Below are 112,592 nucleotides of genomic sequence, written 5' to 3'. Positions count from 1 at the left end.
GACATCGCACATGACCGTTACGCAGCCGAGCCCCCGATGCCACACGCGGCGCACGCGCGCAAGAGGAATGGACGACGGAGATGGCCATCCCGCCTCCGCGCTGCGTAAGGCCCACGTTGCCTGGATGCCTTCAAACATGCGCGCGAGTTCATCGGTCCATGGCTCCAGCAGCACAGTGAGAATGCCGTCGCAACCGGCGCCCGGCCCAAAGCCGAGATCGTCCGTCCGGCGGAGGTCGTAGACGAGAAGTTGCGCGCTGTCGCAAACGCCATCGGACTCCACCCGTGCGCGCAGGTCCGCTTCAAGGCATCCTCCCGAAATGACACCCAAGCTGCGGCCGTCGGGATGAAAGGCCATAAGCGCACCGGAGGGCAAGTAGGACGATCCGTCGACGTGCACGAGGCTCGCGATCGCCCAGCGATTCGATTCAGCGTGCAAACTGGAAAGAAAGCGAGGTACATACATCGAACTCACCTTGAAGAGATGAAATCTTACATATAAGCGACGCTTTCGCGTCATTGTACGCGTGAACGCCCGATATTTCAATCACTCTACGTCGCAATTCTTAACAAAAAGACCATCCCCACTTTTGTGACATCCACCGAGTCCGGAAGGTTAACTTTCGGAGTTTTCAGTTGTTGGGGTTCACGCTCAGGTGTAAAATGTAAGAGGGTGGTGAGGTGAACCCCATGGAAACGCGCGACGTCCGCCGCGGGCTGGTGCACTCCCGCGCGACGCGGCTTCAGGGCATCGTGATGTGCTCTACCCTCGGCCTGATCTGCGCCTCCTATGTGGTCGTCGAAACGCTCATCCGCAACCTACCGGCTCGTTCTCCGGGGTGGTACTGGTTAGACCTTCCTGCTTTCGCACTGCTGGCTTGGGTCGCGGCCGCGTATGCCATGTGGCGAGGCGACCGCCAAGAAATCGCGATTCGTTGGCAAGAAGGTGCGCCTACCTGCGAAATCGTGGGAGGTTCCCTTCAGGGGACTTGGGAGGTGTTGGGCAAGTCGAGAAGAGCGAGCGACTGGGTGGCCGCAGTAATGTTCCTCGCCGCCTGTGCCGCAGGCATAGCGGCCTTAGGCATCAGGGAGCTTATGCAGGCGCATGACGTCCACGGGATGGCGCAGGGCCTTCAGACGCTGTGTGATGCCGCGGGTCCCAGCCTGCTGATTCTCTTGAACTGGCCATTCCGTGCGAAGCCCTTTCGACACGTGGTGACCTTGCGGCGCGGTAAGGAGCGGATGCGTGTCTTGACTTGATTCGAAACGCTGTACCACCCGGCAAACGCGGTCGCTCACCGGTCACGCCAGCTCGTCTTCGATCCAAGTCAGGTACTTCCCAATGCGCGCATCCGGGTTGTGGCGCAAGGACTCGATGTCCTGCCGCATGGGAATCTTCCCTGCCATATAGAAGATGCGGGCCGCCGTCCCTATCGCCAAAACCCCGCGCGACGGCATATCGCCGTAGCCGTGTTCAAAATGCGCCCAGCAAGCCAAGGCATCGGGCCGATTCCTGAGATGCAGTTTGACCACGCCGAGATCGAGGGCCCTGTGTCCGTATCCGCATTCGTCGAAATCAAGGCAATACCAGTTCGGCTCACGCACGAGCAGGTTTCCGAAATGCAGGTCCGCGTGGATGAAGTGTCGATCCGGCTCGAGAGTGCGAAATCTCCTCTCGAGTTCCTCCGCGACGGAGACACAACGCCTTTTGTTCACCTCGCTCAACGACTCGAACTGAAGCAAATGGCGGAGAGGCTCTCTGACCGCGCGTTGAACATCGTACACGGGGCGATTCCACCCCGCCCAATCCTCGTTCATCGACTGCGCGATGGCGTCCGCGCCGCTGTGGAGCGCTTTCATCAATGCCCCAAGACGGCGATAGTCTTCCTTGGAGGGTCTTTCGAGCGATTCCCCTTCGATGAACTCAAAGACCACGTACACGCGTTCACCGTCTGGACCGATGAGCCGCGTGGCGAGGTCTCCTGCTGTATTCGAAATCACGTTGGGCACGTCGATGTCATTGCGCAGCGCACACATCCACGCAAGTTCGGCGAGGATCTCCCGTTCGCCATACCGTTCCCGTCGATAGCGCCTCAGAATGTATCGCATCCCACGCGTTCGAACGAGAAACGTATCGTTCTCCCCCTGCTGAAGCAACTGAAAGTCCGTGTCGTCCTGATGCCAGCCATACAAGGTTGCAAGCCTCAGCCTTTCTGGATGGCATAAATGACCGGAGCTGCACGAAAGCATGTCGTCACCTCTTTTCCTCAGGCGATGGCGCGAATCCGTGCGCGGCAGAATCGCGGTAACTCGCGTGGGGCGGGCAAGCCAGAAAGCAAAAGGCGAACCGGGGCTCTCCCGGTCCGCCTGTCGTCTTCATTCCACCGTCACGCTCTTCGCCAGGTTTCGCGGCTTGTCGACGTCGTTCCCCCGCGCCACCGCGGCGTAGTACGCCAGCAGTTGCAGCGGAATCACCGCCGCCACGGGCGCGAGAAGCGGCATCGTCTTCGGCAGATAAATCACTTCGTCAACCGTCTTCTCGAGATCTTCGTTGCCCACCCAGGTGAGTCCGAGGACAAACGCGCCGCGCGCTTTCACCTCGACGATGTTCGACAGCGTCTTCTCGTACAGCTCCGGCTGCATCGCGAGCGCAATGACGGGCACCCCGTCCGTAATGAGCGCCAGCGTGCCGTGCTTGAGCTCGCCAGCCGCGTACGCTTCCGCGTGGATGTACGAGATCTCCTTCAACTTCAAGGCGCCTTCGAGCGAGACCGCGTAGTCCATGCCGCGGCCGATGAAGAACGTGTCGTGCGCGTCCTTGTACCGCTTCGCAAACGACTCGATCTGCGGCGCCGTGTCCAGCACCTGCTCCACAACCTGAGGCAGATCGTCGAGCGCCGCCAGCACCTCGCGCGCCTTCTCCTCCGCAAGCGTCCCGCGGGCGAGGCCGAACCGCACGGCCAACAGGTACAGCGCCACGAGCTGTGTGGTGTACGCCTTCGTCGAAGCCACGGCGATCTCCGGCCCAGCCCATGTGACGATGGTGCTGTCCGCTTCGCGCGCGGCCGAACTGCCGACCACGTTGGTGATGGCCACCACGCGCACGCCTCGCTTCTTCATCTCCCGCATCGCCGCCAGCGTGTCCGCCGTCTCGCCCGACTGCGTGATCGCAAGGATGAGCGTGCGATCCGTCACAATGGGATCGGCGTATCGATATTCCGACGCGATCTCGACGTTGACGGGAATGCGCGCAAACGTCTCGATGGCCGCCTTCCCGACGAGGCCGGCGTGCCACGACGTGCCGCACGCGACGATGTGGATCCGGTCGATGGCTCGAATGTCCTCCTCTGCGAGGCCGAGTTCAGGGAGTTCCACGCGGCTCAAATCATCCGACACCCGGCCGCGGAGCGTGTCCCGCACGGCGCGCGGCTGCTCGTGGATCTCCTTCAGCATGAAGTGCGGGTAGCCTCCGCGCTCCGCACTCACCGCGTCCCACGTGACGTGATAGACCTCTTTCTTCACGGGTTCCCCGTCCATCGTGAAGCACTCGACGCCATCGCGGCGCAGGACGGCCATCTCTCCGTCCTCCATCACGTAGATGTCGCGCGTGTACTCGAGAATGGCCGGGATATCCGAAGCCACAAAGTTCTCCTTCTCGCCGAGGCCGATGATCATCGGGCTCGCGCGGCGAATCGCGATCATTTCGTCCGGGTGATCCTTCGCCATGACGACGAGCGCGTACGCGCCGCGGATTCGTTTGCCGACCGCGATCATGGTTTCGAACAGATCCCCGTTATACATCTCCTCAATCAGGTGCGCCACGACTTCCGTATCGGTCTCCGAGCGGAACTCGTGCCCGAGCGCCACCAGCTCTTCGCGCAGCGAGAGGTAATTTTCCACGATCCCGTTGTGCACGATGGCGAATCGGCCGCTGCAGTCCTGGTGCGGATGCGCGTTTTCGTCCGAGGGCTTTCCGTGCGTCGCCCAGCGCGTGTGGCCGATGGCGACATGGCCTGAGATCGGCATTTGCGCGAGTTTTTCCTCGAGATTCGCCAGGCGGCCGACGGCCTTCACAATCCGAATGTTTCCGTCCGCCAGGGCGGCCACCCCTGCAGAATCATAGCCGCGGTATTCCAGCTTCGCCAGCCCGCCCACGACGACGTCCTTGACGTTCCTTGGGCCGATATAGCCAACAATCCCACACATGAAGCAGGTATCCTCCTTCATCCGATCTGCTCGCCTCTGTCCCGCCGGTCGCCCGGCGGATTTCAGGCTTCGCTTGCGGCGCGATCGGATAGGCGCCGGGAGGCATCCGCCGAATCGTTCGCCGACCTCCTCCGCGTCAACTCGGGCAAGCCCGAGTCCAGGCGCTTGCATGCGCTGCGTCTCAGATTCACAGCCGCATGTGACATTCTACGAAAAAAGGCCCATTCCGTTCCTTCCTCGGCATCCCTCCCTTCAGCGAGCCGCCTTCGACTCGCCGAGCTCCGATTCAATCACCTGGACGATCTCGCCCACCACGCGGCGCAACAGCTTCTCATCGAGGCCCTCGACCATCACGCGCACCAGATTCTCCGTGCCCGACTCGCGCACGAGCACACGCCCGCTGTCGCCGAGTTCGGCCTCCGCCCTGCGCAGCGCATCCTGAATGGCCGCGTTATCCCGCCACGCGCGCTTGTCGCGCACGCGCACGTTCTCCAGGATCTGCGGATAGCGCGTCATGACGCGGCTGAGCTCCGACAGGCGTTTGCCGCTCTGGACCATCGTCTCGACCAGCTTGACCGCGGTGAGCATGCCGTCCCCGGTGGTGGTGTGATCGAGCAGGATGATGTGCCCGCTCTGCTCGCCGCCGAGCGACGCGCCCTCTTCGCGCATGCGCTCCATCACGTACCGATCCCCCACGGCCGTGCGCAGCACGGTGATGCCGAGATCGCCCATGGCCTTCAGAAAGCCGAGGTTGGACATGACGGTCGCCACGACCTTATCCCCGCGCAATTCTCCTTTTTCCTTCATGGCGCGCGCGAGAATGGCCATAATGAAGTCGCCGTCGGCCACCTCGCCGTTCTCGTCCACGGCGATGCAGCGATCCGCGTCCCCGTCAAACGCGAGTCCCACGTCCGCGCCGTGCTGTAGCACCGCGCGCTGGACGATGTGCGGATGGGTCGATCCACAGTCGACATTGATGTTGACCCCGTCCGGATTCGCGTGGATGACGATCACGTCAGCACCCAGCCGCCGGAACACCTCAGGCGCGATGAAGGACGCGGCGCCATTGGCACAATCGAGCACCACCTTGAGCCCATCGAACCGCGCCCGAGCGGCCTGAACCAGAAAGCGAACGTAGGCCTCCGTCGCCGGCTCGTCGTACATGCGGCCGACCCCGTCGCCGATGGGCCTCGGCAGGGTGTCGTTCTCCTCGGCCAACAATGCCTCCATCCGCTCTTCCATCTCGTCCAACAACTTGAAGCCGTCGCCGCCGAAAAACTTGATGCCGTTGTCGGCGACCGGGTTGTGGGAGGCCGAGATCATCACGCCCGCGTCCGCCCTGAGAAGGCGCGTGAGATACGCCACGCCGGGCGTCGAAATGACGCCGAGCCGGAGGGCGTCCACGCCCATCGACAAAATCCCGCTCACCAGGGCGGTCTCCAGCATGTCCCCCGAAATCCGGGTATCCTTGCCGACGACAATGCGCGATCCAGGCCGACGCGCCGTGAGCACATACGCGCCGACGCGCCCCAGGCGAAACGCCAGCTCAGGCGTCAATTCCCGATTGGCCACGCCGCGCACGCCGTCCGTTCCAAACCACCTGCCCACCTGTCCACGCTCCTCTCTCACAACGCAAACATTGTGCCACAGAAGGCGGTTTGTGCAAAGATGCAGTGTTTGGCGCGCCCGTCAGGGCACCGCTTCCACGCTCGCCGTCCGCGCCGAGACGCTGACCGCCGACACGCCGGCGGGCAAGTGGATCTGGATGGGCAACGAGGCCGTGCCGCGGCTCATGCCCGTGGCATCCACAAACGCCTGCACCGCGCTGGGATCCTTTTCCACGGCGCGCACCGCCGACTGAGCCCCCGTCACCGCGACGCTGACGCTCCGCGGGCTCAGCAGGCGCACGCCCGTCGCGCCCGAGATGGTGACCGGCACGTCCGGAATCGTGTAGACCGCAGAAGGCTCCACGTCGATCACGGCCGTCACCGCTGTGGGCGACACGCCCGTCATTCCCGGGAGGAGCGGCACCGGAACGGAAACCGTGGTCGACTTGGCGAGTCCCGTGACATCGATGGGCACGCGCAACCCTTCCGACGGAAGCTGACTCGCGGGCAGCCCTTGTTCGACGGCGCTTCCAGGCGAGAGGCGAACCGACGCAACGGCATAGCCCGCAGCCGGACTTCCCGTGACCGCAGGCGTGAGCTTCACCGTCTGGCTGGCCGACGTCACAGGGAGTGTCACCGCAATGGACGACGGCGTCACCGTCACCCCTGGAACCGCTTTGCCCGACGCATCCAACGGCAACAAATCGACGAGCCTGGTCTCGGTCTGCGATAGTCCGCTCGCATCCACCACGCCCGCGACCTCCGCCACCGATTGCACGCTGGATGCCGCGCCCGAGATGTCCACCACGCCAGCGCCAAGCTGCGGCTTGCCCAGCACGTATCCCTGACTCGGCGTTCCCACCACGCTCAGCCGGATGGGCCGCTCCACCGTCACCCTGGGCTCCAAGGTCACCGTGACGGTGGCGGGCGAGATCGTGTAACTTCGCACGCTGGCCGGCATGTTGACGGCCGCCACGTGCACCGTGTAGGTGCCCGGCCCGAGATCCTGGGCATTGGCCACGATCTCGGCCTTCATCATGTCGGAGGCCAGGGTCGGCAGCCGGAGGAGGTTCGTGGTCACCCGAGCGGTGACCGTCGGCACCTGCGACACCAGAACCTCGTCCGCGGAAACCTCCACCCGAACCGGCAGTTCAAACGACTCGGTCACCCCGGCGGTGGCCTGCTGGCTCCCTCCTTGTTCCGCGTGAACAGCCAGCCACAAGATGCACGCGAGCACCAGGGCGATGACGCGCAGCGCCACGTTGTTGTTCAACAGCCGATCCATCATCGCGACTCCGCCTTTCGGTTCCAGAACGAGAGTGCGCTCGTCTTCTGCGGTACGAGCAGCTTCATCAGCAGCTCATTCAGCCGCTCCTCGTCCAGATGACCGTGCATCATGCCGTCCACGCAGACCGACACCTGTCCCGTCTCCTCCGACACAATCACGCTTACGCCGTCCGACTGCTCCGTGATCCCAAGCCCAGCGCGATGTCTCGTGCCGAGCTGCTTGTCCAGATTGCGGTTCTCCGTGAGCGGAAGCACGCATCCCGCCGCCATGATCTGCGTCCCCCGCACGATCACGGCCCCGTCGTGGAGCGGCGTGTTGGGAATAAACAGGTTGATGAACAATTCGGTACTGACGCGCGCCTCCAGCCGCGTCCCCGTCTCGATGTATTCGTTCAGGCCCGTCTGGCGCTCGATGACGATGAGCGCCCCCGTCTTCGTCTTCGCAAGCACCTGACAGGCCTTGACAATTTCGTTCACGGTGTGGACCATGTTCGGTTCCTCGTGCAGCAGGAGATTGAAGTTCCACAGACTTCCTCGCCCGAGTTGCTCGAGCGCGCGGCGAAGTTCAGGTTGAAACACCACGGGGATGGCAAACAACCCAATCTCGATGATGCGGTTCAGCAACCAGTCGGAGGCGGACAGGTTGAGAAGGCTCGAGACCATGGTCACCACGACGACGACAAGGACACCCTTTAAAAGCTGAACCGCTCGCGTGCCGCGGATGAGCAGCAACAGGTAGTAGATCATGAAGGCCACAAAGAGGATGTCGATGACGTCCTTGAAGCCGAAGTCCCGGATTGCGGCGAACCAGGCGTCCATACAAAGCCCCCTGACCGTCGGGGAGTCTCGTTCCCATTGTTTCCTACCCGAGCCCCCGAGTCAAGACAGTCCCTGCCAGACCGCGCTCACGCCCGCCACACGGCGCGCCCTCGAGCCGCCCTCGCGCGCTCCTTCGATCTCGCCCGTTGAATCGCCCGAAAGAACGCCTTCGCCAGCGCCTCATGGCCCTCGTCCGTGGGGTGAATCGGATTGCGAAACAGGCGCATATCCCGAAATTGGCCACTTCGATAGTGTTCCACGAAAGCCGGCTCGTGGCCGCGGAACACCTTGTAGGTTTCCACCACCAAAAGCCCCTGGCGGAGCGCGATCCGGCGGACGCGATCGTTGTACTCCTGTGTCACCTCCTCGGCCAGCGCGAAATTCGGAAAGGGATTGTAGAGCGTCGCGATGGCGAAGGCGCTGTGCGGCCGCTTGCACCATTCCACCAAGCGCTCCACGTCCTCTTCGCACCGGCGCATGACCTCCTGGATGAGATCGGCTCTGCGCGTGAGCAGCACGGGCGCGCTGCGCAGGAGATCGTTGCCGCCGATCATGAGCGTGACGATCTCGGCCTCCTCGACGATGCAGGGCGGCAGATCCTGAAGCGACTTGTACAGTTGTCGCGCTGTCCAGCCCGGTTTGGCCTGCACATGGAGGGTGGTTCGCGTCTGCCGGGCAAAGCGAGCGCGGAGGCGCTCTGCGAAACGTTTATCCGGTGTACTCGCACCGTACCCATATGTAATCGAATCGCCAAGCGCGAGCATCAGCATGATCATCGCCTCCCGTGAAGTCGCTGATCGTAAGCTATGGGCCTTTTGCGCGATTGGTCACAGAAGACGCCCACGCCGGGATCGCATAGGTGATGCGGCCGCTGCAAACACTGCACGGAGAATCACAAGGGAGGTTTGCAGATGCGCAACTGGTGGAAGCGAGTACGCACGGGCGCCATGGCGCTTGTGGCCGCGTGCGTGTGCGCCCTCTCGTGGATGGGCGCGCACCCAGGTTTGGCGCGGGCTGCGGATGCGAAGGCACAGGCGCCGAAGGCCATCTACAAGGTGGACACAAAGGAAAAAGTGGTGGCTCTGACCTTCGACATCTCGTGGGGCCACCGGACGCCGGAGCCTGTGTTGGAGACCCTGAAGAAGTGCGGCGTGACCAAAGCGACCTTCTTTTTGAGCGGACCGTGGACCATGCACCATCCTGAAATTGCGAAGAAGATCAAGGCGATGGGGTACGAAATTGGCAGCCACGGCTACCTTCACAAGGACTACTCGAATTACCCCGATTCCTGGATCCGGGAGCAGGCGATGCTCGCGGACAAGGCCATTCAACAGGTGACGGGCGTGAAGCCAAAGTTGTTCCGCACGCCGAACGGCGACCTGAACCCGCGGGTCATTCGCTGTCTCACGAGCATGGGGTACACGGTGGTGCAGTGGAACACCGATTCGCTGGACTGGAAGAATCCAGGAGTGGACGTGATCGTCAACCGGGTGACGAAGCGGGTGGTGCCGGGCGACATTGTGCTGATGCACGCGAGCGATTCCTCGAAGCAGATTGTCGAGGCGCTGCCCCGGATTGTGGAGCAACTCCGCCAACAAGGGTATCGGTTTGTCACGGTCTCGGAGCTTTTGGCAGGCGCCCAGGTGCAGTCGAAGGTCCAGTGAACGCGGGGGCGGGACGGCGATGAGGGATAGTCCGTCTCGCCCCGTCACATACTGACGGTAAACCGGGTGTTGAGGAGGGGCTTCGCGTGAACAACAGGCTTGCGCGCCTCGTGGCAATCGGGCTCGCGGCTCTCGCCGTCACTGGCTGTGGCATGAACGCCGGGGCTGACGTGAGCGCAAGCGGAGAAGGCGGGAGCGGAAACTACACACAGACGAAGCAAATGGTCGTCGACATCCTGAATTCGAAGGAAGGCCAACAGGCGCTCTTGGACACCCTGAAGAATCCGGAGTTCAAGAATCAGCTCGTCGCTTCACCGGACGAGGTGAAACAGGCGCTCACCGAGTTCATCCAGTCCAAGCAGACCCAGACCTTTTTGACCGAGGCCGCCAAGGACCCGCAGTTCGCCGCGGCGCTGGCCAAGGCCGCGCAGCCCGAGCTCAAGGATACGGTCGAAAGTTTGATGAAGGACCCGAACTTTCAGCAGGACATGTTGGTGCTTTTGCAATCGAACGAATTCATGAAGTCCCTGCAGACCATGATGCAGGGACCTGAATTTCGATCCGAATTGCAAAAGGTGATCCTCCAGACTCTCGCCTCGCCGACCTTCCAGGTGCAGTTTCAGCAGACCGTGCAGGATGCGGTGCAGAAGGCGATGCAGGCCGGACAAGCGACCGCGGGCGGACAAGAACAGGGCGGCAAGGGCGGATCCCAGCAGAAATCGAACAATTCGTCGGATGAGTCGGGATCTTCATCGTGATGAAGATCGCGGAACGCAACAACGGCACAAGAGCACCGAGTCGCACGGGACCCGGTGTTTCTTGTGCCGTTTGTCTGCCGTCCATAGGCGCACGTCAGGCTCGAAGCTCGCGATTTTCGGCGAGCCCCATCGCCTCTGCGACGCGATCGGCCAACTTGGCGAAGACTTGACCGTGCAGCGACGCTTCGGAAAAGATGCCGGCGCGCTCCTTCTCCTGGTTCGCGATGGGGATTTCCGCGAGGAGCGTCGTGTTAAGCGCCGCCGCCACGCGTTCCCCGCCGCCGCGGCCGAACAGGTACGCGGTCTCCCCGCAGGAATCGCACACGAAGTAGGCCATGTTTTCCACGACGCCGATGACCTGGTGGTTGGTGCGCACGCCCATCAGGCCCGCGCGGACCGCCACCTCGGCGGCGGCCGCCTGCGGCGTCGTGACAATGAGCTGCTTGCTCTGCGGCAGAAGCGTATGCACGTCGAGCGCAACGTCGCCCGTGCCAGGAGGCAGATCGAGCAATACGATGTCGACGTCGCCCCAGTGAACCTGTCCGAAAAAGCTGCGCAATGTCTTGCCCAACATCGGACCGCGCCAGACGACCGGCGTGTTCTCCGGGACGAAGAACTGCATCGACATGATCTTCACGCCCTCAGCCTGCACGGGCATGATCAGATCTTCGATGGTCGCCGGTTTCACGCCCTCGATGCCGAAGATGACCGGGATACTGAACCCGTAAATGTCCGCGTCGATCAGCGCGACCTTGTAGCCCTTGCGCGCGAGGGCGACCGCCAGATTGGCCGTCACGGTGGACTTGCCCACCCCGCCCTTGCCCGAAGCGATGGCCAAAAACTGCCTTCCCTGCTGGCGCAGGATGGGCGGGAGCTCCGCCTGCTGCGGCTCCGCGTTGCCCCGGCCCAACCCGCGGACCTTCGCGGCAAACTGCGCGCGCTGCTCGTCCGTCATGTGCCCCACGCGCACTTCGACGTCGGTCACGCCGTCGAGTTGCGACAGGCGATCCCGAATCTCGCGCTCAATCACGTTGGACAACGGACACCCGCGGATGGTCAGCAACACCTCCACAATAACCTTCCCGCCTTCGATCTCGACCGAAGGCACCATGTCGAGTTCCACGATACTGCGGCCGACCTCCGGATCCTTGACGTCCCGGAGCGCCTCCATGACCTGCTCGCGAGTCAGCATCTATCGATAAACCCCCTTGTCCGGCAAACGCCTCGGAAGACACATGCGACACTGCGTTTAGTGTACATCATCACGCAGGGGAAACCAAACGAGCCGACACGACCTGATACGAGGCCACGCCCTTGGCGTTCAACCACTGCACGACATAGCGAGGCCAGGGTTGCTCCTGCCCTACGAACCAGACGGACCAACCCGAGGGCAGCGTGTAAGGAGGGTGTGCCAGTGGCCGAGAGGGCAGCTCGGCGGGAGCCGCCGGGCCGAGGTGGAGGAGCGGCAGCAGATCACCCTCCCAGCTGAGGATCACAAGATGGGGGAGCGATTGCGCGGATCGATTGATCAACACGTACACCGGGCGTCCGTGCCAGTCCACGGGCGCCCGCTCGAGAACCAGAGACAGCGGGTGCCCGGACGAGGACACGGCACGGGCGGACGAAGCGGGACGCCCGACGAGATCGGCCGCCAAGGGCGACCACGCGAGAAGCGCCGCCATGCCCACGGCTCCAGCCATCAGTGCGCCGACCGCCCTGTGCTTCACGCCGCTCCCCTCCTCCACGCGCGGTCAGGTGTCCTTCTCGGCCGGTTGACTGGCGGCCGGATCGCTGAAATATCGAACCAGCGCCTGATACATGGCGAAGGCCACGCGCTCCTGATAGTGATCGGTCGTGAGCGCCCGAGCTTCGTCGGGATTGGAAAGGAATCCGATTTCCGCGAGCACGGTCGGCCCTTCGATTCGCTTGAGAAGGAATAAGGTCCGATTCGATTGGATGTCGCGCTTGGTCGGCAACAGTTCGGCCCGGAACGTCTCCTGCATGACGGCGGCGAGCTGTTTGGCGTGAGGATTCGTCTTCAGGTACAACACCTGCGCGCCGCGCCAGTCGGGTGAGGGCGCGCTGTTGCAGTGAATGGACACAAAGGCGTCGACACGCTGGCGGCGGACGACGTTCAACCTGCCGCGAAGATCGCCGAGATGACGCTGTTTCATGGCGCGATCGCGCTCGGTGGCGAGGTCCGTATCCGTCGTCCGGGTCATCATCACGATGGCGCCTCCCTGTTGCAGGTACCGGGCCAGCTTGTGCGCGACGGCGAGCGTGATGTCCTTCTCAATCACGCCGCCCACGCCGCGCGCCCCGGAGTCCCGTCCCCCGTGGCCGGCGTCCACGACGATGACCTTGCCCTCGATGCCGGTGACCTGCGCGGTCGGATTCACCTTATGCTGCAGCGGACGAAACCATGCAGCCCGGGCGTCTTGTGTGGGCACCACCAGCGATGACGCTCCGAGGAGCATGGCCATGGCGGCCAACGCGAGCGGAACATGCTTGTGCTTTCCGTGCATGCTTGTGCCCCCTCTGGCGCAGTCGTGCTGACCTCAGTGTGCACAAGCGGGAACGCGATCATGAGACCACTCGCTTCCATGATCCGGTTGTCCAAAGCGACACAAAAAGGGCTGCTCCCGTCCCGGGCTCGCCTGGGACGAAAACAGCCCTTTCGAGACAACACTTCGCCGTGTTCCGCGTGGGATCAGCGCTTCGAGAACTGCGGCGCGCGACGGGCGGCTTTGAGCCCGTACTTCTTGCGCTCCTTCATCCGCGCATCGCGAGTCAAGAGTCCGGCGCGCTTCAGCGTCGGGCGCAGATTCGGGTCCACCTTCAACAGCGCGCGTGCGATGCCGTGACGAATGGCTCCTGCCTGACCGGAGATTCCTCCGCCGCGCACATTCACGTACACGTCGTACTGCCCCATCGTGTCCGTGAGCAACAGCGGCTGCTTCACAATCAGTTTCAGCGACTCGAGTCCGAAGTACTCGTCCATCGGCCGCTTATTGACCACAATCTTGCCGTCGCCCGGAAGAAGGCGCACGCGAGCGACGGAGGTTTTGCGACGGCCCACGGCCCAGTATTGAACGCTTGCCAAGTTGCTGCCCCTCCTTTACTCCCGCGTCTCGCCGGGTACGAACGGAATCGGTTTTTGCGCCGCGTGCGGATGCTCAGGCCCGGCGTAGATGTGCAACTTCTTCAGCTGACGACGCCCGAGCGAGTTGTGCGGCAGCATGCCGCGCACAGCGTAATACAGGACGCGCTCCGGATGCGTATTGAGCAACGTGCGCGCCGTGGTCACCTTGAGACCGCCCGGATAACCCGAGTGGCGATAATACTTCTTCTGATCCAGCTTCCGGCCCGTGAACACAACCTTGTCCGCGTTCACGACAATCACAAAGTCACCGGTGTCGACGTGCGGCGTGAACTCGGGCTTATGCTTGCCCCGCAGAATCATCGCAATCTGCGTCGCCAAGCGGCCCACGCGCCAGCCCGTGGCATCGATGACGTACCACTTGCGCTCGACGGAGCCGGGCTTCGCCATGTATGTCGTACGCATCAACGTTCCCTCCGAACGATGCAATTTGACCTACCGATGGAACGGGGGAATCGAGTGGGTCAAATACCTGCACAATTTTATTATAAATCGCTATCCAGATCAATCACCTTGCCGCCATACTCCGGCGGATACTCCACGTTCCACAGGCAGAGCCCGTGCGGGGGCGCCGTCTCGCCAGCGAGCCGCCTGTCACGAGCCTCGAGGATCTGCGGAATCCGTTCCGGCCGCTCCTTCCCGCGTCCCACCTTCACCAGCGTGCCGACCAGAATGCGCACCATGTACTGCAGAAATCCGTTGCCCTCAAATTCGATGTGGAGCCGCGATCCGTCCCGGCGAAACCGAACCGCGTCGAGCCTGCGAACCTTATCCCGCTGAGGCGCCTCGGCTGCGCAGAACGACGTGAAGTCGTGTTCGCCCAAGAGATGTTCCGCCGCCGCCTCCATCGCGGCGAGATCGAGCGATTCGGGAAGATGCCAGCTAAACCTGTACCAATAGAGGCTCGGCAGAGGGGCCAATTCCAACGTATACCGGTACGTCTTTCGCACGACGGAAAACCGGGCGTGAAACCCTTCGTCCACCTCGTCCGCGGCGCGCGGCAATACATCGGCAGGCAGCCGGCGGCGGAGCACGTGCACCATCCTGTCCGCGGGTGGCCCATACGGCAAATCGAAGTGCACGACCTGCGCCCGCGCATGCACGCCCCGATCCGTACGGCCCGAACCCTCGACCGGGATGTCCACGCCGAGCATGCGGCGGAGTTCGTCCTCCAGCACGCCCTGCACCGTGCGCAGGCCCTCTTGACGGGCAAAGCCGTGGAAGCCCGACCCGTCATAGCCCAGCACGAGTCGTACGCGGCGACCACGGCTCACACGCCCCACCCTCACACGAGTTCGATCACGACCATCGGCGCAGCGTCACCGCGGCGCGGGCCCACCTTCACAATGCGGGTGTACCCCCCGTTGCGGTCCTTGTAGCGCAGCGCGATGTCCCCGAACAGCTTCTGAATGGCATCCGGACCCTCGCCGAGCGGCGACAACTTCTCACGGCGCACGTAACGCGCCACCAGGCGGCGCGAATGGAGATCGCCCCGCTTCGCCAGGGTGATCATCTTCTCCGCAATCGAGCGCAGCTCCTTGGCCTTGGCCTCGGTCGTCTGAATGCGCTCGTAGAGGAACAGATCCGTCACAAGGCTGCGAAACAGCGCCTTGCGGCTCGAAGAGGTCCGATTCAGCTTGCGATATGCCATACGTCTCCCTCCCTTGCTGCGAATCGCTCAGTCGTCCTTGCGCAAACTAAGTCCAAGGGCGTGCAACTTCTCGACCACTTCCTCAAGGGACTTACGGCCGAGATTGCGAACCTTCATCATCTCTTCTTCCGACTTCGCGCAGAGCTCCGCCACCGTGTTGATGCCCGCGCGCTTGAGGCAGTTGTAGGAGCGCACAGACAGATCCAGCTCCTCAATCGGCATGTCGAGGATCTTGTCGTTGTGCGCGCTCTCCTTCTCGACCATGAGATCCGTGTCCCGCGCCCGATCCGTCAGACCGACAAACAACATCAAGTGCTCCGTCAGGATCTTTGCTCCGATCGAGACCGCCTCGTCCGGCGCCACGCTTCCGTCCGTCCACACTTCGAGCGTGAGTTTGTCGTAGTCCGTGATCTGACCCACGCGCGTGTTCTCCACCGAAAAGTTCACGCGCGAGATGGGCGAGTACAACGAGTCGATGGGGATAAGCCCAATCTCCTGCTCCTCCGGCTTGTTGCGGTGTGCCGGCACGTATCCGCGCCCCCGGCCGGCGCGCATCTCCATGTAGATGCGCGCGCCGTCGGTCAGCGTCGCGATGTGCAGGTCAGGATTCATGATGTCGACGTCCGAATCCGCGCGGATGTCGCCAGCCGTCACCACTCCCGGGCCCACGGCGTCGATGATCAGCGTCTTCTCTTCGTCGGAATGAATTTTCAACGAGAGCCGTTTGAGATTGAGAATGATCTCTGTGACATCCTCGACGACCCCAGGGATGGTGGAGAACTCGTGGAGCACGCCCTCGATCTTCACCGACCGCACCGCTGCACCCGGGATGGAAGACAGCAGGATGCGGCGCAGTGAGTTGCCGAGCGTCGTCCCGTAGCCGCGCTCCAGCGGTTCGCACACGAACTTCCCGTAGTCGCCGGTTTGTTCCACAATCTCGATCCGCGGCTTCTCTATCTCGATCATTCCTAATCCTCCTTGGGAGTGGTACTCGTCGACGCTCGGAGCTGGCTAGACGATCCAGCGTTCACCCCGGATTAACGAGAGTAGAACTCGACGATCTGCTGCTCCTGCACCGGCGCGTCGATCTCGTCGCGCGCGGGGCGGCGCAACACCTTCGCCGTCCAATTGGCGGCGTCGAGCTCCAGCCATGCCGGAATGGTGCGGCTCGGGATCAGCTCGGCGAGTTCCTTCAACCGTGCGTTGTCGCGGCTCTTCTCCCGGACGGACACGACGTCGCCTTCCTTCACGAGGAAGGACGGGATGTCCACGCGGCGGCCGTTCACCTGAATGTGGCCATGGCGCACCAACTGGCGCGCCTCCGCGCGGGACGCCGCGAAGCCAAGCCGATAGACGACATTGTCCAGGCGGCTCTCGAGCAGCTGGAGCAACGTCTCACCCGTCACCCCGCGACGGCGAGCGGCCTCCTCATAGTAGCGCTCAAACTGGTTCTCGAGCACCCCGTAGTAGCGGCGAGCCTTCTGCTTCTCGCGCAGCTGCATGCCATACTCGGTGGTGCGCTTGCGACCTTGTCCATGTTGTCCCGGTGCGTACGGCCGCTTGTCGACGGCGCACTTCTCGCTGAAGCACCGCTCACCTTTCAGGTAGAGCTTGATGCCCTCGCGGCGGCACAGACGGCACACGGGCCCTGTATACCTTGCCATTCTAGGATAGACACCTCCAGTAGTTGTTATACCTGCAGCACATGCCAGGATCCTGCGATCCCGTCAGACGCGGCGGCGCTTCGGCGGGCGGCAACCGTTGTGCGGAATCGGCGTCACGTCTCGAATCCCCGTGATCTCGAGTCCGGCCGCCTGAAGCGAGCGAATGGCAGCCTCGCGGCCTGCCCCCGGCCCCTTCACCAGCACCTCAACGGACTTCATCCCGTGCTCCATCGCAGAACGCGCGGCGGCCTCAGCCGCGAGCTGCGCAGCATACGGCGTGCTCTTGCGCGATCCCTTGAAACCGACCGTGCCTGCGGAAGCCCAGGAGATCACGTTCCCAGCCGGATCGGCAATGCTGACGATGGTATTATTGAACGTCGACTTGATGTGGGCCACGCCGACCTCGATGTTCTTCCGGTCGCGCCGGCGCGGGCGTGCAGTCGTCGACGAGCCACGGCGCTTGGTGACCTTGTTTGCCAACGATGACACCTCCAGAGATTACTTCTTCTTGCCTGCGACCGTACGGCGCGGACCCTTGCGCGTGCGCGCATTCGTCTTCGTGCGCTGACCGCGAACCGGCAAACCGCGGCGGTGCCGAATGCCACGGTAGCAACCGATATCGATCAGCCGCTTGATGTTCATCGCCACTTCGCGGCGCAGATCGCCCTCGACCTTGTAATTGCGCTCGATCTCCTCGCGCAACCGAACGACTTCGTCCTCCGTGAGATCTCGCACGCGCTTGTTCGGATCAATGCCCGTGGCCGCGAGAATCTTGTTCGACGTCGTGCGGCCGATGCCGTAAATGTACGTCAGTCCGATCTCGACGCGCTTGTCGCGCGGCAAGTCGACGCCGGCAATTCGTGCCATGTACAGACTGCACCTCCAGTGTCCTTCATTCCGCGCTGGGCTTGTACAGGACCGCGCCTCGCGCTCACTGACCCAGTCCAGCGTGAAAGCGGTGATTTGTATGCAAACACGAAGACAGTCCCTTCACGCTCACCCGCGGGCGCATGTGCGGTGCGGCCGCAGGCCGCGTGGAAGGACCAGCCGCGCTGTCTTCGTGGAAGCCCCGAGCCAAAAACCCGCCGTGACTGCGAACTTCGTCAGCCCTGGCGCTGCTTGTGTTTTGGATTCTCGCAGATGACCATCACGTTGCCCTTGCGGCGAATCACCTTGCACTTCTCGCACATGGGCTTGACGGAAGGACGGACTTTCATGCTTACCCCTCCTCCACTTGCGGTATCATACCGCAACGACTCCGCGAATGCCAGCACTCCATTATTTGTAGCGGTACGTAATCCTGCCACGGGTCAGATCGTAAGGCGACAGTTCCACGGTGACGCGATCGCCCGGCAGGATCTTGATGTAGTGCATCCTGATCTTCCCGGATACATGGGCCAGAACCTTGTGGCCGTTTTCCAGCTCGACGCGAAACATCGCGTTCGGCAGAGGTTCGATCACGGTGCCCTCGACTTCAATCACATCGTCCTTCGCCATCTCATGTCCCCCCTTGCTCACGTTCCTGTGCATCTCGTCCGTTTGCCGTTTGAGCCTCCAGCAACATTCTCACCGCATGACGGAGCTCCGCATTCGTCACTCGGCCGCCGTCCGCGAGCTTCTGGGCAATGCCTTCGGCCATCCGATGAATTCTCCGGACATGCGCCACGTTCTTCTTCTTCGGCTTTTCGACGCGGCGGACATCCCCGTCGGCGATCCGCACAAACCGATCGCCTTCGTGGGCGAGAACCACCGCGACGAGTCCTGCGTCGCGCCCTTGAATGACCTCAACGTACGAACCGATCGGAGGGAGCTCCCGGGGTGCACCCATCGCGCTCTGCTTCACCTCTGAAACGGCGCTAAGGCCGCCACGACATCCTCGTGAACCTTCTCGATAGGCTGCTGTCCGTCGATCCGCTTGAGCAACCCGCGCTCCTCATAGTAGGCAATCAGGGGTTCCGTCTGCTTGAACTGCTCGAGGCGAGTCGCCACGGCCTCCTCGGTGTCGTCGGGGCGCTGATACAGCTCGCCACCGCACACGTCGCAAACGCCCTCCACCTTCGGGGGCTGGAACTTGACGTGGTACGTCGCTCCACATGAACGACATATGCGACGACCCGTCAGGCGTTCCTTCAGAACCGAGGGATCCACGTGGATGTAGAGGACGCAGTCGAGCGGTTTGCCGAGTTCCTGAAGCAAGTCATCGAGTGCCCGCGCCTGCGGAACCGTACGCGGAAACCCGTCGAGCAGAAACCCTTTCTCCGCGTCCGGCTTCTGCAGCCTGTCGCGGACCACCGCGACAGTGGTCTCGTCAGGCACCAAGCGCCCAGAGTCGAGATACGCCTTGACTTGTCGGCCGAGATCGCTCCCAGACGCAATCGCTTGCCGGAACATGTCTCCCGTCGATACATGGGGAATGCCAAACTCCGCCTGAATCTTGGCGGCCTGCGTTCCCTTCCCGGCGCCCGGCAATCCTATCAAAATGACCTGCACGGACATCCCCTCCTTGCATACAGCCGAGCGCCCAGCGCGCTCCGCCGTTCCATCCTAGTCCCGGATGAATCCGCGGTATTGACGCTGGAGCACCTGGCCCTCCATCTGCTGCATCGTCTGCAGCGCGACACCGACGAGAATGATGAGCGACGTTCCTTGGATGTTGTAATCGGTCAGGTTCATGGCGCCCAGAAGGATAAACGGCAAAATGGAAATCACACCGAGAAACACGGAACCGAAGACCGTCACCCGGTTGATCACCTTGATGATGTACATCTCGGTCTCGCGCCCCGGCCGCACGCCTGGAATGAAACCCGCATGCTTCTGCAGCTGTTCGGCCAGTTGCTGCGGATTGATCTGGACGTGCGTGTAGAAGAACGTGAACAGGATGATGAGAATCACTTCCGCGCCCATGAACCACCCGGTTTGCGGGCTCAGATAGCGCAGAATGAACTCGGCCCAGTGATGTGATTGAAAGTACGACGCGATCGTGTACGGCAAGAACAACAGCGAAATGGCGAAGATCACCGGGATCACGCCCGCCGCGAGCAACTTGATGGGGATATACGACTGCTGGCCCGAATAGACCGTGCGACCCACCACGCGCTTCGCGTACTGCACCGGGATCTTCCGCTCCGCCTGTTGCACGAACACGATGAGCGCGAAGATGATCACGATCCCCGCGATCAGGATCAGCGTCTTCAGGATCCCGAGGAAGAGGTGACCGGACTGATTCATGAACCAGTTGGCGTACACCTCTTGACCGAGGGTCGAGAACCGGGACAGGATGCTCGTGAAAATCAGGAGCGAGATGCCGTTCCCGACGCCTTTCTCCGTGATCATCTCTCCGAACCACATGAGGAGCGTGTCACCGGCGGTCAGCGTGACGACGATCACGATGTACGACCACCAGTTGTTGGCGTCCGGAAGCAAGAGCCCCGACCGCGCGAACATGTACGTGAATCCCGCGGCCTGCAGCAGACCGAGGGCCACCGTCAAGTACCGCGTGACCTGAGTGAGCTTTTGCCGCCCTGACTCGCCTTCCTTCTGCCACTCCTCAAATCGCGGGATCACGCCTGACTGCAACAACTGCACGATGATCGACGCGGTGATATACGGCGTGACACTCATCGCGAAGATCGAAAACCGGTAGAATGCGCCGCCGGAAAACATGTTCAGCAGGCTGAACAGCGCGTTGTTTCCGGCGCCCGCATTCAGCGCGCTCACGTTCATGCCGGGCACCGGAATGTACGTCCCAATCCGGTACACGGCAAGAACCATCAGCGTGAACAGGATGCGTTTGCGCAGGTGCTTCAGACGCCACAGGTTGGCGATGGCCTGCCACACGTCAGATCACCTCGACGGTACCACCCGCGGCCTCGATCTTTTCCTGCGCCGAGGATGAGAACGCGTGGGCCTTCACCGTCAGGCTCACCTGCAACTCGCCCTTGCCGAGAATCTTGAGTCCGTCCAGCGGTTCGCGAATGATCCGGCGTTCCAGCAAGAGCTCCGGCGTGACGACCGTCCCGGCCGGGAACACGTTCAGCCGGTCGACGTTGACCGTCGCATACACCTTCTTGAACCGAGCGTTGGTGAACCCGCGCTTCGGCAGGCGGCGGAACAACGGCGTCTGGCCACCCTCAAAGCCGGGACGCACGCCGCCACCGGATCGCGCCCACTGGCCCTTTGTACCGCGCGTGGACGTCTTGCCGTGGCCCGAGCTCGTGCCGCGGCCCACGCGCTTCTTGCGGTGTTTCGAACCCTCGGCGGGCTTCAGCTCGTGCAGTTTCATCCGTCACACCTCCCTGTCACTCGTCGACCTCTGTCACTTCGACCAGATGGCGAATGCGATTCACCATGCCGCGAATCACCGGCGTGTCCTCTCGCACGACCGTCTGGTACAACTTGCGGAACCCTAGTGCCGCGGCCGTCTTGCGCTGCACCGGTTGGCGTCCGTTGGGGCTGTGAACGAGCCGAATTGCAAGCTTCTTCGCCACCGTGTACGCCTCCTCTTCACAGAATCTCTTCCAGCGACTTTCCGCGAAGCCGCGCGACTTCCTCCGGCCGCTTCAGCTGCTTCAGCGCGTCAATGGTCGCGTGCACCATGTTGATGGGGTTGTTGGACCCGAGCGACTTCGTCACGATGTCCTTAATGCCCGCCAGCTCAAGCACGGCGCGAACGGGACCGCCGGCGATCACGCCGCTGCCTTCGGGCGCCGGCTTGATGAGGACCTTGCCCGCGCCAAAGTGGCCGAGCGCCTCGTGCGGAATGGTCGTCTTGCGCATGGGCACCTGTATCAGGTGCTTCTTCGCGTCCTCGATGCCCTTGCGAATCGCATCCGGAACCTCCTGCGCTTTGCCGAGGCCCGCGCCCACATGCCCTTGACCGTCGCCTACGACCACAAGCGCAGAGAACGAGAAACGCCGACCGCCCTTGACGACTTTCGCCACGCGGTTGACATGCACGACGCGCTCCGTCAGCTCCAATTGATTCGGGTCAATGCGCACGTGTACACCTTCCTCCTTGTCGAATTAGAAGTCGAGACCCGCTTCACGCGCGGCATCCGCAAGCGCGCGAACGCGCCCGTGGTACAGATAGCCGCCGCGATCGAACACGACCTTCTTGTATCCCTTGGCGAGAGCGCGCTCCGCAATCATGCGTCCGACCTTGCGGGCCCCCTCGACGTTGCCACCGTTGCCCTCAAAGCCCTTTTCCAGGCTCGACGCGGCTGCAATGGTGTGTCCCACCGTGTCGTCGATGAGCTGCGCGTAGATGTGCTTATTCGACCGAAACACGTTCAGCCGCGGGCGCTCGGGCGTCCCGAACACTTTGGCCCGAACCCGCACGTGACGCCGCTTGCGCGCTTCGTTGCGGTTTGGCTTGGTTATCACGCTTGTCACTCCTTTGCTCACGCGGCGCACCCGCCGGCATCACTTCTTACCGGTCTTACCGACCTTGCGCCGCACGTTTTCGCCTTCGTAACGGATTCCCTTCCCTTTATACGGTTCGGGCGGCCGGATGGAACGGACCTTCGCTGCGTAAATGCCCACAAGCTCCTTGTCGATGCCGCGCACGACGATCTTGTTCTGCGCGGGCACCTCGACCTCAATGCCCTCCACCTGCGGCAGGTCCACCGGATGCGAGAATCCGACTGACAGCGTCACCTTGTTGCCCTGTTTCGCCGCGCGATAGCCGACGCCCACCAGTTCCAAGCTTCTCGAGTACCCGTTGGTCACGCCTTCGACCATGTTCGCAATCACGCTGCGCGTCGTGCCGTGAAGCGCCCGGTGCAGCTTCTCATCGGACGGCCGTTCCACAATCACCTGATTGTCCTGCACCACGATCTTCATGTCCGGATGAACGCGGCGGGTCAGCTGCCCTTTCGGACCCTTCACCGTGACCTCCGTGCCGTTGACCGACACCTCGACCCCTGCCGGGATCGGAATCGGCTTGCGACCAATACGAGACATTCGTTGCACCTCCCGTCGTTCCGACTTACCACACGTAGCAGATGACCTCGCCGCCGACGCCAAGCTTGCGCGCCTCGCGATCCGTCATAATCCCCTTCGACGTCGAGATGATGGCAATTCCCAGTCCGCCGAGCACACGCGGCAGGTCTTCATGACCCACGTACACGCGCCGCCCCGGCTTCGAAATCCGCTTCAGGCCGGTGATCACGCGCTCGTTGTTCTTCCCGTACTTCAGGAACAGCCGGATGGTTCCCTGCGGGCCGTCCTGGATGTACTCGGCATCACGGATGTAGCCCTCGTTCTTCAAAATCTCCGCGATCGCGCGCTTCATCTTCGAAGCCGGAACCTCCACCTTCTCGTGCCGAACGAGGTTCGCGTTGCGAATGCGCGTGAGCATATCTGCAATCGGATCCGTCATCATGCGAGCTCGCCTCCTTCCACTTGCCGATTACCAACTGGCCTTCTTGACGCCCGGCAGCTGTCCCTTGTATGCCAGCTCGCGGAAGCAGATGCGGCACACGCCGAACTTGCGGTACACCGAATGCGGCCGCCCGCAGATGCGGCAGCGCGTGTACGCGCGGGTGCTGAACTTCGGCTTCCGCTGCGCCTTGATGATCATCGATTTCTTGGCCACCGTAGGACCTCCCTCTCCGTTACTGACGGAACGGCATTCCCAACTCGGTCAACAGCGCGCGCGCCTCTTCGTCCGTCTTGGCGGTGGTCACCACCACGACCTCCAGGCCGCGCACCTTGTCGATCTTGTCGTAGTCGATCTCCGGGAAAATCAACTGCTCGCGCAGCCCGAGCGTGTAGTTCCCGCGGCCGTCGAACGAACGCGGCGACACGCCCCTGAAGTCGCGCACACGCGGCAACGCCAAGTTCATCAGTTTGTCCAGGAAGTGATACATCCGCTCGCCGCGAAGTGTGACCTTGACGCCGATCGGCATGCCCTGGCGCAGACGGAAACCTGCGATGGACTTCTTCGCCCGCGTCACCACAGGCTGCTGCCCAGAGATGGCGCGCAGGTCCTCCACCGCCGCGTCGATCACCTTCGGGTTCTGCGTCGCCTCGCCGAGGCCCATGTTGATCACGATCTTCTCGAGCCGCGGCACCTCCAGCGGATTCTTGTAGTTGAACTGCTTCATCAGCGCCGGAACCACCTGGTTCCGGTATTTCTCCAGCAAACGAGCCAACGCTGTTCCCTCCTTTCACCTGGCTACTCAGTCAAGGATTTCGCCAGACTTTTTCGCGTACCGGACCTTGCGCCCGTCCTCGAGGAATTTGTATCCCACGCGCGTGGGCTCGCCCGTCTTCGGATCCACAATCATCACGTTGGACACGTGAATGGGGGCCTCTTTCTCCACGATCCCGCCCTCGGGATGCTGTGGATTCGGCTTCGTGTGGCGCTTCACGATGTTCACGCCTTCGACGACCACACGGCCCTCCTTCGGATACACCTTCAGGATCCGCCCTTGCTTCGACTTGTCCTTGCCTGCGATCACAACGACCTTATCGCCGGTCTTCACACGCAGCTTTGGCACGGTCACACCCCCTCTTCGCCGTCCTGGACTCACAGCACCTCGGGTGCCAACGAGATGATTTTCATGAAGTCGCGATCGCGCAATTCACGCGCCACCGGACCAAAGATGCGCGTGCCGCGAGGGCTCTTGTCTTCGCGGATAATCACCGCCGCATTCTCGTCGAACCGGATGTACGATCCGTCGCTCCGGCGAATGCCGCGCTTGCTGCGCACGATGACCGCCTTCACGACGTCGCCCTTCTTGACAACGCCACCGGGTGTTGCACTCTTGACGGACGCCACAATCACGTCGCCAATGTTGGCGTATTTGCGATTGGAACCGCCGAGCACACGGAAACACATGATCTCCTTCGCGCCCGAGTTGTCTGCAACCACGAGTCGCGTTTGCGGTTGAATCATCTCCGCATCCTCCCTTCAGCCGACAGCCGAATCAGACAATCTCCGCACGTTCCACGATCTCGACCAGGCGCCACCGCTTCTCCTTGCTGAGCGGCCGCGTCTCCATGATCCGCACGATATCGCCGATCTTCGCCTCGTTGTTCTCGTCATGCGCCTTGAACTTCTTGGTGCGACGAACCGTCTTGCCGTACAGCGGATGCATGACGCGCTCCTCGACGGCCACGACGATCGTCTTGTCCATCTTGTCGCTCACGACCTTACCGACGCGCACCTTGCGCTGCTTGCGCTCGTTCTCTGCCATGTCCGGCAAACCTCCCTTCTCAGCCGATGCCCAACTCGCGTTGACGCAGGATCGTTTTCGCGCGCGCGATGTCCTTGCGGACCTGCCGAATGCGCATGGGGTTCTCCAGTTGACCCGTTGCGAGTTGGAAGCGGAGGTTGAACAACTCGTCCTTCAGCCCGTCGATCCGAGCCTTCAGCTCCTCGTCGCTCAGACTCCGAAGCTCAGTTGCCTTCATTCGCGTCACCACCCACTTCTTCACGAGTCACGAACTTGCACTTGATCGGCAGTTTGTGCGCGGCCAGGCGCATCGCTTCGCGCGCAACCTCTTCACTCACACCGGCCACTTCAAACAACACGCGGCCCGGCTTCACGACCGCAACCCACATCTCCGGCGATCCCTTACCGCTACCCATACGAGTCTCGGCAGGCTTCTTCGTCACCGGCTTCGACGGGAAGATCTTAATCCACACCTTGCCACCGCGGCGCATGTAGCGCGTCATCGCGATACGAGCGGCCTCAATCTGGCGGTTCGTCACCCAGGCCGGCTCCAGGGCCACAAGCCCGTACTCGCCGAACGCGACCGTCCGTCCGCCCTTGGCGCGTCCCTTCAGGCGACCGCGATGCTCCTTGCGGTACTTCACGCGCTTTGGCATCAACATGGTCCATCAACCTCCTTGAACCGCTTCAGAAGCCGCCTCCGCCTGGGCGTTCTTCCGCTTCGGCAACACTTCTCCCCTGTAGATCCAAACCTTCACGCCGATCCGCCCGTACGTCGTGTGCGCCTCGGCGAGCGCGTAGTCGATGTCGGCGCGCAGCGTCTGGAGCGGAACCGTCCCTTCCACGTAGCCCTCGGTTCGGGCAATTTCTGCGCCGCCCAACCGGCCGGAGACCTGCACACGAACGCCCTTGGCTCCCGCGCGCATCGAACGCTGAATCGCCTGCTTCATGGCGCGACGGAACGCCACGCGGCGCTCGAGCTGTTGCGCGATGCTCTCCGCCACGAGTTTCGCGCAGAGATCCGGCTGCTTGATCTCCGAAATGGAAATGTGCACCCGCTTGCCCGTCAGTTTGTTCAACTCGTTCCGCAGCGCGTCGACCTCTTGTCCGCCTTTCCCGATGACCATGCCAGGCTTCGCCGTGTGGATGGTCACGTTGATGCGATTCGCCGCCCGCTCGATCTCGACGGAACCTATCGCTGCATCCTTGAGGCGCTGCATCACGTAGTTGCGGATCTTCAGGTCCTCATGCAGAAGTTCCTGATAGTCCTTCTTATTGGCGTACCATTTCGCTTCCCAGTCGCGGATGATCCCAATGCGAAGGCCGATTGGGTTTACCTTTTGCCCCATGCAGGCGATCCCTCCTTACCTTTCCGCCAGGACGACGGTGATGTGGCTCGTGCGCTTGAAGATGCTGAAGGCACGGCCCTGCGCGCGGGGATGCCACCGCTTCAGCGTCGGCCCCTCGTCGACGTAAATCTCCTTGATGTAGAGCCGATCCACGTCCATGTTGTGATTGTTCTCGGCATTTGCAATTGCGGAGCGAAGCACCTTCTCAACCAAGGGCGATGCGGCCCGCGGGGTGAACTTCAGGATGGCAAGCGCCTCTTGAACGTTCTTCCCGCGCACCAAGTCGACCACCAGGCGAGCCTTGCGCGGGGCAATGCGCAGATAGCGTGCAACCGCGCGGGCCGTCCGCGTTTCCGACTGCGTCGATGCCATGACACGACCTCCTCGTTCGGGCGTGGCCGCCTGAGCCAGCGCCCAGACTCGTTCAGACTTTAGCGCGAGCGCGAAGACTTCTCGTCGCCTGCGTGGCCCCGGAATGTACGGGTCGGGACGAACTCGCCGAGCTTGTGCCCAACCATGTCCTCCGTGACGTAAACCGGGACGTGCTTCCGGCCATCATGAACCGCAAACGTGTGCCCCACGAATTGCGGGAAGATGGTCGAACGGCGCGACCACGTCTTGATGACCTTCTTCTCGCCAGCGGCATTGAGAGCCTCGACCTTCTTCATGAGATGGGCGTCACAGAACGGACCTTTCTTCAAGGAACGACCCACTGCGAACGACCTCCCTTCCAAGTGAACGTGAACTTCGCATCACTTCGTGCGGCGGCGCACGATGTATTTATCCGTCGGATGGTTCTTCTTGCGCGTCTTCTTACCGAGCGTCGGCTTGCCCCAAGGCGACATCGGCGACTTGCGGCCAATCGGCGCCTTGCCTTCGCCACCGCCGTGCGGGTGATCCACCGGGTTCATGGCAGAACCGCGAACCGTCGGACGACGTCCCAGCCAACGGCTGCGACCCGCCTTGCCCAGGGTGATGTTCTCGTGATCCAAGTTGCCGACCTGTCCGATGGTCGCGCGGCACTCCAGCCGGATCTTGCGCACCTCGCCGGACGACAGGCGCACCTGCGCATAGTCGCCTTCCTTCGCCATCAGCTGGGCGCTCGCACCGGCCGCGCGCGCCAGTTGACCGCCATGGCCCGGGTACAGCTCGATGTTGTGGATGACCGTACCCACCGGAATCGACCTGAGCGGCAGGGCGTTCCCGACGCGAATGTCCACGTCTTCGCCGCTCATCACCACGTCGCCCACCTTCAGGCCATGCGGCGCGATGATGTAGCGCTTCTCGCCGTCCAGATAATGCAGGAGCGCAATCCGAGCGGAACGGTTCGGATCATATTCGATGGTGGCCACCTTCGCCGGCACGCCATCCTTGTTGCGCTTGAAATCGATGATGCGGTACATCCGCTTATGGCCGCCGCCGCGGTGGCGCACCGTGATGCGGCCCTGGTTGTTCCGCCCCGCCTTCTTCTTGAGCGGGACCAACAGCGACTTCTCCGGCTTATCCGTCGTGATCTCTTCGAACGTCGAGACCGACATGAACCGGCGGCCGGGAGAAGTCGGACGGTACTTCTTGATCCCCATCGAGACGACCTCCTTGTCAGTGGACTGCGATCACGACTCGCCGAAGAAGTCGATCGTCTTCGACCCTGGCTTCAGCTTGACGATGGCCTTCTTCCAGTCCGACGTGCGGCCGACGAATTTGCCGACGCGCTTCTTTTTGCCGCGCACATTCATCGTGTGCACGGATTCCACCTCAACGCCGAACAACTTTTCAATCGCCTTGCGGATCTCAACCTTGTTCGCGCGGCGATCGACCTCAAACACGTACTTGTTTTCCTCCATCAGTTCCGTGGAGCGCTCCGTGATGATGGGGCGCTTGATCAAGTCGCGCGGATCCATCAGGCGAACACCTCCTCCACCTTCTGAACGGCGTCCTTCGTCAGCACGAGATGGTCATGGCGGAGGAGTTCGTACACGTTGAGGCCGGCAGCCTCCATGTACTTCACGTTGGGAATGTTCCGCGCCGAGAGGTACACGGGCTGTTTCTTCTCACCGTCGACAATCAGCGCCTTCTCCACATTGAGATTGCGGAGAACCGTCGCCATCTCCTTCGTCTTCGGCCGCTCAAACTCAAGCCCTTCCACCACGACGATCTTGCCCTCTTGCACCTTCGAAGACAAAGCGCTGTACAGCGCGGCGCGCCTCACCTTCTTGGGCACCTTGAACGCATAGGAACGCGGGACCGGCCCGTGAACCACACCGCCTCCGCGCCACTGCGGCGCACGAATGCTGCCTTGGCGCGCCCGACCCGTGCCCTTTTGGCGCCACGGCTTGCGCCCGCCGCCAGAGACTTCCGCGCGCGTCTTCGTCTTGTGGGTCCCGCGGCGCCGAGCAGCCAAATACTGCAGGACCACCATGTGCATCAAGTCCGGCCGCACGGGCGCGGCGAAAATCTTCTCATTCAGCTCGATCTCGCCCACCTGCTGTCCGGCCGTATTCAACACAGCCACTGTCGGCATGTCGTCTTCCTCCCTTCGGTCAGGCTCCTCACTTCTTCGCAGGCTGCTTGACAGCCGAACGGATGGTCACAAACGAATTCCGAGGCCCCGGGACCGATCCCTTGATGAGGATCACATTCTTCTCAGGATCCACCTTCACGACCTCAAGATTTTGCACCGTGACCCGCTCACCGCCCATACGCCCAGCCATCGTCTGGCCTTTAAAGGTGCGGTTCGGCGCGATGGAACCCAACGAACCCACGCCGCGGTGATACTTGGAACCGTGCGCCATCGGACCGCGATGCTGGTTGTGGCGCTTAATGGGGCCCGCAAAACCTTTGCCCTTCGATACGCCCGTCACATCGACGATATCGCCAGGCGCAAAGATGTCGGCTTTCACCTGCTGCCCAACCTCGTATTCCTCCACGTTCACGCCGCGGATTTCGCGGATGTACCGCTTCGGCGCCGTGCCAGCCTTGGCCGCATGGCCGATCTCCGGCTTCGTCGCGCGGCTCGCCTTCTTGTCCGCAAAGCCCAACTGAATGGCCTCATAGCCGTCCTTGTCCAGGACGCGCTTTTGAAGCACCACGCACGGGCCCGCCTCGATCACCGTCACCGGCACGACGTCTCCGTCCTCCGTGAAGACCTGCGTCATGCCGAGTTTGCGCCCGAGAATCCCTTTCACAGCGTGCACCTCCTCGTCACACGTTACAACGCATCCACGCGTTTCACACTATGATCAAAGCTTGATCTCGATGTCCACACCCGAGGGCAGATCGAGGCGCATCAGCGCATCCACGGTCTGCGGCGTCGGATTGTGAATGTCGATCAGACGCTTGTGCGTTCGAATCTCAAACTGCTCGCGCGAGTCCTTGTACTTGTGGGGAGCGCGAAGAATGGTGTACAGCTCGCGATCCGTCGGAAGAGGCACAGGCCCAGACACCTTGGCGCCCGAACGCTTGGCCGTCTCGACGATGCGCTCCGCAGATTGATCCAACACCGTGTGGTCATACGCCTTCAAGCGGATCCGAATCTTTTGCTTCGCCATATGTTTTCCCTCCTTTGTCGCCCAATTCGTTGGACATACTCAGCGGAAATTCCCCCAGCGGTATCCCATATGGCGCTGGACACATGGGCAACCTTCCGCCTCATCGCGTTTAGAGACCAACGCTCGATATTATACTAGAGGCGTCGTGCGCTGACAAGAGTTGTGACCGGTCTCCGCGAACTGCCCGCCAGGGGCGGTCTGCCTCTGTGCACAAGCGGAGAAGGCGGCCTACCGACCGCCTTCTCCGCTTCGCTATGAACCTGATTCACATCACAGCTCAGCTCAAGATCTTCGTCACAACGCCAGCGCCGACCGTGCGGCCGCCCTCGCGGATGGAGAAACGGGTGCCTTCCTCGACGGCGATGGGGGCGATGAGCTCCACGGTCATCGACACGTTGTCGCCCGGCATGACCATCTCGGTGCCCTCGGGCAGCTGGACGACGCCCGTGACGTCCGTCGTGCGGAAGTAGAACTGCGGCCGATAGCCGTTGAAGAACGGAGTATGACGGCCACCTTCTTCCTTCGTCAGGACGTACACCTCAGCCTCGAACTTGGTGTGCGGGTTGATGCTGCCCGGCTTGCAGAGCACCTGGCCGCGCTCCACGTCCTTGCGCTCGACGCCGCGGAGCAGCGCACCGATGTTGTCGCCCGCCTGCGCCTCGTCGAGGAGCTTGCGGAACATCTCGATGCCCGTCGCGACCGTCTTGCGGCGCTCTTCGCGCAGACCGACGATCTCGACCTCGTCGCCGACTTTGAGCGTACCGCGCTCCACACGGCCCGTCGCGACCGTACCGCGGCCGGTGATGGTGAACACGTCCTCAACCGGCATCAGGAACGGCTTTGAGGTGTCGCGCTCCGGCGTCGGGATGTACTCGTCGACCGCGTTCATGAGCTCCTCGATCTTCGCAACCCACTGCGGATCGCCCTCGAGAGCCTTCAGCGCGGAACCGCGAATGACCGGAACGTCGTCGCCGGGGAACTCGTACTCGTTGAGGAGTTCGCGAACCTCCATCTCGACGAGATCGAGCAACTCCTCATCGTCCACCATGTCGCACTTGTTCAGGAAGACGACGATGTACGGAACGCCCACCTGACGCGACAGGAGAATGTGCTCGCGCGTTTGCGGCATCGGGCCGTCCGCAGCGGACACCACGAGGATGGCGCCGTCCATCTGAGCCGCACCCGTGATCATGTTCTTCACGTAGTCAGCGTGCCCAGGGCAGTCGACGTGCGCGTAGTGACGCTTGTCCGTCTCGTACTCGACGTGCGCCGTGTTGATGGTGATGCCGCGCTCGCGCTCCTCCGGAGCCTTGTCGATATCCTCGTAGCGCTGCGCCTTGGCCTTACCCTTCGCAGCCAACACGGTCGTAATGGCGGCGGTCAGCGTCGTCTTACCATGGTCGACGTGGCCGATGGTCCCAATGTTGACGTGGGGTTTCGTGCGCTCAAATTTCTCCTTAGCCACCAGAGCTCACTCCTTATTCACCTTTGTTCTTCTTAATAATCCCCTCTGCGACGTTGCGCGGAACCTCATCGTAGTACGCGAGCTCCATCGCATACGTGCCGCGCCCTTGGGTGCGCGACCGCAGGGAGGTGGAATAACCAAACATCTCAGCAAGAGGCACATACGCCTTGATGACGCTGGCGTTGCCGCGCGTCTCCATTCCTTCGACGCGGCCGCGGCGGGCGTTGATATCGCCCAGGATGTCGCCCATGTACTCCTCCGGCACGGTCACCTCAACCCGCATGACCGGCTCGAGCAGGATGGGATCCGCCTTCTCGGCGCCAGCCTTGAGCGCCATGGAGCCCGCGATCTTGAACGCCATTTCGCTGGAGTCGACCTCGTGGTACGAACCGTCGTACAGCGTGGCCTTGATGTCCACCAGCGGATAACCCGCGAGGACGCCGTTGCGCATGGCCTCCTGGATGCCTTCCTCGACCGCCGGGATGTATTCCTTCGGTACGACGCCGCCGACGATCTTGTTCTCGAACACGAAGCCCTGACCGCGCTCGAGAGGCTCCAGGATGATCTTGACGTGGCCATACTGCCCGCGGCCGCCGGACTGCCGGACGAACCGGCCCTCCTGATCGACCCGCTTGGTGATGGTCTCGCGGTAAGCGACCTGAGGCTTACCGACGTTGCACTCGACCTTGAACTCGCGCTGCATGCGGTCGACGATGATCTCCAGGTGCAACTCGCCCATGCCCTGGATGATGGTCTGGCCGGTCTCCTGGTCCGTGTAGGTGCGGAACGTCGGATCCTCTTCCGCGAGCTTCTGAAGCGCAAGCGCCATCTTGTCCTGGTCCGCCTTGGTCTTCGGCTCGATCGACACCGAGATGACCGGATCCGGGAAGTCCATCGACTCCAGGATCACGACGTTCTTTTCATCACAGAGCGTGTCACCCGTCGTCGTGTCCTTCAGGCCGACCGCAGCCGCGATATCACCCGCGTAGACCTCTTCGATCTCCTCGCGGTGATTCGCGTGCATCTGCAGAATGCGCCCGATGCGCTCGCGCTTGCCCTTCGTCGAATTCAGCACGTACGAACCCGACTGAAGCGTGCCCGAGTACACCCGGAAGAAGGCGAGCTTGCCGACGAACGGATCGCTCATGATCTTGAACGCCAGCGCGGCGAACGGCTCGTCGTCCGACGAATGCCGCTCGACCTCCTGGCCGTCCGGCGTGAAGCCCTTGATGGCCGGGATGTCGTTCGGCGCAGGGAGATAATCGACGACCGCATCCAACATCGGCTGGACGCCTTTGTTGCGGTAGGAAGAGCCGCACAGAACCGGGAAGAGGAGACCTTTACAGGTGCCCTCGCGAAGCCCCGCCTTGATCTCTTCGACCGTCAGCTCTTCGCCCTCGAGGTACTTCATCATCAGTTCCTCGTTGACCTCGGCGACAGCCTCGATCATCTCGGCGCGCTTTTCCTCCGCGAGCGATTGCAGCTCCGGCGGGATGTCCGTGTTCTCGGCGCGCGTGCCGAGATCGTCCGTGTAGATGATCGCCTTCATTTCAATCAGGTCGACCATCCCTTTGAAGGTGTCCTCCGCGCCGATGGGCAGCTGAATCGGGACCGCCTTGGCACCCAGGCGCTTCTTCATCTGTTCGACACATGCCAGGAAGTCCGCGCCCACGATGTCCATCTTGTTGACGTAGGCGATACGAGGAACATGGTACTTGTCAGCCTGCCGCCACACCGTCTCGGACTGGGGCTCGACGCCCATTTTGGCGTCAAAGACCGCCACCGCGCCGTCGAGCACGCGCAGAGAACGCTCCACCTCAACCGTGAAGTCCACGTGCCCTGGCGTGTCGATAATGTTGATGCGGTGCCCCTTCCATTGACAGGTCGTAGCGGCGGACGTGATGGTGATCCCGCGCTCCTGCTCCTGGACCATCCAGTCCATGGTCGCGGCACCTTCGTGCACCTCGCCGATCTTGTGGACGCGGCCAGTGTAGAACAGGATACGCTCGGTTGTCGTCGTCTTACCGGCATCGATGTGAGCGATGATGCCGATATTCCGCGTCTTTTCGAGCGGGAATGCGCGTGCCATCGCGCCGCCTCCCTTCTAACCGTCAGATTACCAGCGATAATGCGCGAACGCCTTGTTGGCTTCCGCCATGCGGTGCGTATCCTCGCGCTTCCGAACCGCGCCGCCCGTGTTGTTGGCTGCGTCCATCAGTTCGGCGGCCAGGCGATACTCCATGCCCTTCTCGCTCCGCTGACGCGCATACTGCACCAACCAGCGAAGACCGAGCGAGATGCGGCGCTCCGGGCGAACCTCAACAGGAACCTGGTAGTTCGATCCGCCCACGCGGCGGGCCTTGACTTCCAGCACCGGCATCACGTTGCGCAGCGCAGCCTCGAAGACCTCCATCGGGTCTTTCCCGGTGCGCTCACGAATGATATCGAACGCCTTGTAGACGATGCGTTCCGCGATGCCCTTCTTCCCGTCGACCATCACCTTGTTGATCAGGCGAGCGACCAACTTGTTGTTGTAAACGGGATCCGGCAACACATCACGCTTTGGGACGGGCCCCTTTCTCGGCACACTGCCCCCTCCTTTCCAAGCGATTCATCCAGCCCATGCAGTCGGACGATACATGCCAGCGAAACCGACTTACTTCTTCGGCCGCTTCGCCCCGTACTTGGAACGGCCCTGCATGCGATCCTTCACGCCGGCCGAATCCAGCGCGCCGCGGACGATGTGGTAACGCACACCCGGCAAGTCCTTGACGCGTCCGCCGCGGACGAGCACGACGGAGTGCTCTTGCAAATTGTGCCCAATGCCAGGGATGTACGCCGTGACCTCGATGGTGTTGGTCAGACGCACACGCGCATATTTCCGAAGTGCCGAGTTCGGCTTCTTCGGCGTCATGGTGCCCACGCGCGTGCACACCCCGCGCTTCTGGGGAGACGGCAAGTTCGTCAGCTTCTTGGTCTGGCTGTTGTAGCCGAACTGCAGCGCAGGCGCCTTGGACTTCTTCACGACGGCCTTGCGGCCTTTGCGCACCAATTGGTTGATGGTCGGCACCCGTGCACCTCCTCTCAAGTGTTCACGTCCTTGCGGTTGACCCTCTCGCAAGACCACAGACCCAGGCGGTTCATCGGTCCGCAAACAAAAAGCACGCCAAAGCGAAGCATCGCTACTCTGCGAGGATACAGGCGGACGCCGCGCCGACTTCAATACCGCACGCTTTCCCGAGTTGCCTCATGGTGTCGACCCATTCAATCGGAACACCGAGTTTCGACGCCAATTGCACCACAGGTTCCGTCACTCGCGGCTCGGCATCCTTCGCGACATACACGCACACCACTTGACCAGACGTCTGCCTCAGTGCCTTCAGCGTCTGGTTGGTGCCGACGGTCTTCTTCTTCGCTTGGCGTATGTCGTCAAGGGACACCGCACGATCCTCCTCAATGGAAAACATCGTGCTGACGCACACTAGGGAATTCTATCATCGCGATTTCCGGGCTGTCAACCAAACGCCGGTCGACAGCCCGAATTTCCCAACCGCCTCGAACCGTCAGTCTGCGCTCGACACTGCCTCCGCCTCGGCCCCTTCTTGCCCAGCGGCCGCTTCGGCGTCGCCAGGGCGCACCACCTCGGGCTCCACGTTGCGGTACCTGACCATGCCCGTGCCCGCCGGAATCAGTTTCCCGATGATCACGTTCTCCTTCAGGCCGAGCAGGCGGTCCACCTTGCCCTTGATGGCGGCCTCGGTGAGCACGCGGGTCGTCTCCTGGAACGAAGCCGCCGACAGGAACGAGTCGGTCTCGAGCGACGCCTTTGTGATGCCGAGCAGAGCCGGGCGCGCCACAGCGGGCTCTTTGCCCGAGAGAAGCGCCTCCCGGTTCGCCGCTTCGTACTCGAACAGATCCACATAGGTGCCCGGCAGAAGCTCCGTGTCTCCCGCGTCGAGAATGCGAACTTTCCTCAACATCTGCCGGATCATCACTTCGATGTGCTTGTCGTTGATGTCCACGCCCTGGAGCCGGTAGACGCGCTGCACCTCGCGCAGCAGATAGTTCTGCACGCCCTGCAGGCCCTTGACCCGGAGCATCTCCTTCGGATCGACCGAACCCTCGGTCAATTCCTCGCCAGCCTCCAACTGCTGGCCGACACTGACCCGGATGCGCGATCCGTACGGGATCTGATAGGTCTTCGTCTCGCTCTCGCCCGTCAGCTCAATCTCGCGCTTGTCCTTGCCCTCGCGAATATCCGTGATGACGCCGTCGAATTCGGCGATCACGGCCTGACCCTTCGGGTTGCGCGCCTCGAAGAGCTCCTGCACGCGCGGCAGACCCTGCGTGATGTCGTCGCCGGCGACACCGCCCGTGTGGAACGTGCGCATCGTGAGCTGCGTACCCGGCTCGCCGATGGACTGCGCGGCGATGATGCCGACGGCCTCGCCGACCTCCACCATGTCGCCCGTCGCGAGATTGCGGCCATAGCACAGCTGGCACACGCCATGGCGCGTCCGGCAGGTGAGGACGGAGCGGATGGTGACCTCCTTGATGCCCGCCGCGACGATCTTGTCGGCGGCCTCTTCGTCGATCATCTCGTTCTTGCCGACGATCTTCTCGCCCGTCTCGGGATGGTACACGTCCTGGAATGCGACGCGCCCTTCAAGGCGATCGCGCAAGTCCTCGATGACCTCGCTGCCGTCCCGGATCTCCATCACCCTTAGGCCCTTGTCGGTCCCGCAGTCGTGCTCGCGAACGATGGTGTCCTGCGCCACGTCCACGAGGCGGCGGGTGAGGTAACCGGAGTCCGCCGTCCGGAGCGCGGTGTCGGCGAGACCCTTGCGGGCGCCGTGCGTCGAAATGAAGTATTCCAGCACCGACAGGCCCTCGCGGAAGTTCGACTTGATGGCCAGCTGGATGATCTCGCCCGATGGATTCGCCATCAACCCGCGCATGCCCGCCAGCTGCGTGATCTGGGAGTTCGAACCGCGCGCGCCGGAGGTCGCCATCATATAGATGGGGTTGAACTGATCCATGCTCTCCATCAGGATGGACGAGATCTGCTCCTTGGCCTCCGACCAAATCTGGCTGAACGTCACATACTGCTCTTCTTCGGTGATGAGCCCGCGCCGGTACTGCAGCTTCAGCTTGTGCTCCTTGGCTTCGGCCTCGGCGATGATCCGCTTCTTCTCCTCAGGCACCACGATGTCGCTGATGGAAATGGTGATGCCCGCGAGCGTCGAGTAGTGGAACCCGAGGCGCTTGACCTTGTCCAGGATTTCCGCCGTCATCGTCGTTCCATAGCGGCGGAAACACTCGGCGAGAATATTGCCAAGGTCCTTCTTGATGACCGCCTTCGGAATCGGCCGCTTGAGAATCGCCTCCCGCACGTCCACGCCCTTCTCGAAGATGAACGTCTCATCGGGCGGCCCTCCGAGCAGGTTCGACTTCGCCGCCGAATGGAGATACGGGAAGTCGGCCGGGAAGATGCTGTTGAAGATGAGCTTGCCCGGCGTCGTGATCAGGAGCGCATTGGCCTGCTTTTCCGTGAACGACGTCTTGCCGACCGCCTTCGCCGGAAGCGCGATGCGCGTCTGCAAGGTGATCAGCCGTTGATGGAGCGCGTACTCGACCTCGGACATCGAGGCAAAGACCTTGCCTTCGCCGGGGGCGCCCTCGCGCTCGATGGTCAGATAGTACGAACCGAGCACCATGTCCTGCGTCGGCGTGACAACAGGTTTGCCGTCCTTCGGATTGAGGATGTTGTGAGCCGCGAGCATCAACAGCCGCGCCTCCGCCTGTGCCTCGGCCGAAAGCGGGACGTGAACGGCCATTTGGTCGCCGTCAAAGTCCGCGTTGTACGCCGTGCACACGAGCGGGTGCAGCTTGATGGCGCGCCCCTCGACGAGGACGGGCTCGAACGCCTGGATACCCAGGCGGTGCAGCGTCGGCGCGCGGTTCAACAGCACCGGGTGCTGCTTGATGACGTCCTCGACGACGTCCCACACTTCATCCGACACGCGCTCGACCTTTCGCTTCGCGCTCTTGATGTTGTGCGCAAGTCCGCGCGCGACGAGCTCTTTCATCACGAACGGCTTGAACAGCTCGAGCGCCATTTCCTTCGGCAGGCCGCACTGGTACATGCGCAGTTCAGGGCCCACTACAATAACGGATCGGCCCGAGTAGTCGACGCGCTTGCCGAGCAGGTTCTGCCGGAAGCGACCCTGCTTCCCCTTCAGCATGTGCGACAGGCTCTTGAGCGGGCGGTTGCCAGGGCCGGTCACCGGGCGACCGCGGCGGCCGTTGTCGATCAGCGCGTCCACGGCCTCCTGCAACATCCGCTTCTCGTTCTGCACGATGATATCGGGCGCGCCGAGATCGAGCAGGCGCTTCAGGCGGTTGTTGCGGTTGATGACGCGCCGATACAGATCGTTCAGGTCCGATGTCGCGAAACGCCCACCGTCGAGCTGCACCATCGGGCGAAGATCGGGCGGGATCACCGGCAGCGCCTCGAGGATCATCCAGCTCGGCTTGTTGCCGGACTGGCGGAACGCCTCGATGACCTCAAGCCGCTTGATGGCCCGGTTGCGCCGCTGCCCTTGCGCGGTGCGGAGCTCCTCGCGCAGGATCTCGACTTCGCGGTCGAGATCGATCTCCTGCAGGAGCGTGCGGATGGCCTCCGCGCCCATGCCCGCCTTGAACGCGTACCCGTACTTCTCACGGTAGGAGCGATACTCCTTCTCCGAAAGAAGCTGCTTCTTTTCGAGCGGCGTGTCGCCGGGATCGGTCACGACGTACGACGCGAAGTAGATGACCTCCTCGAGCGCGCGCGGCGACATGTCGAGGATGAGCCCCATGCGGCTCGGGATGCCCTTGAAGAACCAGATGTGCGAGACAGGCGCCGCCAGCTCGATGTGCCCCATGCGCTCGCGGCGCACCTTGGACCGCGTGACCTCGACGCCGCAGCGGTCGCACACGACGCCCTTGTAGCGGATCCGCTTGTACTTGCCGCAGTGGCACTCCCAGTCGCGCGTCGGGCCGAAGATCTTCTCACAGAACAGCCCCTCCTTCTCTGGGCGGAGCGTGCGGTAATTGATGGTCTCCGGCTTCTTCACCTCGCCGTGCGACCAAGAGCGGATCTTTTCCGGCGACGCGAGTCCAATCTTCATGAACTCAAAGTTGTTCAGGTCAAACAACTTGTGCACCCTCCAATCGTCGTGCCTGGGTATCGGTCTCGCACAGGGTCAATCGCCGACCTCGTTGTACTCCAGGTTCAGATTGAGCTTCTCGGGGCTGTCCTCGTCGTCGTCCATCTCCTTCATTTCGATCTCGCGCTCGTCGCCGCTCAAAATCTTCACGTCCATGCCCAAGCTCTGGAGCTCTTTGATGAGCACCTTGAACGACTCCGGCACGCCCGGCTCCGGCACGTTCTCGCCCTTGACGATAGCCTCGTACGTCTTCACACGGCCCACGACGTCGTCCGACTTGACCGTGAGAAGCTCTTGCAGGGTGTACGCCGCGCCGTACGCCTCGAGCGCCCACACCTCCATCTCGCCAAACCGCTGGCCGCCAAACTGCGCCTTTCCTCCGAGCGGCTGCTGCGTGACGAGCGAGTACGGGCCCGTGGAGCGGGCGTGAATCTTGTCGTCCACCAGGTGGTGCAGCTTCATCATGTACACGTAACCGACGGTGACGCGGTTCTCAAACGGCTCGCCGGTCCGCCCGTCGTACAGCACCTGCTTGCCGTCCTCCGGCAGCCCCGCTTCGCGCAGGGTCTCAAACACGTCTTCCGGCTTCGCGCCGTCAAACACCGGCGTCGCCATCTTCAGGCCAAGCACCTTCGCCGCCATGCCGAGGTGCGTCTCCAGCACCTGCCCGATGTTCATACGAGACGGCACACCGAGCGGATTCAGCACGATCTCGACCGGCGTCCCATCCTCGAGGAACGGCATATCCTCTTCCGGCAGAATGCGCGCCACTACGCCCTTGTTGCCATGGCGCCCGGCCATCTTGTCGCCCTCGGAAATCTTGCGCTTCTGCGCCACATACACCCGCACCAGCTGATTCACGCCGGCAGGCAGTTCGTCGCCGTTCTCGCGCGTGAACACCTTGACATCCACGACGATCCCGGCGCCACCGTGCGGGACGCGAAGCGAGGTATCGCGGACCTCGCGCGCCTTTTCGCCGAAGATGGCGTGCAACAGCCGCTCCTCCGCCGTGAGCTCCGTGACCCCCTTCGGCGTCACCTTGCCGACCAGGATGTCGTTCGTCGTGATCTCCGCGCCAATGCGGATGATGCCGCGCTCGTCGAGATTCTTGAGCGCATCCTCGCCCACATTCGGGATGTCGCGGGTGATTTCCTCAGGCCCCAGCTTCGTGTCGCGCGCCTCGATCTCGTACTCCTCGATGTGAATGGACGTGTAGACGTCCTCCTTCACCATCTTCTCGGAGATGAGAATCGCGTCCTCGTAGTTGTAGCCTTCCCACGTCATGAACGCGACGAGCACGTTCCGCCCAAGCGCCAGCTCGCCGTTTTGCGTGGCCGGCCCGTCCGCGAGGATGTCGCCCACCTTGACGCGATCGCCCTCGCGCACGATGGGCCGCTGGTTCAAGCACGTGTTCTGGTTGGAGCGCGCAAACTTGATCAGCTTGTATTTGTGGACGTTGCCCTTGACCACCTGTCCGTCCACCACGGCCTCTTCGCGCACCCAGATTTCGCGCGCCGTCACGCGCTCGACGACGCCGTTGTGCTTCGAGACCACGCACACGCCCGAGTCCTTCGCCGCCTGGTACTCCATCCCCGTGCCCACGAGCGGCGAATCGGTCACGAGAAGCGGGACCGCTTGGCGCTGCATGTTCGATCCCATGAGCGCGCGGTTGGCATCGTCGTTCTCCAAGAACGGAATGAGCGCCGTGGCGACCGACACGACCTGCTTCGGCGAAACGTCCATGTAGTCGATGCGATCCCGGCTCACGGTGATCACGTCTTCGCGCGATCGCACCGTGATTTCCTCCGCGACGAAGTGACCGTCCTCCGTCAGCGGCTCGTTCGCCTGCGCAATCAGGTAATTCTCTTCCTCGTCGGCCGTCAGATAATCGATCTGGTCCGTCACCACGCCCGTCTCCGGATCGACGCGCCGGTATGGCGTCTCGATGAAGCCGTACTCGTTGACGCGCGCGTACGTCGAGAGCGAGTTGATGAGGCCGATGTTCGGGCCTTCCGGCGTCTCGATGGGGCACATGCGGCCGTAGTGCGAATAGTGCACGTCGCGGACCTCAAATCCCGCGCGCTCGCGCGTCAGACCGCCGGGCCCGAGCGCCGAGAGGCGCCGCTTGTGCGTGAGCTCCGCCAGCGGGTTCGTTTGGTCCATGAACTGCGAGAGCTGGCTGGAACCGAAAAACTCCTTGATGGCCGCAATCACCGGCCGAATGTTGATCAAAGCCTGAGGCGTGATCGCGCTCGCGTCCTGAATGGACATGCGCTCGCGCACCACCCGCTCCATGCGGGACAGGCCAATGCGGAACTGGTTCTGCAGCAACTCGCCCACGGACCGGAGGCGACGGTTGCCGAGGTGATCGATGTCGTCGGTGGTCCCCACGCCGCGCAGCAGGTTGAAGAAATACGAGACCGCGGCGATGATATCGGACGGCGTAATGTATTTGACGTCCGCCGGCAGTTCGCCGTTCGAGATGACGTGAAGGATCTTGCCGTCTTCCGCCGGACTGAAGATCTTCACCATCTGCAGCGGGATCTCTTCGTCCTCGAACAAGTCGCGCGTGCCGCGAATCGTGAACCGCCCCACCTTGCCGGACAGGCGCGGGATGATCCGATCCAGCGTCCGGCGGTCCAATACGGTTCCGGCCTCCGCGATGATCTCGCCCGTCTCTTCATCCACGAGCGTCTCCGCGAGCCGCTGATTCAACAACCGGTTTTTCAGGTGAAGCTTTTTATTGATTTTGTATCGGCCCACCGCAGCCAGGTCGTAGCGCTTGGGATCGAAGAACCGCGACGCGAGCAACGCGCGCGCATTCTCCACCGTCGGCGGTTCACCCGGGCGAAGGCGCTCATAGATTTCGATCAGCGCTCGCTCGGTCGAATCCGTGGTATCCTTGTCCAACGTGTTCTGCAGGTACTCATCCTCGCCCAACAGCTCGATGATCTCGGCGTCCGACGACAAACCGAGCGCCCGCAGGAGCACGGTGATGGGAAGTTTGCGCGTGCGGTCGATCCGGACGTAGACCACGTCCTTCGCGTCCGTCTCAAACTCGAGCCATGCGCCGCGGTTCGGGATGACCGTGGCAGCGAACGTACGTTTGCCATTCTTGTCGATCTTGCTGCTATAATAGACGCTGGGGGAGCGGACGAGCTGGCTGACGATCACGCGCTCCGCACCGTTGATGATGAAGGTTCCCGTCTCGGTCATGAGCGGGAAATCGCCAAGGAACACTTCCTGCTCCTTGACCTCGCCCGTCTCCTTGTTCAGAAGGCGAACCTTCACCCGGAGCGGCGCCGCGTACGTCACATCGCGCTCCTTCGATTCTTCGACGTCGTACTTGGGCTCGCCGAGGCTGTAATCCACGAACTCAAGCACAAGGTTCCCGGTAAAGTCCGTGATGGGAGAGATGTCCGCGAAGGTCTCGCGAAGGCCCTCCCGCAGGAACCACTGGTACGACTTTTGTTGGATCTCGATGAGGTTTGGGAGATCGAGGACCTCGCGAATGCGCGCGTAGCTGCGGCGCTCCGCCCATCCGTACTTGACCATGTGTCCCTGCAAAACCGTCACCCCTCAAGCGGATTTGTTGGACGATGCGCAAAGGAGGCTTTGCATCAGAGGTCTTCTTGAGCTCGGACGAGCCAAGTCAGACAAAGAGACAAGCGCCGCACACAAAAAGACGCCAGGACGACGCTCGAGGAGCGACCTCCTGTTCTTGACTTTTGCGTGCAGCACTTCTCTTTCAACTCGGCATGCTAGACGATGATGGACACGCCAGTCGTATTCACCTATTCCCCAAAAGGATGGATTTTATGCGCGAAGAGGAGGCATCCGTCCAAACAACTCAGTTTGCATTGGTTGATGATATCACATACGGTGTGGGCGATCAAGGACTCCATGCGGAGATCCATGAGCGCATAGCAAGTAGCGTCGACGCGATGTGGATCTCAGGCCATGCCCCGCCATAAGGTCTTCAAGAGGTTTCAAGGAAAGACCACGACCACTTTATCGGCGGCTCCGGGCGTCTTGGCGAGATCGAGCGCCTCCAAAGCCTGTTCAAACGGAATCCTGTGGCTGATGATGGCGCGGTATTTGTCCCAATTCGCAATCAATGTATCCGTGACCTCGAAAATCTCCGTCGGATAGCCCATGGACAGCCGAATATCCAGCTCAGTGGCCAGTATGGCGCCGAAATCGACCTCAACCGGCGCTTTATGAACGGCAACAATCGTCAGTTTCGCCAGGTGCTTCGCCGACGACAGTGCCTGCTGAATGACCGAAGGAGCCCCTGCAGCATCGATGTAGATATCCGTTCCCGCCTTCGGCCCGTGGCCGACGCCATCCGCGCTGGTTCCATGCAGGCGAATCAGCTCTTGGACCACGTCCTGTTCCCCGGCATGAATCACTGCGTCCGCACCCACCTGAAGGGCCGTCTCGAGGCGTCGCTCCAACACATCGATGGCGACGACGTGAGCGACCCCTCGCGCCTTGAGGCTGATGACCGCTCCCAGACCAATCGGGCCCGCTCCGAAAACGGCCACGGCATCGCCGGATTTGGCTCCAGAACGATTCACCGCGTGATGCGCAACGGCCATGGGCTCATTGAGCGCAGCCACTTCCCATGGAATTTCCTTGGGGATGACTCGGAATTGAAGCCCCGCCTTCGCGTCTTGGACGAGAACGTACTCGCACAATCCTCCTTGTGCTCCTCCGCTGCCGAGCAACCCATCGCGGAAAGCCATTGGGTTGATCACGACGTGATCGCCAACTTGGACGCCACTGACCTTTGGCCCGACGTGCACGACCTCCGCGGCGGGCTCGTGACCGAGCGGCGTATTGCCCTGGCGAGGCGGTATGCCGCCCATCTTGATGTAGTACGCATCCGATCCGCATATGCCGCAAGCGCGCATCTTGAGCAGCACATCGGAGTCACCAGGGCGGGGGAGCTCCACGTCTCTCCACTCGACCGCGTCTTTGCCCGACACATACACAGCCCTCACGTCAGCCAGCTCTCCTTTCGTCCGCCTCAGCCATCCCGACGTTGCCAGTGCACATCAACCGTCCGATTCTTCCAACTTTTCGCCTCTGAGCACTGGATCTAGGCGCCCCTGCGCGCAGGCGGGCGAGTTTCGTCTGCTTGTCAGGTGCGGCGAACGCTCTTTCTGTACTCCCCCGGCGTCAGCCCCCAAATTTTCTTAAATGCTCGGGTGAACGATCGCTCGGTGCGAAAGCCGCAGTCGAGCGCAATGTTCACGATGCTCTTATCGCTGTACCGAAGCTCTTCTGCCGCCTTCTCCACGCGAAGGACCGTCAGGTATTCCTTCGGCGACAGCCCCATTCGCTTCTTCACGACTTGGGAAAAGTATTCGGGACTATAACCCAGTTCTCGCGCCGCTTCCGCCACCGTCAACTGTGCGTCATGGGCATGCATTTGAAAGTAGTTCGAGATCACCGAGATCGTCTCCAGACCTCTTTTGGAGGTCCGCGCAGGATCACCTACGCGGCGGTCGATAAAATCGCTTTCTAACACCAACAGGATTTGCAAGCTCAAAATGGAGAGTTCCAATGCGAGGATGGGAGAAGGGACATAGCGTTCGTAACGCTGCGCGAAGTCGCCGAGCAGACCGCGCAAGCGCGTGAGGGCCTCCATTTTCCGAGTCCGACTCGGCAGCGCGACAAACGATGTCCTTTCCCACTCGGGATCGAATCGCCGTATCAGTTCCGAGGGTATGAACAAGGTGAGGACGCGCCGACCACTACCATGCCCCAGCTGAAACGAATGCACGCGGTCGGCGTTGATGATGAGGACGTCGTCGGTCTCGGGATGAAATTCCTCACCTTCAATGATCACCCTGTCGACGTGCCCGGAAAGCACATAGCAGATCTCAACGCTTGAATGCCAATGCGGAGCCACGTAATCCGGTTCATCCGAAGTGTGGAGGATGGCTCGCACAGGCAGCCCTTCGTCCAAACGAATGTTTTCATAGGCGAGGCGGGCGCAACCCTCCTTAGGTCGCCATGAGAGCGCCTCGCCGCCGATGTCAACAGAGGTACTTTGCGAAGAAGTCGACCACCATGTCGAGAACGGTTTGATCGGAAAAGCCCGGGGTTCCATGACCCTCACCCTCCAATCGCACGAGCCACGCTTGGTGTCCATGCTCCTTCAAAGCGCGATACAAAAGCTCACTCTGCTGGTACGGCACGAACGGATCCTTATCGCCGTGACAAATGAGAAAGGGAGGGAGGGGCCTGTCGGGTGTCACATACGTGATCGGATTTGCGCGCGACGCGAGCTCCGGCTGCTCTTGAATCGGCGCCCCGATGTACAGGGATTCCGGAGAATCGGGCGCGTCGTGATCCTGGATGGAACCGGCTTCATTCATCCTGAGAAAATCCGTCGGACCAAACCAGTCCACCACAGCCCTAACCGAACCGTCGCAGTCCGACGAGCTCTCTACAAACTCCGAGCTTCCCCCCGCAACCCCGACCATTGCGGCCAAGTTGCCTCCAGAGGACGCTCCCCAGATGCCAATCCGTTCTGGATCTACGCCTAATTCGCTTGCCTCTCGTTTGACGTACCGAACAGCTTCGATCACGTCGATCACGGCAGCAGGAAAGGTGTCCTCGTAGCTGTAGGTGTGTTCGACAGAACCGACCACAAACCCTTTCGACACCAAGTACAGAATCTGCGGGGCGCTTGCCAAGAGATACTGAGGTCCCGACGCGCCAAACGCGCAGCCCTGAATGTAGAGCACCACCGGGCTCTTCTCCTGCCTCACGGGAGGATAGAAGAAGTGAATCGAAAGCTTTCGCTTGGCATGCCTGTATACACGCGGAAATTCGACGACAGGAACCGTCGGACTAAGGTTTCGCAAGACCACAACCCCATCTTGAAACTCCATCTCGATGAACCACCTTTCTCACGCTCGATTCGGAAATTCTCAGTCAAAGCGCATGTTGAAATCCAAGGGCTTCTGTTATACGGTTCCTTCCACCGGGGCGCTCGCCAAGGAACCCTGTTTCAGTCTGGGATGCGTCTCTTTGTACGCGAGCCCAAACACGAATGTCATGCTAATGATGACCAACGCGAAAATCATGGCCGCCCGCAGCCCGAAGTGGTCGCCTAGAGCGCCCGCGACAATCGAGCCCACGGTGCCCCCGATGACTTCCCCCACGAAATTCGGCAGCGCTTGGGCTGTCGCCGCGAAGCGCGGAGGAACCGATTCGCCCGGAATGACGAACATACACATGCTCGCAATACCCTGGCCAAGACACAAAATGACGCACGTAATCAGCAGGGCCGGGATATGGTGCACAAATAAGAGAAAGGGAATGGGTGAAAGCGACGAACAAAAGCTTGCAATGAGGAAGGCTTTTTTGCGACCAATTTTGTCTGACAATCCAGGCAATAAGATATTGCCGACGACGGACATCGCTCCGTAAAAGCTGACGATGGACGCCGCCGTGGTCTGCTTCAGTCCCCCAACCTGCACGAGGTACAGCGGCAAGAACGTGCTCAACGTTGCAATGCATCCTCCGACAAAGAACACCGCGATGACCATCGACAGCCACACATTCCGATTTCGCAATACGACGCGAACGTCTGCCCATCGGATGCGTGCGTCCCTGCCTGCCTCGACGCCCACCGCCATGGTTTTTGGTTCCCTCATGAACTTAGCCAACAGTGCAGCGAGAATCAGTCCTGGTAACGTAATGACAAACAGGGCATACCGCCAGTTCCAGGTCGTCGCAATCCAAACGAGCAGGATCGGCGCAATGGCATTGAAGAGCGATGACGTGGCGACGGGCAGGCCGGTATTCAATCCACGCCTCCCTTCGCTCGACTCGGCGAGAACGGTCGACTGCAGCAAGGGAATCGCAGGACCTTCGGCGGCTCCTAGCAACACCCGAGCCAGCAGGAACGCGACGAAGGACGTGGCGATGCCTGAAACAAAGGTCGACAGCGAGAAGATCAAAACGACCGTGATCAACAGAGGTTTTTTCTTGCCGATCACATCCGAAACGTATGCGAAGATCAATGCACCAAAGCCCCACCCCAGTGCAACGGCAGACATCGTTTCGCCGAGTTGGGCGTCGTTCAAGTGCATGGCCTTCGCAATTTGAGGAAAAAGATTGGTGATGCCGAAGCGATCGACAAAGATGAGCCCATAACCTACGCACATCAGAGCGACAATTCCGTTTTCATACGACCACCATCTCGACCTCATGATCAACGCTCCCCCTTCCCACCTAAAGCGTTTTCATGCTTGACCTCATTATAGGTGAGCCGGAGAGGCTTCGCGCGCCACTATTTTCGATGTCACCCGACAGAACTTTAAGAGACATCACCCAAGCGAGGGTGGCTTGCCACGTCGCCTGTTGGGCTCGAAGCCGGTGGCCGCATGGACCAGGCCGCCGGCCGCCGGGCCCGCTCCGCCCGCCGTTAAGGGCTCTCGCTCCGGGTGGCCGCCAGGACGAAGTACCCGCTTTTGCGATGGACAACTTCCACGTCCGCAAATAATTCCCGCAGCCGAGCCTCCGTGGACGGCGCCCCGTGCTTCTTCTGAATCACCACCCACAGTTTTCCTCCGACCTTCAGGGACCGCCTCGCTTCTTCGTACAGGCGAAACACGACCGCCTTTCCCGCGCGAATCGGCGGATTCAACAGAACGTGATCGAAATGGCCGTCCAATTCGGCAGGAATGCCGTCACATTCCAACACGACAGGCGTCGGGACGAGATCAGCCGTGTTGCGGCGCGCGAGCTCCACCGCCCGATGGTTCACGTCAATCATCCACCAGCGCACACCAGGGTACACGCGAGCGAGGACGGCCGTGACAGGGCCATATCCACAGCCGAGATCGAGTGCGTTCACCGCGCCCGTAAGGTCGACGGCTTCAATCAGGCGGCGAGTCCCCTCGTCAAGCCCGCCTTTGCTGAACACGCCGCGATCCGTCAACATCTCTACCGTCACGCCCCGCGCTTGAATCCGCACCCAGCGCTCTTCGCTTGGCCCCGAAGGGTTCGCTTGAAAATAGTGCTCCACGCTATCACCTCCAGAAGCCAAAGAGGGCGCCCGATGGGCACCCTCTTCGCGCTGCGCAATTTACTTGATCTCGACCGAAGCGCCAGCCTCTTCGAGCTTCGCCTTGATGCTCTCGGCCTCTTCCTTCGAGACCTTCTCCTTGATCGGCTTCGGCGCGTTGTCCACGAGATCCTTCGCTTCCTTCAGGCCCAGGCCCGTGATTTCGCGCACGACCTTGATGACGTTGATCTTCGACGCGCCCGCCGACGCGAGGATGACGTCGAACTCGGTCTGCTCGGCCTGAGCCGCCTCGCCAGCGCCCGGAGCCGCACCCGCGAACGCGACCGGCGCCGCCGCCGTCACGCCAAACTCCTCTTCAATCGCCTTGACAAGCTCGTTCAGCTCGAGCACCGTCATGTTTTTCACAGCTTCCAAGATCTCAGCCGTGGTCATTCCTAAGCCCTCCTCATTCGATTCTGGTTCACACGTTCAAAGCCTCTGCGAGCGCCCCGAAGGGTCTCGCGCCACCCTTCACTCGGCAGTTGCAGCCGCCTCTCCGCCCTGCTTTTCGGCCACCTGAGACAACACGTACGCCAGGTTGCGCATCGGAGCCTGCAGGACGCTGAGCAACATCGACAGCAGACCTTCGCGCGACGGCAGCTTCGCGAGCGCCTCAACTTCCTTGGCGTCGACGACCCTGCCCTCCACGTATCCGCCTTTGAGCTCAAGCGCCTTGTGTTCACGCGAGAACTCGTGGAGAATTTTCGCCGGCGCGACGGGATCGTCATAGCTGAATGCGATGGCCGTCGGCCCCGTCAAAAACGCCTCCAAGCCCTCGATCTCGGCCTGCTGGGCCGCACGCGTCGTCAGCGTGTTTTTGACGACGGAGTACTCGATCCCGGCTTGGCGCAGGCGCGCGCGCAGCTCGGTGTCTTCCGCCACCGTGAGGCCGCGGTAATCCGCCAGCACGATGCTCTTGCTGCGGCGCATCCGCTCGGCGACGGATTGCACGATCTGCTCTTTCTCGGCACGGCGAATCGCCAAACCGCCCACCTCCCCGCAAAATGTCACTTATACACAGCGAAAGGCGCCTCGACGACGCGAGGCGCCCACCAAATTCGACATGCGCAAGCACATCGGTGCGGGAAACGCCTCGGCAGGCAACTTTCACTGCCCGGAGGGCAGACCTGCTGTCTACGGCCTTTCGCTATGGATGTTATATCATACGGCCACGAAAATGGCCAACGCTCGACCTCACTCGCCCACAGCCGCGCGCTGCGGATTGACGCGGATGCCGGGGCCCATGGTGGACGACACCGTCACGCCCCGCACATACGTGCCCTTGGCGGCAGCCGGCTTCGCCTTGACAAGCGCGCTCATCAAAGTCCGGAAGTTCTCAACGAGCTGCTCCTTCTCAAACGAGGCCTTGCCGATGGGGCAGTGAATGATGCCCGCCTTGTCAAGCCGATACTCAACCTTACCCGACTTGATTTCGTTCACGGCGCGCGCGACATCGAACGTCACCGTGCCCGTCTTCGGGTTGGGCATCAGACCGCGCGGGCCGAGGATGCGCCCGAGTCGTCCGACCGCGGGCATCATGTCCGGCGTGGCCACGGCGACGTCAAAGTCGAGCCATCCCTGTGAGATCTTCTGAATCAGATCATCGTCGCCGACGAAGTCCGCTCCGGCTTCCTGGGCCTCTCGCGCCTTCTCGCCTTTCGCAAACACGAGCACACGCGGCGTCTTACCTGTGCCGTGAGGAAGGACGACCGCGCCGCGGACCTGCTGATCCTGCTTCTTCGGATCCACGCCGAGCCGGACCGCGACCTCCACCGTCTCATCGAACTTCGCGGTGGCGGTCTTCTTCACGAGCTCCATCGCCTCGTCGACGTCGTACAATTTATTGCGATCCACAAGCTTGTGAAGCTCCTGGAGACGCTTGCTGACCTTTGCCATTTCAACTCACCTCCGCGTGGTAATCGGTTGTTCAAACCTCCCACGGGCTCCCGCTTGCCGTCAGTCGACAACCGTGATGCCCATGCTGCGGGCCGTACCTTCGACCATCCGCATGGCGGCCTCGATCGACGCAGCATTCAAGTCCTGCATCTTCTGCTCGGCGATCTCGCGCACTTGCGCTCGCGTCACCTTGCCCACCTTGACGCGGTTCGGCTCCGCCGAGCCCGTCTCGACACCAGCCGCCTTCTTGAGCAACACGGAAGCCGGCGGGGTCTTCAATTCAAACGTGTACGAGCGATCTTCATACACGTAGATGACGACCGGAATGATCAAACCAACCTGATCGGCCGTGCGGGCGTTGAACTCCTTACAGAAGCCCATGATGTTGCCCACTTGGGCTTGGCCGAGCGCAGGACCTACCGGCGGCGCAGGCGTTGCCTTCCCGGCTGGAATCTGGAGCTTCACAACCTTGACAACCTTCTTCGGCAACACAGCCACCTCCTTCGTTCAAGATGTGGTGTTCGGGGTTTGCCCTCCCACAGGAAAACCATCTATCGAGTCCGGCAGAGCCGGACTACAGAAAGCCGGCGACGACGTGTCGGCCAGCTCACTGCCTGACATTCACAAGGCGCCCGCATCCGTCAAGGCAAGTGCTCCACCTGGGTAAAGTCAGCCTCGAGCGGCGTCTCCCGCCCAAACATGGAGACGAGAACCTTGAGTTTCTGTTGCTCCGGATGAACCTCTTCGACCGTCCCCACCATGTCGGCGAACGGCCCACTCGTCAAACGCACCACATCTCCGACTTTGAACTGCGCCACGGGCTTGGCCTCATTCACACCCATGGAGCTCAAGATCTGCTCGACCTCGTGAGGCATGAGCGGCACAGGCTTCGACCCGGCCCCGTGGGAACCCACAAAACCGGTCACTCCCGGCGTGTTGCGCACGACGTACCAGGAATCGTCGGTCATGATCATCTCCACAAGGACGTAACCCGGATAGGTCTTGCGCTGCACCACGCGCTTTTTGCCGTTCTTGACCTCGACCGCCTCTTCAGTGGGCACGACGATGCGGAAAATGCGATCTTCCATGCCCATGGTCTGCACGCGGCTTTCGAGGTTGCTTTTGACCTTGTTTTCGTAGCCGGAGTATGTGTGAATCACATACCACTGCTTCTCAAGATTCTCCATTGCGCAGGGCGAGCAGCCCGCCACCCCCATGACGCGTTAGTCTACGCCGATGGCCGACATCGCCGCGGAAACCCCAATGTCAAACGCCCAGATGAGCACACCCAGGATAGCACACACCAACAGGCAGGCCGCCGTGTACACAACCACCTCACGGCGCTTCGGCCAACGAACGCGCTTCAGCTCCCGGAACGACTCCTTGAAGAAAGCGACGATGCCCGTCCGCTTCGTATGCTGATTCAGTTCCACGAGGGTATCGTTCGGTTTAGCCACGTTCGATGCTCCTTTGTGAGCCATGAGCGGCGCGCCTCAACGGGTCTCGCGGTGCGTCGTGTGCGAGTTGCAGGTGGGGCAGTACTTCTTCAGTTCAAGGCGATCCGGATCATTCTTCTTGTTCTTCGTCGTGGTATAGTTCCTCTGTTTGCACTCCGTGCAAGCGAGGGTGATGATCTCGCGCATTGTGGCACCTCCCCGTATCAGCCGACCATGAAACCGAAGTCTCGGTCATGGACACAGAAACAGAAGAACCCCCGAAGCGGGGCTCATACCTGCACAACATTATCATATCACGTTGCGCACCGTCAAGTATTTCTCCAGCTTCCGTTTGACCCGCTGAAGCGCGTTATCGATGGACTTGACATGCCGAGCGAGATCGACCGCGATTTCCTGATACGAGCGGCCGTCGAGATACAACATGAGAACCTGGCGCTCCAGGTCGCTCAACAGTTCGGACATCTTACCCTCAATATCGTCAAACTCTTCCTGGTTTATAATCAGTTCTTCTGGATCCGCGACGCGCACCGTGCAGATCACGTCGAGCAACGTGCGGTCCGAATCCTCATCGTAAATGGGCTTGTCCAGCGAAACGTAGGAATTGAGCGGAATATGCTTTTGTCTCGTGGCTGTTTTGATAGCGGTGATAATCTGACGCGTGATGCACAGTTCGGCAAACGCCTTGAAGGAGGAGAGCTTGTCTCCGCGAAAGTCGCGGATGGACTTGTACAGCCCAATCATGCCTTCCTGCACGATGTCTTCCCGATCGGCCCCGATGAGAAAGTACGATCGCGCCTTGGCTCGAACGAAATTCTTGTATTTGTGAATCAAGAAGTCGAGCGCGTCGGTGTCGCCTCGATGAACAGCCTCGACCAGCTCTTCGTCTGTCATGTTCTCGTAAGGCGCCGTGTCATACGGAGGGGCCGCGTCGGCGTCTCTTGGTGTCGGCTGCGTCGACAAACTCTATCACCCCGAGCCTCGTGAATGACGCCATTATACCTGATGCCATTTGGAAGGATCAATTGCGTTCAGACGACAAAATAGGCGTCGCGACGCCATTTGCGCCATGTCGAGCCTATCGCCTTCGCCAACGTTCGAGCTGATTCGCCAAATCGCCCGTCAGCGCATCGCGCAGCGTGTGCCGCTCACCCGTGGAATGCCGATGGGTCTCGCGATCGATGTCCTCCCGCATCTTCTCGAGCCGAATCAGCAACTCGTTCGCCGAAATGCGCAGCGCGCCTCCGCCCAGCGCCACCTGCTGCTCCGCCGCATCGGACGTCGCGACCGTGATCTCCCGGTATTCATCCCGCAAATCGTACACCAGCCGCTCGATCCGCGCGTCGGCCGTCTCCCCGGATTCCGTGAAGACGATGCGAATGCCCGCGTGCTCCTCTTCACGTCCCGGCCCGGGCCTGCGATGCGCATCATACACGACGATCACGTCCTCGCCGTACATCGCGCGGTACTGGCTCAAGAGATCTTCGATTTCGCGGCGGGCGTCCTCCAAATCCTCGATCTGCGCCAGGCTGGTGCCGGCCCGCCTGGCGATGACGTTGTACCCATCGACGATGACGAGGCGCGTCAAACGCCTCTTACGCCCGCTGGCGGACCGCTTCATACAAGAGAACCCCCGCCGCAACCGAGGCGTTCAGGCTTTGCACTCGGCCCAGAATCGGGATGGACACCAGGAAGTCGCACCGTTCGCGCACCAGACGGCGCATGCCTTGCCCCTCAGAACCGATGACCAGAGCCGTGGCGCCCCGATAGTCGATCTCCGTGTACGTCGCTCTCGCCTGAACATCCGCCCCCACAATCCAATAACCCGCATGCTTCAGCCGCTCAAGCGCCTGCGCAACATTCGCGACGCGGGCCACCGGCAGGCTCTCCAGCGCCCCCGCGGCTGCCTTGGCCACGACATCGGTGATCTGGGCCTGTCTGCGCTTGCCGATGACCACTCCCTGTGCGCCCGCCGCCTCCGCCGTGCGCAAAATGGCCCCAAAGTTGTGCGGATCGGCGATCTCGTCCAGCACCACCACGAGCGGGGCGACACCCGCATCGCGCCCGATCACGTCCTCGAGGTCCGCGTAGGCGTAGGGCGCCACCTGCGCAATCACGCCCTGGTGCGCACCCGCCATCTCATCGAGGCGGTTGCGCGGCACGAACTGCACGACAATGCCGCGCGATCTCGCCTTCGCCACGATGGCCTCCATGCCCGAAGCGCCTTCCGCCACCCACACCTTGTTCACGGATCGCCCGCTTTCAAGCGCCGCCAAGACGGCATGCCGGCCCTTGACGAGATCGACCGATTCTTGCGCGCGCGCCAATCGGCGCCCTGCGCCATCCTTCATGGACATGTCTCACGGCTCCCTTGTCGATTCGTATTGTGCGTCGAGCGCCGCCAGCGCGTGGGCCGCGAGTTCGTCGAGCCGCTCGCGCTCGCCCGTCGCGTACAAATAGCCAATCAGCGCCTCAAAGCCGGTCGCGAGCCGGTACACGACCACATCCACGTTTCGGCGCGTGTGCGACGTCTTCTGATTGCGCCCCCGCCGGATCACGTCCCGCTCCGCCTCGGTCAGGACGGGCTCAAGCAGGCGCAGCGCGTCGGCCTGGGCGACGGCGGATACGTACCGCGTGGCCCGCCGCTGCAGATCGTGCGGGCGGTGAATGCCAAGGTTCAGGCAGTGGTTGCGCGCATAGATCTCCCACACCGCATCGCCCAGAAAGGCGAGCGCGAGCGGGGAGACCTCGTCGACGCGCCAGTTCACCTTCATGATTCGTAGCTCCAGCGCGTGCCGTACGGCGTGTCCTCGAGCACAATGCCGCGGTGCCGAAGCTCGTCGCGGATCTCGTCCGCGCGGGCAAAATCGCGCCGCTTCCGAGCCTCCGCGCGCTCTTGGATGAGCCGCTCGATCTCGTCCTCGAGGCGCTCCTCTTCCTTCTTGGGAATGCCAAGCACGCCGAGCAGCTCGACGAACACATCGCGGTAGAGCCGGAGATCCCCGAGCGTCGCGCCGCCTTCCTCCAGGCGGCTGTTGACCTGGCGCACGCCGTCGAAGATGGCCGCCATGCCGTCGGCGGTGTTGAAGTCGTCGTCCATCGCCTCGATGAAGGCGTTGCGGATCTGATCCCCGTCCGCGCGCCCGCGCTCAGACGGGTTCTCATCGGCGCGATCGAGCGCTCCTCGCATGGCCTCCAGGGCCGCCGCCCGGTGCTCCAGGTCCCGGATCAAGCGGTCGATGCGCGAGAGCGCCTGCTCCGCCTGATCGAGGGCTTCCTCGGTGTAGTTGAGCGGATTCCGGTAGTGCGCGGACAGGAGGAAGAACCGCACCGCGCGCGGATCCCGCCGTTCGAGCAGATCGCGGGCCATGATGAAGTTGCCGGTCGACTTCGACATCTTCTCGCCGTTGATGTTCAACGTGCCGTTGTGCAGCCAGTACCGGGCGAACGTCTTGCCCGAGTGGGCCTCGCTCTGGGCGATCTCGTTTTCGTGATGCGGAAAGATGAGATCGCGCCCGCCCGCGTGGATGTCGATCTGTTCGCCGAGGTACAGGTAGTTCATCACGGAGCACTCGATGTGCCATCCCGGGCGCCCTGGCCCCCACGGGCTCGGCCACCACTCCTCGCCGGGCTTCGCCGCCTTCCACAGGGCAAAGTCCGTCGGATCGTCCTTTTCGTCCTGGACCTCAATCCGGTAACCCGCGCGCATGTCCTCCGGCGACTGATGAGACAGCTTGCCGTACTCCGGGAAGGACGACGTGTCGAAATAGACGCTGCCGTTGCGCTCGTAGGCGTGGCCGCGATCGATCAGGCGCTGGATGAAGCGGATGATCTCGTCGATGCACTCCGTGACCCTCGGATGCACCGTCGCGGGCCGGATGAACAGCTTGCCCGCGTCCTCGAAGTAATGGCGAATGTTCTCCTCGGCGAGCTCGCGGGGGCTCACGCCCATCTCCTGCGCCCGCTGGATGATGCGATCGTCGACGTCGGTAAAGTTCTGGACGAAACGCACCTCGTAACCTCGGTACTCGAGATAGCGGCGAATGGTGTCAAACACCACGAACATGCGGGCGTTCCCGAGATGGAAGAAGTGATAGACCGTCGGGCCGCACGCGTAAAAACGCACCTTGCCGGGTTCGAGCGTCTGAAGCGGTTCTTTTTTGCCCGTCAGACTGTTGTACAGCACAATCGCCACGCGATCCTCACCTCCCCTGATGGTCGCGCGCCTCCGAAAGCGCGAGCGCGCGCCGCATGCGTTCCATCGCGATCTCCCTTGGCAGAAGCGCCATCGATTTCTGCAAATCCGGCCCGTGCAATTGACCGGTCAAGGCCGCGCGGATGGGCATGAACAGATCCTTCCCCTTGACGCCGAGGGCGCGTCCCACTGCCTGCGTGCGCGCGCGATTGGCCGCTTCGTCCCAGACGGGATCCTGTTCACAAGCGGAGAGATACGCCTCAATCACGCGGTGCGCTCCCTCGGTCTCGAGCAAGGCGCGCGCTTCTTCATCGTACGCCACTTCGGGCTCAAGCCACACCGACGCGGCGCTGAAGAAATCGCGCGCACAGGTCAGGCCGTCCTGAACCAGGCTCACGGCCCGTTCGAGCCAACTGTCGTCCGCGTAGGGAGGAAGCCGGTAGCCGAGCACGCCGGCCTGCTCGCGGATGAGCCGAACCGCCTCGTGCGGCGCAAGCGCCTTGAAGTACTGGTTCGCCATCCACTGAAACTTGGCGAGATCGAACACGGCGCCGGCGCGCCCGACGCGGTCGAGATCGAACCGCTCGCACAACGCTTCGAGGCTGAAGATCTCCTCTTCGCCTCCGGGAGACCAGCCGAGGAGCGCCAAAAAGTTGACAATGGCCTGCGGCACGTAGCCCCGCTCGCGATAGGCCGACACCGGCAGGACGTTCGGATCGCGCTTCGACAGCTTCTTGCGCGACTCATCGAGCACGATGGGCAAGTGGGCGAATTGCGGCGGCTGCCAACCGAACGCTTCGTACACGAGCAATTGCCGCGGCGTGTTGGACAGGTGCTCTTCGCCGCGGATCACGTGCGTGATGGCCATCAGGTGGTCGTCGATGGCCACCTGAAAGTTGTACGTCGGCATGCCGTCCCGCTTGATGATCACGAAGTCTCGCAGGTCGTCGCGCTCGAAGGCGATCTCGCCCCGGATGATATCCCGGACCACGATGGGCGGGCCGGATGGCGCGCGAAACCGGATGGCATGCGGCTCGCCAGCCCGGATGCGCCGCAACGCCTCGTCCGCGGCGAGCGACGCGCAACCGCCGCTGCAGCCCATCGCGCCCGCCGGCCCTTCCCCGCCCTCCTCTTCGGACGGCGTCTCTTTCGCATCGCTTTGAGGGCAGAAGCACGCGTACGCCCTGCCTGCCGCGAGCAGTTGGTCGGCATGGCTCCGGTAGATGGCCACGCGCTCGCTGCAGCGGTAGGGCCCGTACGGCCCACCGATGTCAAATCCCTCGTCCCACGTCAGGCCGAGCCAATGAAAGGCGTCGACAAACGCCTGTTCCGCGCCAGGGACATTGCGATCCGCGTCCGTATCCTCCAGCCGCAGGATGAACTTGCCCCCGGTGTGCCGCGCGTACAGGAAGTTGAACAGAGCCGTGCGCACGCCGCCGATGTGGAGATGGCCCGTCGGACTCGGCGCGAACCGCACCCGCACCGTCATGCCATGGCCCCCCTTTCCGCGAGGGGAACCACGAGAGCCACCGCCTGCGCAGCAATGCCCTCGCCCCGCCCGATGAAGCCCATCTTCTCATTGGTCGTCGCTTTGATGGACACGTCCCGCTCGCCGACTCCGAGGGCCTCGGCGAGGCGCGCCCTCATCGCCGGCACGTGCGGCAACAGCTTGGGCCGTTCCGCGATGACCATCACGTCCACGTTGCCCACCCGGTACCCCTCGCGCCGGATCATCGCGACCACCTCGCGCATCAGCGCCAGGCTGTCCGCCCCTTCGAACCGCGGATCGTCCGGTGGGAAGTGTTGGCCGATGTCGCCGAGCCCGAGGCTGCCGAGCAGGGCATCCATGATGGCGTGTGCGATCACGTCCGCGTCCGAGTGGCCGAGGAGCCCAAACGGCGCGTCGAGCGTCACGCCGCCCAGGACGAGCCTTCTCCCCTCCGCAATCCGATGCACGTCATACCCGAGTCCGATCCGCATGTTCAGGCCTCCCCCAGCGTTCGCCCGCCAACCAGCGGGCGTAGTCGAGATCCGCGGGCGTCGTAATCTTGCCGTTGTAGGCCGTCGATGCCACGGCCATCACCCGAATGCCCGCCGCCTCCATCGCCCCGCTGTCGTCCGTCGGCGCCTCCTCCGCGGCATAGCGACGCTCCAGGTAGACCGTCCGAGCGAGGTCCGCACGGATGGCCTGGGGCGTCTCCGCGAGGAACAGCTTGTCCCTCGGAACCGTCTCTCGCACCCAACCGCCCTCCACGCGCTTCACCGTGTCGCGGCAGGGCGATCCGAGCACCGCGCCGCCCGCCTCGAGCGCGGCTTCGAACACGCGCCGCACGTCTTCCGCCGACACAAACGGGCGAGCCGCGTCGTGAATGGCAAAAGCGGATCGCCGCAAATCGTGGGCCCGATGCGCCACGAGGTCGAGCGCCAGCTTCACGCCCGACACCACCGACGCGTGGCGCGTCTCTCCGCCCTCTGCAAAGCGGATGTCGCGCCCGGCAGCCCGCGCTTCGTCCCGCATCCGGCTCACATCGCCCGAAGACGCAACCACCACGATCTCGTCCGCACCGCCCGCCAGCATGGCTTCGGCCGAGCGAAGCCACATGGGCCGTCCGGCGAGATCGAGAAACTGCTTCTTGAAACCCATGCGGCGGCCTTCACCGGCCGCCACCACGATGGCCACCCACATCCGCGTTCCCCTTCCCCCACTCCCGAGAGCATGGAAAAGCCGAGGACGCCCGCGGCGCCCTCGCCTCCCGACTTCTCTCCTGACCCGGCGCGCGAACCAACGCGCCCGCGCGTCAGAGAGCCTTTTCCAACAGCTTCGGTTTTGCAAAAATCATCCGCCCTGCGGACGTCTGCAACACGCTCGTCACAAGGACCGTGATCTTGCCGCCGATGTATTCGCGGCCGCCCTCGATGACGATCATCGTGCCGTCGTCGAGATAGGCAACGCCTTGGTTGTGTTCCTTGCCGTCCTTGATGACGTGGACCTGAAGTTCCTCGCCCGGCAGGACGACCGGCTTGAGTGCGTTGGCCAAATCGTTGATGTTGAGCACGGGCACGCCCTGCAGCTCGCAGATCTTGTTCAGGTTGAAGTCATTGGTGACGACCTTGCCGCGCATCTGTTTCGCGAGCCGGACGAGTTTTGCGTCGACCTCCTGAATGTCGTCGAAATCGGTCTCGACGATTTGAACCTGGACCTTCGACTCCTTCTGAATGCGGTTCAGGATGTCCAGCCCACGGCGCCCGCGATTTCGCTTCAGCGCGTCGGACGAGTCGGCGATGTGCTGAAGCTCGGCCAGGACAAACGACGGGATCACGAGCGTGCCGTCCAGAAATCCGGTCTCGACGAGATCCGCGATGCGCCCGTCGATGATGACCGACGTGTCCAGCAACTTCGCATCGCCAGGCCTGAGGGCCTGCTTTTTGTCCTTGCCGCCCTCAGCCCGATCGCGATCGCGCGAGAGACGGCCCGCCAACAGGTTCCACAACTCCTCGCGTTTGGTGAACCCGATGCGCAGGCCGAGGTACGCGAAAAAGACCGCCACAAAAAACTCCACCGCGACGCCGACCAGTGGAATTGCGCGAATTTCGGGCGAGAACAAATATGCGACCAAAAGCCCAATGACCATGCCCACGGTGCCGCCCACGATGTCGGCAAGAGGCGCGCTCTTCAGCCGCTCCTCAAGCCATCGAAGCAGGGCGGACACGTAGCCCGCAAGCGAGACCGTCGCCACCAAAAACAGCGCGCCGCCCACGGCGGCACCGAACCAATTGGTCGTCACGAACGAGCGATGAAGATGAAACACATCGAGGAATAAGTCCGGACAAAGCTGATAACCTAACAATACACCGACGACCACGAAGAACAGGTGCACGACTTTCTTCATCATCCGACGTCACCTCCTGTGCCTAGTATGCACGTCCTCCATTCCATCTTAATCGACGAACATCCAAAAGACCTGGAATTTTGCGCGGACGCAGCGAGTTGAACGCTTTTGCAAAAAATTGGAGAGCTGTGTTCAGTGTAACACGTTTCAAAGAGCGCGTAAAGGGATTCCAGCGGCTGGGTACGCCCAGCACGGCGCTACTTCTTGGTCCCGTGCGCCACGTCGCCTCCGTGCTTTCGGCCAAGGATGGCAGATCGAATGGCGTGCGCCACGCCGTAGGCCGCGTAGAGTCCCAGGACGGCAAAGATGAGCACGTCCGTGCCGACAATCTGAAAGCGCAACAGGCACGCGATGAGCATGGCGAGCAACGGAACCAAAATCAGCATGGAGCGCGGATACGACAGGCGCTTGAAGTTGGGATACGGAACCGAACTCACCATCAGCAGAGACACGAGCACGGTGGCCGCGGACAGGACGAAGGCGGCCGGCTCGAACGCCGATTTGGTGAGGGCGAGCGTCGCTTCGACGCCCCCCGCCGCCGTAATAGGCAGGCCAATGAAGGTGTCGGCGGGACCGCGCTGCGTGTGAAACCGCGCCAGACGAAGCGCGCCGCAGAGCGGAAACAGAATGGCGACGAGATCGCCCAGGATGCCAAGATGCCTCAGTTCCACGTGGTACATGATCATCGCGGGCGCGACGCCGAACGTCACAAGGTCCGACAAGGAGTCCAGAATGCGCCCGAACTCGCTCTCCACGCGCAGCCAGCGCGCCACGCGCCCGTCCAGTCCGTCGATGATCATGCCCAAGACGACGATGAGCGCACTGACACCGACGCGCCCTGACTCCAGCGCCAGGATGGAAGCGAGGCCAGCGACGAGATTCAGGGCCGTCAGCGCGTTGGGAATCCATCGAATGAACAAACCTCACGCCTCCCGGGCGGGTCAAATCTGACGGTCGATCAGCACCTGTTCTTGAATCCGTCCGAGTCCGTTCTGGATCATGCGGGCGCGGACCGGACCGACGCCTTCGACTTTGTCGAGATCGGCCATCGATGCTTTGAGAATGTTGGACAGTACCCCGAAATGCTCCACGAGGTTTTCGATCACGGGCTGCGGCAACCGGCTGATCTTGTTCAGGATCCGATATCCTCGCGACGGGACGCTCTCCTCGAGCTGATTGACGCTCGGCGGATACCCGAGAATGCGGGCCAGAAGCGCGCCGTCGAGCAACTCTTCGGAGGAAAGATTATGGATCTGAGACATGATCTGATGCGGCGTATGCGGGCACTCGGGGTGGACGAAATCTTTGATGAGCAGATACGCCTGCTCGTCGACGTCCGACACGAGTTCCTCCAACTGCATGCTGACCAACCGCCCCTCGTTGCCGAGCTCAATGATGTAGCGCCGGATTTCGTTCGTGACCCGCAACACCGTCTCAAACCGCTGCAGGACGCGCGTCACATCTTCCAGCGTCACGGCCTCCTCAAATTCCAGCGCGCTCAGGTCGGTGAGCTCCTGTTCCAAGACGGTCTTGTACTTCTCGAGCGTCTGCAGGGCTTGGTTGGCCTTGGCCAAGATCACGCTGATGTCGCGCAGCACGTATTTCAAATTGCCTTGGTATAGCGTGATCACGTTCCGACGCTGCGAGATGCAAATGACGAGTTGCCCGCTCTGACGGGCCACGCGCTCCGCGGTCCGGTGGCGCGTGCCTGTTTCAGACGTGGGGATGGTGTGGTCCGGGTTGAGCGTCGTATTGGCGTAATGGACCTTTTTCGCGTCCTCGCTGATGATGATGGCCCCGTCCATTTTGGCGAGTTCGTACAGATGGGACGGCGTCAAATCGCACTGAATGGCGAAACCGCCGTCCATCATCGACAGCACCGTCTCCGTCGCGCCGACGACGATGAGCCCGCCCGTCTTGGCCCGGAGGATGTTTTCGATGCCCTCGCGAAGGACGGTTCCCGGCGCAACCATGCGCAAGATCTTGTTGATGGCAGCTTCCCGCTTGGCGTCGTCTTTCACAGTGTCACCTCAAAAGGCTTGATCAATCGCGTCCTGCACCGATCGAACCTGGACAATCTCCATCCCCGGCACGGCCTCCGGCACAGGTTGCGCCGCCGGCACGACGCAACGATGGAAGCCGAGCTTGCGCGCCTCGCGAATGCGCTCGCTGAGCCGCGTGACCGCGCGCACCTCGGCCGTGAGTCCGACTTCCCCGATGTACACGCCCTGACGGAGCGGGCGATCCCGGTGACTCGCCACGAGCGCCAAGGCGATGCCGAGATCGGCAGCGGGCTCTTCCACCCGCACGCCGCCCGCGATGTTCACATAGGCATCGCACGAACCAAGTTGCAGGCCGAGCCGCCGCTCCAGCACGGCGAGCAACATGTTCATGCGCTGCAGATCCGCGCCGGTGGTCATGCGGCGGGGCGTGCCGAAGGACGTGGCCGCCACGAGCGCCTGAACTTCGAGCAGGAGCGGGCGCCTTCCCTCCATGGCGCAAACCACCGCTGACCCCGGCGCAATGTCGCGCCGCTCGGAGAGAAACAGTTCGGATGGATTGGCGATCTCGCGCAACCCGTCGTCTCTCATCTCGAACACGGCCAGCTCGTTCGTCGAGCCAAACCGATTTTTGACGGCGCGCAGCACTCTATACATATGATGGCGATCGCCCTCGAAGTATAAGACCGCGTCGACCATGTGTTCGAGCATGCGCGGGCCGGCGATGGCTCCGTCTTTCGTCACATGCCCCACGATGAACGTGGCCATCCCTTCCGCTTTGGCCACGCGCAGAAGCAGACCCGTGCACTCCCGGACCTGCGCCACGCTGCCAGGCGCAGAAGCGAGCCCCGGCCGAAACACCGTCTGGATCGAGTCGACAATCAGGAACTGAGGTTTCAGATCCACGGCCGCTTCCAGCGCGGCGTCGAGATCCGTCTCCGCCAGCACGTAAAGTTCGCTGTGGACCGTTCCCAGACGCTCGGCGCGCAGGCGAATCTGAGTCGCGCTCTCCTCACCGGAGATGTAGAGAACGCGGTGCCCGCCCTTCGCAATGGCATGCGACACCTGGAGCAAGAGCGTGGATTTGCCGATGCCAGGGTCTCCGCCGATGAGGACGAGCGATCCCGGCACCACCCCGCCTCCAAGCACGAAGTCGCACTCCGAGAGACCTGTGCTCAGGCGATTCTCCCCCTGCGCTGGGATGGAGGCAATGGGCTTGGGCACCACCCGCCCCTTGGAGGGCGCGAACCGACCGCTTGGCGCGACCTCTTCCTCGACCAGAGTGTTCCACTCGCCACAGGCCGGGCAGCGCCCCATCCACTTGACCTCCGTGTGACCGCACATCTGGCACACGTAGTGCGTTTTCACCTTCGGCAATCCGTCTCGCCGCCTTCCGAGTCCTCATCAACATGATACAGAACTCTTCGCGTACGTCCATGCTGGACGCGAAATTTGTACCGACATTTGTCCAAGCGCGGAATGGGCCTCTTGTCGGGCATGCCCAGATGCATGACGGGCGGCAGGGTGCGACATCTACCCGATCCCAATAAGAAAGGGGCCCGAAGGCCCCTCCCGGCGGTCACGCGCCTGCGCCGACCGGCTGTTCGTTCACCTTTTCGATCCTCAGCTTGTCGCCGTCCACACCCAGCAGGACGCGATCGCCCTTCTTGATCTCTCCCGCGATGAGCGCGGACGACAGCAGATCTTCCACGTTCCGCACGATGGCCCGCTGCAGCGGCCGAGCGCCGTACTGCGGATCGAACCCAACCTTCGCGAGGAACTTCTTCGCCTCGTCAGTGAGCTCGAATTCGATCTCCTGCTCCTTCAGGCGGTGCTTCAAGTTGTCCACCATCTTGTCCACGATCCGCTCGATATGCGTCTCGTCCAGCGGATGGAACACGATGATCTCGTCGATGCGGTTGAGGAATTCCGGCCGGAAGGTGCGCTTCAATTCGTCCATCACTTTGTCCTTCATGCCGAGGTATTTGTCCTCTTCCCGCTTGAAACCGAGCGCACCGCCCTTGCGCAATTCTTCCGCGCCCACGTTGGACGTCATGATGATCACCGTGTTGCGGAAATCGACCGTGCGCCCCTTGCCGTCCGTGAGCCGGCCGTCATCGAGCACCTGCAGCAGAATGTTGAACACTTCTGGATGCGCCTTTTCGATCTCGTCGAGCAACACGACCGAATACGGTTTGCGGCGCACCTTCTCCGTCAACTGACCGCCTTCCTCGTACCCGACGTATCCCGGCGGCGATCCGACAAGCCGCGACGTGGAGTGTCGCTCCATGTACTCCGACATGTCGATCCGGATGAGCGCATCCTCGTCTCCAAACAGCGCCTCCGCCAGGGCTCGGGCGAGCTCGGTCTTGCCGACGCCCGTCGGGCCAAGGAAGATGAACGAGCCAATCGGCCGCTTCGGATCTTTCAGCCCCGCGCGGGCGCGACGGATGGCCTTGGCCACGGCCTCCACGGCCTCGTCCTGCCCGATGACGCGCTCGTGCAGGATTTTCTCCAGATTCAGCAACCGCTCCGACTCATCCTGCTGCAGCTGCTGCACCGGAATCCCCGTCCACGACGAGACAATGTGCGCGATGTCTTCCGCCGTCACGCGGACGTCGTCGAGCTGCTGCGTCTTCTGCCACGTCTCCTTCAGCCGTTCCAACTCTTCCTTGATCTTCTGCTCCTCGTCGCGCAGGCTTGCCGCCAACTCGAACTCTTGGCTCTGCACGGCGGCATCCTTTTCGCTGCGCACCTTCTCCAGCTTCTGCTCCAGTTCCTTCAGGTTCGGCGGCGCCGTGTGGGTGCGCAGGCGGACGCGCGAAGCGGCTTCATCGATCAGGTCGATGGCCTTATCGGGCAGGAACCGATCCGAGATGTACCGATCCGACAGCTTGACCGCCGCCTCCAGCGCCTCGTCCGTGATCTTCACGCGATGATGCGCTTCATAGCGATCTCGCAGTCCCCTGAGGATCTCCAGCGCCTCTTCCGGGGACGGTTCGTCGACCATGATGGGCTGGAAGCGCCGTTCGAGCGCGGGATCCTTCTCGATGTGCTTCCGGTATTCATCGAGCGTGGTGGCGCCGATGCACTGCAGTTCGCCGCGCGCGAGCGCCGGTTTGAGGATGTTCGAAGCGTCGATGGCGCCCTCCGCGCCGCCGGCCCCGATGAGCGTGTGCAGCTCGTCGATAAACAGGATGACGTTGCCGGCCTGCCGGATCTCGTCCATGATCTTCTTCAGCCGATCCTCGAATTCACCGCGATACTTCGTACCCGCCACCACGGTGCCCATGTCGAGCACCATCACGCGCTTGTTGCGCAGCGTCTCCGGAATGTCACCGGCCACAATGCGCTGCGCCAACCCTTCAGCGATGGCCGTCTTGCCCACGCCGGGTTCGCCGATGAGCACCGGATTGTTCTTCGTGCGCCGCGACAGCACCTGGATGACGCGCTCAATTTCCTTCTGCCGCCCGATGACGGGATCGAGCTTCCCGTCGCGCGCCATCTGCGTCAAGTCGCGCGCAAGGCTGTCGAGGGTCGGCGTGCCAACCGACGCGTCCTTGTCCCCGGCGATGTCCATCGCGTCGCCGCCGAGCAACTGCAGCACCTGCTGACGCGCCTTGTTCAGGTTCACATTCATATTGGCGAGCACGCGCGCCGCGACACCTTCGCCCTCGCGAATCAGGCCGAGGAGCAGGTGCTCCGTGCCGACGTACGAGTGACCGAGTTTGCGGGCCTCATCGATGGACAACTCGATGACCTTCTTCGCGCGCGGCGTGTACGTCATCGCCGTCACCGGCGTCTGGCCTCGCCCCACCATCCGCTCAATCTCCTGCTGCACCTTGTCGGCCTGCACCCCGAGCATCTGCAGGGCCTTCGCCGCGATCCCCTCGCCTTCGCGAATCAGGCCAAGCAGAATGTGCTCGGTCCCGACGCCCGGGTGATTCAGGCGGGAAGCCTCTTCCTGAGCCAGCGCCAACACCTTCTGCGCCCTCTCCGTAAACCGTGCATACATCACCCATGCACCTCCGTGTCATTCATTCTCAGCCGATCCCGGATCAGCTGCGCGCGCCGCACGTCGCGCTCGTTCGGGCTCAGCTCGCGATTGTAGAATTTTTGCAGACAGGCCGGTTGGGTCAACACCATGAGTTCCTTGAGAATACCGGCCGATACGCCTTGGATGATGCCGAGATCGATCCCGAGGCGCACGTCCGACAGCCGCTCCAAAGTCTCCCGGGAGTCCATCTTGCGGGCGTACGCCAGGATACCAAACGAGCGGCTGACGCGATCCTCGAGCTGGATCCGGTTGCGCTCCATCAGGAGCTTGCGCGCGTTTCGCTCCTGTTCCATGATCTGCTGGACCACACTCATGAGATTGGCGATGATCTCTTCCTCGCTCTCGCCGAGCGTGATCTGGTTCGACACCTGATACAGGTTCCCGAACGACTCAGAACCCTCGCCGTAAATGCCGCGCACCGCGAGTCCGACCTGGGAGACGGCCGTGAGGAGCCGTTGAATGCCGCCTGTGAGCGCGAGACCTGGCAGGTGCATCATCACGGACGCGCGGATGCCGGTGCCGACGTTCGTGGGACAGGCCGTCAGGTAGCCGTATTGATCGTGATAGGCGTACGTCAGCGTCTGCTCGAGCGCGTCGTCCACCTGGCTCGCGACGTTCCACGCCTCCTGCAGGCGAAGCCCCGGAAGGATGCACTGGATGCGCAGGTGGTCTTCCTCGTTTACCATGATGCTCACGACCTCGTCGTCGCGAAGCACGATGGCGCCGTGCTTCTCCTGCTGGGCGAGATCGGGACTGATCAGATGCTTTTCGACGAACATTTGGCGATCCAGCGGCGAGAGATCCCGACAGCGGATGAACTCGAACTTGCCGAGGCGCTTCATGGCGTCGTTTTGCGCCGCCTGCCGCACGAGCTCCATGACCTCGTTGGCGTGCGCGTCGGTCGCCAGCGTGGGAAACGGAAAGCCTTTCAGATTGCGGGCGAGCCGAACGCGGCTCGTGAGCACGATATCGTCCTCGGGCCCTGTTTCTCTCATCCATTTGCTGACGGTTCGCTTCACAAAATCTGCGAGGGACATGTGAACACCTCCTCACTGCGCGCCTTGTTCCAGTTTGCGGATTTCGTCGCGCAGTTGCGCCGCGCGTTCGAACTGCTCTTGCGCCACGGCCTGCTGTAGTTCCCGCCGGAGTTGCTCCAACCTGCGCGCCAATTGTTGCCGCTCGCCGGCCGAGCCCGGGACCTTTCCCGTGTGGCGCAGCCCGTTTTGAATTCGCCGCAACAGAGGCTCAAGCCGCGCGGAAAACGCGTCGTAACAGTCGGGACATCCAAACCTTCCGATTTGGGTGAACTGGTTGTACGTCATCCCGCACGTCCCGCAGCGCTGCTGAGCCTGGGTCGTGACGGGCGTGAATCCCGATGAGGATTCCATATTCAACAGCCCGCTCAACAATTTGTTGAAATCGAACGGACTGCCCATGAGAAACGGATTCGGGAACACGTCGCCCTGCTCTTTGGCGCACACCTCACACAGGTGATACGCCGTTTGAACGCCGTTGATGATCTTCGTCACATGGACCGTCGCCGGCCTCTCATGGCACCGCTCGCAAAGCATCGGCCCCACCTCGCTTTCAAGGTTTTCGATGCGCCGCCAGCGCCTGAAGCGCGCTCGCCAACAACTTCGCCCGCAACCGATCCCGGTACGGAAGGTCCAGCGCCAGCACATCCCGCCGCAACATGGCGGAGATGAGCGCCGCCTCCCGGTCCGTCAACCACCCGTCCCGGTGCAGTCGTTCGATCAGCGCTTCGCTGGCAGACTGGCTGACCTCGTCTCCGAGGGATCGGAGGACGTCCCACAGAAGATGATCCTTGTCCAACTTGACCCGCCGGATGCGGATGTAGCCGCCGCCTCCGCGCTTTGACTCCACGATGTAGCCGTGGTCCGTCGTGAAGCGCGTGCTGATGACGTAGTTGATCTGCGACGGCACGCAGTGAAACTGTTCCGCGAGCTCGTTGCGCTGAATCTCGATCACGTCCAGCCCGCTTTCTTCCATGAGTCGCTTCAGGTAAGCCTCGATGATGTCCGAGATGTTGCTCGCCATGTTGACAACCCCTAACGCAGCACCGTCCTCTGGTTTCGATTTGACCTTGTGTTTTGACTTTGACTTTTCTTGACCTTATTATACACCTGCCCGCGGGAAATGCAAGAGGGGTTTGGTTCTAGTGTGTGCAAAAATCCAGTCCGATCTGCGCATCTCCTCTGGCAAATCTCCGCCGCGCTGCCGATGCGCGCACCCACCCCTGCGCACCGTGGACGCGCGCAACCTCATGCGCGCCACGCCCGCCAAGTCGAGCGCGAAGTCTCACGCACACTCGGAACGGGACAGCTTCCGCCGCAGGCCCTAATCTTCCCCTCGCATGCAAATTTCGCGGGCCGGCCCGCCCAAGCGAGGGAACTTCCGATGATTCCACTGTCCACGCTGCACGATTTGGTCGATCGCGCCAGGACAGGCGACGAGACCTGCCTCCGCATGCTGTTCGACATGTTCAGGCCGCTCCTGCGCCGAGTCGCCTCCCGCTACGCGCGCGTGGCCGGGTACGATGAAGCGTATCAGGAGGCGTGCGCCGCGTTCCTCCTGGCCATCGCCACACACAACCCCGATGTTGCGCCATTCCCGGCCTATGCGGCGCGCCGAGTTCACGGGGACACGCGCAGCGCGATGCGAAGGCTTTGGCAGTTGCGGGATCGCACCGCATTTCAAAGGGAGGTGGAAGAAGGAGAGGCGGACGTGAACGAAGCGTGGGATGAGGCACGTTCGAACGGCCGCCATCCCGCCGAGCGCGCGCAGGACGCATTCCGCGGCGTGGATGGTCGGCTCACTCTCCTGCGCCTCGCGCGCGAAGCGAAGTTGTCACCTCGAGAGGGCGCCTGGCTTCAGCTTGAACTCGCCGGTTTGGAGACGGACGAGATCGCGCAATACCTTGGGGTCAGCGCGGCCACCATTCGAACGTGGCGCATGCGAGCCCTGCGCAAGATGCGCCAGCAGGCGATGGACGCGGGGCTTTCTCCCGAAGATCTGGGCTAAAAAGCGGGCGAGGCCGGAATCAGGCCTCGCCGTCCGCAATGGCGAAGAGGATGGTGGCTTCCGCGACCAGCTTGCCGTCCACGTGGGCCTTTCCCATACCGCGGCCCATGCGACCTTTCATCCGGTCGATCACGACTTCCATGTCCAGCCGATCGCCCGGCCTGACCTCGCCGCGAAAGCGGGCGCCATCGACGCCGGCGAGCAGCGGGCGCTTCCCGCGATAGGCCGGATCGGACAGAATGGCCACCCCGCCGAGTTGCGCCATCGCTTCCACAATGAGAACGCCCGGCATGATGGGATAGTTGGGGAAATGGCCTTGCAAATGAGGCTCGTTGATGGTCACGAGTTTGTAGCCCACCGCGCGGTTCCCGTCGATTTCCGTGACGCGATCGACGAGGAGAATGGGATATCGGTGCGGAAGGATCTGTTGAATTTCATCGATGCCAAGGGGCGGTTTCCAATCCATGAAGGGACCTCCAATGATCCAAACGCCTCAATACACGCGGCGCCGAACCGGAATGATCTTCATGCTGCGCACGTAGATCACGGTCGTGACATACGACAGTCCGACCGTGAACCACAGCACCATCTCGCCGGCCTCAGGCGTGGGCCAGGCGAGAATGCAGAGCGAGATGCCGACGTAGTAAAAGCAGGTCGTGATCTTGCCCCACCAGTTGGCCTTCGGCACGGCGCGCTTGCCTTGGAAGTAAAAAAACGCCGCTCCCGCGATCATCGCGACGTCGCGGAAGACGAGCAGCGCGGCGACCAACCAAGGAAGCCGCCCCGAGGCGAGCAGGGTGAAGAGGACGGACACCATCATCAGCTTGTCCGCAAGCGGATCGAGCAGTTGGCCCGTGTACGTTTCCAGTTTGTACGTGCGAGCCAGGTAACCATCCAGGACGTCGGTGAGACCTGCGAACAACAACACGGATAAGGCCAGGATCTTGTGCGGGCTTTCCACGCCGTAGAACGCCCATAGATAACACGGGATGAGCAAGAGCCGCAAGAGTGTCAACAGATTGGGCAGGTTCACGCGATCGCCTCCTCAACCTCCCGACGTCCGGATGGTGTCTGCCAAGCCGAGCAATTGATTGGCAATGGAGACGGCCTGAGCGTTCTCCTCGTAGAAATCCTGGGCGGCGACCAGTTGCGCCATGGCGGCGGACTCGTCGACGTTGGATCCGTTCACGTACCCCTGCAACACGCTCGAATTCCGCGCAGGAACGGCGACCCCACCTGAGCCCAGACGGTACAACCCGTTGCCTTCGGGGATGAGGTGGCTCGATGGTTCGCCAATTTCGACCAGGCCGAGCTTGACCGTCCTTCCGTCCGCAAAGCGGATGGTGCCGTCGCGCGAGACCGCCATCGACGATGCACCCGCCGGCTGGACAATCGGTTCGCCTGTCGCGGACAGGACCGGGTTGCCGGCCTGGGTCGCGAGCACAAACGATCCGTCCGACCGGCGGCTCCAAATGAAGTTGCCCGCCCGCGTATACATGCGGCCGGACGGCGTTTGGACGACGAAGAAGCCGGATCCTTCGATGGCAAGGTGAGTTGGAATGCCCGTGTGCACCAGCGCGCCCTGGCTGAAATCGCGCTCTTCATCCGTGCGCGCGACGCCCGTTCCCCCGCGCCATCCCGGCGGCGTGACCCGCTGCGCCGAAGACGGATCGGTCGCGTTGCCATAGACCTGCATGGTCAGCAAGTCGGCGAACGTCCCTTGCTCCGCCGCGTATCCAGGCGTCTGCAGGTTCGCCAGGTTATCCGCGATCTGGTCAATCCACGTGTTGGCCGCGTTGAGCCCAGAAAGCCCGTTCCACATCATCTGTCCCATGAGCCCGCCTCCCGCCTTCAGGCGCCTTGTACCTTGCCGAGATCCGTCACCGCCACGTTCAGGATGGCATCGACCGACTGGGCCACCCGCTGATTCGCCTCGTAAGCGTTCAGCGCCTGCATCATTTGCGCCATCGTGGCCGCGACGTTCACGTTGGAGCTCTCGAGCGCGCCAAACACCATCCGCCCGGTCCCCGCGCGAAGAAGAGGCTGAACCTCCGACGCCTGATACGACGACCCGACCATGTATTCTCCCTCGCCGAGGGGCTGCAGTTGGGTCACGTCCGCGTCCACAAGGCCGATCCGCCCCCCGGGAACCAGGTTGCCCTGTGCGTCGTAGACCCGAAAGGAGGGTTGTCCATTGGCATCATACACCGGGGTGCCATTCTGCGAAAAGATTTGCGTGCCATGATAGAGCGGATTGACCACGATCCGGCCGCCCACGATCACCTGCCCCGCCGCGTCCAGCGGGGCGATGGCATGTCCCGCGGCGTCCACCAACACGTTGTCCGCGTTCAACTGCAGGGCGCCGTCTCGGGTCACCGCAAGGCCCGACTGACCGCTCGCATCCACATATTGGACTGGCAGAAACGCGTGATAGCCCAGGTCATCCGCACTGCCCGCGCGGATGGCGTACGGGTCATCCGTCTCGGTCCCAGGCGTGTAGACGACCTGCCCCGCCGCATTCTCGATGACGTAGGACGGCCTGCCCGCGGCGTCGTAAGCGGGCGATCCGCCTTGGCTGAGGAGTTCGCTGCCCTGATACGCCGGGTTGCGCACCGCAAAAAGGCCCTGAACCGGCTGCCCATCCGCCCCGTACACCGCCAGCGGAAGTCCCCCTGCCATCAGTCGCCCGCCCGCGCCCACCGTCACCGGCCCTGCCACGGGTTTGGCGCCTTGCGCGGTCAGGACATAAGCGACATCTCCGCTCGAGACAGCGTCCACGATCGCGAGATCCAGCGGGCGCCCGGTGGTCTCGAGCGCGCCCTCGGAGAACGCCGGGACGCCCTCCTGGAAGTCGACCCCGCCGCCCATCTCACCGATGCCGATCCCGTCCGCGCCGTCGCCGTACGTGTACCGCTCCATCGAAAACACGGGATCCTCGATCAACTCGCCGAGCGATGCCTTGAAGCCCGGCGTCTCCTGATTCGCCAGGTTGTTCGACAGAAGTTGCTCGAGCCGGTCCTCCGCCGCCATGCCGGAGGCGGCCGCCGTCAGCCCCTGGATCATCGCGTCACACCTCCGTCACCGCCGCGCCCGCCGCCGGCCGCGATCGCGATACTTGTTCCACTCCGGGCTCTCCAGCACCCGCCCTGTCCCTATCACGACGCAGTGCATGGGGTTCTCCGCGATGTGCACGGGGATCTCCAGTTCAGACTGCATGAGCTTGTCCAGCCCATCCACGAGCGCCCCGCCACCCGTCAGGACCACGCCTTTGTCGAAGATATCGGCCGCGAGCTCGGGAGGCGTCTGCTCCAACACCGACTTCGTCGCCTGAACAATCGCGTACACCGGTTCCTGCAGCGCCTCGCGCAGTTCCTCCGAGTGGACCGTGACCGTCTTCGGCAAGCCCGTCACCATGTCGCGGCCGCGCACGTCCGTGCTCTTCTGGCGCCCGCCGGGGAACACGGTCGCGAGTTCTTTCTTCAGCTCTTCAGCCGTGCGCTCGCCGATCATGAGGTTGTATTCCCGCCGAATGTATTTGATAATCGCCTCATCCAGCTTGTCCCCCGCGATTCTGAGCGACGTCGAGGTCACCACGTCGCCCAGCGACAGCACCGCGATGTCCGTGGTGCCGCCCCCGATGTCCACCACCATCGAACCGCTCGGTTCGAAGATGTTGAGCCCTGCGCCGATGGCGGCGGCCTTCGGCTCCTCAATCAGATCCACCTGTTTGATGCCTACCGCTTCCGCCGCCTCTCGAACCGCTTTCTGCTCGACCGAGGTGATCCCCGCGGGGACGCAGATCATCACGCGCGGGCGCCCGAAGAAGCGCTTGCCGATGGTCTTGTTGAGAAAATGGCGAAGCATCATCTCTGTCACTTCAAAATCGGCGATCACGCCCTCCCGGAGCGGACGAATCGCGACGATATTCCCCGGTGTGCGCCCCAACATGCGGCGAGCTTCTTCGCCTACCGCGACAACCTGCTTGGTAACCTGATCTATTGCAACGACCGATGGCTCGTCGAGTACAATCCCTTGGCCTTTGACATGCACCAGCACATTGGCGGTGCCCAAATCCACACCAACGTCCCTTGAAAACATTTGCGGCGAGTCCTCCTACGTGTAGAGCGTACGAGATTGGGGAAGGTCGTTCATCTGCTCGCATGAATGGAGTGGGGATGCAAGGAAGTTATTCTACAGTCCGCTCGAAACTCCTTTGCGCCGCTCGACCCTTTTCGACTTGACGGCCGACCCAGCCCGCTCATCGTCTCCCTTATGATACTTCATTTTCGTCGCTTCGCCACCGCGCAAGTGCCGGATCGCTTTGTGGTATTCCAAAATTTCCTTTACCTTGCTGGCCAACTCCGGGTTGATCTCCGGCAGCCGCTCCGTCAGATCCTTGTGCACTGTGCTCTTGGAGACGCCGAACTCTCGCGCGATGGTTCGGACCGTGTTGCGCGTTTCGACAATGTACTCCCCAATCTTAAGAGTACGCTCCTTGATGTAGTCATGCACTCCCCTCGCCTCCCCGTGGCAGGTCAGTTGGTCTGCTTTATTTATATGAGGGGGTGTACACCGTATGCCGCGCCAGGCCTGGCCATTTCGAATGTTCCGGGGAATTTCGACACGCTGGCGCGTCAACGGGAAACGAGGGGAAGGATGATCTTTTTCCGGGAAATACGTCGAACGGGCCCGACCGCAAAACAAAAACGCCCGCACTGCGGCGGGCGCACGGTCCACCCGTTCATTGCTTCGGGAGAAGCGACTCGGGGTCGATCGGCTGACCGTTATGATTGACTTGGAAGTACAAGTGGTTGCCTTCGCTCTGTTCAAACAGGTTGCTCGACGTCGTGCCGATGGGATCGCCAGCCGAGATGGCCTGTCCCGGCTTCACATCCACCGAACCCAGGGACTGATACGTCTCCGTGTAGCCGCCCGGCGAGTTGACGACCACCTCGTAGCCGTAGAGCGGCTGATTGGTCACGCTCTCCACGGTGCCGCGCTGGGCAGCCACCACTGTGAACTGCCGTCCCCCGGCGGCGCGAATATCAATGCCCTTGTGCGGATAATACGTGTTGTCGTATTCGACCACCGCAGCCGCCTGCTGTTTCAGCGATCCATGCACCGGGAAGAATCCCATCGTCACCGTCGCGTCGGTCCCCTGCGCGTACGGCCACACCCAAGGCTCGAGCCCGTTCGATGTGGTGCCCGTCTGACTGGTCTGATTGGTCTCCGTAGTGGTGACCGACGTCGGCGTGCTGCTTGTCTCGATACGGGTATAGATCACGCCGATCACGACCGCCGCCGCGCCCAAGTACATCGCCGGGTAGACCCAACGCTTGGACAGCCACTTGCGCACAGGACTCTGATTTTGCGCTTGTGGCGTCTCTGGTTTCGACTCAAGCTGTTGCTTCTCATCCATGTGGCGCTCACCTCAGTAGTGAGTCTCGCCACGTGGAAGCCCATCTATACGTGTTGCCCTCAAATTTTGGGTAGAGTTACTTACCGGATGTTCCCATGTCCTGGACCGCCGCGCCGATGACTTCCAGGCGAGCGCCTGGATAGAAGTGCGCCAAAATGGCCCTGTAGGACATTCCCTTGAGTGCCAGGGCATCGGCCTCGTTCAAACTCATGCCGAGATCGGGCCCGCGTCCGTAACACGTCAAGGTCAGTCGGTCTCCGCTCGCCTTCCACGTGAAATCATCCGACGCGAGCCCCAGGTTCGCGGCGAACGTCGGTCCGCTCCACGTCTCGCTTCCCGCCTTCACGGCCTGCACAAAGCCGTCGCTCGCGCGCACCACAGAGAGATTCCTGAAGTCGGTCAGATGCGCGGAAAGGGCCTGATTGAAGGCGCCGAGCGTGTACGTGACGGTTGAAACGCGGGCTGGATTCGCGGCGTCCGCGGGACACGCGGTGCTTCTCAGGTACGGCAACGGATAGCCGAGCGCCTCTTCGGCCGATCGCGTGCGGCCTGTCGAGATTTCGCACAGAAACGCGAGAATCGGCTGTCCGCCATACGTGAGGATCTGGCCGTCGGTCGCTTCGATGGCGGCTTGTGCACGCGCGAGGAACGGGAGGGCCGCCTGCGCCCCGATGGACAGCTCCAGTTCGTGCTCCGTCTCCATCGGGAGATCCAGGGACGCATTGTCGGTGAGGTCGGCATGCGCCCGCCGGGCTGCGCCAGAGGGGTGCAGCATCGATCGGACGGCGTAGGTGCGGACCGCGACGCTGGCGGCTTCAAGGCTGGTCAGGGAAGCTCGCGGGCTGCAATTGGCCAACAGCACCTGGAGAATGTAGGCGTTGAGCGACATCGGCGAGGACTGCCCCGTCTCCACGTCGTACACGCGGAGCTCGGTGCGGGCGTCGTGGGTGGCAACCCACGCGGAGACATTCGGCATCGGAGAACGCTGGAGCGCTTTTGCGATCCCGACGGGGACGATGACCATCGCGACAAACGCAACGGCCAACCGGACGCCAAACTGAAGGGCCGCGCGCAAGAGGTTCGACTGGGACATGGCTCTGTTTCCTCCTGATCACGTCTGGCGGACCCACGCCGCTCTGGGGGAACAGGCAAGGGACAACCCGTTCAGTGGAGCCTATGCGGCGGACCCGAGCGGTATGCCCACGCCCAGCCTCCTGAGGTGCGCCCGCTTGGTCGGGCCCCAGGTTCCAAACGCAAAAGCCGCAGACCCCGCTCGGGATCTGCGGCCTGCAGGTGGGATCAGCCCACGGACTTGGCGATCTGGATTTCCGCGTCTCCTTCGATGCGATCGACGCGAGCGCCGAGTTGACGGAACTTGCCGACGAGATCGTCATAACCTCGGTCGATGTGATGCAGTCCATACACCTCGGTCTGGCCCTCGGCGAGAAGCCCTGCGATGACGAGCGCCGCCCCAGCGCGCAAGTCGGTCGCCGTGACTCGGGCGCCGGTCAGGCGCGGTACACCTTCTATGACGGCGGTCCGCCCCTCAATGTGAATATTGGCACCCATGCGCTGCAGCTCGGCGACATGCATGAACCGGTTCTCGAACACGGTTTCGGTGACCGTGCTCGTGCCTTGCGCGACGGTGAGGGCCGCGACCATCTGCGCCTGCAAGTCGGTTGGAAACGATGGGTAGTAGTGCGTCTTGACGTCGAGAGCTTTCATGCGGCCTCCCTGGCAAGGCCAAACCTTGATGCCTTCGACGTGATCTTCGATGACCGCGCCTGCCTCCTCGAGCTTGGCAATCAGGGACATGAGGTGATGGGACAGCGCGTTCTCGACGTACACGCCTCGCCCGAGGAGGGCGGCCGCAATCAGAAACGTGCCGGCCTCAATGCGGTCGGGGATGACGGCGTGCGTCGCGCCGCGAAGCCGCTCAACGCCCTCGATGCGAATGACGTCCGTACCCGCACCGCGGACGCGGGCGCCCATGGCATTCAGATAGTTGGCGAGATCGACATTTTCCGGCTCCTTCGCCGCGTTTTCGATGATCGTCTGTCCCTTGGCCAGCACCGCCGCCATCATGATGTTCTGAGTGGCCCCCACGCTCGGCACATCCAGGTAGATGCGTGCGCCGCGGAGTCCGCCGCGAGGCGCTCGGAAGTGAACATATCCGTTTTCCACCACGGCCGTGGCCCCAAGCGCCTCGAGTCCCTTAATGTGAAGATCCACCGGCCTCGGCCCGATATTGCAGCCGCCGGGCAGCGCCACCATGGCCTCGCCAAAGCGCGCGAGAAGAGGTCCCGCCACCACAAAAGAAGCGCGCATCTTGCGGACCAGCTCCGCAGGCGGACAAACGCTCAACAGGCGCCGAGCGTCGACGCGGATGGTGCTGCCGTTCCACTCCAGCTTCGCGCCGAGCGCCGAGACCGTATCCGCCATGACGCGCACGTCGAGCAGATGCGGGACCTCTTCAATCTGACTCACGCCTTCCTCAGCCAGCAGACTCGCGGCGAGGATAGGCAACACCGCATTCTTCGCTCCGCTGACGCGAACGGTACCCTCTAGGGGATATCCACCCTCAATCACAATCTTTCCCATTCCGCTACCTCCGCACGGCTTTCCTCAGCCTCGCGAAGCGGCGGCACGGATGCGTCCTCAATACGTCGCGAGCACGAGAGGAGAGCCCACGTAGACGTCCGTTCCCTGCCGGAACGAGTCGTCGTGCACAGCCACCTGGACGTTGACGCGCCGGTTGCCTCCCGCCAGAACGTACACCGATGCTCGGGCGCTGTAGCCGGATAGGCTCGTCTCGAGTGGCGTGCGAATGCCCTCCACCGCCGCAGCGCCCACCGCTTTCAAGGCCGCGATCGCCATTTGGTCCGCTTCCGCCTCGCTGACTTCGCTCGGTTTGAAACCAGCTATGTATGCGCTCATCTGCGGCGTGCCGTTCACGGACGCCACGGTGCGCTCCACCTGGTCATATTGCGATGAAAATTGGCCTTCCGTCAAGTTGGAACTGGACGCCGTCACGGTCATCACGGTCTCCGGTTGGCCGTCTCCTGCGCCGCCTTGCGCGCCGGGAAAGCTGGTCAGGACGATCTCGGCGCGCGTTCCGCCGGGCCAGACGCCGTCCGCCTTCCAATACGTCTCATTCACGAGCTGGATCGACTGCGTCTGCGCGTCGCCGAGTCCCAACTCCTGCACCACCTGGGCCCCGAGCGCCGTGAGCTGGGCCTCGTTCAGAAACGACGAGTTCAATTGCGTCCAGTCGTGGATGAGATACCCGTTGGGCGTCGCGCCCGTGGCGCGGATGGCGCTCATGAGAAATTGGTACTGCGCGGCCCCATTCGATTGCGCAGGAGCCGCGGTCTGCGCGCTCGCCGTGCCCGGCGGATGCGCCAGCACGGCGCCGAGCCCGATGAAAAGCGCCATCCACATCGCGCGCTTCCAAATCTTTTTCCCGCGGCGGCGCACGAGACGAGCCCGCCGAATGACCCTAGTTTGTGCCATGGACGATCCCTCCATCCGATCTGGAAGTCAGGCGTTCCATCGTTTCACCTGTCTCCAGTCTGGACAGAAGGCGCCAAGGCTAAACCCCTTGCAATCAAGGTCTCATAGATTTCGTAGACGACCGCGAATTCAAACCGCCGTCAGAATGCGCCGTTCAACAACTGCATGGCGCCGAGAAGAATCAACCCGACAACTACGGAGAGCACGCCTCCTGCGAGCGCGAGGAAAAACCGCAACAGCTGCGCCTGACCCGCGAACGGGTGATGGGTAAACTTGTCCCATTTCAGCGCGCCGAGCGCCCACCAACAGGCCACCACGCCGAGGAAGAACACGAGGAGGAGGACCAGGCCGTCGGCCCCTATCGTCGCACTGACGCGATATGCCAGCTGCACCAGGTCACCTCCCGTTCACCCGTTCCGCCGCCGGCAACCGAAACGGCACTGGCCGCCTCCCAACCTATCGTGAAGAGACGGCCAGCTGCCTTTTTCATCATACCATGAATTCACGCGCTGGGGACACTTGCGCGAAGAAATCCATTCAGACGCTTGTGCTCCTCCACCGCCTGAAGCCGGAGCTCCGCCCGCGTGAGCGCCTGACGAGCGCGCTCCGCTTCTTCGCCGTCGACCGCCGCCTGAAGGCGCTTCTCCGCGCGGTCCTTGGCGCGAAGGGCGCGATCGACGTCGATTTCCTCGGGCAACTCCGCCGTGTCGGCGAGAATCGTGATTTTCTCAGGAAGGACCTCCACAAATCCGCCTGACACGGGCACCACGTCCTGGCGATCGTCCGCCAGCCGAATGCGCACGAGGCACGGCTTCACCGCTGTCGCAAGCGGCATGTGGCGAGGCAAAATCCCGATTTCGCCATCGCCGCCTCGCAGGATCACCATGCGCACATCCATCGACAGCACGATCCGCTCCGGCGTGACGATTTCGAGCGGCACGGTCAGCATCTGCGCTCACCTCACTTCCGGATGGGATCAGGCGTAGCCGTCCTTGCGCGCCTTCTCGATCACGTCTTCGATGGCGCCGCAGTAGCGGAAGTACGTCTCCGGGATGTCGTCGTGCTTGCCTTCCAGGATCTCCTTAAACGAGCGAACCGTATCCTTCACGGGCACGTACTTGCCGGGCGTGCCGGTGAACACCTCGGCGACGAAGAACGGCTGCGACAGGAAGTTCTGGATTTTACGCGCACGCGACACGATCAGGCGGTCCTCATCCGTCAACTCGTCCATGCCGAGAATGGCGATGATGTCCTGAAGCTCGCGGTAGCGCTGCAACACGGCCTGCACGCCGCGCGCCACCTGATAGTGCTCTTCGCCCACGATGTCCGGCTGCAGTGCGCGAGACGTCGAGGCGAGCGGATCGACCGCCGGATAGAGGCCCATGTCCGCAATGCGGCGCTCCAGCACCGTCGTCGCGTCGAGGTGCGTGAAGGTGTTGGCCGGCGCCGGATCCGTGTAGTCGTCTGCCGGCACATACACGGCCTGAATCGACGTGATGGAGCCGCGAACCGTCGAAGCGATGCGCTCCTGAAGTTGGCCCATTTCCGTCGCCAACGTCGGCTGGTAGCCCACGGCGGACGGCATGCGGCCGAGCAATGCCGACACTTCGGAGCCGGCCTGCGTGAAGCGGAAGATGTTGTCGATGAAGAACAGAACGTCGCGTTGTTCGACATCGCGGAAGTACTCGGCGAGCGTGAGACCGGAGAGTGCCACGCGCAGACGCGCGCCAGGCGGCTCGTTCATCTGGCCGAACACCATGCACGTTTTGTCGAGAACGCCCGACTCCTTCATCTCGTGATAGAGGTCGTTACCTTCGCGAGTGCGCTCGCCCACGCCCGCGAAGACCGAGTAACCGCCGTGCTCCTTCGCGATGTTGTGGATGAGCTCCTGGATGAGCACCGTCTTGCCGACGCCGGCGCCGCCGAACAGACCGACTTTACCGCCCTTGACGTACGGCGCGAGCAAGTCCACGACCTTGATGCCCGTCTCGAAGATCTCCGTCTTCGTCGTCAAATCGCCGAACGCAGGTGCGGGTCGATGAATGGGCCAGCGCTCCGCGGCTTCGACCGGTCCCTTCTCGTCGATGGTTTCGCCGAGGACGTTGAAAATGCGCCCCAGCGTGCCCGGTCCAACCGGCATCGAGATGGGTTGTCCGGTGTCCACCACCTCGACGCCGCGGACGAGTCCGTCCGTCGAGGACATGGCGATGGTCCGTACCACGTTGTCTCCGAGGTGGAGTGCCACCTCGAGCGTCAGATGCACGGGCAACTCGCCCTCATAGTCGATCCGGAGGGCGTTGTTGATTGCCGGCAGTTGTCCTTCTGGAAAGCGGACATCGACCACCGGGCCCATGACCTGCACCACATACCCTTTGTTCACGAATGTCCCTCCTTGCGGCCGTTTCCTTCGTTATTTCAACGCTTCCGCGCCGCCGACGATCTCGGCGATCTGCGTCGTGATCGCCGCCTGGCGCGCCCGGTTCAACGACAGCGTCAACTTTTCAATCAGCTCAAGCGCGTTGTCGGTCGCGTTGCCCATGGCGTTCATGCGCGCAGCATGTTCGGAAGCCTTGGCGTCCAACACCGCTTGGTACACCAACGTCTCGGCGTACCGCGGAAGCAGGGCGGCCAACACCGACTCCTCATCCGGCTCGAACAGATACTGGCGCCGCGGCCCCTGAAGGTTCTCCCCAAGGGAAGCAAGCGGCAGCACCTTGCGCACAACGGGCCGCTGGACAGCCGCGTTGATGAACTCGTTGTAGATGAAATACAGCTCGTCGAACTCCTCCCGCTCGTACGCCGCCACAATGCTTTCCGCCAAATGGCGCACCGAGTGATACGTGGGCGTGTCGGGGAGGTCGACCACCTCGGCCGCAATGGGCAGGCCGCGCCGTTGAAAGAAGTTTCGCCCGCGCTTGCCGACGGTGTAAATCGCGTAGGAACCCTTGTCGCGCTGGCCGAACTCCTGCATGGCGGCGCGCACCACCTGCGCGTTGTACGGCCCGGCCAAGCCGCGATCGGCCGTGATGACCAGATAGCCGATTCGGCGCACCGGCCGCACCGCGAGCAAAGGATGCTTCACGTGGCGCGCCGAAAGCGACAGGTTGGCGAGCATCTCCTGCATCTTGGAGAGGTACGGCTTCGACTGTTGCACCGCATCCTGCACGCGGCGGAGCTTGGCGGCCGCGACCATCTCCATCGCCTTTGTGATCTGCGCGGTGTTCCGGACGCTCTTGATGCGGCGCCGGATGTCGCGCATGCTGTTTTGCGCCATCGCCCGTTCTCACCACCGGTTTGGGCCCAAGCCCCGATTCATGCGGCACGGCCCGCGAAGGGCCGTGCGTCCGTCGTCCGTCCTCAGGGCACAAACGTCGGCTTGAACTTCGCCATCGCTTCCTTCATCAGTTCGATGGTGTCGTCCTCAAGCGACTTGCGCTCCTGCATCTGTTGGAACACCTGCGGGTACTCGCGATCCAGGAAAGCGAGCCACTCGCGCTCGAACTTCTGCACAGCCTCGACCGGAATGTCGTCGAGATATCCGTTCACGCCGGTCCACAGCGACGCGACCTGACGGTCGAATGTCAGCGGATGGTACTGAGGCTGCTTCAGCAGTTCCGTCATCCGTTCGCCGCGGCGCAGGGTGTCCTGCGTCGCCTTGTCCAGGTCGCTGCCGAACTGCGTAAAGGCCTGCAGCTCGCGGTACTGGGCGAGATCGAGCTTCAGCGTACCCGCGACCTTCTTCATCGCCTTCGTCTGCGCAGCCGATCCGACGCGGGACACGGACGATCCGACGTTGATGGCCGGCCGCACGCCCGCGAAGAACAGGTCCGATTCCAGGAAGATCTGGCCGTCCGTGATCGAGATGACGTTCGTCGGGATGTACGCGGAGATATCGCCGGCCTGCGTTTCGATGAACGGCAGGGCCGTGAGCGATCCGCCGCCGTGCTCGTCGTTCAGCTTCGCCGCGCGCTCGAGCAGGCGCGAGTGCAGGTAAAAGACGTCACCCGGATACGCCTCGCGGCCCGGCGGCCGGCGCAGCAAGAGCGACATTTCGCGGTACGCCGCGGCCTGCTTTGAAAGGTCGTCGTACACGACCAGCGCATGCTGCCCGTTGTAAAGGTAGTACTCCGCCATGGCGCACCCTGCGTAGGGCGCCAGGAACAAGAGCGGAGCCGGCTCGGACGCGCTCGCCACCACCACGGTGGTGTACTCCATCGCGCCATATCGGCGCAGCGTCTCCACGACCTGCGCGACCGTGGACTGCTTCTGCCCGATGGCGACGTAGATACACTTCACGTCTTTGCCTTTTTGGTTGATGATGGTGTCCAGCGCGATGGCCGTCTTACCGGTCTGACGATCGCCGATGATCAACTCGCGCTGACCACGCCCAATCGGCACCATGGAGTCGATGGCCTTAATTCCCGTCTCCAGTGGTTCGTGCACGGACCGGCGCACAATGACGCCCGGCGCCGGCGACTCGACGGGGCGATACTCGGTGGCTTCAATGGGGCCCTTGTTGTCAATGGGTTGACCCAGCGCGTTCACGACGCGGCCCAGAAGCTGTGGGCCCACAGGCACCGTGACCAGCCGTCCCGTGCGGCGCACCTGCTCGCCTTCGCGGATGCCCTGCACAGAACCGAGCACCACGACGCCGACGTTGTCCTCCTCCAGGTTGAGCGCCATCCCGTAAACGCCGCTTTCGAACTCCACCAATTCGCCCGCCATGACGTTGTCAAGGCCATACAGTCGCGCGATCCCGTCGCCCACCGACAGAACCGTACCCGTGTCGCGCACCTCGGCCTTGAGCTCAAACTGCTCGATCTGTTGCTTAATGAGCGCGCTGATTTCATCCGGACGAATGCTCAACGTATTCCCTCCTTACGGACTGCGCGGGCCAGAAGGCTGTCGCGGAACTGACGCAAAGCGTTCGCCGTCGTCGCGTCCAGCACGCGATGGCCCATCTGGATTCTCACACCCGCGACGAGCGCCGGATTTTCGATCACCTTCGGAACGACCGTCTTGCCGCACGCTTCCGTCAGCCGACGGACCAACTGATCCAGATCCGCTTCCGCCAGGGGTTGCGCCGTCTCGATCTCCACCCGCACACGGCCGTGGATTTCGTCCGCCAACTCCTGATACCTGAGAGCCACCGACGCGATGTACGCGCCGCGCCCACGCTCGAGCATCAGCTTGAGAAAGCGGGCGACATCCGGGCGCAGCGCTCCGCCCAACACGCCCTCCAGCGCTTGGAGCTTCTGATCCGGCGTCACGACCGGACTCGCCAGAAATTGCGACAGCTCCTTCGACGCTTCCATGAGACCCCGGATCTTTTCGAGTTCCTGCGCGATCTCGTCGACGACACCGTGCTCTTTCGCGTACGACACCAGTGCGCGCGCATATCGATTCGCCACCGCGCCCGTCAGCATACGAGCTCACCCAGTTTGCTCTCGGCCTCCGCCAAGAGGTCTTTGTGAACTTCCGGCGTGACGTGATCGCACAAAAGCTTCGCCGTCAGTTCGACGGACAACTCGGCCACGCGCTTCGTGACCGCGGCCAACGCCTCGTCCCGTTCGCGCACGATGGCCTGGCGGCTCTCCTCGAGAATCCGAGCGGCCTCCTCCTCCGCCTTCTGCACGATCTCGCGTGCCTGCTCGTCGGCGCGAATGCGAGCTTGATCCAGCATGTTGCGAGCTTCCTTCCGCGCCTCTTCCAACAAGCGCTGTTGTTCCGCCAACAGCCGCTCGGCTTCCTCGCGGCTCTTTTCCGCTTCGGAAATCTGCGTCTCAATGTGAATTCTCCGCTGTTCCAACATCTTTGCCAGCGGCTTGAACGCGAACCGCTGAATGATGAAAAACACGATGAGGAACGAAATCACGGAGAAGATGAACGTTCCAACCTGAAAGATGCCGCCCACCTGGAACACTCCCTCCTCCTTGGATTGGCATCCGGCTCACACGAGCGCCCGGCCAAAACCGCCGGGCGCGAAAGGCATCAGAACGCGCCCTTCGTAAAGAGGATGATGATACCGAACGCCAGCGCGATGACCGGGAACGCCTCGACCAACGCGACGCCAAGGAGCGCGCTGCCGAAGATGGAACCGCGCGCTTCGGGTTGACGGGCCACGCCTTCGACGTATTTGCTCATAACCATACCGTCGCCCACGCCGGAACCGACGGCAGCCAAACCGAGCAGAAGCGCCACCGCGATGTCGTAAATCGCCTTGATCATGTCGAGTTGCATCAGTCTGTTCCTCCTTTGGTTATGGACGTAAACTTCGTTCGCGCAAGCCCTTGCGGACGCCGCGCCATCAATGCTGGCTGTCCGCCTCAAACGACTTCATACCAATGTACAGGCACATCAGGATGCTGAACACGTAAGCTTGAATGGTCGCGACAAAGCCGCTGTACAGCAGCCACAGGATGATGAACGGCAGTTGCCATGGAATGAAGTGAAACGCGAACGGCGCGCGCAGCAGAAGGCCGAGAAGGATCTCGCCGGCAAAAATGTTGCCGAAAAGTCGCATGCCGTGCGTCAGCGGATTTGTGATTTCCTCCAGCAACCCAAACGGGAAGTGGCGGAGCAGATGGCGAAACCACTTCGCGGGATGCCTGAGCCCCCGCGCGTGGCTAATCACCCACACCATGATGGCGAGTCCAAGCGCCATGCTCATGTTGGACGTGGGAGAGTCAAACAGCTCCACGTCCCCCTTGGAGGTCTGCAGGTCGGACGGACTCAGCCCCCAGACGTGCGCATGCGGATCAAAGTGCACCGTGATGGACATGATGAGCCCGAGCCAGTTGGCGACGAACAGAAAGAGCAGCGTGATGAACGCGAGGGGTCGCACAAACCGCCGCGACTCATCGCTCGGCATCACGTCTTTCGCCATGCTCTCCGAGAAATCGAAGGCCCATTCCACGAGGTTCTGCAGCCCACGCGGGTGACGCATGTCCATCCGCGCCACGGCCAAGCGCAACAAGATGAACACGATGAGCCCCGTCAGGAAGATGGTCGCGATCACGACGACGTTCGTCTGCCAGATGGTCCCCGGGAATAACGTCGGGAAGACCGGCACGTTTTCACCTTCTTTCCGTCATGGGTGTTGATCAGGCGGGTTCTTGGCATACCGATACATCCCAATGATGATGAACACAAAGCTCAGCGCGTACCCGGCCAGGGCCGCATAGGGATTGAACAGCGCCCGGAACTTCAGCGCAATCACCATGATGACGACGATGAGCGCAAGCCGCGCAAACATGCCCGCCATCCCAGAGGCGAAGAGCAGCGTTCCCTGAACGTTGTCGTTCAAATGCCCCTGGCGGATCATGCTGAAGATGACGAACAGGCCGCCCAACTCACCCAGCAACAGGCCGCTGAAGACGGGACGCAACTCCCTGAACACAGCCACGCAAAGCGCGGTCAACAACATCAGCCCGAGCCACGACCACTGGATGGCCCGAAGGCGCTTCATGAGGGAATTCGCACTCATCGTCGGTCTCCTAGAACCTGTTTGACGAGGAACGCAAGCCCCGACACTCCGGCGATCACGCCCAGCACCACCCCGGCGACGGTCGGCCACAGCCGATGGACATGCTGACTGACGACATGTCCCACAAACCCCAGGCCGACGATGCACCCAGCGAGTTGCAGCGTGGCGCCTGAGTAGACGGCAAACAACGTCCAGTCACTCGGCTGCTTGCGCGCAGAACGCGCCTCGTTGCGGTCTTCGTCTGCGAACGCACACACCACCTAGAACAGATTGAAGAGAGGGACAAACTTGTGTGATGCAAGAGACTGAGTGGAGCTTTTGCAACATTCCACCACATACCTATAGAGTTTCCGCTTGCAAGCTAGGATAACCATTGCAAGGAAGGCGTTTCCAGAAATGGGCGCGCTAGCTCACCCTTCTCGTAGGGTGAAACGCCTGTTTGTATGGTGAAATGCCAGAACCCTCGCCTATAGTACACTAGCCCAAAATTCAATGTCAACGCGGAAACCCTGCGGAATACCCGGGATTTTGCCCGGCTGTCCCGGATTGTTCACAAAATCCTCGCCGGGCGATTCGCGGCATCGAAGCTGAATTCACAATTCCACAATTGGAATTGAAAGCGGAAGCATATACTGGTAATCCTCAGCGGAGTTGAAACGGTCCGTCGGATTCCAGGTACCGAAACGGCTGCGGCCTTTCCCCGAGCCCGAAGTGGTACAGGATGGCCTGCACGATGCGCTCGGAAGCCCGGCCGTCTCCATACGGGTTTTTCCGGCCCGCCATGTCGCGGTATGCCGCCTCGTCCGTCAGCAATCGCTTCGCCTCCGCGAAGATGACCTCCTCGTCCGTCCCCACAAGCCGAAGCGTCCCAGCTTCAATGCCTTCCGGCCGCTCGGTCGTGTCTCGCAGCACAAGAACCGGCACACCCAAAGACGGCGCCTCCTCCTGGATGCCACCGGAATCCGTGAGGATGAGCGTGGAGCGAGCCATGAAGTTGTGGTTGTCGATCACGCCAAGCGGATCGAGCAGATGAATCCGCGGATGGCCGCCGAGGATGGAAAACACGGTATCTCGCACGCGCGGGTTCAGGTGAACCGGGTAGACCAAGTGGAGATCGTCACTGAGGTCGACCACGCGGCGGGCGGCTCGGCAGATGTTCTCGAGCTTCTCGCCCCAGTTCTCGCGGCGATGGCTCGTCATGTAGATCAGGCGCGCGCCCTTGGGCATGCCGTCCAGCACAGGATGGGTGTAGCCCTCGCGGACGGTCGTGCGCATCGCATCGATGGCGGTGTTGCCGGTGACGAAGATGGCGTCCTCCGGTCGCCCCTCCTGCCGGAGATGGGCGGCGGCGACATCCGTCGGCGCAAAGAACAAGTCACACAGCACGTCGGTCAACTGGCGGTTCATCTCTTCCGGGAACGGACTGTACTTGCGGTAGGTCCGAAGCCCGGCTTCCACGTGTCCAATGGCGATTTGTTGGTAGAACGCCGCCAAACTGGCCGCGAAGGTCGTGGTGGTATCGCCGTGAACCAGCACCAGATCGGGCTTCCGGCGCTCGAGCACGGCTTCCAGCCCCGCGAGCGCCTTCACCGTGATGGTCGCCAGCGTCTGCTTGGGTTCCATGATGTCGAGATCGTCGTCCACGCGAATCGAGAAGACGTCCAGCACCTGATCCAGCATCTCGCGGTGCTGCGCCGTGACACACACCAGCGATTCGATCTGCGGATGCGCCTCGAGCGCCTGCACGAGCGGCGCCATCTTAATGGCCTCTGGCCTCGTCCCAAAGACGGTGAGCACGCGGACGGGCGTTGCTTTCAAAGGCAGGACCCCCTCTTCATCTTTCCCGAGCTCGTCCGAGCGAAGCCGTCTACTTCGTCCCGAAGAGGCGATCGCCTGCGTCGCCGAGGCCGGGGACGATGTAGCCGTGATCGTTCAGATGGTCGTCCACGGCGGCCAGATAGATATCGACGTCCGGATGGTGCTCCTGAACCGCCCGGATCCCTTCGGGAACCCCGACCAGGCACATGAGCTTCGGGCGCTGAGCGCCGCGTTCCTTCACCGCGCGAAGCGCCGCCACCGCGGATCCCCCCGTGGCGAGCATCGGATCGACCACGTACACATCCCGCTCCTCCAGATGAGCCGGGAGCTTGCAGTAGTACTCGACGGGCATCAGCGTATCCGGGTCTCGGTACAGCCCGATATGACCGACTTTCGCGCCGGGGATCAAGTTCAAAATGCCTTCCACCATGCCGAGCCCGGCGCGCAGGACGGGCACGATGGCGAGCGTCTTGCCCGCGATGACCTTCGCGGAGGCCACGCCCACCGGCGTCTCCACGGTAACCTCCTGCAACGGCAGGTCGCGCGTGATTTCGTACACCATGAGCATCGCGACCTCCTGCACGAGGGCTCGAAACTCCTTGGTCCCCGTGTTCTTGTCGCGAATCAGGGTCAACTTGTGCTGAATGAGGGGATGGTCAAGCACATGCACCTGTCCCAAGCGAAAAACGCTCCTTTGTCGAAAATGGGGCCGCCCGGGCGGGCGGCTCTCAACAAGTTTGCAGGTTCAGTCGACGTACGACAAGGCCGGATAGAGCGGGAACCGAGCCGTCAAGCTGTCCACGCGCGCCCGGGCCTCTCGCTTGACCTCGTCGTTGAAGTCCCCGAGCAGCACGAGCTTGAAGATCTCGGCGATCTCCCGCATCGCGCCCTCGTCCATGCCCCTTGCCGTCGCGGCGGGCGTGCCCACGCGGATGCCGCTTGTGACCATGGGGCTCTCCGGATCGAACGGGATGGCGTTCTTGTTCACCGTGATGCCGATCTCGTCGAGCCGGCGCTCGGCTTCCTTGCCCGTCAGCCCCGCGCTGCGCACGTCGATGAGCATCAGGTGGTTGTCGGTACCGCCGGACACGAGGCGGAAGCCGTATCCCTGGAGCGCCTCCGCGAGCGCCTTGGCATTTTTGACAATCTGCGCTTGATACGCCTTGAATTCCGGCTTCAGAGCCTCACCGAACGCGACGGCCTTCGCCGCGATGACGTGCATGAGCGGCCCGCCCTGCACGCCCGGGAAGTTGGTCTTGTCGATCAGTTTCGCGACGTCCTTCTGGCACAGGATGAAACCGCCGCGCGGGCCCCTGAGCGTCTTGTGGGTGGTGGACGTCACGAAATGCGCGTACGGCACGGGAGACGGATGCAGCCCCGCCGCGACGAGCCCCGCGATGTGCGCCATATCCACCATGAGGTACGCCCCGACCTCATCCGCAATCTCGCGCATGCGCTCAAAGTCGATCACGCGCGGATACGCGCTCGCGCCGGCCACGATCATCTTCGGGCGATGCTCCTTCGCGACCTTGAGCACCTCGTCGTAATCGATCCGATGCGTCTCGGGATCGACCCCATAGGATACGAACTTGTACAGTTGTCCGGAGAAATTCACCGGGCTCCCGTGCGTCAGGTGGCCTCCGTGCGCCAGGTTCATGCCGAGCACGGTGTCGCCAGGCTTCAACACGCTGAAGTAGACCGTCATGTTGGCCTGCGATCCGCTGTGCGGCTGAACGTTCGCGTACTCGGCGCCGAACAGCTCCTTGACGCGATCGATGGCGATGCGCTCGACCACGTCCACGTGCTCGCAGCCACCGTAGTACCGCCGCCCTGGGTAGCCTTCCGCGTATTTGTTGGTCAGAACCGAGCCAAGGGCCGCGAGGACGGCCTCGCTGACAAAGTTTTCTGAAGCGATGAGTTCGATGTTTCGCTGCTGCCGCCGGAGTTCGGCCTGCATCGCCGCCGCGACATCCGGGTCAACCTGCTGCAGAAGGGTGGTCAAACCTGCGCAACTCCTTTCATCCAGCGCCACATGGGATAGGACGCCGCGATTCACATTCATCTTACGGTTCGAACCCAGGGCGCACAAGCCCCGGACCAGGCGCCGCGCGGGAATCTCGGAGGCTGAAGGACTCGACTCGATCACGCGTCCGCCCGAGGCGGGGTGTCGAGCGACATTCGCCGCCGCGCCTCGTCGCGATCGTACACGGCGCGGGCGCCGCCGATGAGGGGCGGGCGGGATCGCGCCATGACGACGTGCGCCCGCCCAATCTCGCGCACCGGCCCGCGCACGGGCACCACCACGGGCCGCAGGTGCATCCCAATCAACGTGTCGCCGATGTCGATCCCGGCATCCGCGGAAACCGAGCTCACGAGGCAGGGTTCTGCCATGGCCCAGTAGGCCGCGGCCGCCGCCGCGCCGCCCGCGCCGGGAACCGGGATGGCCGTGACCTCCTCGAGGCCCCGCGCAAGGGCCACCCGCCGCTCCACCACGAGCGCTCGATTCAAATGCTCGCAACACTGAAACGCCACGTCGCACCCCTGCGCTCGCGCAAACGCCAACGCCACCTCCGCAATGGCGCGCCCCACGGCAACCGACGTCGCGGTCCCGATGCGCTCGCCGGCCACCTCGCTCGTGGACGCGCCGATGACCAGCAGTTTGCCCGGGCCAAGATCCGCTTCCTGCGCGAGATGAGCCAGGACGACTGGCAGATGGCGCCTGACGGCCTCGACGGACTCGGCCTCAATCGGCTTGCTCGGCTGTGTCACCGCCGCCCTCTCCCTTCCCTCCGCCGGATTCGGCACCGCTCTCCCGAAGCAGCCGCGCAAACGCGCGGTCGACAAGCGCCGCGAGTTGCTCCGCGCAAGCCTCGTATTCCTGCTCCCCGCCTCCGAACGGATCGGCCACGTCCTGCGCCTCTTCCTCGGGCACCTCATGCGCGAAAGCGTAAATCGTGTGCACTTTCTCGGCGAGCTCGGGGAACACGTCGACAAGGGCCTGCCGGTGCGATCGCGACATGGTCAGGACGAGATCGGCCTCGCGCAACATCTCCCTCGTCAAACGTTTGGCCGCGTGCCCTTCCGCAGGGACCTGCCGCCGCGCGAGCGCCTGGGCCGCGTGCTCGGTCATCGGGACGCCTTCCATGGCCATCAGGCCCGCAGAATCGACCTTCCAACCCAGCGCGCGATCTTCGACAAGCCTACGCAAGAAGGCCGCAGCCATGGGACTGCGGCATGTGTTTCCGGTGCAGACAAAGAGAATATGCATCGTTTCCTCCACACTTTTGGACTTCGTTTATTTCTACGTTTGCCTTCAGTATAGGGGGTTCCCGCGGCGGTCGCAAATGAGGGACGCGGCTCACACGAGCCACATGAGGCCACAGAAAATCAGGATGGCGCTCCCTGCCATTTCACCGAAGCGACCGAAGGCGCGACCGAACCGCCTGCCGATCAACAGGCCCGCGCCGCACATCAGGGTGCTGGCCAACCCGAACGCCAGGGCCGAGGTCACGCCGTAGGCCACGGTCTTCAGCCCGAGCCCAAAGCCGACCGAGAGGGCGTCAATGGAGACGCTCGCGGCGAAGGTCATGCGTCCCAGCCAATTGCCAAGCGGCCGCGGAGGAGGCCCTTCTGATTTTTTCCACGTATGATAGGCCATCTGCACGCCAAGCCCCAGGACCACGACGGCCGCAAACCAGCGCGCCACATGTCCCAGATAATGGCCCACGAGATCGCCGGCGGCGACGCCGACGAGCGTGAGAACGACGTGCCAGACACCGATGGTCACCGCGAGTTCCAGGCCCTGTTTGCGCGTGATGGCGCCAAGCCCCACGCCGATGCTCAAGGAAAGCGCGTCCATCCCGAGCGCCAGAGCCATCATGGCGATCTCGATCGCCGCCTGCAGATTGGACAACGGGGCCCCCTCCTTTGCACGTCTCCATCTATATGCGCGGCCTGTCCGCGCCATGCTGAGGAGGATAGGGAGCTCCATGATCAAGCATACTACCCATGAACAACCATGCGGGAGGTGGCGTCGGTGCGAGGGCGTTGGATCGTGGGCAGCGCCGCGTTGGGCCTGTCGGCCATGCTGAGTTTTGCGCCCTCGGTTTGCGCGGGCCCGCCGCTGTGGCGGATTGAGGAGACCATCGAGGACAAGAATGCCGGCGAGATCACGCTGGTGGTCAAGGCGGATCCCCGAGCTGCAGGCGACAGCGCCTTGGTGCTCACGCCCGAGGCGGTGGACAATTACGTGCGGGCCCACCCGTGGCTGGCGAACCCGCGCCGCGCCGTCTGCAGGACCGAGGACGGCCGAACGGTGCTCGTCAAGGAATTCGGCCGCGATCGCCGAGTCGAACCCGCCGTCGACGGCGAGCGCGCCGAAATGGCGGTTGGGCCGTCGCTTTCCGAGCCCCCGCCCGGGGTATCGCTCGATCCGTCGGCGCAGGCGAGGCGCTCAGACTCCGAAGCCGTCAAGACTGCCGCCGTGCTGCAGGTCGCGGAGTCGCTCATCGGCACGCCGCTCGCATGGGGTGCGGATCCCGCGACGGGATATTGCGATCCGGCCACCTTTGTCGCGGCCGTCTACCGCCGGGCGCTCGGCTACCGCGTGCCCACCACGCTTTGCGGGCTCTGGGAATCCACGGGCGTCAGCGTGCCCGTGTGGGACGTTCGGCCTGGCGATCTCGTCCTTCTCGACCGAGGGGAGCTCGTCGGCATTTATGTGGGCGCGGACGAGATCGCGGCGTGCGATCCGTCCGCTGGCGAAGTGGTGCGCATGAGCGTGGGGCCCTCGAGCGGGCTCACGGCCCGCATCGCGGACGTGCGCCGATTGTTTTGAAGCGCGGCGTCACCGGCCGGCGGCCGGGCGGCGGACTTCGGCGGGCACCCTCTTGGCTCTCGTCTGATAGAGTCCGAACGCAATGGTGATGACGACGAGCCCCACGGGCAGCGCCATCTCGTTGTACCCGGCGCGAAGGATCACGAGGCTCGCGATGCCCGCGCCGACGCCATAGATCACCACCGCCAGCACCCACATCCAGATAAGCCACGGTTTGGTGGGATCAAACGGCTCTTGCCGATCGCGGCGCGAAGGCGCGAGGCCCATCGCTTTCCACACCAGCGTCTCCATCAGTCCAGTGGTGGTACTGGTGATGACCGTGGTGGTGATGCCGTTCACCCCAACCCTCCGCGCCATCGATCCCTGTGCGCCCATGGCGAAGGCGAGCACGAACAGGAGCTCCCCCGTGTGCCGGGACACGCCCGCTTTACCCAGCGCATCCGCCGCGGCCCAAAATGTGACGAGCGCCGCGAGCTCGAGCCAGAGCGCATGGGTCACCGTCCGGGACCAGCCGGACCGCTTCCTCTCGCTCGCCGCGACAAAACCGGACGCAGCGGCGCCGCAAGCGAACCCGATGAGGGCCACGAGATAATGGGCGGCGTGCCGAAAGTCCCCAGTGGCCACCGCGATGCCGCCGAGCACGGTGTTGCCGGTCATCGCCGCCGTGAACACCTGACCGAGCCGCATGAAGCTCATCGCGTCCACACATCCCGACACGGCCGTCAGCACGAGCAGGAACACCCGAGACGAGACAGCCGACATCTCGCGTCGCTCCAAGCCCTCTTCCCCCTCTCCGCCATCTGCGGTCGATTCGCATCCTTGCTTCTGGCGTATCTTCCTTCATCATACCACGGCCAAGCGCCCACAAATCTCTCGCAAAATTCGACGGCGTGCGCGATAATGGGGACGAGATTCGTATATGTAAATGGAGCGGATAGGCCGTGAACAGGAGCCGAGGGTCCAGACGACGGACGGCCAGATGGGTGGCCGCGGGCGCGGGATGTGCCGTTTTGGGGGGCTACGCGTGGTTCATGATCTATGGGTGGAACGCGCAGTGGCAGACGTACGCGATGACCGCCGCCCATTCGCCGTCGGTGTCCAATGCGGCGGGCGCCCGGTCGGCGCAGAATGGAACGGGATCGACCGGCGCGCCAAACGGGGCGGGGACAAACGCCGCGGTCGTCCCCACCAATGAACCCGCCTGGTCGCCGAACGAACAGGTGGCGACGGTGGAAAACCCGCTCACGATGCCGCCAAAGACGCAATCCGTGAGCACATCGTCCGGCGCGGGCGAAGAGACGAGATCGACCGGCCAGTCGGCGACCCTCCCCGCTGCGCCGACGAGCCCGACATCGCCTTCGCCAACCGATTCGAATGGGACAGGCGAAAGCGGATACGGAACCGGAAGCGGGATGAGCGGAACGACCGCGGGGAAGCAAGGGGAGACCGGCGGCGCGTCGAACGAGACCGGAACCAACGTGTCGAGCGGAACCGGGCAGACCGGCGGCGAAACCACCGGAAACTTGAGCGGAAGCAATGCCACCGGCTTCGGCAATACAACGACGGGGCCGTCGTCGCCAAGCGGCGGCACGTCCGGATCCGCGCCGTCGCCGCAAGGGTCCAACAGCGCGTCGCCTGGGACGAGCTCCGCGAACACCGAAGGCGCGCGCACCAGCGAATCCACCACAGGCAACGCGACCGCACAGGCGGTGACCGCGCCTGCGTCGGGGACCCCGGCCAACACCAGCGCGGCGCACTGACCCGCCCGTGCACGCGCGCCTGCTACCTCCCGCGACGCTCGCCATCGCGCCGAGCAGGGCGCGCGACCGATACGACCAACAGGAAGAGGGGCTGCCCCGCGTGCATCCGCACGTTGGGGACAGCCCCTCTTCACCGATCTATGGGAAACGCTGGCCTCACGCCCGCTTCAGGCCGACGTGCGCTGACCTTGGCGAGCGGCAGCCGCGGCGAGAATCGCCTCCGCCTCGCGCGAATCCTCGTGAACCATCCGATCCACCACGCGGTTGCCGATGAGGAGCGCCGAACCCACAACCAGAACAAGTGCGATGGTGATGATCAACAAAGCCAGCTCCATCTTGCTCATCTCCCGCTTTTCATCGTTCTTCCCTGCCGACACCGCCATTATATCCGGCGGATGGAGCGGCATCGGTCGATGAAAGCGGCTTCAGAAGACTTGTCGCACTTTGTTCGAATTGGTGCCGAACTTTCGCCACAGGTGAGGAATCGTTTGGAAGGCCGATCACCCCACCCAGCGCACTCGGCCAGACGACGCCTTGTGCAACCGGTTCATCACCGCCGCACCGATTCCATGCGCGGGATCGACGCCGTGGATCAGGATGTCCGTCGCGCCGGCGCGATCGAAGGCGCGCAACAGGCGGTACAAGTGGCGGGCCAGTTCCTCTGCGTACGCGTCGGCCGGCAACGCGGCCTGCCTCTCCTCCGCCAGCGCCCACCCGAACCGCCGCACGAAGTCGTCGGGCGCGATGAGCGCAGGCACCATCGGATCGTCGTCATCCTGCACGCCCTCCAGGAGAAACGCGCGCATGGCCTCGTCGATGGCCTCCGCTTCTCCCCACCAGACGTGCACCCTCGCCTTCGGGGCGTAATGCCGGTATTTCATGCCCGGCGCAAGCGGCGAGGCGGCGGCATCGAACACATCGGCCGCGTACAGCACCGGCCGGTCGATCACGCTCGCGATCATCTCCTGCGTCACACCTCCGGGGCGGAGGATGCGCGCACAGTCCGGCTCCAACAAGAGCACCGTCGACTCCACACCCCACGCGCACGGCCCGCCGTCGACGAGCCAGTCGATCCGGCCGTCGAGATCGGCCGCCACATCGTCCGCCGTGGTCGGACTGGGCCTGCCGGAGCGATTGGCGCTCGGCGCCGCCACAGGCACGCCCGCCTCGGCGATGAGCGCCCGAGCCACCGGATGATCCGGCATCCGCACGCCGACGAGCGGCTGACCCGGGTGAACGGATGGCGCAAGCCTCGCTCCCGCCGGCAACAGAAGCGTCAGCGGTCCGGGCCAAAACGCGCGCATGAGCCGCCTGACATCCTCGTGCAGCGGCTGGTTTTCATCGATCACGTCGCGAAGATCGGCCTCGCTCGCAATGTGCACGATCAGCGGATTGTCGCGCGGCCGCTCTTTGGCGGCGAAGATGCGCCTCACCGCCTCTTCGTCGAGCGCATTCGCGCCCAGGCCGTAGACCGTTTCGGTGGGAAACGCGACAAGCCCGCCGCGTCGCAAGGACTGGGCGGGTTCCTTCAACATCTCGCGCAATTGCGCCTCGTGGCGTATTCCAGCCACCGTCAACCGTTGCATTCGATCCTCTCCTCGTCGGTCGTCAACGCAAGCGCGCCGTGAGCGCGCGAACGATTTCCTCGGCGTGATCGAGCGTCCAAAGCCGCACCTGCACCTTTTGGGTATGACCGTCGCCTGTCGGGATGGACAGCGTCTCCAGCGGCGGCAGGTCGGGAAAGCCTCCCGTGTTCGGGACGGCGTCGCCTTCGGTGATGTCGATAAAGCAGAGCGGCGGGTACAGCACGCACCACCAGTTGGCGCCTTGTCCTCGTCCCAGCACGATGCGCAGGGCCTCGTACTCGCCCGCAGGGTAGATGACGTTGCCGTATTCCTTGGTGGGGAACGGGACGCGCGCCACCTCCACCTGCACAGGCTCGTCCACGTGCCACGCGGCTTCCACCGCCAACGCGGTCGCTCGGATCTGCGGCACGTGTTCCTCGACGATGGCGCGCGCCTCGGCCTCAGAGTGCGCACCCTGAAGCCAGCCGCCCACGCGTTCGATCACGGCATTGCGCACCGCGAGCTTCAGCGCCTGATCGCGCGGGCTGTCGCTGTTGGCGATGATGCGCAGGCGAAGCGCGTCCGCCGGGATGACAGGCGCGTGCGGCGCGGCAATGCTCGCCAGCACGTCTCCGTCCACGGCCTCCCGCGCGTGGGTGGTGTGCGCCATGGCGGTCCTCGTCAGCACGACCCCCACCAGCACCGCTGCCACAAATCCTGCAAACCGCTTCGCAAACCCCATCGTCCATCCCTCCTGCCGTTCTGGCAGTCAGTATGGACGGGGATGGCGAATCTTAAACGGCTAGCAGCGCGGCGCGATAGATTCAAAGATTCCCAGACTCCGGCGATCCCGGCTCGCGCGTCACGGCGATGACGCGATCGACACCGCGCAGGTCCTTGACCTTGCGCACGCGAAATCCCCGATCTCGCCATGGCGCAAACAGCCGGGCGACCTCCTCGGCCTGGTTGTGCCCCACTTCGAGGAACACGCCCGCCCGGCCGCGGGCCAGGACGTGCGGCGGCAACGCCGCAATTCGCCTGTAAAACTGCAGCCCGTCCTCGCCGCCGTCGAGCGCAAGCCGCGGCTCGTAGTGGCGCACGGAGGGCTCGAGCTGGTCGATCTCGTCCGTGGGAATGTACGGCGGATTGCTGACGATGGCGTGCCACGGGCGGCCTCGCTCCGCCCGCTCGATGAGCCACTCGATGCCGTCCGCAGCCGCCCAGTCGACCACGGCGCCGAGGCGCTCCGCGTTGCGTCGCGCCACCGCCAGCGCGTCCATCGACAGATCCACCGCGGTGACCGATACCCCCGGGCACGCGAGCGCAATCGAGACCGCGATGCAGCCCGACCCGGTCCCCACGTCGATCACGCGCGTCCCGCTCGGCATCCTCTTCAAAAAGCGGATGGCCTCCTCGACCAAGACCTCCGTATCTGGGCGGGGGATGAGACACTCAGGCCCCACCTCAAACGTGCGGCCGTAGAAGTCCTGCTTCCCGAGGACGTAGGCGAGCGGCTCTCCCTGTACTCGCAGCGCCGCCAAGCGGGCTGCCCGCTCCGCAATCTCCTCCGGCACCTCGTCGCCCAACGACTGGAGAAGCTTGACGCGATCCCAACCGAACGCATGCGCCACAATCTGCTCCGCTTCCCGCTCGGCAAGCCGCTTGCGCTCGTCGAGCGGCAACTCTCGGTAGGCCGGTGACTGGGGAAGTTGTTCCGCGATTGCCTTCAACAACCTTGCGACAAAGTACTTGGCCTCGCTCATGCTTCCCTGACCCTCAGCATTTCCGCCTGACTCTCGACGATGAGCGCCTGGATGATCTCGTCCAGCTCACCGTCCAAGACGGCGTCCAGTTTGTGCAATGTCAATCCTATGCGATGATCCGTCACGCGGCTCTGCGGAAAGTTGTACGTGCGAATGCGCTCACTGCGATCGCCCGTGCCCACCTGAAGGCGGCGCTGAGCTGCCACTTCCTCCTGTTGCTCGCGCTGAGCCTTCTCGTACAGGCGCGCGCGCAACACCCGCATCGCTTTTTCCTTATTTTTCAGCTGAGATTTCTCGTCCTGACACGAAACCACGATGCCCGTGGGCAGGTGCGTAATCCGCACCGCCGACTGCGTGGTGTTCACGCTTTGCCCACCGGGCCCCGTCGAGCAGAAGGTGTCGATGCGAAGATCCTTTTCGTGGATCTCCACTTCGACCTCCTCCACCTCGGGCAAGACCGCCACGGTCGCCGTGGACGTGTGGATGCGGCCGCCGGATTCCGTCACAGGAACGCGCTGCACGCGATGCGTGCCGCTCTCGAACTTCAACTTGGCATACGCGCCCTTGCCGTGCACGGCCATCACGACTTCCCGGAAACCGCCCATGTCCGTGTAGCTCGCGTCGATGATCTCCGTCTTCCAGCCGTGCTTTTCGGCGTACCGCTGGTACATCCGCAGCAGTTCTGCGGCGAACAACGCCGCCTCTTCGCCTCCCGCAGCGGCGCGGATTTCCACGAACACGTCCTTGTCGTCGTTTGGATCTTTAGGGAGGAGAAGAATTTGCAGCCGATGTTCCAGGCCCTCCCGCCGACGTTGCAAATCCGCCAATTCCGCTCGGACGAACTCGCGCATTTCGTCATCGAGCTTATCCTGCAACATCGCCTTGGCCTCGTCGATGTTCTGGGTGACCTTCTTCCACTCGCGGTAGACCTCGACCGGCTCCGCCAACTCCGCTTGTTCCTTGGCGTACGACCGGAGCTTCTCCGGCTCGGACACCACGTCCGGCCTGCAGAGAAGCTGGCTCAGGTGTTCATACCGCTCTTCCATGCTCGCCAGCCGTTCGAACATCGACGCACCTCCCTCGCCATCCCCAGCCTCATTCCCAGGTCGGTCCCTCCAGGAATGAAGATCGGGAATCCTCCATGAACAGAAAAAAGCCAAAGCAGGCTCACCCGCCTCTCATAGCGGCCGGTGAGCCAACCATGGCTTGCATCTCCTTCTCGCTCAGCGCTCGCCTTGAGGCTGAAGCCCATACTTGCGGTTGAACCGATCAACTCGGCCGCCCGAATCGACAAACTTCTGCTTGCCGGTGAAGAACGGGTGGCACTTCGAGCAAATCTCCACGCGGATGGACTCCTTGGTCGATCCGGTTTCGAACGTCTCTCCGCAAGCGCACGTCACCGTCACTGTATGGTAGGTCGGATGAATGTCCGGCTTCATCGTTTCACCCCTATCTGCTTGAGCACACTGCGATTGATTATAACAAAAGCTTTCCCTCTTGTCATCCACCCGTACTCCCTCGACCAACATCGGGCCATACGCCACGCCATTCCGAAGCGCGACGGGCCTCCCAGCGCATCGCTGTCGCGCGGACAATTCCAGTGGGAGGCCGATTCACCCATCTCCGCAAGCGGCCCATAGACGCACGTGTCCACAACCGACGGAGGTCTCCACGATCGTAAGAGATTCATACCGCACGGCATTGCTGCGCATGGCTGCGCGCGGATATGCTCAAGATGCGCGCAGGATTCCAAGGGCCCTTGGAACAAGACGCAAGGCCATCAGAGCCAGGCGAGTGAAACGACATGAAACGAAAGGATGGCGAGTTGTGAACAAGCAGCGATTTCTTGCCCGTACGTTGGCTGTCCTTGCCGCATCGGCAGGGTCGGGGAGCGTGTGGATGTGGGCCAGCACCGCCATGGCAAACGCCGTGCAAACGCAGCACAGCGCTCCCGTCCAAGCTGTGTCATCGGCACCATCCGCCCAAAATCAGCCCAGCTTTGTCTTTCTGCCTCCATGGCCCGACGAAGACGAGTGATGCATCGCGCCGCGCCGAAACCATTTTAGCATCCGCTGCGCCCGCGCAGCGTTTGGCCATAGAACCCGCGAACCCCTCCACGCGCCGGAGGGGTTCTTGCGCGTTAGGTCTCGGTCGTGACCGGTTGAGCCGGCGGCTTCTCCGCGCTCGCAACCGGTTTTCGCTCGACGCGATTGAGGCTCAGGCTGTCGAGGAACTCCTTATTGGTCTTATAATGCCGGAACTTGCGCAGGAACATCTCGGTGAAGTCCTGATGGTCACCCATGGACTTGCGAATCGCCCACACTTTTTCCAATTCTTCTTTCGGCATGAGCGCCTCCTCGCGCCGCGTGCCGGATCGGCGGATGTCGATGGAGGGGAACACGCGCTTCTCGGCCAACCTGCGGTCCAGATGCAGTTCCATGTTGCCCGTGCCCTTAAACTCCTCGTAGATGACATCGTCCATGCGCGAACCGGTGTCGATGAGCGCGGTGGCGAGGATGGTCAGGCTTCCGCCCTCCTCGACGTTGCGGGCCGCGCCGAAAAACCGCTTCGGGCGATGGAATGCGGCCGGATCGATACCCCCTGACAACGTGCGGCCCGACGGGGGAACAACGAGGTTGTAAGCGCGGGTCAAACGAGTGAGGCTGTCGAGCAGGATGACCACGTCCTGCTTGTGCTCGACGAGGCGCAACGCCCGCTCGAGGACGAGTTCGGACACCTTGATGTGATTTTCCGGCACTTCGTCAAACGTAGAGGCGATGACCTCGCCCTTGACCGATCTCTGCATGTCGGTGACCTCTTCGGGCCGCTCATCGATGAGCAGGACAAACAGGTGTACGTCCGGATAGTTGGTGGCGATGCTGTGGGCAATCTCCTTCAACAGGACCGTTTTCCCCGCCTTGGGGGGCGCCACAATCATGCCGCGCTGCCCAAAACCGATAGGAGCGAACAGATCAATGAGACGGGTCGCCAGATTTTCCGGTGTCGTCTCGAGAACGATGCGTTCAGAAGGGAAGAGCGGGGTGAGCGCTGCGAAATGAAGCCGTTCGGCCGCAACCTCGGGACTGTAACCGTTCACGGCCTCCACGTGCAACAGACCGAAATAGCGTTCATTCTCCTTGGGCGGACGGACTTTCCCACTCACCAGATCGCCCGTACGAAGGTCGAAGCGCCGAATTTGCGATGCCGCGACATAAATGTCTTCTTGGCTCGGCAGATACCCCACGGGCCGCAGGAAACCGTAGCCTTCCGGCATGATCTCGAGCACGCCCTCGGCGAACATGAGGCCGTCCCGCTCAGCCTGCGCCTTCAGAATGGCAAAAATCAGCTCTTTCTTTTTCATCGATCCATAGTGCGGGATCTGAAATTCTCGAGCATATTTGTATAGATCTGTTAATTTCTTTTCTTCAAGTTCTCGAATGTCCAAGCATCGTCCCTCACAATCCTGTCCCGGCGGCACACGCCGCGCCCGGGCAAAGTTAGACGGCTTGAGGCGGGCTGCAACATGTTATGCGCCTTGCGTCGTCGCGGCTTGTTCTCATACCACTCGGGGACCTGAATCACAGCATGGAAAGAGGCAATCCAGCACGGAACGTGCCATCCAGGTGAAGCCCATTGGAGTCTTCAAGGCGAGGAATGAACGCTGCGCGCGAGGAGCGCGGAGAAGCGAATCCAACGGCTCAACCGGACGTTGTTGCGGCTATCCGTAGTATAATCACGCATTTGTGTTTCTACAAGGGCGATGGATGTCGAATGAACGAAAAGCCATCCGAAGCGAGCCAGGGCTGGACACTCCAGCCCTGGCGCCATGGTCACTTCTGATTCAGCTTATTCCAATCGGCCAAAAACCGCTCGATGCCGCGATCCGTCAGCGGATGCTTGATCATCTGATCCAGCACGCTGAACGGGCAGGTCGCGATGTGCGCCCCGGCCTTGGCCGCGGCGGTCACGTGCATCGGGTGGCGAATGCTGGCCGCGATGATCTCCGTCTCGATACCGTGGATGTCGAAGATCTGAGCGATGTCCGCAATCAACTCGACGCCGTCCATGCTGATGTCATCCAGCCGGCCAATGAACGGGCTGACAAACGAGGCGCCTGCACGGGCGGCAAGCAGCGCCTGGTTCGCGCTGAAGATGAGCGTGACGTTGGTGCGAATGCCCCGCTTCGCGAGTTGGTGAACCGCCTTCAGGCCCTCGGCCGTCATCGGGATCTTGATGACGATGTTCGGGTGAATCTCCGCGAGCGGCAGCGCCTCCTTGACCATCCCCTCGGCGTCGAGGCTCACAACCTCCGCGCTGATGGGGCCGTCGACGATCTCGACGATTTCCTTCAGCACTTGAATGAAGTCGCGGCCTTCCTTGGCCACGAGGCTGGGGTTCGTCGTGACGCCGCTCAGAATCCCCATGTCCGCGGCGCGGCGAATTTCATCGACGTTCGCGGTATCGATGAACAGTTTCATGTTCCTCATCCTCTCCTGTCCCCAAAATCTCCGGTCCTCCGGTCGCCACGGGTTCTCTCTCTGCTCGGCTCACCTGAGGGCTTGCGCGGATCATCCGCGTACCATTTCTATGATACCATGCTTTCGGCGCGGCAACCCACTTTTCGACTCGCGCGGCGAACCTTCATTCCGCCCGGGCTCGTGCCTCCAGTTGTTCCCTCACGGTCCGACGCAGCTCGTCGATGTCGAACGGCTTCGTGAAGTGGGCCACGGCCCCCATCTCCATGGCTTCGTGAATCAGATCCAGTTCGCCATACGCCGTCATCATGATGACCTTCGCGTCGGCGCCAAGCTTCCGCATGTTGCGCAGAATCTCCAACCCATCCATGCCGGGGATCTTCATGTCCAACAGGACGAGATCGGGCTGCTCACGTTCGACGATACTGAGGGCGCTCTGACCGTTGGCAGCCTGAAACACCTCATACCCTTCCCGCTGCAACACCTCGTGCAACAACACCCGGATCCCGAACTGATCGTCGACCACGAGCACCTTGTACGCCATGCCCCCACCTCTTCGCTAGCTCAACTCGTCTCGAGGATCTTCGCCGGACAGGATCGAAATTCCTGTCGGACGGAGGCCGTTCAGAGGTCAGGCGCGGCCGCTCTCGCGGCGATAGTCGAGGCTCGCCGCCACAAAATCGCGGAAGAGCGCGTGGGCGCGGTTTGGCCTCGATTTGAACTCCGGATGAAACTGCACGCCGACAAACCAGCGGTGCTCGGGAATCTCCACGATTTCCACAAGCCGCCCGTCCGGCGACGTGCCGGTCACCGCAAGTCCCTGCGATTCCAGCCGCTCCCGGAAGTCGTTGTTGAACTCGTAGCGGTGACGGTGCCGCTCGGAGATCAGGTCCGCTCCGTACGCCTGATGCGCGCGCGATCCCGGCTTCAACCGGCAGGGATACGCGCCGAGGCGCATGGTGCCGCCCTTGTCCTCGATCTCCTTCTGCTCCGGCAGCAGGTCGATGACCGGATAGGGCGTCCGCGGATCGATCTCGCTCGTGTGCGCGCCGTCAAGCCCTGCGACGTGCCGCGCATATTCGATCACGGCGATCTGCATGCCGAGGCAGATGCCGAAATACGGGATGTTGCGCTCGCGCGCGTACTGGCACGCGACAATCTTTCCGTCGATGCCGCGATCGCCAAAACCACCCGGCACCAGGATGCCGTCGACCCCGGCGAGGAGCTTGTCCACGTTGTCGCCCGTCACATCTTCCGAGTTCACCCAACGGATGTGCACGCGGGCGTCGTTCTCAAATCCCCCGTGCTGGAGGGCCGCGACGACGCTCGCGTACGCGTCCGGCAAGGCGACGTATTTGCCGACCACCGCGATCTCGACATCGCGGTGCAGCCGCTTGATCCGGTCCACCATCGCTTCCCATTCGCGCATGTCCGCGGGCGGGGCCGAGATACCAAAATGCCGGAGGACGATCTCGTCCAGCCCCTCGTCCCGAAGCCGGAGCGGCACCTCGTACAGCACCTCGGCGTCGCTCGCCTCGATCACGCTGTCCTCATCCGTGTCGCAGAAGAGCGCAATCTTCCGCTTCACCTCCTGCGACAGGGGCACTTCCGTGCGGCACACGATGATGTTCGGGCTGATGCCGATGCTGCGCAGCGTCGCCACGCTGTGCTGCGTCGGCTTCGTCTTCACCTCGCTCGTCATCCGGAGATACGGGATGAGCGTGACGTGGATGTACAGCACGTTGTTCCGCCCGACCTCGTTCTTCATCTCGCGGATGGCTTCGAGAAACGGCTGGCTCTCGATGTCGCCGACCGTGCCGCCAATTTCCGTGATCACGATGTCCGTGTCCGGCTTCGCGGCCTGCATCACGCGCTCCTTGATCTCATTGGTCACGTGCGGAATGACCTGGACCGTCGCGCCGAGGTAGTCTCCTCGCCGCTCCTTCTGAATGACCGACCAATAAATCCGCCCGCTCGTGACGTTGTTGTCCTGGCTGAGATCGTTGTCGATGAAGCGCTCGTAGTGGCCGAGATCGAGGTCCGTCTCCGCGCCGTCCTCTGTGACAAACACTTCCCCATGCTGATAGGGGCTCATGGTCCCTGGGTCAACGTTGATGTAAGGATCGAATTTCTGGATGGTGACGTTGAGCCCGCGGTTCTTCAAGAGGCGGCCCAAGCTCGCGGCGGTAATGCCCTTGCCAAGCCCGGACACCACGCCGCCCGTCACGAAGATGTACTTCGCCGTCATGACTCTGTCCTCCCTGACGAAAACACACGCGACCTAAGCACACAAAAACCGCGTTCCGGAAAGTCCAGAACGCGTCTGAAAGGCGCGGAAGACTTCAGTCCTCCTCGTCTTCCTCGACTTCCTCGTCTTCGTCGAACAGCGGGGCATCGTCGTATTCGTCGTCTTCGGGCAGGATCCCGTCCTCGTCCTCCACGACTTCGACGTCCTCGAATTCGGACTCCTCCTCGACGGCCCCGACCTCGTCGTAATCGAGCTCGTCGTCCTCGAGGACGTCCTCCTCCTCGTAATCCTCTTCGTCGTCCTCCTCATCGCCAAACGCGTCGCCCGTCTTGCGGATGAACTTCTTACCGCCCGACAGGCGCTCGGCGTTGCGATCCGTCGGATACCAACGGTTCAACCCCCAGACGTTGTGACCAATACAGACGAACCGGCCATCGACGTTGATTTCCGTGAACACCCGCGCGATCACGTCCGCCACCTGTTCATCCGTCATGTGGCGGAGTTCCTGAATTTCCTTCATGATATCGCGGAAGTACATGGGTTCTTTGCGGGCTTTCAAGATCTCGTACACGAGCTCCACGAGAGGCATTTCCTGTATCTCGTGTTCCGTTCGTGCCAGTGAGATGGCCATCTTGGAATCTTCCCTTCCAGCTCGGGATCGGCCGGTGGCCAACTTCGACCCATGAACACAGCTCGAATGACCGGCTTACATGTTATCTAAGTTTAGCACATGACGTCCAGTCTCCAAACCGACATTTTTGCGGCATTCGCACCCCAAAAGCGAGGGCGCCACCCGCGCTCGTATGCGCGACCGGCGCCCCAGCAACTCGCCATCCCCTCAAAGGCAAGGGTTCAATCCTCGTGGAACCTCGCTTGCCGCTTTTCCTTAAAGGCCGTCATGCCCTCGTGGGCATCCCCCGACGCGAAGCAAAGGCCGAACTGGGCCGCCTCGTACGCCTGCGCGCGGAGAGGATCCTGCCCGTAGCCGTGATGGGCCGACCGCTTGATGGCGGCCATGGCGGCGCTGGACTGGTTGGCGAGCTTCCGCGCGAGCTCCATGCCCCGCGCCTCCAGCTCCTCGGGCGGCACCACCTCGTTCACGAGCCCGTATTCCAGCGCCTTTTCGGCGGAGATGCGCTCGCCGAGCAGCATCATGGAAAGCGCCCGCGCAAAGCCGATGGCGCGCGGAAGCCGGTATGTGCCGCCAAAGCTTGGATTGACGCCAAGGGTCACTTCGGGCAATCCCACGACAGCACCCGCGGCCGCGATTCGAAAGTCGCACGCGAGCGCAAGCTCAAGGCCGCCGCCGAACGCCCCGCCGTGAATCAGGGCCACCACCGGAATGGGCAGTTGTTCGATGGCCTGGAACACGCGCTGCCCAAGCCTCGCCATGTTCTCCGCCTCGACAGCCCCCATGTGTTGCATCTGGGCGATGTCCGCGCCGGCGCAGAACACCCGGCCTTCACCGCGGATCACAAGCGCTCGGACCTGCTTCAGGTCCATCATCGCGAGGTGCGCCCCGATTTCCGAGAGAACCTCCCGGGAAAGCGCGTTCAAGGACTGCGGACGGTTGAGCGTCAAGATCGCGACGTGATCCTCCACCCGGTACGTCGTCCATGCCTCTGTCAACACCTTCACTCCCTTTCCTCGATGATGCACGACATGGTTGCCATCAGGCCGGGCGGATGCGAACACCCGCCTCGGTGAGGCGCCGGTGAAGCGCCTTGGCCAGCTCGATGGCATGCGGGCCGTCTCCATGCAGGCATACCGTATCGACCGTCACCTCGACCCATTCGCCCGTCCGCGCTCGGACTCGCCCCTCTTTCACCATGGTCAACACCTGCTCACAGGCCTCGTCGAGATCGCGGATGAGGGCGTCCGGGTGCCGCCTCGGCGTGAGCCGGCCGTCCGCCTCGTAGCGCCTGTCCGCGAACACCTCGCAGCAGGCGCAAAGCCCCATCCATTCCGCCTGCTGCGCGAGTTCACTGCGGTACGGGGCGTACAGCTTGAGCGAAGGATCGAACTCGGCCACCGCCCGGCAGATGGCCCGCGCGGCGGCTCGATCGACCGCGGCGCGGTTGTAGAGCGCGCCGTGCGGCTTCACATGGTGAAGGCGCACGCCCTGCGCGCGGGCGAATGCGGCGAGGGCGCCGAGTTGGTACAGCACAAACGCGTGGATCTCGTCTTCGTCGAGCGCCATGTCCCGCCGGCCAAAACCTTGCAGATCCGGGTAGCCCGGATGGGCACCGATGGCCACGCCCTTCGCCTTGGCCAGTCCGACGCTCCGGGCCATGGCGACGGGATCGCCCGCATGCATGCCGCAGGCCAGATTCGCCGACGTGACGTAGGCCAGGATCTGTTCGTCGCACGCCAGGCGATACACGCCGAAATCCTCGCCGAGATCGGCGTTGAGATCGACTTCAGCCACGCTCAGTCCCCTCCTTCGCTGTCTCCCCACGCGCGCCGCGCCCGCTCGCCGACGAACCGCAGCCACGCGCGGGCAAGGCGGTGGTGCACGCGCCGGAGCCTGATGGCCTCCTCCAAACTGACTTCCACAAAGCGCAGCTGACTTCCTGGTCGAAGCTGCGCCAGTTTGTCGAGATCGGCCGAGATGACGGTCGCCACCTTGGGATAGCCGCCCGTGGTCTGGCACTCGCGCATCAAGACAATCGGCAGGCCGTCCGGGGGCACCTGGATGCTGCCGGGCACGACCGGCTCGCTCGCAAGCTGGCGCGACGGGGCGGCAAGGGGCTCCCCTCGCAGCCTCAATCCCATGCGATCCGACTGTGGCCCCACCTGCCACGTGCGCTCCAAGAAGGCCCGCCAAGCTTCGCCGTCGAACCAATCCGCCTGCTCACCGCGCACGACGCGCACGACGGCCATCTCGTCCTCGACCTGATCCAACCATCCGCCCACCTGAAACGGGGCGACGGCCGCGCGAGGGCCCACGGCGCGAAACCCAGCGGGCGGATTGGGAGGTCCGGGAACATACACCAGGTCATCGCCCGGAGCAAGCTTTTCTCCGAGGCCGTAACGCGGGATGGCGCTCCGGCTTCCCAGGAGCGCGTCGCCGGCGAAGCCTCCGCGAATCGCCAGATACGCGCGAAAGCCGCGCCGCACCTGGCGAATCTCCAGCACCGCGCCCTCCGCCAACCACACGGGGCGCTGCGTGGGCAACGGCTCCCCGTCCACGTGCACGGCGAAGTCCGCCCCGCAAATCGCGAGAGCCGCCGGCGCCTCAAACGCGAGTCTGGGCCCGGCGCCCGTCACCTCGAGCACAGCGGCATCGCCCCGATTGCCCGCCAGGCGATTGGCCGCGCGATAGGCCAGCTGATCGAGCGCGCCACCAAGCGGCACACCGATGTGGCGGTGAGAAGGCCGCCCTTCATCCTGAACGGTCGTGAACAGCCCCGGGGCCAACACGCGCACGCGCGCGACGCTTGGCTCATGTGTACGCGCCCCATCGCGCATCATATTCCTCCTCCGCAATCGCCTGAAACCGCACTTCGTCCCCCGGCGCCAGGAGGCTCGCCGGCTGGCGCCGCACGTCGAAGAGCCGCACCGGCGTTCGGCCAATGATCTGCCACCCGCCAGGCGTCGCAAAGGAATAGACGCCCGTCTGAAAGCCGGCGATCCCGACCGAACCTTGTTCGACGCGGGCGCGCGGCGTCTGCCGGCGGGGCACCCGAAGCACGTCGGGCAGCCCGATGAGATAGGCGAACCCCGGCGAAAATCCGATCATCGCGACGCGATAGACGGCTCGCTGGTGCAGCCGGATCACGTCCTCGGGCGCAAGCCCCGCGCGCTGGGCCACCTCGTCGAGATCGGGCCCATACGCCCCGCCGTAGACGACAGGCAGCGTGACGCGCGCGGCCTGCGGCAGAGAAGCCCGCGCATCTCGCGCTGAGCCAATGGCGCGGCGGGCGCGCGCCAGCAAATCCCCCGGCGACACGTCCTCGAGGCGCACATAGATGGCGATCGATCGATAACCGAGGGTGATGTCTTCAATCCCGTCCACGCCGCGCATCTCGCGCGCGAGCGCCGCGCGCAGCGAGAGGAGTTTGTCGAGCGCCTCCCCCGTCTCGACGGAGACATCGTCCTCGAGGCGCAGGAGAAGCGCCTGATCGCCCATGAACTCGAGCCGCACTTTGTCTTCGATCACGGCCGTTTCCCCCGCCCTCCGCGATGATTTACACTCATTGTAGCGAAGATTCACAGCATCTGCCGCAAAGGAGGGCCTGGAATGGCCGCAAACCGTGAGGCGCAGGTGACCGTGGTGCTGGCCGTCCACAACCGGGCCCGCGAGTTGCCGACAGCCATCGCGAGCGTGTTCGCGCAGACGATGTCCGACTGGGAGCTCATCGTGGTGGACGACGGATCGACCGACGGCTCGGCCGCAGTCGCGAAGCGATATCGGTGGGACGATCGCGTCCGCGTCCTGGAGCTGCCCGAAAACGTCGGGCTCGGCAACGCGCTTCAGGCCGCCCTGCCGCACGTCCGCACGCCGTATTTCGTCACCCTGGACAGCGACGACTGGTTTGCGCCCGAGGCCCTGGCCCATCTGCTGGCCGCCATGGAGGCCTCCCCGCGCGACACGGTGGTCGCTTCAGCCAACGCCCAGCACTGGCGAACGGAACAGGGCCGGCTGGTGCGCGACGCCGTCCTGCGCGGGCGACCTTTTTCGGACAAGTTCGAGTTTTTTCGCTATGGCCCATACCTCGTGCCGCGCTTCTACCGCACCGACGCCGTGCGCCGCGCCGGCGGGTTCGAGCGCGATCCGGATGGCCGCGGCCGCTATTACGAGGACAAGCTCCTGCTGCTGAAACTCGCCGCCATCGGCCGGTTTGCGCACGTCGATCGCGTCCTGTATCACGTCCGCCTGCACGGCGCAAACCTGACGCGGCCGGAAGAGCGACAGCGGCTGAACGCCATCAAAAAGGCCATGTACGAGCGGATCATGCGCGAATGGGGAGATCCGTACGAGATCGTGTGGGGCCTGCATCCCGAGGGGTGGTTGGATGTGGCCGATCTCGTCCCCCGCCGCCCCGCCGACGCTCAGGGTCGGCGGAACCACTGAAAGACGAGATCGACCGATTGCTGGGGCTCGCCGGGGTAGATCAGGTCGAAGGTGACGCGGGCCCGGCCGCCCGACTCACCCACGGACACCTCTACGGCGTGAGTCTCGGCGCGGAGGGCAAGTTCCCTTCCGTAGGCCCGAAGCACCAGTTCCTGCGCCTTCCCGGCGACAAAGTCCTGGGTGAGCGTGACCTCGCCGCGGCGCGACATGAGGACGCGATCGCGCTGGATTCGCACGGCGTACACCGCCTCACCGTCCTGAAACGAGAGCACATGCGCGCCGCCCGTCTGCAGCCAGCGCCCGTCCGGCGCATCCCCGCGCGTGGTCTGGTATCGATCCCGGCCGCCTTCTCGCACCCGCGCCCGCCGGCGCCAGGTGACGCGGCAGGGCCATGAAGCGCCCTCCTGCGGCTCCAGCCAGGGCGTCATCGCGCTCACCGCACGAACGCGAGCAGGGCCTCGCGCACGATCTTCGCCGCGAGGATCTGCGTCTGCTCGGTCGGATCGATCTGCGGCGCCACTTCGACGAGATCGAAGCCCACCACGCGCAGGGCCTTCATGTAGGTGAGGGCGCGGAACGCCTCGGGCGCGAAGATGCCGCCGTGCTCGGCCGTGCCCGTGCCCGGAGCCGTGGCCGGATCGAACACGTCGATATCCCACGTGACGTAGACCGGCTTCCCGTGCAGCTCCGGGAGCACGGCGCGAAGCGGCTCGGCGAGCTCAAACGGCGCGAAATGGGTGTGCTCGCGGGCCCAGCGGAACTCCTCGCGCGTCCCGCTGCGAATGCCGAACTGGTAGACCCGCTCCGGCCCGATCAGATCGCACACCTTCTTGATGACGGTCGCATGGGAGAGCGGCTCGCCCTCGTAGTGATCGCGCAAGTCGGTGTGGGCGTCGATGTGGATGACGCGCAGATCCGGATACCGTTCCGCCGCCGCTCGGATGGCGCCCCACGAGACCAGGTGTTCCCCACCGAGGCCGATGGGCAGCTTGTCCGCCGCGTAGAGCGCCGACACGTACTGATAGATGCGATCGAGGCTCTCCTCCGGATTGCCAAAGGGCAGCGGGATATCGCCCGCGTCGAAATAGGCGATCTCGCTCAGGTCGCGATCGAGATATGGGCTGTATTCCTCGAGCCCGAGGCTGACCTCGCGGATGCGCGCGGGGCCGAGGCGAGCCCCGGCGCGAAACGACACGGTCCAGTCCATGGGCATCCCGTACAGCACGGCCTTGGCGGCGCCGAAGTCGTCGGTGGCGCCGATGAACACATTGCCGCTGTAAGCCAGCGGAAAGGGCTTGGTCACATCGAACGAGAACGTCATTCGCCGACGAGCTCCTTCACGAAATTCGGCAGGACGAGCGAAGCGTGGTGGATCTCCTGGTTGTAATACTTCGTGTCATGCACGCGAACCTCGCGGACATCCTGCGGGCGGTACTTCTTGCTGCCGAGCGTGAAGCTCCACATCCCTGTCGGGTACGTCGGGACGTACGCCAGGTACAACTTCGCGATGGGGAACGTGGCGCGCACGTCGCCGTACACCTGGCGGATGAGATCCTGGTTGATGAACGGCGATTCCGTCTGCGCCGCCATGACGCCGTCCTCTTTGAGCGCCCGGTACACCGACTCGTAGAACGGGCGCTGGAAGAGCCCCACCGCCGGGCCAACCGGGTCCGTCGAGTCGATGAGGATGACGTCGAACTCGTTCGGATGCTCCTCGACGTAACGGATGCCATCGACAATCTGCACGTCCACGCGCGGATCCGACAACCCGGACGCAATGTGCGGGAAGTACTTCTTGGACGCCTCCACGACGCGCCCGTCAATCTCGGCGAGCACCGCGCGCTCGACGGACGGGTGCTTGATGACCTCGCGGATGATGCCGCCGTCGCCGCCGCCCACGACGAGCACGCTCTTCGGATTCGGGTGCGTGTGCAGTGGCACGTGCGCCAGCATCTCGTGGTACACAAACTCGTCCTTGTCCGTCGTCATGATGCAGCCGTCGAGCACGAGCAGATTGCCGTACTGGACCGTCTTGTACACGTCGAGCTGCTGGTACTCCGTCTTCTCGCTGTGAATGGTCTTCTCTATCCGCAAGCCAATCGTCAGGTTGTCGTTCTGAAGCTCGGTAAACCACAGATTGGTTTGTGCCACGCTCATCCATCCTTTCTCGGGCGGTATTATATCAAACTCGCCAAAAAGGCCCGAGGACAAGCGTACAGAATTCAACGCGGAGGATCCAGTTGGAGTGGCGGTTCACGGGCGCAGGCCGTGAGAATCGATGATCAGGTAATATCGGCACTCCTCATCCGTCGGGTTTGTAAATCGATGGGGCACGTCCGCCGCAAAGTAGAGGCTGTCCCCCGTATCGAGTTGAAGCTGCGTATCCCCGATGTGCGCGAGGATACGCCCCGTTTCCACCGTGACGAACTCCTCAACGCCAGGGCGATGAGGTGGAAACCATCCTGAGTCGCCTCTCGGTGGCACAACGTTGAGAATCCATTCCACACCCCGCGTGGAAAAGGCCGGGGAGAGCAGATGGCGCTCGAAGCCGGAGGGATCCCGATACACCCTTCGCTCATGCTGCCGAATGACGATCACGTCTTGCTCGCCCCGTTCTTCAAGCAATTGCGAAAGCGTCGTATCGAGAGCTTCTGCAATTCGGCATGCGACCGGAAGTGTCGGACTCTTTTTCTCCCGTTCGATATCTGACAACATCGACACGCTGACACCCGCGTGCTCCGATAACGCCTGCAAGGTCATCCCCAGGGCCTCACGGCGCTTCCGTACGTTCGCTCCAAACCCCATAGGTCCATTCGCCCCTCAATCCGTTGACAAGCGCCACAGTTCTGAACATGATGATACCAAATGCTTTTCTCTATAACGAATTTATTTTCTCTATGGAGGCGAAAAGGTTGCACCCAGGTCTGATTCCGCTCGTGCTGTCCTGTCTCCCTATCCTCGCGGCCTTCACGGTGACGTACTTTCTTCGCTGGTCCTCGTTCCGCGCGGGGCTCATGGCCTGTGCCGTCGCAGTCGTCATCGCGTCATGCAACGGTTTTGCCCAAACTTCAACCCCTTCCATCTTGAATTCAATGGGTCGGGGGGCTCTGGAGTCGGTTCCCGTCGTAGAAGTGCTTCTCTGTGGACTGCTCTTTTATCAAGCTCTGTTAGAAGGGGGAGCCTTCGACACCATTCAATCCTTGCTGATGGGTGGAATCGCCTCACCTGTGCGGCAAACGCTGCTTGTTGTCTCAGCCGTTGGTCCATTCTTCGAAGCGACGACGGGATTTGGGGTGGGCATCGTGCTCTCGGCTGCACTACTTTCCGAGATGCAGTGGCTCCCACGGAGGAGGGTTGCACAAATTTCCCTGTTGACACAGTCCCAAGTTCCGTGGGGCGCGTTCGCAGCCGGGACATGGATCAACAGCACGTTGACTGAGGTGCCGCTTCCAACAATCGCCCTCTCGTCCGCAGTGTTGAGCGTTCCGCTGATCCTTTCGTATGACGCCATCGCGCTTTATCTTTGCGTGGGGCGCTCCGGTTTCAGGCGGCACGCAAGGGACCTATGGGTGGCCTTCCTCGTCGAAGCGTCGTGCCTTATCGGCTTGAATGGAGCCCTGCCTCCGACCATCGCAGGCGCAGTGTCGAGCGCGGCAACGACGCTCATTCTACGGTTGGCTTGGGGAAAGGGCGTCCCGGCCTATCCCGGCGAATCTGGCAAAGGGCAAGCTGCGGAATGGAGGGCGTGGGCGCGTTCGATGACTCCTTATGCCCTCGTATTTTCCATTTGTTTCACAACTTCGGCCCTACCCCCCGTCACCAAGATATTAGACCAATGGACGACGTGGACACTGCCCTCCTATGACATCTCGCTGAACGTTGTCGATAATCCAGGGATGGCCTTACTGTTGGGAAGCATCGCTTGCTGGGTTCTATTTCGGGTCCCGGCCAAGGGACTGAGGCACGCCGGAGCTCTGTGGCTGCGCAAAGCCTATGGTGTGATCGGATCCACCGTCTTCTTCTTTATCCTCGCCGCAATCATGCGCGACGCGGGAATGACACGCGTCATCGCCGATGGAGTGGCAGGCGCGCCCGACTTCGACAGTTGGACATAGCACGTAGACTCATGGATGGATGTGGGATCCTATTGCGGCGCGGCTTGTCGGACTTATCCACAGGCATGCGCCGTGTTTTCATTTGTATTTTTGTAGGCATGCGTTTTGTTGTGGATAACTTTATTTTGTCGTTTACAAGTTCGTAGTACATGCCGTATCATGTGGGCATGTATATCCGAGTCATTCGCCGAAAAAACAAGAACGGTTCTGTCACCGGTTACGTTCAGTTGGCCCATAACTATCGCGATCCCAACACCGGCCAGCCCAAGGCCAAGGTCCTCTACACCTTCGGCCGCGAAGACGAAATCGACCTCGAGGCCCTC

Annotated in this window: 134 protein-coding genes (1 of these 134 running past the window's edge); 7 read left to right on the top strand and 127 right to left on the bottom strand. The window is 62.7% G+C overall.

The features are described from left to right. Positions 1–465 carry the 5' portion of an XdhC family protein gene (locus tag J3481_RS02345; protein ID WP_206830571.1) on the bottom strand. Its footprint begins 582 nt before the window's first position, so only the first 465 of its 1,047 coding nucleotides appear in the window; its start codon is at positions 463–465; its stop codon lies beyond the left edge, outside the window. 215 nt (positions 466–680) lie between these two features. Between J3481_RS02345 and J3481_RS02340 the strand changes: the two genes are divergently transcribed. Beyond that, positions 681–1,259, top strand: a complete 579-nt coding sequence (locus tag J3481_RS02340; protein WP_206830572.1) for a hypothetical protein — start codon at positions 681–683, stop codon at positions 1,257–1,259. A 42-nt stretch (positions 1,260–1,301) separates the two neighbouring features. Here the strand turns inward: J3481_RS02340 and J3481_RS02335 are convergent, their stop codons facing one another. The 6 genes from J3481_RS02335 to J3481_RS02310 form a co-directional block, all read right to left on the bottom strand. Beyond that, complete coding sequence (locus J3481_RS02335; RefSeq protein ID WP_206830573.1) at positions 1,302–2,192, bottom strand: phosphotransferase enzyme family protein; 891 nt, start codon at positions 2,190–2,192, stop codon at positions 1,302–1,304. A gap of 183 nt (positions 2,193–2,375) precedes the next feature. Further along, positions 2,376–4,205 (bottom strand): glutamine--fructose-6-phosphate transaminase (isomerizing), encoded by a 1,830-nt coding sequence (gene glmS / locus J3481_RS02330; protein WP_206830574.1) that lies wholly within the window; start codon positions 4,203–4,205, stop codon positions 2,376–2,378. Positions 4,206–4,457: 252 nt separating this feature from the next. Beyond that, a complete protein-coding gene (gene glmM, locus J3481_RS02325) occupies positions 4,458–5,813 on the bottom strand; it encodes a phosphoglucosamine mutase (RefSeq protein ID WP_206830575.1) in 1,356 nt (451 codons plus the stop codon). 81 nt (positions 5,814–5,894) lie between these two features. Beyond that, positions 5,895–7,100, bottom strand: a complete 1,206-nt coding sequence (locus tag J3481_RS02320; RefSeq protein ID WP_206830576.1) for a CdaR family protein — start codon at positions 7,098–7,100, stop codon at positions 5,895–5,897. Continuing rightward, entirely contained in the window at positions 7,097–7,918 is an 822-nt protein-coding gene (gene cdaA / locus J3481_RS02315) for a diadenylate cyclase CdaA (protein ID WP_206830577.1), read from the bottom strand. The genes J3481_RS02320 and cdaA overlap by 4 nt, the downstream gene beginning before the upstream one ends. Positions 7,919–8,004: 86 nt before the next feature. Then, a complete protein-coding gene (locus J3481_RS02310; RefSeq protein ID WP_206830578.1) occupies positions 8,005–8,688 on the bottom strand; it encodes an SGNH/GDSL hydrolase family protein in 684 nt (227 codons plus the stop codon). Positions 8,689–8,829: 141 nt separating this feature from the next. Here J3481_RS02310 and pdaB point away from each other — a divergent pair, with 141 nt between their 5' ends. Further along, positions 8,830–9,582 (top strand): polysaccharide deacetylase family sporulation protein PdaB, encoded by a 753-nt coding sequence (gene pdaB / locus J3481_RS02305; RefSeq protein WP_206830579.1) that lies wholly within the window; start codon positions 8,830–8,832, stop codon positions 9,580–9,582. Between the two features lie 86 nt (positions 9,583–9,668). Next, a complete protein-coding gene (gerD, locus tag J3481_RS02300) occupies positions 9,669–10,340 on the top strand; it encodes a spore germination lipoprotein GerD (protein WP_206830580.1) in 672 nt (223 codons plus the stop codon). Between the two features lie 94 nt (positions 10,341–10,434). Here gerD and J3481_RS02295 read toward each other — a convergent pair whose 3' ends face one another. The 72 genes from J3481_RS02295 to J3481_RS01940 form a co-directional block, all read right to left on the bottom strand. Beyond that, positions 10,435–11,532 carry an Mrp/NBP35 family ATP-binding protein gene (locus J3481_RS02295; RefSeq protein ID WP_206830581.1) on the bottom strand — a complete coding sequence of 366 codons (1,098 nt, stop codon included), beginning with the start codon at positions 11,530–11,532 and terminating at the stop codon, positions 10,435–10,437. A gap of 70 nt (positions 11,533–11,602) precedes the next feature. After that, on the bottom strand, positions 11,603–12,067 hold the full coding sequence (locus J3481_RS02290; RefSeq protein ID WP_206830582.1) for a hypothetical protein: 465 nt from the start codon (positions 12,065–12,067) through the stop codon (positions 11,603–11,605). 24 nt (positions 12,068–12,091) lie between these two features. Continuing rightward, positions 12,092–12,865 carry an N-acetylmuramoyl-L-alanine amidase gene (locus tag J3481_RS02285; RefSeq protein ID WP_206830583.1) on the bottom strand — a complete coding sequence of 258 codons (774 nt, stop codon included), beginning with the start codon at positions 12,863–12,865 and terminating at the stop codon, positions 12,092–12,094. A gap of 185 nt (positions 12,866–13,050) precedes the next feature. Beyond that, complete coding sequence (rpsI, locus tag J3481_RS02280; RefSeq protein WP_014465709.1) at positions 13,051–13,443, bottom strand: 30S ribosomal protein S9; 393 nt, start codon at positions 13,441–13,443, stop codon at positions 13,051–13,053. Between the two features lie 15 nt (positions 13,444–13,458). After that, on the bottom strand, positions 13,459–13,905 hold the full coding sequence (gene rplM, locus J3481_RS02275) for a 50S ribosomal protein L13 (RefSeq protein ID WP_041695507.1): 447 nt from the start codon (positions 13,903–13,905) through the stop codon (positions 13,459–13,461). A gap of 80 nt (positions 13,906–13,985) precedes the next feature. After that, positions 13,986–14,774, bottom strand: a complete 789-nt coding sequence (gene truA, locus J3481_RS02270) for a tRNA pseudouridine(38-40) synthase TruA (RefSeq protein WP_206830584.1) — start codon at positions 14,772–14,774, stop codon at positions 13,986–13,988. 11 nt (positions 14,775–14,785) lie between these two features. Further along, positions 14,786–15,151: a 50S ribosomal protein L17 gene (gene rplQ, locus J3481_RS02265; RefSeq protein WP_008339728.1), complete on the bottom strand. Its 366-nt coding sequence runs from the start codon at positions 15,149–15,151 to the stop codon at positions 14,786–14,788. Between the two features lie 27 nt (positions 15,152–15,178). Beyond that, positions 15,179–16,117: a DNA-directed RNA polymerase subunit alpha gene (locus tag J3481_RS02260; RefSeq protein ID WP_206830585.1), complete on the bottom strand. Its 939-nt coding sequence runs from the start codon at positions 16,115–16,117 to the stop codon at positions 15,179–15,181. 71 nt (positions 16,118–16,188) lie between these two features. Then, positions 16,189–16,815: a 30S ribosomal protein S4 gene (gene rpsD / locus J3481_RS02255; protein ID WP_206830586.1), complete on the bottom strand. Its 627-nt coding sequence runs from the start codon at positions 16,813–16,815 to the stop codon at positions 16,189–16,191. 63 nt (positions 16,816–16,878) lie between these two features. Next, positions 16,879–17,295 (bottom strand): 30S ribosomal protein S11, encoded by a 417-nt coding sequence (rpsK, locus tag J3481_RS02250; RefSeq protein WP_206830587.1) that lies wholly within the window; start codon positions 17,293–17,295, stop codon positions 16,879–16,881. Positions 17,296–17,313: 18 nt separating this feature from the next. After that, positions 17,314–17,682: a 30S ribosomal protein S13 gene (gene rpsM / locus J3481_RS02245; RefSeq protein WP_012811919.1), complete on the bottom strand. Its 369-nt coding sequence runs from the start codon at positions 17,680–17,682 to the stop codon at positions 17,314–17,316. Between the two features lie 236 nt (positions 17,683–17,918). Next, the gene (rpmJ, locus tag J3481_RS02240; protein ID WP_008339738.1) at positions 17,919–18,032 is read right to left on the bottom strand and encodes a 50S ribosomal protein L36; all 114 of its coding nucleotides are present in this window, start codon (positions 18,030–18,032) and stop codon (positions 17,919–17,921) included. A gap of 61 nt (positions 18,033–18,093) precedes the next feature. Continuing rightward, a complete protein-coding gene (infA, locus tag J3481_RS02235; protein ID WP_006445797.1) occupies positions 18,094–18,312 on the bottom strand; it encodes a translation initiation factor IF-1 in 219 nt (72 codons plus the stop codon). Between the two features lies 1 nt (position 18,313). Further along, complete coding sequence (locus J3481_RS02230) at positions 18,314–18,643, bottom strand: KOW domain-containing RNA-binding protein (RefSeq protein ID WP_206830588.1); 330 nt, start codon at positions 18,641–18,643, stop codon at positions 18,314–18,316. A gap of 11 nt (positions 18,644–18,654) precedes the next feature. Further along, positions 18,655–19,305 (bottom strand): adenylate kinase, encoded by a 651-nt coding sequence (locus J3481_RS02225; RefSeq protein ID WP_206830589.1) that lies wholly within the window; start codon positions 19,303–19,305, stop codon positions 18,655–18,657. A gap of 54 nt (positions 19,306–19,359) precedes the next feature. Continuing rightward, complete coding sequence (secY, locus tag J3481_RS02220) at positions 19,360–20,652, bottom strand: preprotein translocase subunit SecY (RefSeq protein WP_206830590.1); 1,293 nt, start codon at positions 20,650–20,652, stop codon at positions 19,360–19,362. A 1-nt stretch (position 20,653) separates the two neighbouring features. Beyond that, complete coding sequence (gene rplO / locus J3481_RS02215; protein WP_206830591.1) at positions 20,654–21,097, bottom strand: 50S ribosomal protein L15; 444 nt, start codon at positions 21,095–21,097, stop codon at positions 20,654–20,656. Positions 21,098–21,113: 16 nt separating this feature from the next. After that, the gene (gene rpmD / locus J3481_RS02210; RefSeq protein WP_014465720.1) at positions 21,114–21,302 is read right to left on the bottom strand and encodes a 50S ribosomal protein L30; all 189 of its coding nucleotides are present in this window, start codon (positions 21,300–21,302) and stop codon (positions 21,114–21,116) included. 16 nt (positions 21,303–21,318) lie between these two features. Continuing rightward, complete coding sequence (gene rpsE, locus J3481_RS02205) at positions 21,319–21,813, bottom strand: 30S ribosomal protein S5 (RefSeq protein ID WP_206830592.1); 495 nt, start codon at positions 21,811–21,813, stop codon at positions 21,319–21,321. Between the two features lie 24 nt (positions 21,814–21,837). Further along, positions 21,838–22,197 (bottom strand): 50S ribosomal protein L18, encoded by a 360-nt coding sequence (gene rplR / locus J3481_RS02200; RefSeq protein ID WP_206830593.1) that lies wholly within the window; start codon positions 22,195–22,197, stop codon positions 21,838–21,840. 39 nt (positions 22,198–22,236) lie between these two features. Further along, positions 22,237–22,776, bottom strand: coding sequence for a 50S ribosomal protein L6 (gene rplF, locus J3481_RS02195; RefSeq protein WP_206830594.1), 540 nt, complete (start codon positions 22,774–22,776; stop codon positions 22,237–22,239). 25 nt (positions 22,777–22,801) lie between these two features. After that, the gene (rpsH, locus tag J3481_RS02190) at positions 22,802–23,197 is read right to left on the bottom strand and encodes a 30S ribosomal protein S8 (RefSeq protein ID WP_008339765.1); all 396 of its coding nucleotides are present in this window, start codon (positions 23,195–23,197) and stop codon (positions 22,802–22,804) included. A 27-nt stretch (positions 23,198–23,224) separates the two neighbouring features. After that, positions 23,225–23,410 (bottom strand): type Z 30S ribosomal protein S14, encoded by a 186-nt coding sequence (locus tag J3481_RS02185; protein WP_008339767.1) that lies wholly within the window; start codon positions 23,408–23,410, stop codon positions 23,225–23,227. Between the two features lie 19 nt (positions 23,411–23,429). Next, the gene (gene rplE, locus J3481_RS02180; RefSeq protein ID WP_206830595.1) at positions 23,430–23,969 is read right to left on the bottom strand and encodes a 50S ribosomal protein L5; all 540 of its coding nucleotides are present in this window, start codon (positions 23,967–23,969) and stop codon (positions 23,430–23,432) included. Between the two features lie 27 nt (positions 23,970–23,996). Further along, positions 23,997–24,308, bottom strand: a complete 312-nt coding sequence (gene rplX / locus J3481_RS02175) for a 50S ribosomal protein L24 (RefSeq protein ID WP_035469237.1) — start codon at positions 24,306–24,308, stop codon at positions 23,997–23,999. A gap of 38 nt (positions 24,309–24,346) precedes the next feature. Continuing rightward, a complete protein-coding gene (gene rplN, locus J3481_RS02170) occupies positions 24,347–24,715 on the bottom strand; it encodes a 50S ribosomal protein L14 (RefSeq protein ID WP_206830596.1) in 369 nt (122 codons plus the stop codon). Positions 24,716–24,746: 31 nt separating this feature from the next. Continuing rightward, complete coding sequence (rpsQ, locus tag J3481_RS02165; RefSeq protein WP_206830597.1) at positions 24,747–25,016, bottom strand: 30S ribosomal protein S17; 270 nt, start codon at positions 25,014–25,016, stop codon at positions 24,747–24,749. Positions 25,017–25,035: 19 nt separating this feature from the next. Then, entirely contained in the window at positions 25,036–25,233 is a 198-nt protein-coding gene (gene rpmC, locus J3481_RS02160) for a 50S ribosomal protein L29 (protein ID WP_008339776.1), read from the bottom strand. Continuing rightward, positions 25,220–25,657 carry a 50S ribosomal protein L16 gene (rplP, locus tag J3481_RS02155; RefSeq protein ID WP_206830598.1) on the bottom strand — a complete coding sequence of 146 codons (438 nt, stop codon included), beginning with the start codon at positions 25,655–25,657 and terminating at the stop codon, positions 25,220–25,222. Before rplP ends, rpmC begins: the two co-directional genes overlap by 14 nt. A gap of 6 nt (positions 25,658–25,663) precedes the next feature. After that, positions 25,664–26,344: a 30S ribosomal protein S3 gene (gene rpsC / locus J3481_RS02150; RefSeq protein ID WP_012811927.1), complete on the bottom strand. Its 681-nt coding sequence runs from the start codon at positions 26,342–26,344 to the stop codon at positions 25,664–25,666. Between the two features lie 15 nt (positions 26,345–26,359). After that, entirely contained in the window at positions 26,360–26,716 is a 357-nt protein-coding gene (gene rplV / locus J3481_RS02145; protein ID WP_206830599.1) for a 50S ribosomal protein L22, read from the bottom strand. 59 nt (positions 26,717–26,775) lie between these two features. Continuing rightward, on the bottom strand, positions 26,776–27,057 hold the full coding sequence (rpsS, locus tag J3481_RS02140; RefSeq protein ID WP_206830600.1) for a 30S ribosomal protein S19: 282 nt from the start codon (positions 27,055–27,057) through the stop codon (positions 26,776–26,778). Positions 27,058–27,096: 39 nt separating this feature from the next. Next, complete coding sequence (gene rplB / locus J3481_RS02135) at positions 27,097–27,927, bottom strand: 50S ribosomal protein L2 (protein WP_206830601.1); 831 nt, start codon at positions 27,925–27,927, stop codon at positions 27,097–27,099. 30 nt (positions 27,928–27,957) lie between these two features. Then, on the bottom strand, positions 27,958–28,245 hold the full coding sequence (gene rplW / locus J3481_RS02130; RefSeq protein WP_328702030.1) for a 50S ribosomal protein L23: 288 nt from the start codon (positions 28,243–28,245) through the stop codon (positions 27,958–27,960). Next, positions 28,245–28,865, bottom strand: a complete 621-nt coding sequence (gene rplD, locus J3481_RS02125; RefSeq protein ID WP_206830602.1) for a 50S ribosomal protein L4 — start codon at positions 28,863–28,865, stop codon at positions 28,245–28,247. Before rplD ends, rplW begins: the two co-directional genes overlap by 1 nt. Positions 28,866–28,893: 28 nt before the next feature. After that, a complete protein-coding gene (rplC, locus tag J3481_RS02120; RefSeq protein ID WP_008339789.1) occupies positions 28,894–29,529 on the bottom strand; it encodes a 50S ribosomal protein L3 in 636 nt (211 codons plus the stop codon). Between the two features lie 54 nt (positions 29,530–29,583). Beyond that, positions 29,584–29,892 carry a 30S ribosomal protein S10 gene (rpsJ, locus tag J3481_RS02115; RefSeq protein WP_008339792.1) on the bottom strand — a complete coding sequence of 103 codons (309 nt, stop codon included), beginning with the start codon at positions 29,890–29,892 and terminating at the stop codon, positions 29,584–29,586. A 277-nt stretch (positions 29,893–30,169) separates the two neighbouring features. Continuing rightward, positions 30,170–31,357, bottom strand: a complete 1,188-nt coding sequence (tuf, locus tag J3481_RS02110) for an elongation factor Tu (RefSeq protein ID WP_206830603.1) — start codon at positions 31,355–31,357, stop codon at positions 30,170–30,172. Positions 31,358–31,370: 13 nt separating this feature from the next. Further along, on the bottom strand, positions 31,371–33,446 hold the full coding sequence (fusA, locus tag J3481_RS02105) for an elongation factor G (RefSeq protein ID WP_206830604.1): 2,076 nt from the start codon (positions 33,444–33,446) through the stop codon (positions 31,371–31,373). A gap of 27 nt (positions 33,447–33,473) precedes the next feature. After that, positions 33,474–33,944 carry a 30S ribosomal protein S7 gene (gene rpsG, locus J3481_RS02100; protein ID WP_206830605.1) on the bottom strand — a complete coding sequence of 157 codons (471 nt, stop codon included), beginning with the start codon at positions 33,942–33,944 and terminating at the stop codon, positions 33,474–33,476. A gap of 69 nt (positions 33,945–34,013) precedes the next feature. Further along, on the bottom strand, positions 34,014–34,427 hold the full coding sequence (gene rpsL, locus J3481_RS02095) for a 30S ribosomal protein S12 (protein ID WP_206830606.1): 414 nt from the start codon (positions 34,425–34,427) through the stop codon (positions 34,014–34,016). 112 nt (positions 34,428–34,539) lie between these two features. Next, positions 34,540–34,797 (bottom strand): ribosomal L7Ae/L30e/S12e/Gadd45 family protein, encoded by a 258-nt coding sequence (locus J3481_RS02090; RefSeq protein WP_206830607.1) that lies wholly within the window; start codon positions 34,795–34,797, stop codon positions 34,540–34,542. 123 nt (positions 34,798–34,920) lie between these two features. Then, entirely contained in the window at positions 34,921–38,556 is a 3,636-nt protein-coding gene (rpoC, locus tag J3481_RS02085) for a DNA-directed RNA polymerase subunit beta' (protein ID WP_206830608.1), read from the bottom strand. A 48-nt stretch (positions 38,557–38,604) separates the two neighbouring features. Beyond that, the gene (gene rpoB, locus J3481_RS02080) at positions 38,605–42,123 is read right to left on the bottom strand and encodes a DNA-directed RNA polymerase subunit beta (RefSeq protein ID WP_407929311.1); all 3,519 of its coding nucleotides are present in this window, start codon (positions 42,121–42,123) and stop codon (positions 38,605–38,607) included. A gap of 434 nt (positions 42,124–42,557) precedes the next feature. Continuing rightward, the gene (locus tag J3481_RS02075) at positions 42,558–43,574 is read right to left on the bottom strand and encodes a zinc-dependent alcohol dehydrogenase (RefSeq protein WP_206830610.1); all 1,017 of its coding nucleotides are present in this window, start codon (positions 43,572–43,574) and stop codon (positions 42,558–42,560) included. Positions 43,575–43,714: 140 nt separating this feature from the next. Beyond that, the gene (locus J3481_RS02070; RefSeq protein WP_206830611.1) at positions 43,715–44,527 is read right to left on the bottom strand and encodes a helix-turn-helix transcriptional regulator; all 813 of its coding nucleotides are present in this window, start codon (positions 44,525–44,527) and stop codon (positions 43,715–43,717) included. A gap of 88 nt (positions 44,528–44,615) precedes the next feature. Further along, complete coding sequence (locus tag J3481_RS02065) at positions 44,616–45,476, bottom strand: alpha/beta hydrolase (protein WP_206830612.1); 861 nt, start codon at positions 45,474–45,476, stop codon at positions 44,616–44,618. Between the two features lie 75 nt (positions 45,477–45,551). Next, positions 45,552–46,757, bottom strand: coding sequence for an MFS transporter (locus tag J3481_RS02060; protein WP_236011032.1), 1,206 nt, complete (start codon positions 46,755–46,757; stop codon positions 45,552–45,554). A gap of 260 nt (positions 46,758–47,017) precedes the next feature. Next, positions 47,018–47,620 carry a class I SAM-dependent methyltransferase gene (locus J3481_RS02055; RefSeq protein ID WP_206830614.1) on the bottom strand — a complete coding sequence of 201 codons (603 nt, stop codon included), beginning with the start codon at positions 47,618–47,620 and terminating at the stop codon, positions 47,018–47,020. A gap of 60 nt (positions 47,621–47,680) precedes the next feature. Further along, positions 47,681–48,052, bottom strand: coding sequence for a 50S ribosomal protein L7/L12 (gene rplL, locus J3481_RS02050; RefSeq protein ID WP_206830615.1), 372 nt, complete (start codon positions 48,050–48,052; stop codon positions 47,681–47,683). A 78-nt stretch (positions 48,053–48,130) separates the two neighbouring features. Continuing rightward, positions 48,131–48,643: a 50S ribosomal protein L10 gene (rplJ, locus tag J3481_RS02045; protein WP_206830616.1), complete on the bottom strand. Its 513-nt coding sequence runs from the start codon at positions 48,641–48,643 to the stop codon at positions 48,131–48,133. Between the two features lie 210 nt (positions 48,644–48,853). Next, complete coding sequence (gene rplA / locus J3481_RS02040; RefSeq protein WP_206830617.1) at positions 48,854–49,555, bottom strand: 50S ribosomal protein L1; 702 nt, start codon at positions 49,553–49,555, stop codon at positions 48,854–48,856. A 60-nt stretch (positions 49,556–49,615) separates the two neighbouring features. Beyond that, the gene (rplK, locus tag J3481_RS02035) at positions 49,616–50,044 is read right to left on the bottom strand and encodes a 50S ribosomal protein L11 (protein ID WP_206830618.1); all 429 of its coding nucleotides are present in this window, start codon (positions 50,042–50,044) and stop codon (positions 49,616–49,618) included. 152 nt (positions 50,045–50,196) lie between these two features. After that, a complete protein-coding gene (gene nusG, locus J3481_RS02030) occupies positions 50,197–50,742 on the bottom strand; it encodes a transcription termination/antitermination protein NusG (protein WP_206830619.1) in 546 nt (181 codons plus the stop codon). A 36-nt stretch (positions 50,743–50,778) separates the two neighbouring features. Next, the gene (secE, locus tag J3481_RS02025) at positions 50,779–51,012 is read right to left on the bottom strand and encodes a preprotein translocase subunit SecE (RefSeq protein ID WP_328702031.1); all 234 of its coding nucleotides are present in this window, start codon (positions 51,010–51,012) and stop codon (positions 50,779–50,781) included. A gap of 36 nt (positions 51,013–51,048) precedes the next feature. Continuing rightward, positions 51,049–51,198 (bottom strand): 50S ribosomal protein L33, encoded by a 150-nt coding sequence (gene rpmG, locus J3481_RS02020; RefSeq protein ID WP_008339831.1) that lies wholly within the window; start codon positions 51,196–51,198, stop codon positions 51,049–51,051. Positions 51,199–51,300: 102 nt separating this feature from the next. After that, on the bottom strand, positions 51,301–51,972 hold the full coding sequence (sigH, locus tag J3481_RS02015) for an RNA polymerase sporulation sigma factor SigH (protein WP_206830621.1): 672 nt from the start codon (positions 51,970–51,972) through the stop codon (positions 51,301–51,303). Between the two features lie 115 nt (positions 51,973–52,087). Beyond that, the gene (locus tag J3481_RS02010) at positions 52,088–52,630 is read right to left on the bottom strand and encodes a YacP-like NYN domain-containing protein (protein WP_206830622.1); all 543 of its coding nucleotides are present in this window, start codon (positions 52,628–52,630) and stop codon (positions 52,088–52,090) included. After that, positions 52,605–53,366: a 23S rRNA (guanosine(2251)-2'-O)-methyltransferase RlmB gene (rlmB, locus tag J3481_RS02005; protein ID WP_206830623.1), complete on the bottom strand. Its 762-nt coding sequence runs from the start codon at positions 53,364–53,366 to the stop codon at positions 52,605–52,607. Before rlmB ends, J3481_RS02010 begins: the two co-directional genes overlap by 26 nt. Before the next feature lie 3 nt (positions 53,367–53,369). Further along, positions 53,370–53,783 (bottom strand): Mini-ribonuclease 3, encoded by a 414-nt coding sequence (locus tag J3481_RS02000; protein ID WP_206830624.1) that lies wholly within the window; start codon positions 53,781–53,783, stop codon positions 53,370–53,372. Beyond that, entirely contained in the window at positions 53,780–55,204 is a 1,425-nt protein-coding gene (gene cysS / locus J3481_RS01995) for a cysteine--tRNA ligase (RefSeq protein WP_206830625.1), read from the bottom strand. The genes J3481_RS02000 and cysS overlap by 4 nt, the downstream gene beginning before the upstream one ends. Before the next feature lie 7 nt (positions 55,205–55,211). Beyond that, positions 55,212–56,693, bottom strand: coding sequence for a glutamate--tRNA ligase (gltX, locus tag J3481_RS01990; RefSeq protein WP_206830626.1), 1,482 nt, complete (start codon positions 56,691–56,693; stop codon positions 55,212–55,214). Further along, positions 56,690–57,184 (bottom strand): 2-C-methyl-D-erythritol 2,4-cyclodiphosphate synthase, encoded by a 495-nt coding sequence (gene ispF / locus J3481_RS01985; protein WP_206830627.1) that lies wholly within the window; start codon positions 57,182–57,184, stop codon positions 56,690–56,692. The genes gltX and ispF overlap by 4 nt, the downstream gene beginning before the upstream one ends. Beyond that, a complete protein-coding gene (locus J3481_RS01980; RefSeq protein ID WP_206830628.1) occupies positions 57,162–57,890 on the bottom strand; it encodes an IspD/TarI family cytidylyltransferase in 729 nt (242 codons plus the stop codon). The genes ispF and J3481_RS01980 overlap by 23 nt, the downstream gene beginning before the upstream one ends. 112 nt (positions 57,891–58,002) lie before the next feature. Further along, positions 58,003–59,097: a PIN/TRAM domain-containing protein gene (locus J3481_RS01975; RefSeq protein WP_206830629.1), complete on the bottom strand. Its 1,095-nt coding sequence runs from the start codon at positions 59,095–59,097 to the stop codon at positions 58,003–58,005. Positions 59,098–59,291: 194 nt separating this feature from the next. After that, positions 59,292–60,014, bottom strand: a complete 723-nt coding sequence (gene pssA, locus J3481_RS01970) for a CDP-diacylglycerol--serine O-phosphatidyltransferase (RefSeq protein WP_206830630.1) — start codon at positions 60,012–60,014, stop codon at positions 59,292–59,294. 21 nt (positions 60,015–60,035) lie between these two features. After that, a complete protein-coding gene (gene disA, locus J3481_RS01965; protein ID WP_206830631.1) occupies positions 60,036–61,115 on the bottom strand; it encodes a DNA integrity scanning diadenylate cyclase DisA in 1,080 nt (359 codons plus the stop codon). Positions 61,116–61,124: 9 nt separating this feature from the next. Beyond that, entirely contained in the window at positions 61,125–62,471 is a 1,347-nt protein-coding gene (gene radA, locus J3481_RS01960; RefSeq protein WP_206830632.1) for a DNA repair protein RadA, read from the bottom strand. A 202-nt stretch (positions 62,472–62,673) separates the two neighbouring features. Beyond that, positions 62,674–65,112, bottom strand: coding sequence for an ATP-dependent Clp protease ATP-binding subunit (locus J3481_RS01955; RefSeq protein ID WP_206830633.1), 2,439 nt, complete (start codon positions 65,110–65,112; stop codon positions 62,674–62,676). Continuing rightward, a complete protein-coding gene (locus J3481_RS01950) occupies positions 65,109–66,188 on the bottom strand; it encodes a protein arginine kinase (RefSeq protein ID WP_206830634.1) in 1,080 nt (359 codons plus the stop codon). The genes J3481_RS01955 and J3481_RS01950 overlap by 4 nt, the downstream gene beginning before the upstream one ends. A gap of 12 nt (positions 66,189–66,200) precedes the next feature. Continuing rightward, positions 66,201–66,722, bottom strand: a complete 522-nt coding sequence (locus J3481_RS01945) for a UvrB/UvrC motif-containing protein (protein WP_206830635.1) — start codon at positions 66,720–66,722, stop codon at positions 66,201–66,203. A 16-nt stretch (positions 66,723–66,738) separates the two neighbouring features. Then, positions 66,739–67,209, bottom strand: a complete 471-nt coding sequence (locus J3481_RS01940) for a CtsR family transcriptional regulator (RefSeq protein ID WP_206830636.1) — start codon at positions 67,207–67,209, stop codon at positions 66,739–66,741. Between the two features lie 360 nt (positions 67,210–67,569). Here J3481_RS01940 and J3481_RS01935 point away from each other — a divergent pair, with 360 nt between their 5' ends. After that, on the top strand, positions 67,570–68,193 hold the full coding sequence (locus J3481_RS01935) for an RNA polymerase sigma factor (protein WP_206830637.1): 624 nt from the start codon (positions 67,570–67,572) through the stop codon (positions 68,191–68,193). Between the two features lie 19 nt (positions 68,194–68,212). On the opposite strand, the gene fabZ is transcribed toward J3481_RS01935, so the two are convergent. From fabZ to J3481_RS01800, 27 genes are all read right to left on the bottom strand, one after another. Next, complete coding sequence (gene fabZ / locus J3481_RS01930) at positions 68,213–68,659, bottom strand: 3-hydroxyacyl-ACP dehydratase FabZ (RefSeq protein ID WP_206830638.1); 447 nt, start codon at positions 68,657–68,659, stop codon at positions 68,213–68,215. A 27-nt stretch (positions 68,660–68,686) separates the two neighbouring features. Then, positions 68,687–69,226 (bottom strand): CDP-diacylglycerol--glycerol-3-phosphate 3-phosphatidyltransferase, encoded by a 540-nt coding sequence (gene pgsA / locus J3481_RS01925; RefSeq protein WP_206830639.1) that lies wholly within the window; start codon positions 69,224–69,226, stop codon positions 68,687–68,689. A 12-nt stretch (positions 69,227–69,238) separates the two neighbouring features. Beyond that, a complete protein-coding gene (locus tag J3481_RS01920; protein ID WP_206830640.1) occupies positions 69,239–70,027 on the bottom strand; it encodes a flagellar hook-basal body protein in 789 nt (262 codons plus the stop codon). A 17-nt stretch (positions 70,028–70,044) separates the two neighbouring features. Beyond that, positions 70,045–71,256, bottom strand: coding sequence for a flagellar basal body rod C-terminal domain-containing protein (locus J3481_RS01915; protein ID WP_206830641.1), 1,212 nt, complete (start codon positions 71,254–71,256; stop codon positions 70,045–70,047). Between the two features lie 15 nt (positions 71,257–71,271). Continuing rightward, entirely contained in the window at positions 71,272–72,291 is a 1,020-nt protein-coding gene (gene mreB, locus J3481_RS01910) for a rod shape-determining protein (protein ID WP_206830642.1), read from the bottom strand. A gap of 93 nt (positions 72,292–72,384) precedes the next feature. Further along, a complete protein-coding gene (spoIIID, locus tag J3481_RS01905) occupies positions 72,385–72,705 on the bottom strand; it encodes a sporulation transcriptional regulator SpoIIID (protein WP_206830643.1) in 321 nt (106 codons plus the stop codon). Positions 72,706–72,934: 229 nt separating this feature from the next. Beyond that, the gene (locus J3481_RS01900) at positions 72,935–73,612 is read right to left on the bottom strand and encodes a M23 family metallopeptidase (protein WP_206830644.1); all 678 of its coding nucleotides are present in this window, start codon (positions 73,610–73,612) and stop codon (positions 72,935–72,937) included. 76 nt (positions 73,613–73,688) lie between these two features. Beyond that, complete coding sequence (locus J3481_RS01895) at positions 73,689–74,705, bottom strand: SpoIID/LytB domain-containing protein (protein WP_206830645.1); 1,017 nt, start codon at positions 74,703–74,705, stop codon at positions 73,689–73,691. A gap of 206 nt (positions 74,706–74,911) precedes the next feature. After that, positions 74,912–76,213, bottom strand: coding sequence for a UDP-N-acetylglucosamine 1-carboxyvinyltransferase (gene murA / locus J3481_RS01890; RefSeq protein ID WP_206830646.1), 1,302 nt, complete (start codon positions 76,211–76,213; stop codon positions 74,912–74,914). 57 nt (positions 76,214–76,270) lie between these two features. Continuing rightward, positions 76,271–77,125, bottom strand: coding sequence for a YwmB family TATA-box binding protein (locus tag J3481_RS01885; protein WP_206830647.1), 855 nt, complete (start codon positions 77,123–77,125; stop codon positions 76,271–76,273). Positions 77,126–77,265: 140 nt separating this feature from the next. Beyond that, positions 77,266–77,517 carry a DUF1146 family protein gene (locus J3481_RS01880; protein WP_206830649.1) on the bottom strand — a complete coding sequence of 84 codons (252 nt, stop codon included), beginning with the start codon at positions 77,515–77,517 and terminating at the stop codon, positions 77,266–77,268. Positions 77,518–77,627: 110 nt separating this feature from the next. Beyond that, positions 77,628–78,074, bottom strand: a complete 447-nt coding sequence (gene atpC, locus J3481_RS01875; protein ID WP_206830651.1) for an ATP synthase F1 subunit epsilon — start codon at positions 78,072–78,074, stop codon at positions 77,628–77,630. Positions 78,075–78,101: 27 nt separating this feature from the next. Then, positions 78,102–79,505: a F0F1 ATP synthase subunit beta gene (gene atpD / locus J3481_RS01870; protein ID WP_206830652.1), complete on the bottom strand. Its 1,404-nt coding sequence runs from the start codon at positions 79,503–79,505 to the stop codon at positions 78,102–78,104. A 30-nt stretch (positions 79,506–79,535) separates the two neighbouring features. Further along, positions 79,536–80,399, bottom strand: a complete 864-nt coding sequence (gene atpG, locus J3481_RS01865; RefSeq protein WP_206830654.1) for an ATP synthase F1 subunit gamma — start codon at positions 80,397–80,399, stop codon at positions 79,536–79,538. 83 nt (positions 80,400–80,482) lie between these two features. Continuing rightward, a complete protein-coding gene (gene atpA, locus J3481_RS01860) occupies positions 80,483–81,991 on the bottom strand; it encodes a F0F1 ATP synthase subunit alpha (protein ID WP_206830656.1) in 1,509 nt (502 codons plus the stop codon). Continuing rightward, positions 81,988–82,551: an ATP synthase F1 subunit delta gene (gene atpH / locus J3481_RS01855; RefSeq protein WP_206830657.1), complete on the bottom strand. Its 564-nt coding sequence runs from the start codon at positions 82,549–82,551 to the stop codon at positions 81,988–81,990. The genes atpA and atpH overlap by 4 nt, the downstream gene beginning before the upstream one ends. Next, positions 82,545–83,048: a F0F1 ATP synthase subunit B gene (gene atpF, locus J3481_RS01850; protein WP_206830659.1), complete on the bottom strand. Its 504-nt coding sequence runs from the start codon at positions 83,046–83,048 to the stop codon at positions 82,545–82,547. The genes atpH and atpF overlap by 7 nt, the downstream gene beginning before the upstream one ends. Positions 83,049–83,116: 68 nt before the next feature. Next, positions 83,117–83,365 carry an ATP synthase F0 subunit C gene (atpE, locus tag J3481_RS01845; RefSeq protein WP_236011005.1) on the bottom strand — a complete coding sequence of 83 codons (249 nt, stop codon included), beginning with the start codon at positions 83,363–83,365 and terminating at the stop codon, positions 83,117–83,119. A gap of 67 nt (positions 83,366–83,432) precedes the next feature. Further along, on the bottom strand, positions 83,433–84,197 hold the full coding sequence (gene atpB / locus J3481_RS01840; RefSeq protein ID WP_206830661.1) for a F0F1 ATP synthase subunit A: 765 nt from the start codon (positions 84,195–84,197) through the stop codon (positions 83,433–83,435). A gap of 18 nt (positions 84,198–84,215) precedes the next feature. Further along, complete coding sequence (locus tag J3481_RS01835) at positions 84,216–84,611, bottom strand: hypothetical protein (RefSeq protein WP_206830662.1); 396 nt, start codon at positions 84,609–84,611, stop codon at positions 84,216–84,218. Then, positions 84,608–84,868, bottom strand: a complete 261-nt coding sequence (locus tag J3481_RS01830; RefSeq protein WP_236011004.1) for a hypothetical protein — start codon at positions 84,866–84,868, stop codon at positions 84,608–84,610. The genes J3481_RS01835 and J3481_RS01830 overlap by 4 nt, the downstream gene beginning before the upstream one ends. A 385-nt stretch (positions 84,869–85,253) precedes the next feature. Continuing rightward, positions 85,254–86,369, bottom strand: coding sequence for a non-hydrolyzing UDP-N-acetylglucosamine 2-epimerase (gene wecB, locus J3481_RS01825; RefSeq protein ID WP_236011022.1), 1,116 nt, complete (start codon positions 86,367–86,369; stop codon positions 85,254–85,256). Positions 86,370–86,478: 109 nt separating this feature from the next. Further along, entirely contained in the window at positions 86,479–87,108 is a 630-nt protein-coding gene (gene upp / locus J3481_RS01820) for a uracil phosphoribosyltransferase (protein ID WP_206830666.1), read from the bottom strand. 66 nt (positions 87,109–87,174) lie between these two features. After that, positions 87,175–88,431, bottom strand: coding sequence for a serine hydroxymethyltransferase (locus tag J3481_RS01815; RefSeq protein ID WP_206830667.1), 1,257 nt, complete (start codon positions 88,429–88,431; stop codon positions 87,175–87,177). Between the two features lie 140 nt (positions 88,432–88,571). Next, positions 88,572–89,198 (bottom strand): TIGR01440 family protein, encoded by a 627-nt coding sequence (locus tag J3481_RS01810; protein ID WP_206830668.1) that lies wholly within the window; start codon positions 89,196–89,198, stop codon positions 88,572–88,574. After that, positions 89,173–89,697, bottom strand: a complete 525-nt coding sequence (locus J3481_RS01805) for a low molecular weight protein arginine phosphatase (RefSeq protein ID WP_206830669.1) — start codon at positions 89,695–89,697, stop codon at positions 89,173–89,175. Before J3481_RS01805 ends, J3481_RS01810 begins: the two co-directional genes overlap by 26 nt. Positions 89,698–89,787: 90 nt before the next feature. Beyond that, entirely contained in the window at positions 89,788–90,342 is a 555-nt protein-coding gene (locus J3481_RS01800; protein WP_206830670.1) for a manganese efflux pump MntP, read from the bottom strand. Between the two features lie 123 nt (positions 90,343–90,465). Between J3481_RS01800 and J3481_RS01795 the strand changes: the two genes are divergently transcribed. After that, complete coding sequence (locus tag J3481_RS01795) at positions 90,466–91,266, top strand: NlpC/P60 family protein (RefSeq protein ID WP_328702032.1); 801 nt, start codon at positions 90,466–90,468, stop codon at positions 91,264–91,266. Positions 91,267–91,275: 9 nt separating this feature from the next. On the opposite strand, the gene J3481_RS01790 is transcribed toward J3481_RS01795, so the two are convergent. The 17 genes from J3481_RS01790 to pxpB form a co-directional block, all read right to left on the bottom strand. Continuing rightward, positions 91,276–92,043 carry a YoaK family protein gene (locus tag J3481_RS01790; RefSeq protein ID WP_206830671.1) on the bottom strand — a complete coding sequence of 256 codons (768 nt, stop codon included), beginning with the start codon at positions 92,041–92,043 and terminating at the stop codon, positions 91,276–91,278. Between the two features lie 259 nt (positions 92,044–92,302). Continuing rightward, positions 92,303–93,010, bottom strand: a complete 708-nt coding sequence (locus tag J3481_RS01785; RefSeq protein ID WP_206830672.1) for a hypothetical protein — start codon at positions 93,008–93,010, stop codon at positions 92,303–92,305. 183 nt (positions 93,011–93,193) lie between these two features. Beyond that, on the bottom strand, positions 93,194–93,361 hold the full coding sequence (locus tag J3481_RS01780) for a hypothetical protein (protein WP_236011003.1): 168 nt from the start codon (positions 93,359–93,361) through the stop codon (positions 93,194–93,196). A 165-nt stretch (positions 93,362–93,526) separates the two neighbouring features. Next, positions 93,527–94,612, bottom strand: a complete 1,086-nt coding sequence (locus J3481_RS01775; RefSeq protein WP_206830678.1) for an L-threonylcarbamoyladenylate synthase — start codon at positions 94,610–94,612, stop codon at positions 93,527–93,529. Positions 94,613–94,634: 22 nt separating this feature from the next. Beyond that, positions 94,635–95,333 carry a stage II sporulation protein R gene (spoIIR, locus tag J3481_RS01770; RefSeq protein WP_206830682.1) on the bottom strand — a complete coding sequence of 233 codons (699 nt, stop codon included), beginning with the start codon at positions 95,331–95,333 and terminating at the stop codon, positions 94,635–94,637. 82 nt (positions 95,334–95,415) lie between these two features. Then, positions 95,416–96,354, bottom strand: a complete 939-nt coding sequence (gene prmC, locus J3481_RS01765; RefSeq protein ID WP_206830690.1) for a peptide chain release factor N(5)-glutamine methyltransferase — start codon at positions 96,352–96,354, stop codon at positions 95,416–95,418. Next, positions 96,351–97,421, bottom strand: coding sequence for a peptide chain release factor 1 (gene prfA, locus J3481_RS01760; protein ID WP_206830692.1), 1,071 nt, complete (start codon positions 97,419–97,421; stop codon positions 96,351–96,353). The genes prmC and prfA overlap by 4 nt, the downstream gene beginning before the upstream one ends. 156 nt (positions 97,422–97,577) lie before the next feature. Then, positions 97,578–97,793 carry a 50S ribosomal protein L31 gene (gene rpmE, locus J3481_RS01755; RefSeq protein ID WP_076345645.1) on the bottom strand — a complete coding sequence of 72 codons (216 nt, stop codon included), beginning with the start codon at positions 97,791–97,793 and terminating at the stop codon, positions 97,578–97,580. A gap of 701 nt (positions 97,794–98,494) precedes the next feature. Then, positions 98,495–99,799, bottom strand: a complete 1,305-nt coding sequence (gene rho / locus J3481_RS01750; protein WP_206830693.1) for a transcription termination factor Rho — start codon at positions 99,797–99,799, stop codon at positions 98,495–98,497. A 385-nt stretch (positions 99,800–100,184) separates the two neighbouring features. Continuing rightward, on the bottom strand, positions 100,185–100,832 hold the full coding sequence (fsa, locus tag J3481_RS01745) for a fructose-6-phosphate aldolase (protein WP_206830694.1): 648 nt from the start codon (positions 100,830–100,832) through the stop codon (positions 100,185–100,187). Between the two features lie 163 nt (positions 100,833–100,995). Beyond that, positions 100,996–101,373, bottom strand: coding sequence for a response regulator (locus J3481_RS01740; RefSeq protein ID WP_206830695.1), 378 nt, complete (start codon positions 101,371–101,373; stop codon positions 100,996–100,998). Between the two features lie 87 nt (positions 101,374–101,460). Continuing rightward, entirely contained in the window at positions 101,461–103,077 is a 1,617-nt protein-coding gene (locus J3481_RS01735) for a CTP synthase (RefSeq protein WP_206830696.1), read from the bottom strand. Between the two features lie 94 nt (positions 103,078–103,171). Further along, positions 103,172–103,666 (bottom strand): DNA-directed RNA polymerase subunit delta, encoded by a 495-nt coding sequence (gene rpoE, locus J3481_RS01730; protein WP_236011002.1) that lies wholly within the window; start codon positions 103,664–103,666, stop codon positions 103,172–103,174. 263 nt (positions 103,667–103,929) lie between these two features. Continuing rightward, entirely contained in the window at positions 103,930–104,709 is a 780-nt protein-coding gene (locus tag J3481_RS01725; protein ID WP_328702033.1) for an enoyl-CoA hydratase/isomerase family protein, read from the bottom strand. Positions 104,710–104,749: 40 nt separating this feature from the next. Then, the gene (locus tag J3481_RS01720; RefSeq protein WP_206830699.1) at positions 104,750–105,505 is read right to left on the bottom strand and encodes a LamB/YcsF family protein; all 756 of its coding nucleotides are present in this window, start codon (positions 105,503–105,505) and stop codon (positions 104,750–104,752) included. Between the two features lie 2 nt (positions 105,506–105,507). Next, positions 105,508–106,548 (bottom strand): 5-oxoprolinase subunit C family protein, encoded by a 1,041-nt coding sequence (locus J3481_RS01715; RefSeq protein ID WP_206830700.1) that lies wholly within the window; start codon positions 106,546–106,548, stop codon positions 105,508–105,510. Then, positions 106,523–107,239: a 5-oxoprolinase subunit PxpB gene (pxpB, locus tag J3481_RS01710; protein WP_206830701.1), complete on the bottom strand. Its 717-nt coding sequence runs from the start codon at positions 107,237–107,239 to the stop codon at positions 106,523–106,525. Before pxpB ends, J3481_RS01715 begins: the two co-directional genes overlap by 26 nt. An 81-nt stretch (positions 107,240–107,320) precedes the next feature. On the opposite strand from pxpB, the gene J3481_RS01705 reads away from it, so the two are divergent. Beyond that, positions 107,321–108,154: a glycosyltransferase family 2 protein gene (locus tag J3481_RS01705; protein ID WP_206830702.1), complete on the top strand. Its 834-nt coding sequence runs from the start codon at positions 107,321–107,323 to the stop codon at positions 108,152–108,154. On the opposite strand, the gene J3481_RS01700 is transcribed toward J3481_RS01705, so the two are convergent. The 4 genes from J3481_RS01700 to J3481_RS01685 all read right to left on the bottom strand — a co-directional run bounded on the left by J3481_RS01700 (position 108,133) and on the right by J3481_RS01685 (position 110,959). Next, on the bottom strand, positions 108,133–108,582 hold the full coding sequence (locus J3481_RS01700) for a DUF1934 domain-containing protein (RefSeq protein ID WP_236011001.1): 450 nt from the start codon (positions 108,580–108,582) through the stop codon (positions 108,133–108,135). The two genes, J3481_RS01705 and J3481_RS01700, sit on opposite strands and share 22 nt — an antisense overlap. A 5-nt stretch (positions 108,583–108,587) precedes the next feature. Continuing rightward, positions 108,588–109,475, bottom strand: a complete 888-nt coding sequence (gene speB / locus J3481_RS01695; protein WP_206830704.1) for an agmatinase — start codon at positions 109,473–109,475, stop codon at positions 108,588–108,590. Continuing rightward, a complete protein-coding gene (speE, locus tag J3481_RS01690; RefSeq protein WP_206830705.1) occupies positions 109,472–110,311 on the bottom strand; it encodes a polyamine aminopropyltransferase in 840 nt (279 codons plus the stop codon). The genes speB and speE overlap by 4 nt, the downstream gene beginning before the upstream one ends. Before the next feature lie 96 nt (positions 110,312–110,407). After that, on the bottom strand, positions 110,408–110,959 hold the full coding sequence (locus J3481_RS01685) for a helix-turn-helix domain-containing protein (protein ID WP_206830706.1): 552 nt from the start codon (positions 110,957–110,959) through the stop codon (positions 110,408–110,410). A 47-nt stretch (positions 110,960–111,006) separates the two neighbouring features. Here J3481_RS01685 and J3481_RS01680 point away from each other — a divergent pair, with 47 nt between their 5' ends. Next, on the top strand, positions 111,007–112,269 hold the full coding sequence (locus J3481_RS01680) for an L-lactate permease (protein ID WP_206830707.1): 1,263 nt from the start codon (positions 111,007–111,009) through the stop codon (positions 112,267–112,269). Positions 112,270–112,592 lie beyond the last annotated feature (323 nt).

Source organism: Alicyclobacillus fructus (assembly GCF_017329605.1).
Lineage (GTDB): Bacteria > Bacillota > Bacilli > Alicyclobacillales > Alicyclobacillaceae > Alicyclobacillus > Alicyclobacillus fructus.
This window is presented reverse-complemented; position numbering and strand designations above follow the sequence as displayed.

Bases quoted from the DNA above. Each gene is read 5' to 3' on its own strand.
- glmS (WP_206830574.1), bottom strand. From the start codon at position 4,205: ATGTGTGGGATTGTTGGCTATATCGGCCCAAGGAACGTCAAGGACGTC.
- J3481_RS02320 (WP_206830576.1), bottom strand. From the start codon at position 7,100: ATGATGGATCGGCTGTTGAACAACAACGTGGCGCTGCGCGTCATCGCC.
- cdaA (WP_206830577.1), bottom strand. From the start codon at position 7,918: ATGGACGCCTGGTTCGCCGCAATCCGGGACTTCGGCTTCAAGGACGTC.
- J3481_RS02310 (WP_206830578.1), bottom strand. From the start codon at position 8,688: ATGCTGATGCTCGCGCTTGGCGATTCGATTACATATGGGTACGGTGCG.
- pdaB (WP_206830579.1), top strand. From the start codon at position 8,830: ATGCGCAACTGGTGGAAGCGAGTACGCACGGGCGCCATGGCGCTTGTG.
- J3481_RS02295 (WP_206830581.1), bottom strand. From the start codon at position 11,532: ATGCTGACTCGCGAGCAGGTCATGGAGGCGCTCCGGGACGTCAAGGAT.
- J3481_RS02285 (WP_206830583.1), bottom strand. From the start codon at position 12,865: ATGCACGGAAAGCACAAGCATGTTCCGCTCGCGTTGGCCGCCATGGCC.
- rplM (WP_041695507.1), bottom strand. From the start codon at position 13,905: ATGCGTACGACATACATGGCGAAGCCCGGCTCCGTCGAGCGCAAGTGG.
- rplQ (WP_008339728.1), bottom strand. From the start codon at position 15,151: ATGGCATATCGCAAGCTGAATCGGACCTCTTCGAGCCGCAAGGCGCTG.
- J3481_RS02260 (WP_206830585.1), bottom strand. From the start codon at position 16,117: ATGATCGAGATAGAGAAGCCGCGGATCGAGATTGTGGAACAAACCGGC.
- rpsD (WP_206830586.1), bottom strand. From the start codon at position 16,815: ATGGCAAGGTATACAGGGCCCGTGTGCCGTCTGTGCCGCCGCGAGGGC.
- rpsM (WP_012811919.1), bottom strand. From the start codon at position 17,682: ATGGCACGAATTGCCGGCGTCGACTTGCCGCGCGACAAGCGCGTCGAG.
- rpmJ (WP_008339738.1), bottom strand. From the start codon at position 18,032: ATGAAAGTCCGTCCTTCCGTCAAGCCCATGTGCGAGAAGTGCAAGGTG.
- infA (WP_006445797.1), bottom strand. From the start codon at position 18,312: ATGGCGAAGGACGATGTGATTGAAGTCGAGGGCACCGTGATCGAACCT.
- J3481_RS02230 (WP_206830588.1), bottom strand. From the start codon at position 18,643: ATGGGTGCACCCCGGGAGCTCCCTCCGATCGGTTCGTACGTTGAGGTC.
- rplO (WP_206830591.1), bottom strand. From the start codon at position 21,097: ATGAAACTGCACGAGCTGAAGCCCGCCGAGGGTTCGAAACACCGCAAG.
- rplF (WP_206830594.1), bottom strand. From the start codon at position 22,776: ATGTCTCGTATTGGTCGCAAGCCGATTCCGATCCCGGCAGGGGTCGAG.
- rpsH (WP_008339765.1), bottom strand. From the start codon at position 23,197: ATGATGACGGATCCGATTGCAGATATGCTCACGCGCATTCGCAACGCG.
- rplN (WP_206830596.1), bottom strand. From the start codon at position 24,715: ATGATTCAACCGCAAACGCGACTCGTGGTTGCAGACAACTCGGGCGCG.
- rpsQ (WP_206830597.1), bottom strand. From the start codon at position 25,016: ATGGCAGAGAACGAGCGCAAGCAGCGCAAGGTGCGCGTCGGTAAGGTC.
- rpmC (WP_008339776.1), bottom strand. From the start codon at position 25,233: ATGAAGGCAACTGAGCTTCGGAGTCTGAGCGACGAGGAGCTGAAGGCT.
- rplP (WP_206830598.1), bottom strand. From the start codon at position 25,657: ATGTTGATGCCAAAGCGCGTGAAGTACCGCAAGGAGCATCGCGGTCGC.
- rpsC (WP_012811927.1), bottom strand. From the start codon at position 26,344: ATGGGGCAAAAGGTAAACCCAATCGGCCTTCGCATTGGGATCATCCGC.
- rplV (WP_206830599.1), bottom strand. From the start codon at position 26,716: ATGGCATCGACGCAGTCGGAAACGCGGACGGCCCGCGCGGTTGCACGC.
- rplB (WP_206830601.1), bottom strand. From the start codon at position 27,927: ATGGGGATCAAGAAGTACCGTCCGACTTCTCCCGGCCGCCGGTTCATG.
- rplW (WP_328702030.1), bottom strand. From the start codon at position 28,245: ATGGATCCGCGCGACTTGATCAAGCGCCCCATCATCACGGAGCGCTCC.
- rplD (WP_206830602.1), bottom strand. From the start codon at position 28,865: ATGCCGACAGTGGCTGTGTTGAATACGGCCGGACAGCAGGTGGGCGAG.
- rpsJ (WP_008339792.1), bottom strand. From the start codon at position 29,892: ATGGCGAAGCAAAAGATTCGGATCCGCTTGAAGGCGTATGACCACACG.
- fusA (WP_206830604.1), bottom strand. From the start codon at position 33,446: ATGGCACGCGCATTCCCGCTCGAAAAGACGCGGAATATCGGCATCATC.
- rpoB (WP_407929311.1), bottom strand. From the start codon at position 42,123: ATGGTCAAGTACGGATGGGCGGAGCGCCGCAGCTACGCGCGCATTCGC.
- J3481_RS02065 (WP_206830612.1), bottom strand. From the start codon at position 45,476: ATGGAGTTTCAAGATGGGGTTGTGGTCTTGCGAAACCTTAGTCCGACG.
- J3481_RS02060 (WP_236011032.1), bottom strand. From the start codon at position 46,757: ATGTGCGTAGGTTATGGGCTCATCTTTGTCGATCGCTTCGGCATCACC.
- rplL (WP_206830615.1), bottom strand. From the start codon at position 48,052: ATGACCACGGCTGAGATCTTGGAAGCTGTGAAAAACATGACGGTGCTC.
- rplA (WP_206830617.1), bottom strand. From the start codon at position 49,555: ATGGCAAAGGTCAGCAAGCGTCTCCAGGAGCTTCACAAGCTTGTGGAT.
- nusG (WP_206830619.1), bottom strand. From the start codon at position 50,742: ATGGAGAATCTTGAGAAGCAGTGGTATGTGATTCACACATACTCCGGC.
- rpmG (WP_008339831.1), bottom strand. From the start codon at position 51,198: ATGCGCGAGATCATCACCCTCGCTTGCACGGAGTGCAAACAGAGGAAC.
- J3481_RS02010 (WP_206830622.1), bottom strand. From the start codon at position 52,630: ATGAAGCGGTCCGCCAGCGGGCGTAAGAGGCGTTTGACGCGCCTCGTC.
- rlmB (WP_206830623.1), bottom strand. From the start codon at position 53,366: ATGTCCATGAAGGATGGCGCAGGGCGCCGATTGGCGCGCGCGCAAGAA.
- J3481_RS02000 (WP_206830624.1), bottom strand. From the start codon at position 53,783: ATGAAGGTGAACTGGCGCGTCGACGAGGTCTCCCCGCTCGCGCTCGCC.
- gltX (WP_206830626.1), bottom strand. From the start codon at position 56,693: ATGACGGTGCGGGTGCGGTTCGCGCCGAGTCCGACGGGCCATCTCCAC.
- ispF (WP_206830627.1), bottom strand. From the start codon at position 57,184: ATGCGGATCGGACTCGGGTATGACGTGCATCGGATTGCGGAGGGGAGA.
- J3481_RS01980 (WP_206830628.1), bottom strand. From the start codon at position 57,890: ATGTGGGTGGCCATCGTGGTGGCGGCCGGTGAAGGCCGCCGCATGGGT.
- J3481_RS01975 (WP_206830629.1), bottom strand. From the start codon at position 59,097: ATGATGAAGAAAGTCGTGCACCTGTTCTTCGTGGTCGTCGGTGTATTG.
- J3481_RS01950 (WP_206830634.1), bottom strand. From the start codon at position 66,188: ATGTCCCTCGCAGATTTTGTGAAGCGAACCGTCAGCAAATGGATGAGA.
- J3481_RS01945 (WP_206830635.1), bottom strand. From the start codon at position 66,722: ATGCTTTGCGAGCGGTGCCATGAGAGGCCGGCGACGGTCCATGTGACG.
- J3481_RS01940 (WP_206830636.1), bottom strand. From the start codon at position 67,209: ATGGCGAGCAACATCTCGGACATCATCGAGGCTTACCTGAAGCGACTC.
- J3481_RS01935 (WP_206830637.1), top strand. From the start codon at position 67,570: ATGATTCCACTGTCCACGCTGCACGATTTGGTCGATCGCGCCAGGACA.
- fabZ (WP_206830638.1), bottom strand. From the start codon at position 68,659: ATGGATTGGAAACCGCCCCTTGGCATCGATGAAATTCAACAGATCCTT.
- J3481_RS01920 (WP_206830640.1), bottom strand. From the start codon at position 70,027: ATGGGACAGATGATGTGGAACGGGCTTTCTGGGCTCAACGCGGCCAAC.
- J3481_RS01915 (WP_206830641.1), bottom strand. From the start codon at position 71,256: ATGATCCAGGGGCTGACGGCGGCCGCCTCCGGCATGGCGGCGGAGGAC.
- mreB (WP_206830642.1), bottom strand. From the start codon at position 72,291: ATGTTTTCAAGGGACGTTGGTGTGGATTTGGGCACCGCCAATGTGCTG.
- J3481_RS01900 (WP_206830644.1), bottom strand. From the start codon at position 73,612: ATGGATGAGAAGCAACAGCTTGAGTCGAAACCAGAGACGCCACAAGCG.
- J3481_RS01895 (WP_206830645.1), bottom strand. From the start codon at position 74,705: ATGTCCCAGTCGAACCTCTTGCGCGCGGCCCTTCAGTTTGGCGTCCGG.
- murA (WP_206830646.1), bottom strand. From the start codon at position 76,213: ATGGGAAAGATTGTGATTGAGGGTGGATATCCCCTAGAGGGTACCGTT.
- J3481_RS01885 (WP_206830647.1), bottom strand. From the start codon at position 77,125: ATGGCACAAACTAGGGTCATTCGGCGGGCTCGTCTCGTGCGCCGCCGC.
- atpC (WP_206830651.1), bottom strand. From the start codon at position 78,074: ATGCTGACCGTGCCGCTCGAAATCGTCACGCCGGAGCGGATCGTGCTG.
- atpG (WP_206830654.1), bottom strand. From the start codon at position 80,399: ATGGCGCAAAACAGCATGCGCGACATCCGGCGCCGCATCAAGAGCGTC.
- atpH (WP_206830657.1), bottom strand. From the start codon at position 82,551: ATGCTGACGGGCGCGGTGGCGAATCGATATGCGCGCGCACTGGTGTCG.
- atpE (WP_236011005.1), bottom strand. From the start codon at position 83,365: ATGCAACTCGACATGATCAAGGCGATTTACGACATCGCGGTGGCGCTT.
- J3481_RS01835 (WP_206830662.1), bottom strand. From the start codon at position 84,611: ATGAGTGCGAATTCCCTCATGAAGCGCCTTCGGGCCATCCAGTGGTCG.
- wecB (WP_236011022.1), bottom strand. From the start codon at position 86,369: ATGGCGCCGCTCGTGCAGGCGCTCGAGGCGCATCCGCAGATCGAATCG.
- J3481_RS01805 (WP_206830669.1), bottom strand. From the start codon at position 89,697: ATGCATATTCTCTTTGTCTGCACCGGAAACACATGCCGCAGTCCCATG.
- J3481_RS01780 (WP_236011003.1), bottom strand. From the start codon at position 93,361: ATGGAGCTGGCTTTGTTGATCATCACCATCGCACTTGTTCTGGTTGTG.
- J3481_RS01775 (WP_206830678.1), bottom strand. From the start codon at position 94,612: ATGCAACGGTTGACGGTGGCTGGAATACGCCACGAGGCGCAATTGCGC.
- spoIIR (WP_206830682.1), bottom strand. From the start codon at position 95,333: ATGGGGTTTGCGAAGCGGTTTGCAGGATTTGTGGCAGCGGTGCTGGTG.
- prmC (WP_206830690.1), bottom strand. From the start codon at position 96,354: ATGAGCGAGGCCAAGTACTTTGTCGCAAGGTTGTTGAAGGCAATCGCG.
- prfA (WP_206830692.1), bottom strand. From the start codon at position 97,421: ATGTTCGAACGGCTGGCGAGCATGGAAGAGCGGTATGAACACCTGAGC.
- rpmE (WP_076345645.1), bottom strand. From the start codon at position 97,793: ATGAAGCCGGACATTCATCCGACCTACCATACAGTGACGGTGACGTGC.
- fsa (WP_206830694.1), bottom strand. From the start codon at position 100,832: ATGAAACTGTTCATCGATACCGCGAACGTCGATGAAATTCGCCGCGCC.
- J3481_RS01740 (WP_206830695.1), bottom strand. From the start codon at position 101,373: ATGGCGTACAAGGTGCTCGTGGTCGACGATCAGTTCGGGATCCGGGTG.
- J3481_RS01735 (WP_206830696.1), bottom strand. From the start codon at position 103,077: ATGACGGCGAAGTACATCTTCGTGACGGGCGGCGTGGTGTCCGGGCTT.
- rpoE (WP_236011002.1), bottom strand. From the start codon at position 103,666: ATGCCTCTCGTGGAGCTCGTGTACGAGATCTTGAAAGCCCGCAAAGAA.
- J3481_RS01715 (WP_206830700.1), bottom strand. From the start codon at position 106,548: ATGCGCGATGGGGCGCGTACACATGAGCCAAGCGTCGCGCGCGTGCGC.
- J3481_RS01705 (WP_206830702.1), top strand. From the start codon at position 107,321: ATGGCCGCAAACCGTGAGGCGCAGGTGACCGTGGTGCTGGCCGTCCAC.
- J3481_RS01700 (WP_236011001.1), bottom strand. From the start codon at position 108,582: ATGACGCCCTGGCTGGAGCCGCAGGAGGGCGCTTCATGGCCCTGCCGC.
- speB (WP_206830704.1), bottom strand. From the start codon at position 109,475: ATGACGTTCTCGTTCGATGTGACCAAGCCCTTTCCGCTGGCTTACAGC.
- speE (WP_206830705.1), bottom strand. From the start codon at position 110,311: ATGAGCGTGGCACAAACCAATCTGTGGTTTACCGAGCTTCAGAACGAC.
- J3481_RS01685 (WP_206830706.1), bottom strand. From the start codon at position 110,959: ATGGGGTTTGGAGCGAACGTACGGAAGCGCCGTGAGGCCCTGGGGATG.
- J3481_RS01680 (WP_206830707.1), top strand. From the start codon at position 111,007: ATGATGATACCAAATGCTTTTCTCTATAACGAATTTATTTTCTCTATG.